This is a genomic window from Parasedimentitalea huanghaiensis (genome assembly GCF_009753675.1).
Lineage (GTDB): Bacteria > Pseudomonadota > Alphaproteobacteria > Rhodobacterales > Rhodobacteraceae > Parasedimentitalea > Parasedimentitalea huanghaiensis.
Genome location: NZ_WQLV01000016.1, coordinates 1 through 114,048 on the forward strand (window position 1 = coordinate 1; position 114,048 = coordinate 114,048).

A 114,048-nucleotide genomic window follows, 5' to 3' on the forward strand; every position below is an offset into this window, starting at 1 on the left:
CGCTTCAGTCCCATAGTCAGTCTCCTTTGTTGCAGTAAATGCTATCAAAGGAGCGGCATCAAACCGCGACAGGTCCACAGGTCGTAAATTATCAGATACCAATCCCGTCTTTTGGAGTTTGGGGCTACAACTTGGCCAGCAAACATCCAACATCGGATTTAGGGAACCTGCCTCATGACCTTCGGTTTCTTACACCTGAAGTATTTGCATCGGCACGCGTATTTCCAGCCGACTTACTGCCAGAGCGAGCGCTGAGGGTGAATACGATTTTCAATCCGAGCATCTACCATGAATACGCTCGCGACGTATCGGGCTACTAGACAGAGAACTGTACACTGTATGGCAAGTCAGAAGTTCACTGGCGCGCAAGCGATCTAAACATTCAGCTGTTAGGAAAATTTGCGGAACAGTCTTGTCATGTCGAACAGTTCATCCAGCCGGTCATAGCGATCTCGGGTTTCACTCCAGCCTTCTTCCTGAGTTGCCGCAATCATCGCCTCAAGCAACATCATGGTAGAGATATTGGAATCCCAGGCTGACGGAATTTCGACCCAACAATTAAAGCTATGCTGCGCCACTGGTGCAATTGGACTGGCCCATTGATCGGTAATCAGGATGATCTTTACACCGCGATCAGCCGCCAGTTCCGCAAGCCTTTGCAAATTGGTTTCATACCGTCGGACGTCGAACATCAGCAAGGTATCACCTTCGACCATATCCAACACGTAATGCGGCCAGGTAGCTGAGGACGATGTCATATGCGTCACACGCTGCCGGATCGCCTGAAAGTGGGTAAAGGCATAGTCGGCCAACGCACGGGTGATACGCCCCCCAACCACATATAGCCGCCCTTCTGTGTTGGCCAGTTTCCGTACCGCAGAGTCAAACTGTTCTGGATCAATATTGAACAATGTCTGGCCAAGGTTATCTGTCACAGCCTGTGCAAATCTGTTCAGAAGATGCCCTTCGGGGGCCTCGGTGATCCATTTGTCACGCCGCTGAGTCGGCCCCGAAACCTTGGCTTCCAGCTCTTTCAGCAAGGCCTGCTGGAATTGAGGGTAGCCTTTAAAGCCGAGCTTTTGCACCATACGGGCTACAGTTGGCGTCGACACTTCAGCATTGGCTGCCACAATTGTAATCGATGCCAGCCCCGCAGCCGGATAGTTTTCTAGCAATGAAGTCGCGAACTTACGTTCTGATTGGGTCAATGAAGAATAGTGTTCGCGAAGCAGTTCGCGGACGGTGGCGGTTGGATCGGTCAAAACTGCTGTCCCATTCTAATTGCCTACCTTTTAAGCACTTACCACACCAAAAACAATTCTCCTCTACGTCAGGCGCGGTCGCTCCTGAAAAGATATTGACACACTCAAGCCGCCATGGAAAGATCTTTCCAAAATGGGAGAGGGCTGTATGTCATTGGGCGATTCCAACGCTTGCGCGAAGGTCGCGGAGATCAACAATCCGGAGGGATCCGGCGTTGCCTTGATTCTCTGTGAGCATGCCAGCAACCACATTCCTGAAGCCTATTCGGGCCTGGGATTGTTGTCGGAAGACAGGGGCAGCCACGCGGCTTGGGATCCGGGCGCACGCGCCATAGCACTCCATCTAAGCCAGGCTCTGAATTCTCCGATGGTGGCCGGTCGGGTCTCGCGTCTGGTCTATGACTGCAATCGCCCGCCCGAGGCAGCCTCGGCGATGCCTGAAAAATCAGAATTGGTCGAAGTTCCGGGCAACCGGAACCTGACAGACGCACAGCGTCAGTTACGGGTGGATGAAATCTACCGACCGTTTTGCGATGTCGTTGGCGATGTCATCACAAGCCGCAAGGCGGCAGGTATGCAGACCGTTCTGATAACGATTCACAGCTTTACTCCGATCTACTTTGGCCAGCAGCGGGCAGTAGAGATCGGCATTCTTCACGACGATGATCGCGCGATGGCTGACGCCATGCTGGCGAACGCCCATACCCTGCAACATCGTCAGGTAGAACGCAATCAGCCCTATGGACCCCAGGATGGCGTGACGCATTCACTGCAACTACATGGTCTGGCCAATGGTTTGGCTAATGTAATGATCGAGGTTCGCAACGATCTCCTGCGTACACCGGAAGATGAGGTCAAAATGGCCGAAGAATTGTTGGTTCTGATTAAACCCGCTCTTGCCACGTTGGCGCAACAAGGGGGCGACAATGCCTAGAGTGATAACCGGATATATCCGTGGCGTGGACGCGATGAACCGCTTTATCGGCCGGATCGCCATGTACCTGATATTTGTGTTGGTTGGCGTGTTGTTGTGGTCGTCGATTTCCAAGACGTTTTTCTATCCGTCGATCTGGACGCTTGAAACCGCGCAGTTTGTGATGGTTGCCTATTACATCCTTGGTGGCCCCTATTCGATCCAGATGGGATCAAATGTGCGGATGGACCTGTTTTATGGCGGTTGGTCGACCAAGACCAAGGCCTGGATTGATGCTTTTACTGTGTTGTTCCTGATGTTCTACCTCGGCGTACTACTGTACGGGGCGGTTGGATCAACCGCTTATTCCATTGGCTATTTCGGGGTCGAGCCGTTCTCGTTCTTCTGGGATCTGTTTCTGACCCTGTTCACCGACGGCGTGTCGGGTGTCCAAGAAAAACTAGGTTATCTGGAGCGCAGCCCAACCGCCTGGCGGCCCTATCTGTGGCCAGTAAAAACCCTGCTTTGCATTGGTGTCATCCTGATGCTGCTGCAAAGCCTTGCAGAACTGTTCCGGGATATCGGACGTCTTCGTGGAGTTGACCTCTGATGTCATATGAATTGATCGCAATCCTGATGTTCAGCGGTATGATGCTGATGCTGATGACTGGCCAGCGTGTGTTTGGCGCCATCGGCTTTATCGGAGCCGCCGCTGGTATGGCCCTCTGGGGTGTCGGCGGGTCGGATATTCCATTTGCCGCAGCGATGAAGCTGATGAAATGGTATCCGATGCTGACGCTGCCGATGTTCATATTCATGGGCTACGTACTGTCAGAATCCAAGATCGCTGATGATCTGTACAAAATGTTCCACGTCTGGATGGGGGGCATCAAAGGTGGCTTGGCCATTGGCACCATCGGCTTGATGGTTCTGGTGTCGGCGATGAACGGATTGTCGGTGGCCGGTATGGCCATTGGCGCCACCATCGCCCTGCCCGAACTGCTTCGCCGTGGCTATGACAAGGTTCTGGTGACTGGTGTGGTTCAGGCCGGATCGTCGCTGGGCATTCTGGTGCCGCCGTCTGTGGTGCTGGTGCTATACGCAATGATCGCTCGGCAACCTGTTGGGCAGCTTTGGCTGGCCGGTGTGCTGCCAGGTCTGATGATGGCCACGATGTTCATCATCTACATCTATCTGCGCGCCCGTATTCAGCCACATCTGGGACCTGCAATGAAGCCCGAAGATCTGGCCGAGTTCGAGCAGATCTCTGACCATCCGCTGCGGTTGAACTTCATTGTTCTAGGGGCGCTAATCCTGTTACCATTGCTGGCCATGACCGGCCTGTCAGATGCTAAAACCACCGCTGGGATAGCTCTGGCTGCTGCGGTTGGGTCTTTTGCCCTGCGTCACAACCCGATGTTCTACAAAGACGTGTTCATGAAGGAAAAGCACCGGCTGTTGTTCTCAGGTGTGCTGCCATTGGCGATCTTTGCCGCGATGATGGTACCATTTGTCAACGGCTGGACCTCGTTGGTGGAAAGCTCGGCCATTGGCGCGATGACCGCCTTCGTTGCTGCAGTTTTGAAAGGCCGCATGAACAAAGAGGTGTTTGAAACCTCGGTCCGCTCAACACTTGGCATTTCCTGCATGTTCATGTGGATCATCCTGGCCGCACTTGGCTTTGGTGCGATCTTTGACGGTCTTGGTGCGGTCAACGCAATCAAGGACCTGTTCACCAGCCAGTTGGGTCTGAGTCCCTGGATGATCCTGATCCTGATGCAGGTCAGCTTCTTGCTGATGGGCACATTCCTGGATGACACCGCAATGCTGGTGATCGTTGCACCGCTTTATGTGCCGCTGGTGGGCGAGCTGGGCTTTGATCTGATCTGGTATGGCGTGCTCTACACCATCACCACCCAGATCGCCTATATGACACCGCCGTTTGGCTACAACCTGTTCCTGATGCGGGCGATGGCGCCACCTGAGATCTCGCTGCGCGATATCTATATCTCGATCATCCCCTTTGCCCTGATCATGGTTTCAGCGCTGGCATTGGTGATGGTCTTCCCACAGATCGCCACATGGTTACCTGGCTATGTGTACGGAAAATAACCTCGAGAAGAGCCCCGCGAGGGGGCCGGAATTTCAACAAGGAGAAAAAATATGACCACAAGACGTAAGTTTTTGGCCGCAGCTGGTGCCGGTGCAGTTGCTGCACCGCTGGCGACACCTGCCATTGCTCAATCCACCATCAAATGGCGCATGCAGACCTATGCCGGTGCATCGCTGGGTGAGCACGTGATCAAGCCTGCCATCGACATGTTCAACAAGATCGCGGGCGACCGCATGCAGATCGAACTGTTCTATGCCGATCAGCTGGTCCCAACTGGCGAGCTGTTCCGTGCGATGCAGCGCGGCACCATTGATGCGGTTCAGTCCGACGATGACTCGATGGCGTCGCCAACCGAAGTCACCGTATTTGGCGGCTACTTCCCGTTTGGTTCGCGTTACTCGCTCGACGTGCCTGTGCTGTTCAACCAGTACGGCCTGAACGAGATCTGGGACGAAGAATATTCCAAGGTTGGCGTCAAGCACATCTCGGCTGGTGCATGGGATCCGTGCCACTTTGCCACCAAAGACCCAATCCGGTCCTTGGCTGACCTGAAGGGCAAGCGCGTCTTTACCTTCCCAACCGCTGGTCGTTTCCTGAGCCAGTTCGGCGTTGTCCCTGTGACACTGCCATGGGAAGACATCGAAGTTGCGGTACAGACAGGCGAGCTGGACGGCATTGCATGGTCCGGTATCACCGAAGACTACACCGTTGGCTGGGCCGACGTGACCAACTACTTCCTGACCAACAACATCTCGGGAGCATGGGCTGGTTCGTTCTTTGCCAACCAGGACCGTTGGAACGAGCTGCCAGAAGACATGCAGACCCTGTTCCGTGCCTGCTGTGACCAGTCGCACTACTATCGTCAGTGGTGGTACTGGGGTGGCGAAGCTTCCTTGCGGGTCAATGGTCCAAAAATGGAGCTCACCTCGATCCCTGATGAAGAGTGGAAGACCGTCGAAGACGCAGCGGTCAAATTCTGGGACGAAATCGCTGCCGAGAGCCCAACAAAGGCCAAGGTTGTCGAGATCTTCAAAAAGTACAACGCCGACATGCAGGCGGCTGGCCGCCCTTACCGTTACGGCTAAGACTGACTACATATCATCGGAGCTGGCCCCACGCGGGCCAACTCCCTTCATTGACAAATTCCGGATGCAAATTGATTGCCCGGCCTAACATTACAAAGGTTGCTCATGCTTTCCTTCGACACGCTTAAAGAACAGGTTGCCGATGGCACCGTTGATACCGTTCTGGTCTGCCTGGTGGACATGCAGGGCCGCCTGATGGGCAAACGCTTCCACGCTGGTCACTTTGTGGCAGGCGCATGGGAAGAAACCCATTGCTGCAACTATCTGCTGGCCACCGATCTGCAGATGGCCACACCTGACGGTTATGAATCCACCAGCTGGGAACGCGGCTATGGCGATTACGTCATGAAGCCCGATCTGGCCACACTGCGCCCGGTGCCTTGGCTCGAAGGCACTGTGATGGTTCTGTGTGACGTTCTGGATCACCACACCCACAAAGAAGTCCCCCATTCACCGCGCGCCATCCTGAAGAAACAGGTTCAGCGTTTGCAGGCCATGGGGTACGAGCCGATGACCGCCACCGAACTGGAGTTTTTCCTGTTCGAGAAGAGCTTTGACGAGATCCGCAAGTCTGGCTACCGCGATCTGGAGCCGATTTCCGGCGTCAACGAAGATTACAACATCATGCAGACCTCGCGCGAGGAACACGTGATGCGCCCGATCCGCAACCATCTGTGGGATGCGGGCCTGCCGATCGAGAACTCCAAGGGCGAAGCCGAGACTGGTCAGGAAGAGCTGAACATCAAATACGCCAACGCCCTGAGCACGGCCGAGTACCACACCATTGCCAAGCACGCGATCAAGGAGATCGCGCATCAAGAGGGTCACGCGGTGACCTTCCTGCCCAAGTGGAGCCATGACAAGGTTGGCTCGTCCAGCCACGTGCACCAGTCGCTGTGGAAAGACGGCGCGCCTGCGTTCTACGACGAAAATGACGCCCTGGGCATGTCGCCGCTGATGAAAAACTATATGGCGGGCCTGCTGAAATATGCGCCCGACTACACCGCTTTCATGGCGCCCTACATCAACAGCTACAAACGCTTTATGAAGGGCACCTTTGCCCCAACCCGGATCATCTGGTCGGTGGACAACCGCACCGCCGGTTACCGTCTGTGTGGTGTTGGCTCCAAGGCGATCCGGGTTGAGTGCCGCATTCCGGGGTCCGACATGAACCCCTATCTGGCAATGGCCGCCATGCTGGCCGCCGGGATTGCGGGCATCGAAGAAGGTCTGGAGCTGCAAGAACCAACCAAGGGTGATGTCTATCAGGGCAACACCGGCATGATTCCGGGCACCCTGCGCGATGCGGCAGCCACGTTGAAGGGCTCGGAAATGCTGCGCGCCGCACTGGGTGACGACGTAGTAGACCACTATACCCGCGCAGCCGAGGTCGAGGTCGAAGACTTTGATCGCGTCGTGACCGACTATGAAATCGCCCGCGGTTTTGAACAGGTTTGATTGAATTCGAATTCCCACTGCCAGCCGTCTACTGACGCGATTGGCGGTGGTTTTGAAAGAACTTTGAAGAGTGTAACAGGGCAGTTGCTGCCCCTGAAGCTGGAGGTTTGGCAATGGGCCAGACACTGAAGTGTATCTCGCCGATCGATGGATCGGTTTATGCAGAACGCGAAACCTTGTCGCGGGATGCGGCATTTGCAGCCACTGAGCGTGCTCGCTCGGCACAAGCGGCCTGGGCGGCTCGCCCGCTGGCGGAACGCACCGAACTGGTGATGGCTGGTGTTGCAGCAGTTGGCGCCATGAACGACGAGATCGTGCTTGAGCTGGCCCATATGATGGGTCGTCCGGTACGATTTGGCGGTGAATTTGGTGGCTTTAACGAGCGCGCCAGCCATATGGCCAGCATTGCTGAAGAAGCGTTGGCCGACATCGAGGTTGGCGAAGACGCAACGTTCAAGCGTTACATCAAACACGTGCCACACGGCGTGGTGCTGGTGGTTGCCCCGTGGAACTACCCCTATATGACCGCAATCAACACCGTGGCCCCTGCCCTGATTGCGGGCAACACCGTTGTGCTGAAACACGCGACCCAAACCCTGTTGGTGGGTGAGCGGATGGCGGCTGCCTTCCACAGTGCTGGCGTGCCCGAAGACGTGTTCCAGAACGTGTTCCTGGATCACGACACCACATCTGAGCTGATTGCCAAAAAGGCGTTCAACTTTGTCAACTTCACCGGCTCCGTCGGTGGTGGCAAGGCAATGGAACGCGCAGCGGCGGGTACATTCACCGGTGTCGGCACCGAGCTGGGCGGCAAAGACCCCGGCTATGTCATGGAAGACGCCGATCTGGATGCTGCAGTGGACACACTGATCGACGGTGCGATGTTCAACTCGGGCCAGTGCTGCTGCGGAATCGAGCGTATCTATGTGCACGAAAGCCAGTATGATGCGTTTCTGGCCAAGGCGATTGACATCGTCAAAGGCTACACTCTGGGTAGTCCACTGGAAGAAGCCACAACCATTGGCCCAATGGCCAACGTGCGCTTTGCCCAGGAAGTGCGTGATCAGATCGCCGAGGCAGTTGAGGCTGGCGCAGTGGCCCATATCGACACCATGGCCGAGGATGATGGCGGTGCCTATCTGACGCCACAGATCCTGACCAACGTGACCCACGATATGCGCGTCATGCAGGACGAGAGCTTTGGCCCGGTGGTTGGCATCATGAAGGTGTCATCGGACGAGGAAGCCATTGCGCTGATGAATGACAGCCAGTTTGGCCTGACCGCATCACTGTGGACACAGGATGTCGACCGCGCGCAGGCTGTTGGTGACCAGATTGAAACCGGCACCGTGTTCATGAACCGGGCTGACTATCTGGATCCGGGCCTGTGCTGGACTGGCTGCAAAGACACGGGTCGCGGTGGCGGCCTTTCGGTGATCGGGTTCCACAACCTGACACGCCCCAAATCCTACCATCTAAAGAAGGTGACAAGCTGATGAGCCTTGTTGGAAACTGGTCCTATCCGACCGCAATTAAATTCGGCGCTGGCCGGATCAAGGAACTGGCCGAGGCCTGTGCGCAGGCTGGCATCAAGAAACCTCTGTTGGTGACAGACAAGGGTCTGGCAAGTCTGCCGGTGACCCTGTCGACACTCGACATCATGGAGGCCGCAGGTCTGGGCCGCGGCATGTTCTCGGAAGTTGATCCCAACCCAAACGAGAAGAACCTGGAAGCTGGCGTTGCCGCCTATAACGAAGGTGGCCACGACGGTGTGATCGCATTTGGCGGTGGATCCGGTCTGGATCTGGGTAAAATGGTTGCCTTTATGGCGGGTCAGACCCGTCCGCTGTGGGATTTTGAAGACATTGGCGACTGGTGGACACGCGCCGATGCCGATGCCATCGCGCCGATCATTGCTGTGCCAACCACTGCTGGCACTGGCTCTGAAGTTGGCCGTGCCTCGGTCATCACCGACAGCGTCACGCACGCCAAGAAAATCATTTTCCACCCCAAGGTTCTGCCAACCGTGGTGATCTGTGATCCGGAACTGACCGTGGGCATGCCCAAGTTCATCACCGCCGGCACCGGTCTCGATGCCTTTGCACACTGTGTCGAGGCGTTCTCGTCGCCGCATTACCACCCGATGTCGCAGGGGATTGCGCTGGAAGGCATGCGCCTGGTCAAAGACTACCTGCCCCGCGCCTATGCCGATGGCACCGATATCGAAGCGCGCGCGCAGATGATGTCGGCCGCTGCGATGGGCGCCACTGGTTTCCAAAAAGGGCTGGGCGCTATTCACGCCATGAGCCACCCGATTGGCGCGGTGTTCAACACCCACCACGGCACCACCAATGCGGTCTGTATGCCCGAAGTGCTGAAATTCAATGCCAGCGCCATTGCTGATCGCTTTGACCAAGCGGCTGCCTATTTGGGCATCGACGGCGGCTTTAACGGCTTCCGCGCCTATGTGGACGAGCTAAACGACAGCATGGGCATACCACGCAAACTGTCCGAGCTGGGTGTGACCGAGGCCAGCATTCCTGAGTTGGTCAAAGGTGCGATCATCGACCCATCCTGCGGCGGCAACCCGGTTGAGCTGACCGAAGCAAACCTGACAGAGCTGTTCAAAGCAGCCCTGTAAGTACCAAGCTATTCATGGCTGAAGCTCCCCAGTCTCAGGCTGGGGGGCTTTTTTGTTTTGGATAGGTCCGTAAATCGCCCTGTTGATGAACTGGTGCCGACATAGGCGGCTAAACAGCCGCCACTTGTGAACAGCAAGCGCTGCGAAATTAGGTATCAGTTGGTTTCTTTCCAAAGCCAAATTTGGTCGCTGCCCAACCTGTCGCAGATGTCACTGCTTCAATGGGCGCGTAGAGAACACGCTTTGTTGCAGCCGTCGTGGAGTTTGTTGCAGCGAACGAAGACACGATTTTTTCGATCGCCAACTCTTCGCTCTCGTCAATTCTCCCATCAGCCTCTGCAACTTCGTGAAGAAATTCGGTTAGGCCTTTCTGTATTTTTGAGAAGTCGCAATCTGGATTAGTTCGAGCAAATTCGGCGAGTTCCTCGGTCATTTCAGAAAGGCGCACACTGCGGACGTTTTCTTCCAGTAGCTCAATGGCGTGAAGGGCATAGTCGTTGGAAATTCCCCACTCTTCCGAGAAGTAACTACGGATTGCTGACTTCTCTAAATCGTCAACGTTTCCGTCCATCGATGCCACCTTAAGGGCCAGTGCTCCGACCATATCAACAAGCGTCGCTCCCAAAACGTCGATGGGTGTGTTGAAAAATTTGGGGATCTCCTCGACGCGGCTAACTTGGTAGCTACGGAACAATCGACCAACGCCGTAGCTGAGACCGCCTGTCGCCACTGCCGCGCCAATAACCCAGCCCACAGGGGTTAAGGCAGACGCACCAGTAATAAGAGCCCAAACCCCAGTTGGAGCAAAAAAGGTGCTCGCGACACCTGCTGATGCGGCGGCCGCAGCTCCATCTCTTGCAGCGCTACTTACCGCCCACAACTCACTAACTACATTTGCAGTGCGTAATGAAGAGAACGTGGAAGATCCGGCCCCAATTCGCGCCTTAAACCGCTCTTCGTTTTCAACGACTTTGTTCACGCCATCAAAGCTGGCGATCTGTTCTGCTTTTGTATGTTCCATGAGTTTCACTTCAACCTTGCAAAGCCGCAAATTCCATCGCGACCCGCTCCATCGCGTTTTTCATTGCGTTCTGGCGCAGGTCTTCGATCGCACCGGCGGCGATCCCAAGCAGGAAAATCAGTTTATTGAGGGCTACTGCTAGAGCAGGGATGAGAGCGCCAATTGTTCCTGTGCACAGCGTTGTCAGCACAACAGCAACGATGGCTGCAAAGGTCGTGTTTGGAAACTTAGTAACCAGCTTGTATGCAATATCAATAATCCGTCGCCCAACTGCTACAACCGTTTCACCAATTTTAACGGTGACTTTTGCCACATCATACAAAAGCGCTTTGGTGTCTGCAGAAAGCTCTGTGCGATCAAGCATTTCCTTGATTTTGCGGATTGGAGGAGATGTTTGGATATGCTTCAATGCTTGTTCTAATGAAAGCTGTTCAGAAAATTGTTCGTTATTCGCCATCGTCATTTTCTATACGTCCTCAAGTTGCAAGAAACAAAACCTCAGCCATTTGTAAGAGTCAACGCTGAGCATTGTTTAAGCATCGAAAACTGGAACCAACTGACCAAGCAGTGACACTGCCCCCCCATTTAGGACAGACGCGGCCCGAGCCTTCAATCCGTATGAAAGACCAACCTACAGCGACGCGCCCAGACTGATGGTCGGGCGCAAGACCTCTAGCACTGGACCCATATCGCTCTTGGCTGCGCGCGCCTGCAAAATAATCTGTGCGGCGCGTTCACCGATCTGGCGGCGGCAGGCATCAGTCGTGGCCATTTCCAGTGGCAGGCCCTTCAGCAATTGAAGATTGTTGAACCCTGCCAGCGCCACATCACCGGGCACCGACACCCCTTCGGCCAGACAATGCATCAACCCACCCACCGACATCACATCACTGGAGTAGTAGATGCACTCTAGATCGGGATTACGCCGCATCATGCTGGAGGTGAGCTGCCGTCCCGTTTCGATCGAGGAATCCCCGGAATAAAGCTCTTGGTCGTGTAGGTTCATCCCCTGCGCCGCCAAGCCATCGACAAAACCGTCAAACCGTTTTCTGGCGCGAAAATCCTGCGGCATCTTGGTCCCGATAAAGCCGATCTGTTCATAGCCGCGCGATAGGATTAGCTCTGCCATGTCTCGTCCGGCCTCAAGATGGGAAATGCCAACACAATGCCCCACCGGATCACCATCGACATCCATAACTTCGACCACCGGTATATCGGCCTGTTGCAGCATCTTTCTTGTCGCTTCGCTATGCTCCAACCCCGCGACAACTAGCCCCGAAGGCCGCCAGCTGAGCATCTCGCGTATGACCTCTTCTTCTTCTTCCACATCATAGCCAGTGATACCCACCACTGGCTTCAGCGGACTATCTTTCAAGATGGCTGAAATTCCCGACAGCACCTCGGGAAACACAAAGCTGTTCAAAGAGGGGACCACGACGGCCACCAGATTGACCGATTGCGATGACAAAGAGCCTGCAATTCTATTGGGCACATACCCATGACTGCGGGCAATTTCTTCAACCCTTATGCGTGTTTTTTGTGACACATCCGGCGCGCCGCGCAAGGCGCGCGAGGCAGTCATTTCACTGACACCCGCCAGCAAAGCCACATCTTTCAACAATAATTTTTTCGTCATGGCTGCATGGTCACCTACTGCGGCCTCCACCGCAAGGGGGGCGCTACTGATTCAAGACTTGATTTCCATCTCCGTTAGCGATAACGAATAGTCAACCGTTATCGATAACGATACATTGGTGACGATCTCGTATAAATTTGGCGGAGTTGGACATATGACCCTGAAAATCGCAATCAATGGTTTTGGACGCATCGGCCGAGGCGTGCTGCGGGCGCTTATCGAGAATGACACCAGCGACATTGAAGTTGTGGCGATCAACGATCTGTCACCGCCAGAGACCCTGGTACACCTGTTGAAATACGACAGTGTGCATGGCCGTCTGCGGGCTCCGATCACCCTGACCGAAGACACGCTGACGGTTGGACGACACAAAGTACGCCTGTCGGCCATCCGTAATCCGGAAGACCTGCCGTGGCAGGATGTCGATATTGCCTATGAATGCACCGGGTTGTTTACAAGCCGCGAAACTGCTGGGAAACATCTTAAGAACGGATCCAAGCGTGTCCTCATATCGGCACCAGGCAAAGAAGTTGACCGCACTGTTGTGTTTGGCGTCAATCATCAAGAGCTGACCAGCGACGATATCATTGTTTCCAATGCCTCCTGCACCACCAATTGCTTGGCTCCCGTAGCTCAAGTTTTGGACACTGCGTTTGGTATCAAAACTGGCTATATGACCACCATCCACGCCTTTACGGGTGATCAGCCAACTCATGACACCAGTCACAAAGATCTGTACCGCGCCCGAGCTGCTTCGGTGTCAATGATCCCCACTTCAACTGGCGCAGCCAAGGCCATAGCTGAGGTTCTGCCGCATCTGAAAGGTCGGCTTGAAGGTTCTGCGATCCGGGTGCCAACTCCAAATGTATCGCTCGTTGATCTCAGCTTTGTGCCAGAGCGCCCTGCCACCGTAGACGGTATCAATCTGGCCCTGCGCACCGCTGCCGAGGGAGAACTGGCTGGGATTCTATCTTATGAAGAAGACCCAATGGTATCGATCGACTTCAACCACGATCCGCATTCCTCGTGTTTTGCTGCTGCGCAGACCAAAGTAACCGAAGATGGTTTGGTGCGCATTGTAGCCTGGTATGACAATGAGTGGGGCTTCTCGAATCGCATGATCGACACCGGTCGAAAAATCGGACAGCTGATGCGCGACGAACGGATGGCACTGGCCAGCTAGACTCTCGGAATTAGCAGACTTTTCAATACACTCCCCAAGACCCCAACTGCTCGCACGCTCCGGCATGCGAGCAATTTTTATGCGAGAATTCAACGAATTAACGTCACGAGACCTCTGTTTGAAAGCAGTTTAAATTTGGCTCGGATTACCCGTTTTTGTTGTTCTAGATCAAAGATGTTGGGCGAAACTAAAGGGTAGGTTGGCGACGAATTAACAAGTCGGCTTACCTAATGCTCGCCCCTCGCCAAATCTCAACTGCAACGCGTCTCCGCCCCGCTTTCCCAACTTGGGTTAAAGCGCTGGTGGCGTCTTGTGCGCTGCTGCTGCAATTGGTGTTGCCAGTGGGTTCTCACCCGGCAAACGCGGGCGAATGGATGGTGATCTGCGGATCCGAAGGGCCCGCACTGGTGCAGGTCCAGCTGGCAGATGAAGACCAAGAAACTTGCCCCATGTGTGACAGTTGTCAAATGTGCGGAGAGTTCAACTCGGCCAATGCTTTGCTATCTGGCACCAGTGTTCCTGCTGACTTATCCCATTCATCTAACAAAGCCATCATATGCAATGACGCCGTTGGCGCCAATCCGGCGCAATTCTGGCCTGCCAGCCGTGGACCCCCTTTGGCTCAAGTGTTCACAGTAGGCCTTTTCAGCCAACGCCCCCATGCCGCAACCCCGAACAAAGGAGGTGCGTCATGGACTTAAGACGCGCGATCCCGAGCCTCGCAAAAACACTTGCCTGCCTCCTCGTAACTACACTTTTCATGGTCGCCTCGAACGCCAAGGCCGATAGCCTTGCCAGCTTTCTAGCAGACCTGACCCCTGTAGAATTAGCGCCCGGAGCCGAGGCCTTTGGCCCGGTGTCACCGGACACCAAGGTTGCCCCGGTTCTAAAGGACGGCAAACCCGTCGCCTGGGCGTTCCTGACCTCCGATTTCGTTGGCACCACCGGTTACTCCGGTAAACCCATCCATGTTGTCGCTGCAATTGACAGCGATGCGGTGCTGACTGGTGTGAAACTGGTCAAACACTCGGAACCGATCATCCTGATTGGCATCCCGAACTCAAAAATGATCGCTCTGACCGAAGGCTATGCCGGTCTTGACCTGAAGGCCGAGGCTGCCACTGGTGGCGAGGCACATGATCTGGACATCATTTCTGGTGCTACCGTCACAATCATGGTGATCGACGACAGTCTGGTGCGGGCCGGCATCAAGGTCTCGCGCCTGCTTGGTCTGGGCGGGTTGTCGCCACAGGTTGCCGATGGCCCACGACGTGAAGTCGATATGGCGCAGGATGCGACTTATGACTGGTCTACCCTGTCCGGTGACGGATCAGTGCGCCGCCTGACTTTGGACATTGGCCAGATCAATACCGCCTTTGCGGCGACTGGTGACGCACGTGCCGCCAAGCGTCCAGAGCCAGGTGAAGCTGACGACACATATATCGACATGCACATGGCGCTGGTCTCGGTTCCATCCATTGGTCGCAGCCTGTTGGGCGATGCCGAGTATGAGAACCTGACCGAGTGGTTGGAAGAAGGTGAACAAGCCATTCTGGTGCTGGGTCGTGGAGCCTATAGCTTCAAGGGGTCCGGCTATGTGCGCGGTGGTATCTTTGACCGTATCCAGCTGATCCAGGGCGACAACTCAGTTCGTTTCTTTGACAAGCAACAGCGTCGTCTGGGTGATCTGGCCACTGCTGACAGCCCTAGCTTTACTGAGTTGGATGTCTTCAAGATCCCAGCGGATGCCGAGTTTGACCCTGCTGAACCGTTCCGCCTGCAACTGCTGGCCCAACGGGCGGTTGGCGCAGTTGAAAAGACATTCCTGACTTTTGACCTGGGTTACAAGCTGCCCCAACAGTACCTGCTGCCCGTTGCAGCGCCAGTCATCGTCAACAGCGACACAGATGAGGCCGCAGCCAAGACCGCGCTGTGGCAGCGGATCTGGAAAGATAAAACCGTCGAAATTGGCATCCTGGGCGTCATGCTCTTGGTCTTGACCGGCGTCTTCTTCTTCCAGTTTCAGGCGACCGCCAATGCCCGCGTATTCTACTGGTTCCGCATCGGCTACCTCAGCTTCACTCTGGTCTTTCTTGGCTGGTATGCAAACGCACAGTTGTCTGTGGTCAACCTGTTGGCCCTGGCTGGCAGTCTGCGCAGTGGCTTCACCTGGGATGCCTTCCTGATGGATCCGCTGGTGTTCATCCAGTGGTTTGCCATCGCCGCTGCCCTGCTGTTCTGGGGTCGTGGAGCCTATTGCGGCTGGCTGTGCCCCTTTGGCGCCCTGCAGGAACTGCTGAACAAAGCTGCCCGCGCTCTGAAGGTTCCGCAGTGGACCCTACCCTGGGGCCTGCATGAACGCCTGTGGCCGCTGAAGTACATGATTTTCCTTGGTCTGTTTGGTCTGTCGATGGTGTCGATGACACTGGCTGAGACCTATGCCGAGGTTGAACCGTTCAAAACCGCCATCATCCTGAAGTTCGTACGCGAATGGCCCTTTGTTATCTTTGCCGTATCGCTGCTGGTTGCTGGCCTGTTCATCGAACGCTTCTACTGCCGCTATCTGTGCCCGTTGGGTGGCGCACTGGCGATCCCTGCCCGCATCCGCATGTTTGACTGGCTGCGCCGCTATAAGGAATGCGGCAGCCCCTGTCAGACCTGCGCCAACGAATGCCCCGTTCAGGCCATTCACCCAACCGGTGAAATCAACCCGAACGAGTGCGTCGACTGCCTGCACTGTCAGGTTCTCTACCAGTCCGAAAGCAAGTGCCCGGTGGTGATCAAACAGATCAAACGCCGTGCCAAAGTCGGCACCACCGACATGAAGATGCCCATCGGACAGCCACCGGCGAACCACCCGAACGCCAAGAAATCCACCGTTTCCTAAAGGAGAAACACAATGTCAGAACAAGACAACACACTAAACGTCACCCGTCGTGGCCTTTTGGGTGCCACAGCAACTGGCGCCGTCATGGCAACAGCTGGTGTTGGCGCAACCCTGATGTCCGCCAAAGAGGCTAGCGCCGCCGCCAAGGCCGCATTGGAGCCAGGTGAACTGGATGACTATTATGGTTTCTGGTCCTCGGGTCAGACCGGCGAGCTGCGTATCATGGGTGTGCCATCCATGCGTGAATTCATGCGCGTTCCAGTGTTCAACCGCTGCTCGGCCACTGGCTGGGGTCAAACCAACGAGTCCAAGAAGATCCTGACCGAGGGCCTGCTGCCGGAAACCAAAGAATTCCTGGCGGCCAACGGCAAGGAAACATACGACAACGGTGACCTTCACCACCCTCACATGTCGTTCACTGATGGCGTCTATGACGGCCGCTTTATCTTTATGAACGACAAAGCAAACACTCGTGTTGCTCGTGTGCGCTGTGACGTAATGAAATGCGACAAGATCATCGAGATCCCAAATGCCATGGACATCCACGGCATGCGTCCACAGAAATACCCACGCACCGGTTATGTCTTTGCCAACGGTGAGCACGAAGCACCACTGGTCAACGACGGCAAGATCCTGGACGAACCTTCGGAGTACGTGAACATCTTTACCGCCATTGACGGCGACGAGATGGAAGTGTCCTGGCAGGTGATCGTATCGGGTAACCTCGATAACACTGACTGTGACTATCAGGGCAAATATGCCTTCTCGACTTCGTACAACTCGGAAATGGGTATGACCCTGGCCGAGATGACCGAAAGCGAAATGGACCACGTTGTTGTGTTCAACATCAAGGCCATCGAAGAAGCCATCGCTGCTGGTAACTACGAAGAGCTGAACGGTGTGAAAGTGGTTGATGGCCGCAAGAACGCCGGTTCGAACTTCACTCGCTACATTCCGATCCCGAACTCACCACACGGTGTGAACGCAGCACCCGACAAAAAGCACATCATGATCAACGGTAAGTTGTCGCCAACCGTTTCTGTGATCGATGTTGAAAAAGTCGACGCACTGTTTGCTGACAACGCGGACGAGCGCTCGTGCATCGTTGCAGAACCAGAGCTGGGCCTTGGTCCTCTTCACACTGCGTTCGACAACAAGGGCAATGCCTACACCACCCTGTTCCTGGACAGCCAGGTTGTGAAGTGGGACATCCAGAAGGCAATCGATCTGTATGCTGGCGCGGATGTTGATCCGATCCTCGACAAAGTCGACGTGCAGTATCAGCCGGGTCACAACTCGACCTCGATGGGTGAAACCGCCGATGCCGATGGTCAGTGGCTGATTTCGATGAACAAGTTCTCGAAAGATCGGTTCCTGAATGTTGGTCCGCTGAAGCCAGAGAACGAGCAGCTGATCGACATCTCGGGTGACAAGATGAAGGTTGTCCACGATGGCCCAACCTTTGCCGAGCCACACGACAGCATCATTGTTCGCCGTGATATCGTGAACCCGGTCAACGTCTGGGACCGCAACGACCCAATGTGGGAAGATGCGCGCATTCAGGCCGAAGCTGATGGTATCGATCTGGAAGAAGGTGCCGAGGACATCATCCGCGACAAGGATGATCCAACCAAGGTGCGCGTCTACATGACCAGCCAGGCGCCTATGTTCTCGATGGAGAAATTCACAGTCAACCAGGGTGACGAAGTAACAATCTATGTCACCAACCTGGATGACGTGGATGATGTGACCCACGGTCTGTGTATGGCCAACTTTGGTGTCGCCATGGAAATCGGCCCAATGGCAACCGCATCGGTTACCTTCATTGCTGAACGCCCCGGTGTTCACTGGTTCTACTGCCAGTGGTTCTGCCACGCGCTCCACATGGAGATGCGCGGTCGGATGATGGTCAAACCTCGCGAGGCTTAAGAAAATGCGTTGGCTCCTACCCATAGTTTCACTGATCTGCTCACCTGCTTTGGCGGCTGAGTGGGACGTGCCCAACCGGGCGGGAGCCATTGCGGCAACACTGGCGCAGGCGGCGGATGGAGACACCCTCCGCCTCGCCCCCGGTACTTATACCGAAACCATTACATTAGACCGGCCCATCACCCTGGATGGGCGCGGCGTTGCCGTGATTGACGGCGGCGGAACCGGAACTGTGATTACCGTCACCGGCCCGGATGTTATTGTCTCCGGCCTTACAGTTATCGGCTCGGGATCAGATCACGAGACCCTCGACAGTGGGATCAAACTGACCAAGACGGCCAAGGCGCCGCAAGTTCTGAACAATACCCTACGCGGCAACCTGTACGGAATCGACATTCACGGCGCGCGCGATTCGCTGGTTGCTGGCAACACCGTAGAAGGCCGCCAGGACCGCCACATGAACGCGCGTGGCAATGGCATCTATGTCTGGAATGCTCCCGGTTCTGTGGTCGAAGACAACTCGGTCCGTTGGGGTCGCGATGGCATCTTTGTCAACAGCTCTAAAAAGAACATCTTCCGCAACAACGAATTCCGCGATCTGCGGTTTGCGGTGCACTACATGTATGCCGATGACTCTGAAGTGTCCGGCAATGTCTCAATCGGCAACCATCTAGGTTATGCCGTGATGTTTTCCACCCGTGTGCGTGTCACCGACAATGTGTCGCTGAATGACCGCGATCACGGGATTATGATGAACTATGCCAACAAAAGCATCGTGACCGGGAACTATGTCAAAGACGCATCGGGCAAATGCACGTTTTTGTACAACTCGCACAAGAACGATTTCAGCGGCAACTGGTTCCAGGGCTGCGATATCGGCATCCATTTCACCGCCGGATCGGGCAACAACCGCATGGTAGAAAACAGTTTCATCGGCAACCGCACGCAGGTCAAATACGTGTCGTCCAAATGGGTGGAATGGTCCGAACAGGGCCGTGGCAACTATTGGAGCGACTTTGCCGCCTATGATGTGGACGGCAACGGCATTGCCGATACCCCCTATAGACCCAACGATAGCATGGACCACGTCTTGTGGACCCAACCCGCCGCAAAGATGCTGCTTGGCTCACCCGCCGTGCAGCTGGTGCGCTGGTCGCAGGCCGCCTTTCCGGCACTGTTGCCGGGTGGGGTGATGGACAGCCATGCGCTGATGGCCCCGGTCAAACCGACGGCAAGCAATAAGGTAGCACAGGATGGATAACAGCCTGATCATCAAATCCGTGAACAAGTTTCGCGGCAAAACACAGGTGCTGGAGGACATTGATCTGTCAGTCGCCCCCGGAGAACGTTTGGCCCTTCTGGGTCACAACGGCGCAGGCAAGTCGACCCTGATCAAATCAATCCTGGGCCTGACCCCAATCCATGGCGGCAGCATTTCGATCAACGGCGCCGCGCCGGGATCTGCAGCGGCACGTAAGGATACCGCGTTTCTACCCGAGGCGGTGAGCTTTCACCCTGCACTGACCGGGCGTGAGCAGCTGAGCCTATTTGCCAACCTGTCGGGTGCTTCGGCTGATGTCCCTGCCCTATTGGAACGGGTTGGGTTGGCGGATGCTCTGGATCGCCGCATTGGCACCTACTCCAAGGGAATGCGGCAGCGATTGGGGTTGGCACAGGTGTTGCTAGGTCGCCCAAAGGTGGCGCTGTTGGATGAGCCAACAAGTGGGTTGGACCCAATCTCACGCCAAGACCTTTATGCCATCATTGATGAGCTGGCTGAACAAGGTACCGCAGTGTTGATCGCCAGCCACGCCCTGACCGAGGTAGAGGCCCGCACCGACCGCATTGCCATCCTGCGTAAGGGTGTGAAGGTTGCGGACAATACGCTGGCCGAACTGTCGTCCGAGGCAGCCCTACCGACCCGCCTGCGCATCACCGCGCGCGCCGGTGAGATTGAAAAACTGGCACAGCAGGTTGGTGGCACGCGTGTCAACGGTGCTTCGGTTGAGCTGTGTTGCAGCGCCGACCAAAAGATGGCCGAGCTGCGCCGGATCGCGGCGCTAGGGGATGTGGTGGTTGATATCAGTATGACCCCACCCCGTCTTGAAGACCTCTATCGTCATTTTGCCAAGGAGAACCGTCAATGACCCCGCGTGCCCTTGCCATTGCCGGATCCGAGCTGCGGATCCTGCGTCGTAACCGCTGGCTGTTCATGGCCACACTGATCATGGTGTTGTTTGCGCTGGCGCTGACCTTTGCTGGCAGTGCGCCAACCGGTAGCCTCGGTGTCGATATGCTTACGGTTTCAGTGGCCTCAATGACCACACTATCCGTGTACCTCGCGCCACTATTGGCGCTGATGATGTCCTTTGATGCCATTTCCGGCGACCGGGATCGCGGTAGCCTTTCGCTGTTGCTGTCCTACCCTGCTGGGCGCGGGGAAATCCTGTTGGGCAAGTTTCTGTCCCACCTTGCTGCGCTTGCTTTTGCCATGACCGTTGGATTTGGCACCGCTGGTGCCCTTGCCGCGTGGTCGGGCGGAGCTGGGGCTGACAGCCTTCTGGCGCTTGGCCGTTTGATTGCGACCTCGATCCTGCTAGGGGCAGTGTTTCTGGCCTTGGGTTATGGCGTATCATCGATCTCTAGCAGCTCGACCGCAGCTGCAGGTCTGTCAGCCGCGATCTGGTTGATCTTCGTGGTGCTGTATGACCTTGGCCTGCTGGGTGCCGTGGTGATGGATGAAGGTGGGTTCTTTACCCAGTCCATTTTCCCTTGGCTAATGGTCGCCAACCCGGCCGATGCGTTTCGGGTTTGGAACATTGCCGCGTCTGAAACTGTGGCAGTTACCAGCGGCATGACCGGTGCCGCAAGCGCCCTACCCGCCTGGGCAGCACCTCTGTCTTTGCTGCTCTGGCCAGTGATCGGCTTTGCCCTTGCCCGTCTTGCATTTGGAAGGGTTGAACCGTGAAGCTTATAATCCCCATTTTGGCTACACTGGCCTTGGCCGCCTGCCAGGAAGAAGAAGCTAAAGCGCCACCGCCGCCAGCAGACTTAACCGTAACTGCGCTTAGCTTTTTCTGCCAAATGAACATTGCAGATCACGGCGGGCCCAAAGGGCAGGTACACCTCGAAGGATATCCTGCGCCTTTGTTTTTTGCTCAGGTCCGCGATTTGGTCGCCTACCTCAAAAGCCCTGAACGCGATGCAAACATCACAGCGATTTACGTCAGTGATATGGGCCGCGCCGCGTCTTGGGAGGAACCCGGCATTGGCAATTGGATCTTGGCCAATGACGCTCTGTTTGTCGTCGGAGCCAATGTCGCCGGTGGCATGGGTGCCCCTGAGATCGTGCCTTTTGCCCAATCAAATGCTGCGCAGCCATTCATTGATTTATATGGCGGTACGTTGCTGCCCTTGTCCGAAATTCCCGATGACGCCGCACTGGCTCCCATCGACTTCTCCCAACAGCTGGAGACCCCTTCATGACCACACTGACCCGCCGCCGGTTTTTGACCATTTCCGCCGCAGCCGTTGCCCTACCCGTGCAGGCCGCGACTGTGCCCATGGCCAATTGGAGCGGCATCGCACTTGGCGCACCTGCCTCGCTGCAAATCGCAGGACTGACCACAGAACAAGCCACTCCGGTTTTTACAAAAATCGAAGGAGAGCTATCCCGCCTGGAACAGGTTTTCAGTCTGTACAAAAATGGATCGGAACTCAGCCGTCTAAATTCAAATGGGATTTTAAAGGCTCCGTCCCCGGATATGTTGGCAGTGCTCAGCTTGACAGGTGCAATCCACGCGGCCACCAACGGTGCATTTGATCCCACAGTCCAGCCACTGTGGCAAAAATCCGTCGGAATGAAATCACCAGATAGCACAACAGGCTGGCAGCACCTAAGATTTGACAGCAGCGCAGTTACGTTTGCTGCCCCTAATGGGGCTCAAATGGGGCTGACACTAAATGGCATCGCCCAAGGCTATGTTACTGACCAAATTGCAGCAGTGTTGCATGACGCAGGCCTGCGTGACGTGCTGGTAGACATGGGTGAAGTCCTGGCTAAGGGAAGCCCAGCACCGGGCCGCGACTGGAACGTGGGCATTGCCGCACCTGAAGGCCAAGTTGTAGAGCGCTTGACCCTATCTGACCGGGCTCTGGCCACATCTGCTCCGTTTGTGCCCAATGCCGGAGGTCAGATGACAGGGCCACATATTTTACCGCCAACACCACGGCACAAGGTTCAGCAGACATTGGTTTCAATCTCTGCGCCTACGGCAGTTCTTGCCGACGGGCTTTCCACGGCGTGCTGTCTACTTAGCGCCTCACAAATCAACCAAGCTCTTTCTCATTTCCCAAACACCCAAATTGAGACACGACAAGAGCTGTCCTAACACCACCACCTCTTGCCTTGCCCCCTGCCGGAATGCCACATTGGCACCAGCACGGGGCGACCATTGGGCCAGCCCGTTGACCACGGGAGCCAAAACTTGAAATCCGTCCGGCTCCGCCTTCTTCTTCTTGCCCTGCTGCCGATCAGCGTATTGATGCCATTGCTTCTGGTTCTGGCCATGACACGCTGGAATGCCGACTACGACGACATGTTGATCGCCAATGTTGACAGCGACCTACGCATTGCTGAGCAATATCTTGGCCGTATTCTCGCCAGTACAGGGACCGACATACGCAGCGTTTCTGAGTCGAGCTTGTTCAGTGATGTTTTACTCGCTCCCCCACGGGAACAGGTGCGTTTTCTAGATCAGCGTCGCGCGGAACTGCAGCTGGATTTCCTTTATTATATCTCAGGCGACGATTTATCAGGGCCGACCTCCAAATGGCCGGTGATCGCGGCAGCCGCAGCCGGTAGTTTGAGTTCCCGAATTGATGTCTTCTCCGCCAGCGAACTTGCCAGTTTTTCACCTGAACTCGAACAGCGTGCCCGCATTCCACTTATTGAAACTGAGGCGGCCGTCCCAACCGCCCGCACCACTGAAGACAGAGGCATGGTGGTTCACGCTGCTTCCCCCGTCACTGTTCTTGGTCACGATGGAGTATTGGTCGGTGGTATCCTATTGAATCGAAATCTGGATTTCATCGACACCATCAACGCGCTGGTTTATCTCAGCGACAGCGCCGGAGAAAACCGTCAGGGCACCGCTACACTTTTCCTCGATGACACCCGAGTATCGACAAACGTACGCTTGTTCGAAGATGTACGCGCCCTGGGGACCCGCGTTTCAGCCAGTGTCCGCCATCGGGTATTAAACCTTGGCCAAACATGGCTGGACCGCGCTTTTGTGGTCAACGACTGGTATATTTCCGGCTACCTGCCATTGACGGACAGTTTTGGCAGCCGAGTTGGAATGCTCTATGTCGGCTTTCTTGAAGCCCCCTACCAAGGGGCAAAACGAGCGGCCTACTGGACCATCGTGGCGGTCTTCATTGGCGTTCTGGTAATCTCGGCGCCACTGTTTTTATGGCTGGCCAAGGGTATCTTCTTTCCACTGGAGCGAATGACGCAAACCATGAAACGGGTTGAGCGAGGTGATCTCGCAGCCCGCAATGGTGAGGTGGGCAGCCAGGATGAAATTGGTCAGGTGGCGGCTCATTTGGATACCTTGCTGAATCAGGTTCAAGAACGTGACCAGGCCCTGCGCGACTGGGCTGAAGAGCTGAATGCCCGTGTAGACAAACGAACGACAGAACTGAGCGCAGCCAATGCAAAGCTGGAAGACACTTTCAAACAGCTGGTGATGAGTGAGAAACTGGCCTCTATCGGTGAAATTACGGCCGGGGTGGCCCATGAAATCAATAATCCAGTGGCTGTGATCCAGGGCAACGTCGACGTCATCCGTATGACCCTCGACGAACGCTCAAAAGAAGTAGAAACAGAACTCGCCTTGATCGACAATCAGGTGCTTCGGATTGATGCTATTGTGGGAAAGTTGTTGCAATTTGCCCGTCCAACCGAATTCGGAGCATTTGAGGAAAGCGTCGATATCGCCCCTCTGGTTGAGGATTGTCTCGTACTCGTGGATCACGTCACGTCAAAGCAAACCATCACCGTAAAGCGGGTATTTGGCCCTGCGCCACTGGTCAACATCAACCCCGGCGAGTTGCAACAGGTGGTTATCAATCTGGTTATGAATGCAGTGCAAGCGATGAAGGGCTCAGGCACCCTGATCCTCAATTTACAAAGCCAATCGCGCGATGGCTGTGAAGGTGCACTACTGTCCGTCACCGACAGCGGTCCGGGGATTGATGAAAAGAGCCTAGGCTCTGTATTTAATCCGTTTTACACCACCAAGCCCGGCGAAGGCACCGGACTAGGGCTCTCAATTAGCCAGACCCTAATTCAACGGGCTGGCGGACTAATCTCAGTGCGCAACCTTGCCCAATCAGGCGCCCAATTCATCGTTTGGCTGCCCGCTGACGTCCAAAATAAACGGCACTAGAGCCCGACATATCTAACATAGTTCCGGCTTCATCTAGCTATAAATATCTTGGGGTGAATTGCCCGTCTGGGCAAGAGGGGCAACGCCCCTCCCCGCTGTCACCGGATCAAAACCCCCATGAGGCGCATTTTCGATCGATGGTTTTGCGCGACACACCAAGTCGGCGTGACGCCTCTGCACGGTTGCCCTCACATGCATCCAATACATGCATGATGTGGCGCTGGGTGACGAGATCAAGCGTTTCAATTGCCGCCGCACCTGTGATTGCGCCTGTGCCGGAAAACTCTTCTGGAATTTCGCCTAAGATCACTGAGCGCTCGATCAGATTGCGCAATTCGCGCACATTACCCGGCCAATCGTATCGGCTGAACTTCAGTAATGTTTCTTCATTCAACTCAAGGGCTGGCATGCCCAAGGTGGTCGAAAATTGCTCCATAAACAGCGCCGCCAGTTCAACGATGTCCTCTACCCGTTCCCTTAATGGGGGCATCACGATCTGCACGACATTGATGCGATGATACAGGTCCGCGCGGAACCGGCCATCGGCCACGGCCTGTTTCAGATCAGCATTAGTGGCAAACAAGAACCGCAGATTCAGTGGGATGTCACGCTCTGCACCAACTGGACGGATGCGTTGATCCTCCAGCACCCGCAGCAGCGCCGCCTGCACTTGGTCCGGCATTTGCGCCACTTCGTCCAGAAATAGCGTGCCTCCATCAGCGTGCAGGAACAAACCATCTTTGCGCCGATCCTTGTCGTCAACCATGCCAAACAGCTCGTGCGCAATCCGGTCTGGCGCGATAGCCGCACAATTGACTGCAACAAAAGGCTTTCCAGCCCGTTCGGACAAAGAATGCAAGGTTCGGGCTGCGATTTCCTTGCCCGTTCCACTGGCCCCCATGAACAAAACCGGAGTGGGCAGCGGCGCAAGTCGCGTCAGCATATCACGCGCCTGACAGATTGCTGCAGATTTGCCCAGCAAGCGACCCCGACCAGCACTGCCTTCAGCCGACAGTTCGTGCTTCAACAGGTAGTTTTCGCGCCGCAGATATTTGCGATCTAACGCCCGCGCCACCGAGTTCAGGATCTGATTGGCCCGAAAGGGTTTGAGCACAAAATCGGCAACCCCGATACGCAGCGCCTGAATGGCCGTCTCTAGATCAGCGTAGGCTGTGACCAAAATTGTATCAGCAAACAACCCTACCCGGCGCTGCTCCTGCACCCACTCCAATCCGGTCTTCCCTGGCATGATATTATCCAGAACAACCAGATCAAAATGGGATTGATCCAAGATCGCCGTTGCTTCAGCAGCTGACGCGGCCTGTTCCACTTTTTTGCAGCGCGGCGTTAGGATCTTGGTCAGGAAATTCCGCATGCCGGGTTCGTCATCAATCACCAGTATCGAGGCCCCGGCCAGGCTTTCCCCATATTCGTCACGCGCCACAGGGGTCTGCATCACTTCACCACATCTAGTCGGACGGACGCCCCAGACAGTTTTTCATGCGAAGCAAAACCTGCCTGGTTCAACAGCAGATTGGCACCCAAAGCAATCACCGCTACTGCAGTAAACCCGGTCAACATGGCTTTCATCGTTTCAGTTCTCCGGCTGTGGTTAAATGTATCAGAATTTCAATCGGGCTGGGCCGCTCTTGCGGTACAACGGTATCAGATCCGGTGCGACTTGACGAACAGCCAAACGGCCGCACCGAAAACGTGAAGGCGAATTAGTCCGCTGGCGACTGCTTAGTGGGATTACCCTGCGAAGTATCTTGCTTCTGCTGGATATCTTCGAGCCAGATACTATGGTGCTGTTTGGCCCAGGCCTCGTCGACCTCTCCGCTGCCCATCGCATCGTATGCCCCTTCCATACCAACCGAACCGATATAGATATGCGCAATGACGATCGCCATCAGCACAAAGGCCAGGATTGCGTGCCACAGCTGAGCCAGTTGCATCTCTTCTTGTGGCGCCAGCGTTTCTGACAATTCTCCAAGTCCCAGCAGGCTCGACAGCCCAATGTCGTTTACCACGGCAAACGTCTTGGCAAACATCGGTAACTCATATGGAAACAGCAGAGATACACCCGTGATCGAGATGGAGGCACCAAACAGAACAACAGACCAGAAGATCACTTTTTGCCCGGCGTTGAACTTCTTAGCTGGAGGGTGCTTGCTGCCGACGATACCGCCAGCCTGTGAAATCCAAACCAAATCCGTGCGATCTGGCAGGTTATGTACGACCCACATGACAAAGATAATCACCAATCCAACGATAAAGGCCCAGGCGACGTTGTTGTGCACCCATTTCCCCAACTCCAGAAATGTCGCATTTGCTTCTTTCCCAAGATATGGGGCAATCGCCACGCGGCCAAACAATATAATCAATCCGGTAATGCCCAGCAAAATAAACGACCCACCCAACAACCAATGGCCAAAGCGTTCAAACGCCTTGAAACGGGTCACTGTGCGGCCTGTTTTTTCACCATCTAAGGGAATTTTACCACGCAACAGATAGAACACGACCAGCGATGCGAGCGTTCCCAGCAGTAACCAACCACCATACTCGCGCAGAGGCCCGGCCCGAAAAGCCAGCCATTTCATACCACCATCCTGGACCAGAACCGTAGCGACTTCACCGCCAGCCGACACCCGAACGTCGGCCGAACCATAGCGCAATGCGCGCCAAAATTCAGGGTCTGAAACACCTCCCTGTGTCCCCAGTTGTGGTACGCCCGGCAGACTGGCTGAATCGCCAACGTTTTCACGTCGAAAAGTGTCGTCAACTGCGACACTGTTCTGGCGTGCCATAATGTCAGCAAGCGTTTGAGCCCCGCCAGTGGCGGAACGATCAGGTGTGGTTTGTGCTGTAGCTGGCAAGGCCATGGTCAGGCATACCAGTAGCCAAAGAAGAACGCGCATTGGGTCCTCGACATTCTGTAAATTGAAAAGCGTCCCGTCTCCGGACGGACAACGGGCTGGAAGTTCTAACATTCCAATAGGTTTGCTACCGGCGGCCTTCACAGCCGCCGACAATACTATAGTGGCCTACTCGCCCTTTTGGTCGTAGGCAGTGCCCCAACCCCAAGCACCAGCACCAAAGCCGCGAGAAACGATGCGCTCACGGTAGACCGCGGACACGACGTCGCCGTCACCGGCCAGCAGTGCTTTGGTCGAGCACATCTCGGCGCAGATCGGCAGCTTGCCTTCAGCGATCCGGTTGCGACCATACTTGGCGAACTCAGCAGTGGAGTGGTTTTCTTCCGGTCCACCGGCGCAGAAGGTACACTTGTCCATCTTGCCACGGCTGCCGAAATTGCCGGCCTGCGGATACTGCGGCGCACCAAATGGGCACGCGTAGAAGCAGTATCCACAGCCGATGCACAGATCCTTGGAGTGCAGCACCACACCGTCGTCGGTCTGGTAGAAGCAATCCACTGGGCACACGGCCATACAAGGCGCATCCGAACAATGCATACAGGCGACTGAGATCGACCGTTCACCGGGTTTACCATCGTTGATGGTGACAACACGGCGGCGGTTGATACCCCAGGGCACCTCGTGCTCGTTCTTACAGGCGGTGACGCAGGCGTTGCATTCAATGCAGCGGTCGGCGTCGCAGAGGAACTTAGCTCTTGCCATCTTTCTTTCTCCTTATGCTGCGCTGATGCTGCAGAGAGTACATTTTGTCTCCTGCATCTGGGTGACGCTGTCATAGCCATAGGTCTGAGCAGTGTTTGAGCTTTCGCCCAGCACATAGGGGTCAGCTCCGTCGGGATATTTGTCCCGCAGATCCTTGCCCTGGTAGTGCCCACCAAAGTGGAACGGCATAAAGGCTACGCCTTCTCCGACCCGCTCTGTCACCATCGCCATCACTTTGACTTTGCCGCCTTCGGGGCTTTCGACCCAGACCTGAGCCCCATCACGCACGCCAATATTGTTGGCGTCTCGGGTGTTGATCTCGACAAACATGTCTTGCTGCAACTCAGCCAACCAAGGGTTGGATCGGCTTTCTTCGCCGCCACCCTCATACTCGACCAACCGGCCGGATGTGAGAATGATCGGGAAGTCCTTGGACACGTCTTTCTTCTGGATCGAGGCATACAAAGTTGGCAGACGATAGGCCTGGCGGTCTTCGTATGTTGGATAGTCTTCGACCAGATCACGACGGTTGGTATACAGCGGCTCGCGGTGAACAGGCACCGGATCCGGGAAAGTCCAGACCACAGCACGGGCCTTGGCGTTACCAAACGGAGCACACTCGTGCTTGATCGCAACCCGCTGGATGCCGCCCGACAGGTCGGTTTTCCAGTTGGTCTTTGGACCTGCAACGGCATCAATCGATGCGCGTTCCTCATCCGTCAGATCACCGTCCCAGCCAAGATCCATCAGCATCTGCATGGTGAATTCCGGATATCCATCCTGGATTTCCGAGTTCACCGAGTAAACGCCATCGGCCAGAAGGTTGTCACCGTCCCGTTCAACACCAAAACGGGCACGGAAGGTAAGGCCACCCTCAGAAACCGGCTTGGACATGTCGTACAGGTTTGGCGTACCAGGGTGGTTCATCTCGTCCGTACCCCAACACGGCCATGGCAGACCATAATAGTCCCCATCTGCCGGTCCACCAACAGCCCGCAAGGTGGTGCGGTCGAAGGTGTGCTGGTTGGCCATGTGCTTCTTCAAGCGCTCTGGGCTTTGGCCGGTATAGCCAATGGTCCACAGACCTTTGTTGAGTTCGCGTGTAACGCTTTCAACATTTGGCGTGTTTTCATCGTCCATTTCGATGTTACGGAAAAAGCGATCGGCCCAGCCAAATTTGTTAGCAAACAGACCCATGATTTCATGGTCAGTTTTGCTCTCAAACAGCGGATCAAAGATCTTATCCCGCCACTGAAGCGACCGGTTTGATGCTGTAACCGAGCCATATGTTTCGTACTGCGTACAGGCTGGCAACAAATAGCAACCATCGGTACGGTCATGCAAAACAGCCGAGACGGTGGGATACGGGTCGATCACGACCAGCATGTCCAGCTTCTCCATCGCTGTCTTCATTTCCGGACCACGGGTCTGCGAGTTTGGCGCGTGTCCCCAAAGAACCATCGCCCGCACGTTGTTGGGCTGGTCGATATTGTCCTTGTCTTCCAGAACGCCATCAATCCAACGGCTGACTGGGATACCCTTCAGGTTTTGTAGCGATTTATCTTTACCGTCTGCACTCTTCAACATGTCGAACTGGCTGGTCAGCCATTCGGGATCTTCATCCCAAACGCGTGCCCAATGGCCCCAGGCGCCTTTGGACAGGCCGTAGTAGCCCGGCAAAGTGTGGCTTAGAACACCAAGGTCGGTGGCACCCTGAACGTTGTCGTGGCCACGGAAAATGTTGGTCCCGCCACCACTTGTGCCCATATTGCCCAGCGCCAATTGCAGGATACAATATGCACGGGTGTTGTTGTTGCCAGTGGTGTGTTGCGTACCACCCATACACCAAATCACGGTGCCGGGACGGTTGTTGGCCAATGTCTTGGCAACCCGGTGCAGCTGCGATCCGGGAACACCCGTTACGCGCTCAACCTCTTCTGGGTTCCACTTTTTGACCTCTTCCCTGATCTGGTCCATGCCCCAAACACGGGTGCGGATGAACTCTTTGTCTTCCCAGCCATTTTCAAAGATATGGTACAGGATACCCCAAACCAACGCGACGTCGGTGCCAGGACGGAGGCGGACGTACTCGTCAGCATGGGCCGCAGTTCGCGTGAAACGCGGATCACAAACGATCAGCGGCGCGTTGTTTTGTTCTTTGGCTTTCAGGATGTGCAGCAAGGAAACCGGGTGTGCCTCGGCTGGGTTGCCGCCAATCACAAAGATGGCTTTAGAGTTGTGGATGTCGTTGTAGCTGTTGGTCATGGCGCCGTAGCCCCATGTGTTGGCTACGCCAGCCACGGTTGTCGAGTGACAGATCCGCGCCTGGTGGTCGACGTTGTTTGTGCCCCAATAGGCCGCAAACTTGCGGAACAGATAGGCCTGTTCGTTGCTGTGTTTGGCCGAACCAAGCCAGTAAACACTGTCAGGTCCGCTTTCATCGCGGATATCCATCATACCGCCACCAATCTCGTCGATCGCCTGTTCCCAGCTGATGCGCTTCCATTCACCACCCTCTTTTTTCATCGGGTACTTCAGGCGACGTTCACCGTGGGCATGTTCGCGAACGGCTGCACCTTTGGCACAGTGGGCGCCCAAGTTGAACGGGCTGTCCCAACCAGGCTCTTGCCCGACCCAGACACCATTTTGAACTTCGGCAACCACAGTACAGCCGACTGAACAGTGGGTACAAACGGACTTTACGGTTTCGACAGCGCCCGCAGCAGCAGTTGCTGCATTGGCCCGCGCCACAGAACCGCCAGTGGCGGCAATCGCGGTCAGGCCACCGATGGCCAGACCAGAACCACGCAGAAATGCGCGGCGGTCAACGGAGCTTTCCGCGACCTTGGAGAGGATACTTGTCCGCTGGGAGCGTCTCGCAACCCCGTTGGTCTTTTTCCTAAGCATTATAACCTCCCTTGCTACCCGTTAATTCGGGCTTGCTAGGTTAACAAAAATCAGCAGGCGGTCGGGCGTCTCGCAACCAGTTGCCTGCAGTGAATAACGTCGAGCGGTGTCTAGAACCGCACGCTGTCGAGGTAAGCGCGGGTATGCGCTGTATCCTGCATCTTGCTTGATGACAGGTCGGGTTCTGCGGCCTGCGCCTCGCCCCCCGTGGTCGCCACAGCCACCGCAGCCAGCGGTGCCGATGTTGCGGCCATCTTCAGAAAGTCTCGGCGGCTCGATGCCTCCTCAGTCTTCCTTGTCATGAGTTTTCCTCCTCATTGGTGATAGACGGTTGCCCGCCCGACTATGCGGATCACTCCGCGCTCATCCGAAAACCTTCGGACTCGATCTCCATGAACACCCGGCCAACTGCGCCAACCGAGGCATAAAGAACCGAGTTCTTGGCGGCCTCCAGGTCCGAAAAGAAATGCCCAGCCCAAGGGCCAATGTGCTTATTGAAGAACGTTTTCTGGTCAACCAAGCTCGCCGGTTCTCCAAAACGCCCCACAATCAGAGCGCCCATCATTTCCATCAGTGAAGCAATATTATCCTCGGGCTCATAAACGTTCTGACCGCGAGTCATGCCACGTGCGGCCATGTCTCGGCGCAAAGCCGCAAGAGGCTTTTCATTCAGGAAACCCGTCAGATAGTAGCTGGCGTAGGGCAGCAGTTCGCCGCGTCCCAATCCAATGAACAGCTTATTGAATTCACTCTCTACCGTAGCAGCCTTGGACAGGCTCGCCAGCTTGGCCAGTGCGTTGATCGCGGTTCCAAGATCGCCGTCATCTCCTGACAATACAGCCGTTTGTTCCAACAACATCTGCTCTGGGGGTGTTGCAAGCAACAGGCCTAAAAAGTTGTATAGATCCGCCCTCAGGCGGTCTTCCTCAGTTACGCGGATTTCGTCGGCCACGGCTGTCATTGGCGTCTCCTCTGTCATGTCTCAGCAGCTCCTTCATCAAACGCAAAGCGCATTCGGCGCGGAGCAGCATAGACGTGCAATTCATCAGCTTCATGTGCAGTATCGGCGGGCGCAACATAGGCCACCTGCGCGGCCGCCTCTTGTTCCGGTTGTTCGATGTTGATCTCTTCGATCATCCCGGTCTCGTCTTCCGAAGCCTCGCTAATTTCGGCGAGTTGCTGTTTAGCAGCTTCAGCCTCTTCTTCTGCTTGGCGCGCCAACTCATCGACGTGAGCGGTCATGCCTTTGCCAACTTGATAGGCCGTCGGAATATTTTCGATCACACAGGAAGCGTCGGTGAAGTCTTCACCGTAGTCGACCAGCCCGTCAATATTTGCCAACACTGGGTTCGTTAGCCACAAACGGCGCAACGCGCGCGTTCGAATTCGGGCTGGGATCGTTTCGGTCAGGAACACCTTAAAGTCGTCCCCCTCGCCCAATGTGTTTGGGTCTGGCAGCTCCAAATCAGCCAAAATTTCTGCATCACTTTTTTCCGCAACTCTGACATCACGTTCCTGTGCCTGCAGCTGCACCTCAGCCCGCGCATCTTCAACTGCTTCCGCCTCGACGGCGGCTTTGCGGCGCGCCCAGAAATCAGACCCGCTCATTGCAGTCGTTCCTTCTTGGCCTTCACTGGCGAGCGATAGACATCTGCCAACTGAGAAATCCGTGCATCGCCGATACCATCCTCAACAGCACCAATGTCGGTCTTGTCGCGGCGGCGCTTCTTGAAGCGCTCTTCGTGGTGATGCTCCAGCGCAAAGTCCCGCACCCAGGCAATCAATCCGTCGGGCATCGGAACTTTCTCGATAATTTCTTCGCCAGTATCAGCATAGTCCTGCGCCTCATAGGGCGAGGCAGTGACCAAAGTCACTTCCAACGAATGTTCTGTCGCATCGCTGTCGCGCAGCACCACATAAACACAAGGCACTTCCGCGCTGAGCCCGTGCAGATAAGACTCTGCATCAGACCCGTGCAACTCCAGCGATAGGGTTGCAGCATGAAAATCAGAGACACCGTCCTGTTCACGTAACAGCTGCCAATTGGTCTCAGCCGCGCCTGGTAAAACTGCTATCGCTTTCCATGCGTACTTCGCCCACTGGGTCACACCCGGTGTGCGGCGCAGAACAACGCCAACTGGCATCACATCAAATTTGTCCGGATTGTGGATCAAGCGCTGGCAGTCCAATTTTGTCAAATTTCCTAGTTAACGTGCCCCAACCAACCGTCTTTTCAAAAGCTGCTTTTTGCAATTAGACGGGGAATTCGTCACATCCGGACAATTTGGACAGCGCGGAATACCGCGGCATGCAGGAACGGTCGTTTTGTCTAATTCGACGAAATCACTCGACAATAGGTACAGCTACCAATTCAGCGAATCATCTGGATTGATTCGCTGAATTCCGGGGTGTCCAGCAGTCTCAAAACTAGTTTACGAAGGCGAGGAATCATGCCTAGTTGGAAGCCAACACAGGGTGTCTAGCACCCCTTCTGCCAGTCTAAATGCAAGCGAGGAATACATGGCCAAGCAACTGATTTTATGTGATTGTTCGGGATCACAACAGATCGACGCCACCGCCCTTTCTCAGGCCACTGGGGTCAGCTGCTCCAAACTGCATTCGGCACTTTGTACCACCGGAATCGACACCGCAGCAGCCGCCTTGGCAGGGGGCGAAGCAACTATTTGCTGTGCCCAGGAACAACGTCTTTTTGAAGAACTGGCAGCTGAAATCGATGCCCCTGCCCCCCCCTGCCTCGATCTGCGTGATCGGGCCGGTTGGACATCGGATGAAGGCAATACACTACCCAAAATGTCCGCATTGATTGCCGAAGCGGGACTTTCCGTCCCTGCCGCGAAAGGTCTGGACGTAGTGTCTGAGGGGGTCTGTCTGATCCTTGGACCATCTGAGATCGCTTTGGCCGCGGCAGAAAAGCTTCAGGATGTGCTGGCCGTAACTGTCCTACTGGACAAGACCGCCGAGCCCCCGATGAGCCGCGCCTTTGACGTGGTTCGAGGTGATCTGCGCCAAGCGTCAGGCGCACTCGGACAATTCGAAATCCGCATCGATGCGCTACAGCAACTGGAACCTGTCGGGCGCAACTGGAACTGGAGTGATGCCCGGAATGGTGGCAGATCAAGCTGTGACATTATTCTGGATCTGACTGGTGGCACGTCACTGTTTCCAGCCCCGGAAAAACGCGAAGGCTATCTGCGTGCCGACCCTGCACATGCGCCTTCGGTAGCCGATGCTCTACTACAGGCATCCCAGATGGTCGGCACTTTTGAAAAGCCGTTATATGTGCGCAATGAACCGCTACTCTGCGCTCATTCCCGTGCAGGCCAGACCGGTTGCACCAACTGCCTTGATATCTGCCCGACCGGCGCCATCAGTTCTAGTGGTGACCATGTTAGCATCGATCCGATGATCTGTGCCGGGTGCAGCTCCTGCGCCACCCTGTGTCCTTCCGGTGCGCTCACCTACGATGCACCTCCTACAGACAGTCTGTTTCGTCGTATTCAGACCCTGGCCAAAGCCTATCTGGCCGCAGGTGGCGTCGCGCCGCGTCTGCTGGTTGTAAATGGACACGGCGGCGAAATGATCAGTTTGGCGGCGCGTTTTGGCCGTGGCTTGCCCGTTGATGTTGTGCCATTGGAGGTCGAGGCATTGAATACCTTCGGCCATGCTGAAGTCCTCGCCGCTTTAGCTGCTGGTTTTGCCACAGTCGACATCCTGCTCGCCCCCGGTGCCGAGCGCGACGTAATGGAGCGTGAACTGGCATTGGCAAATGCCCTTGGCGGCAACAAGACAACCTTGCTTGACTTAAACGACCCAGATGCGCTGAGCGAAACCTTGTTTGGTGTCGAGGTGCCCGCAGCCCTGGGCGATGTCATTCGACCAATGGGAACCCGTCGCCAGATCACTCGCCAAGCAACTAAGGCGCTGATGCCTGACGCTGGGGTACTTCCACTGCCCTCGGATGCTCCCTACGGGGCCGTTTTAGTCGATACCAGCGCCTGCACCCTGTGCCTGTCCTGCGTATCGCTATGTCCTTCGGGTGCGTTGGGCGATAACCCCGACCTTCCCCAATTGCGGTTCCAGGAAGACGCCTGTCTGCAATGTGGTCTCTGTGCCAATATCTGCCCCGAAAAAGCAATCACGCTTGAACCACGTCTAAACCTGACCGACAGCGCCCTGTCGCAAACGGTCCTGCATGAGGAAGAACCGTTTGCCTGTGTAGAATGCGGCTCACTCTTTGGGGTTAAGTCCACGGTTGAAAAAATTGTCGAAAAGCTGGCGGGGAAACATTCGATGTTCCAGAATCCTGGGGCTGCGCGGATGATTCAGATGTGTGACAATTGCAGGGTTGATGCCCAGTATCATCAGGAGAACAACCCCTTTGGTGGCGGTGACCGGCCGCGCGTACGTACCACCGACGACTACCTCAGCAAGCGTCGCGATCACTGATGTTGCAACGGAGCTCCCAGATCTGCAGGCGGCAGATTGGCGACATAGGCAAGGATTGCCTCCAACTGATCGAGGGTCATTTCAACCGGCACAATTGGCGAAGGTCGATCCGGTGCAAAAGGCTCAGTCACGCCCTCCACCTGCGTAAAAGATGGATGTGGGTTGAGGACATAGAAAGTCTGGAAACGCTCAACCCAGTTCTCCAGTGTTCTCAGTACAAAAAACGACGGGGTAGAGCCGATAGCATTCATCCGCTCGTCATCCCGCACCACATGACAACGGCCACACATCCGGCGCGACAGATCCTGGCCCAGCGCCGCGTCACCGTCAAATACAACACCCGCGTCCAGTGCCTGCTTGGTGAGGGGCAACGTAAACATCTGGACACCACCGGGCGCATAGCTCGTAATAGTACGCTGACCAATGTCCGAGTCCAACCAGCTCAGGAAACGCTGCACAGCTTGTTGCTCCGGCGCCAAAACCTGCATGTACCAGGTCGACCGGGGGCCAACAAAAACCGGTTCACCGGTCGCGCCCAGCGCAATGTCATGTGCCTGACCCGCTGTGACGACCTGAACCCGAATTTGGGTCTTGAGCGAGAACCGCGGCAACAGGTGCTTCAGCAAGCCACTGTCAACCAGAGCCTGCGGCGCCATCAGCCGCACCAACCTGTCATCAGCCCGTGCAATCGGCGCGAAACTCAGGCAAATAGAAATCAGAACAATCAGTCGGGTCATGCGAAATGGTAGAAAACCACCGCCCCCTTCGTCAAGCACCCCTACAACCCAAGGAGCAAGACAAACGTGTCTCTCACCCGTGAATCCGTCCTCGCCGCGCTCAAGTCCATCACTGACCCAATCAGTGGCAGCGATATCGTCAGCGCCGGCGTCATGCGCGCCCTCACAGTCGAAGGGACTGAGGTCCGCTTCGTCCTCGAAATTGACCCTGCAAGCGCCGAGGCCTATGGCCCGGTGCGCGACGCCGCCGAAAAAGTTGTGACCGATATTGTCGGTGTCGACAAAGTTTCGGCCCTGCTGACCGGTCATGCCGCCAAGTCCGCCCCACCGGACCTAAAACCATCAAAACCCGCACAGCCGCAGGGCCCGCAAAAAATTCCCGGTGTTGACCGCATCATCGCTGTTGCCTCAGGCAAGGGCGGCGTGGGAAAATCTACTGTTTCAGCCAATCTGGCCTGTGCTCTGGCAGCTGAGGGCCGCCGCGTTGGATTGTTGGATGCTGATGTTTATGGCCCGTCACAACCGCGAATGTTGGGGATCTCGGGTCGCCCCGCCAGCCCAGATGGAAAAACCATCCTGCCAATGCGCAACCATGGCGTCACAATGATGTCGATCGGGCTGATGACCAACGAGGATCAGGCCGTCGTCTGGCGTGGACCAATGCTGATGGGGGCGCTGCAACAGATGATGATGCAGGTGCAGTGGGGCGCTCTGGATGTGCTGATCGTCGACCTTCCGCCCGGCACCGGCGACGTACAGATGACCTTGGCGCAAAAGGCAGAAGTGGACGGTGCTATCGTGGTTTCAACTCCGCAGGATGTGGCTTTGATCGATGCACGCAAAGGCATCGATATGTTCAACCAGCTCCACGTCCCAATCCTGGGCATGATCGAAAACATGTCGACCCATATCTGTTCCAATTGTGGCCACGAGGAGCATGTCTTTGGCCATGGGGGCGTGGTCGCAGAGGCAGCCAAGCTGAATGTTCCCCTGTTGGCTGAAGTCCCGCTGCATCTTGACGTTCGTTTGGCCTCTGATGGTGGTGCACCGATTGTTGTCAGCAAACCCGACAGCCCGCAGGCGCAGGTGTTCCGAAACGTTGCTCAGGATTTAATCCAACGGGGCGCAGCATGAGCGACGTCTCCTTTCCCCCACTTTTGCATGGCCATCAGGTCAGCGGCGTGGAGGACCCCTTTGATACAGCGTGTAAAAAGGCAATCTTCGGCTGTGATGCCGGCTTGGTAACCTTCAATCTGGCACCGGACATTCTTCGGGCGGCAATGGTGTTTGCCCCCGAGGTTCCTCTTCGAAAAGCAATGGCAATGATGCCTACCTGCGGCGTAGGGTTTCAAAACGCATTGGGAGCATTGGCGCCACCTGAAGTCGCGGTTCATTTAGAATGGCAGGGTGCAGTCCGGGTCAACGGTGCCCGTTGTGGTAGCCTGCGAGCCGCCGCCAGTTGCTCGGATCCTGAGGTAACGCCTGACTGGCTGGTCATCGGGCTAGAATTGCCGTTGTGGCCCGCTTCCGAAGATACCGGTCATTCACCCGATGAAACCGCGCTTTATGCCGAAGGCTGTGCGGATGTCGAAGCGCCTGCTTTGTTGGAAAGCTGGGCCCGCCATAGTCTACACTGGATCACACGCTGGGAAGACGACAACGGTAGAGCCCTGCACGCTGAATGGCGCAGCCTCGCCCATGGTATGGGAGAGGACACAGTACAAAATGCGCTATCAGGCAGCTTCTTGGGTATTGATGAAGATTTTGGCATGCTCTTGCGTGCTGAAGACACCACCCACATGATCCCCCTGACATCCTTACTGGAGACATCGTGATGCAACTTGCCCGCGCCATCCATTTTGACGAGAGCGACCAACGTGTCTTTGCCAGCCCAGCCCGCACCGGCGAGTGGTGTGTTTCAGGCGGGTTTGAATTTTCCAACTGGGGTGAGTCCGACCTGAGTGGCAAGCCAAAGCAGGCCTTTTCCAATGGCTGGATGGGCTTGGAAACTGCTGGTCGAGTAACCTTTGTCGCGGTTACTCAAATCGAGCAGAGTGAGCTCGACACCTTGACCGACCTGTTGTCCAAGCATTTTGTAGATTTCTATGGTGCCCCAGACATCAACGCCGCTCGTCCAGTTGCGACCGAAGAACTAGCGCAAATGCTAGATCTTTGCGCGGAGCATGATGCCAACACCTTGCTAACCGTATCGCGTGAATTGACCAGTTCTGGCGTCAAAGAGGCCTTCCGCACCATCGAGCCGCAAGCTGCCGGTTTGGAGCAATTTGCAATTCATGGTGATATGGACGCATGAGTTTTTGCCATAGTGCTATCCCTCGGGTCACCTCAGTGATCATACAAAAGCCCCCACAAATTTGCTGGGGCTTTTGTACCGAATAACGTTTACCAACTAACTCTATTTGGCATTGAAAACAAACAACGTCTCACCATTGATCTTGTACTCATTGATCAATGTTTTGGCGCGGTCTGAAACCAGCCAGTCTTCCAGTTTCATCGCCAGGTCATTCTGAACATGATCATGTTTTTCGGGGTTTACCGGAATATACGCATATTGGTTGAACAGTACCGGATCACCAGAGAACAGCAGCTCTAGGTCGCCCTTGTTGCCAAAGTTCAACCAACTGGCCCGGTCTGCCATAATATATGCCCCGAGACCTGAAGCGGTATTCAACGCAGCGCCCATCCCGGCACCAACCGCATTGTACCAGTCGCCAAGCTCCAGTGCATTCAAATCGGCGGTTTGCCACAGGCTCAGCTCTTTTTTGTGGGTACCACTGTCATCGCCACGACTGACAAAGACCGCATGAGTTGTTGCAATTTTCAGCAATGCGTTTGCTGCGGTATCCGCCGAACTTACGCCAGCGATATCCCCTTTCGGTCCGATGAAAACGAAGTCATTATACATGATCTCGCGACGATGGGTGCCGTTGCCACCAGCCAGAAATTCTTCCTCGGCCTTTTTTGAGTGCACCAAAATTGCATCGACATCGCCTGCCGCACCCAAGCGCAACGCTTGACCAGTTCCAACAACAACCAGATGTACCTGCAGCCCCAAATCGGCCTTAATTTCTGGAAGCAGTATGTCTGACAGGCCCGAGTTATGGAACGACGTGGTCACTGCCATCCGCATTTCTTCGGCAAATGAAGCCGAAGTTAAGGCTAGTGAGGCAATCGCGCCAAAAATTATTTGTTTCACTCTACAATGTCTCCTCTTAGAAACGCGCGTCCCTGTTTGGTCTCAGCCCCAGCAAAAAATTGGCTTGCGGGCGTGAATTCGTGGATCCGGCCATGCAGCACAAAAATCACTTCATCGGCCAGTCGTTGGGCTTGGCCCATATTGTGTGTCGACATAATCAACCGGGTGCCATCAGCCGCTGCTGTGGTCAAAATTTCTTCGATCTCACGGGTGGCACGGCCGTCCAGTGACGCACAGGGTTCATCCAGGAACAGTACATCTGGATTACGGATCAATGCCCGTGCCAGTGCCAGTTTTTGCCGCTCGCCGCCGGATAACATGGTCGCTTGTTGCTTTACGGTATGGCCTAGACCAACCCGTTCTGCCCAGTCTTGCGCGCGCCGTCTGGCCTCTGCCTTTGTCACGCCGATCAAGCGTAGAGGATAGGCGATATTTTCAATCACAGTGCGTCGCATCATAACGGGTGCCTGAAACACAAACCCCTGCCGTTTTTGCGCTTCGTCCTTTGGGCAAGCCCATGTCAAACTGCCGGCATTCATCCGGGCAATACCATGTAGCATCTTAAGCAAAGTGGTTTTACCGGCTCCATTGGGACCAATGACGATGGTTACACCTTGCCCTTGCAAGGTCAGGTCAATCGGGCCAACCAATACCTTGCCCTGACGGCGCACCACGGCCTGTTTGGCTTCTAGTGGGAACATCTGCATCACCAGCGGCCCTCACTCTCGGTATGGCTCAATCGGTGGATCAAAAGGTTCACCGTCACAGCCAAAGCAATCAGAATAAACCCAAGTGCCAATGCCAGGGCAAATTCACCCTTACCAGTTTCGAGCGCGATAGCCGTCGTCAGTACGCGGGTTGCATGGTCGATATTGCCACCAACAATCATAATCGCGCCGACCTCGCCAATGGCCCGACCGAACCCAGCCAGGGCCGCCGTCAGCAGTGCCCGTCGCCCATCCCAGAGCAAAGCCTGAATACGTTGAAACTGGGTGGTGTTCATCGAGATCAGCAGGTCATGATAGTCCCCCCAAAGCTCGCGTAGTGACTGATGCGCAATGGAGGCAATCAGCGGCACGATAATAATCACCTGCGCGATGATCATTGCTGTTGGGGTAAAAAGCAGTCCAAACACCCCAAACGGTCCTGAACGGGACAAAAACACATAAACCACAAGGCCCACCACAACTGGCGGCAGCCCCATCAAGGCATTTAGCACTGCGATGGTAATCCGGCGAAGACGAAAACGGCGAACCGATAAGAAGGCTGCGAATGGAAGAGCTATGGCAGAGGCAATCAGCAGTGCCGTCAGTGTAACACGCAGGGATCGCAAACTGATTTCAACCAGATCAGCATCCAACGTCACCAGCAGCCAAAAGGCCTGTGTCAATCCGCTCCACAAGTCAGACATTGCTTCCGGTTTACTCCTCATGGGCCACGGATCGCGGCAGCCTAACACGGATGTTATAGCTTCCAAATCACAGCTAGGGACGTAGCAATAGACAAAAACGACCAACCCGCCCCAAAAGGACAGATTGGCCATTGAATATCTCCCCTTGCGTTGAAACAGGGTCAGTTTGCGCAGGCCAAGGGTATTACGAGCGCGGCTATTTAGTTGGCGAAATCATCGCCTACTTCGCACGTTACACTGACTGTTTTGTCTCAAATAACTCGGTCAAAGCTTTAAACCGCAGGCCTCGAAAGCCTCTCGTGTTCGAGCTTTTTCTTCCTCAGTCAGCTGCAACAGTGGGGATCGCACTGCGCCGCCAATCTGCCCCAACAGTTCCTGCCAGTACTTGCCGTGCGCCTGTGGCTTACCGCCGGGTTTCGTATCTAAGATTGCTCGCCGCACCGGGTCCAGACTATCACGCACCTGACGCGCCTCGGTAAAGCGGCCCTGAAACGCCAACTGGGTGTAATCGTGCATCCGGCGGTCGTTCTTAGTCTGCAACTGATATGGCGGTGACGAGCACAGATAGAGCTTCCAGTTCAGTTCCTCAATGTTATCCAGCCACTCCACTTCGGACGCGGTCGAAACATGGATTTTGTCCCCAACCATATGACTAAGGCGCACATACATCTCGCGCGGTACTGAATATTTGATCGCCACAATGTTTGGCAATTCCGCGATACGGGCACAAAGTTCGGGGCTCATCAAATAACCGCTATCCGGGTGGCTCCACATGGCGATACCAATATCAACTTGATCGCAAATTGCCTTATAATAGTTGTACACGGTGTCATCCGGATCAGTGACAAAATGGAGCATTGGCGCGTGTACCACGATGTAGTCGGCGCCGCAGTCCTGCGCATGACGGGCCAGTTCCAGCACAGTGTCAAAATTCTGATCCGAAGCCGACATGATGGTGCCTGCCTGTCCGTCGCACTCCTCTACCGCAATCTCAAAATTACGTTTACGCTCCGCCAGGCTCATCGAAAAGAACTCACCCTGTTTTCCGGCGATAAAGAGCCCCTGAATGTCGAGATCATCTACCCAATGACGAATGTTCGACCGAAGCCCGGCTTCGTTGAAAGACCCATCGTGGTGAAACGGGTTAAGCGCTGCGGCCCAGATGCCGCGCATATGTTCGCGGGCGTGGTCCTTGGCGTCCAGTTTCGAATACTTCATGTGGCGGCTCCTTCTTCGGCGGCCTGAATGGCACGCCACAGGTTTTGACTGGTCAATGGCATTTGCAGATCCTCAACCCCCAATGGGCGTAGAGCATCAATTGCGGCGTTCAGAATTGCGGCAGGGGCCCCAATTGTCCCGGCTTCCCCCACGCCTTTGGCGCCCAGCGCATTCATTGGACTGGGTGTCTGAAAGGTATGTTGAGACAGGTGAGGCATGTCACCGGCACGCGGCAGCGCGTAATCCATGAAGGAACCGGTCAACAACTGGCCATCTTCATCATAGATCACCTGCTCCATCAGAGCCTCACCCAAACCTTGAGCAAACCCACCCAGGACCTGACCCGCGACCTGCGTTGGGTTGATGATACGGCCGGTGTCATCCACGGCAACTGCCCGCTCGATCAAAGGCACTCCGGTATCACGATCAACAGAAAGCAAGACCATATAGGCGCCATTCCCCCATGCCTCACCTTCGTTTTCATATCTCAGGTCAGCAACCAAGGGGGCTGTCTCGCCCTGGTCCAGCCGAGTGCGGATTTCTTCGCAGGCTCTGAGCACGGCACTGCCGCCAATGGCGGTACTGCGACTGGCTAAGGCTCCGATCCCTTCAGGGCAGGTTTTGGTATCACCGCAAATGACCGTGATCTGTTTCATCGGAATTTGTAGGGTATCTGCGGCGATCTGGGCAAAGGCAGTCTCACGTCCATGGCCCTGCGTTGAGCTTCCGCTGGCAACCAACACTCTGCCATCAGCTTGCAGCGTAACCCGCGCCGTTTCCCACCCCGTCCCCGAAGGCTCAAGATAGAACCCGATCCCAAGCCCAACCAACTCTCCGCTGGCGCGTCGCACATCGCGCTCTTTTAGGGCCTCATTATACCCGCTTTGGTCCACCAGAACATCCAGAACCCTGGAGTAGTCACCGGAATCAAGCACATTCCCAGTGCCAGTCCGATACGGAAACGCACTGGCGTCCAGCAGGTTCCGGCGACGAATTTCAACCGAGTCCAGCCCGGTCACAACTGCGGCTTTATCTACCAGCCTTTCGATCAGACAGTTTGCCTCGGGGCGTCCGGCACCGCGATAAATGCCGGTAGGGGCAAGATTATAGGCCTGTGCGCGGGTCGAAATATCAAGATTTTCGATTTGGTATCCTGCAGGCAAAATCCGTGCAGCATTCCACACCGTGGTCAGCGCTGAATTAGGCAACCAATGGCCCACTGGTCCATTTACCTCAGCCTGCAGCGCCTGAAACATTCCATCCTTGTTCACAGCCAAACGTCCGATTGTTGTGAGCCCCCGCCCATGGGTGGCAGACAAGAACTCTTCAGACCGAGTCGCAGTCCATTTCACATCGCGTTTGTGATGGAACGCAGCCCAGACCGCAAAAACATCCTCCGGATACAACGAGGCCTTCATACCAAAGGCGCCCCCCACATGGGGGGCAATCACACGAATGCGATCAGCATCAACTCCCAATATACTGGCAAGCGCGCTACGAGAGCGGTGCGGAGTTTGTGTTGAGTGCCAGACCGTCACTGAATCCCTGTCTTGGTGATATGCCACTGCAATGGCGCGAGGCTCCATCGGAGACGGTGCAAGTCGGGGATGCAAAATTGTGGTTTCAACAATGTGGTCAGCGGCAGCCAGTCCAGCCGCAGCGTCTCCAGCGCTCCATGCCTGTTCTGCAACTAAGTCTGGTGCTGCGTCCGACCCTGTATCCAATGCTTCATTTATGTCAGCATAGACAAGTTCAACCGCGTCCAACGCCAAGGCATTGCTGGTTGCCAATATTGCTGCAACTGGCTGCCCAACCGCATGGACTTGCCCCTGAGCCAACACCGGAAACTCCCGTTGAACCGAAAGAGGAATAAGTGGATTGACGGTCAGACGCCCCAAGTGGGTAACATCCGCACCAGTATGCACTGCCACAACCCCCTCAGCTGCCTGTGCATCTTCAGTTTCCAGCTCAGCAATATCGCCGCGCGCCTCTACGCTGCGCAAGAATGAGACATGCAACGGGTTTTGGAGTAAAACATCGTCAGTATAGGATCCCTGCCCAGCCACCAGAACCGCATCCTCACGGCGGATCACCCGCTGTCCGATATGGGAGTTCTGATCCTGCATCCGCCTTTGGCACCCTATTGTTTCCAAAGCAGATATGACTCACGCGCAAGAGCAGTACCAAATACAAAAAACTCAAATCGATATAACTAAAATGGATAGCAGTAAGCCTTGAGCAAAACTATACTGGCGGTCAGCTAGACTCTTCAAAAGGCCGCCACGTGAAAATTGCTCTGCTCGGAAACGGCGCTATCTCGCGCTATGTGCAACAAGCCACGCTCAAACAAGGGTTACACATAGAGGCTTTTCTGTTGCGCCCTCAGCGATTGGACGAGAACCACCAAAGCGTGGCGTCGGACTCCTCAATCGTCAGCTCGGTGACGGCATTGCCGCCAGATGTAACGCACCTAATTGACTGTGCGGGGCACCAGGGGTTGGCCGAACACGGGCCTGCAGCATTGCGCGCAGGACTGGATGTCATCACAGTGTCGATTGGCGCTCTGGCCGACCCTGATCTTTATGACGACCTCGTTTCTTCGGCAACAGAAGGCGGCAGCCGCCTGCATTTAGCAAGCGGCGCCATTGGTGCGTTAGATACTCTGCGTGCCGCCCGTAGCGGGCAACTGGACAGTGTCCGCTATACCGGTCGCAAACCGCCACAGGGCTGGATAGGGTCACCCGCCGAACAGATCCTTGATCTTCAAAGCCCACTGCCCAGCGCCCTGACCCATTTCACAGGGTCAGCCCGCGATGCCGCACTCCGTTACCCAAAAAATGCCAATGTCGCAGCAGCCGTTGCATTGGCTGGGGTTGGCTTTGACACTACAGAGGTAGAGCTGATCGCAGATCCCACCATTTCATCTAACATTCACGAAATATGCGCCAGCGGTGACTTTGGCTCATTTACCTTTTCAATCACTGGCAACAGCCTGCCCGACAACCCTCGCAGTTCAGCCCTAGCCGCAATGAGTGTGGTCGCGGAAATTCTTGCCATCAACAAACCGATCCGCAGCTAGGAGCACACTATGGCCGTTCGTCATTCCCGAATTGTCGACCGTGTGTTGACCCGCCTAAAACTAAAACAGTTGCGGCTGCTGGTTGCCGTGGGCAAACACAACAATATTCAGAACGCCGCCCGCGAATTGAACGTATCCCAGCCAGCCGCTACCAAGATGATCAAAGATCTGGAGCTGGATTTTGAAGTGCAGCTTTTTGAGCGTACCAATCGGGGCGTCATTCCCACCCCTTACGGTGAAGCCCTGATCCGACATGGGAAACTGATATTCGCCCAGGTCTCAAACGCTGCGCAAGAATTGGACGATCTGAACGAGGGCAGCAGTGGTCGTATTGTCATTGGCACACTTCTGGCTGCTTCCCCGCAATTGCTGCCAATGGCGATAGAGAAACTTCTGCACAGGCGTCCAAGTGTTTCGATCAAAGTTGTCGAAGGCACCAATGAGGTTTTGATGCCAGCGCTAAAGTCGGGTGAAATTGATCTGGTTGTTGGTCGCCTCCCTGCTCAGCGCCACCGCAGCGATTTGGAACAATTGCAGTTGTTTGACGAAAAAATCCTGTTGGTGGCGCGCCGTGGGCACCCCATTTGCGCCAACCACAAGCTTAGCTTTGACGACCTAAAATCCTGGGGTTGGATCCTTCCACCGATCGAAACCACTCTGCGGCGTCAATTGGACCAATTTTTTGTTCGGCAAGGACAGTATGCTCCCGCAGTCGCAATTGAATCAGTCTCTTACCTAACCAACCGCGCAGTCTTACAAGCCGGTGATTTCATCGGCCTGATGCCCGCACACGTCGCTGCACAGGATATCGCGTCGGGATTGCTGCAAGAAATCCCATGGAGCCTGCCAATAGATGACGGCCCCGTCGGAGTTTCATTCCGCAGCGCCGATCAGCTCTCCCCAGCCGCTACTGTTTTTTTACAGGCGCTCCAGGATGTGGCCGCTTCGATGTAACCTATAACTTAACCCAACCTTCTGGAGGTTCTTTACCCGGATGGATGACACCACAATTCGGACAAGTCCGCGCCGCCTCTGAAGCATAGAACTGCGCATAGACCGGTGGCAGATCTTCTACGATGGATTTCAGCTGCATCTCTGCGCGGTGCACCAGAGCGCTACATTCAAAGCAATACCACTCAATTGCATCCAACTCTCCAATCTGCCGTTTGGGTTCGATCACCAGCCCAATTGATCCTTCTTGTGGGCGCTGCGGTGAGTGCCGCACATGTGGTGGCAGCAGAAATATCTCGCCCTCACGAATTGGCACATCATAGAACTCTTCACCGTCATACAGCTTGAGCACCATATCACCCTTAAGTTGGTAGAAGAATTCTTCAACGGGATCATCATGGTAGTCGGTGCGTTTGTTGGGGCCTCCGACAACTGTCACCATCATATCAGCATCTTCCCAGATTTGCTGATTGCCCACCGGTGGTTTTAGCAAGTGCTTATGCTCGTCAATCCAGCCTTGAAAATTAAACGCCTTTAGCTTTCCCATAATACATCCCTGTCCCTGCCTACTCGTCACCTTGGAGGCATGGCTGCTATCAGCTCAAGGAATAAAATCGAAATCAGGTATCCATTTTTTGAATGACAATTACGGCCCCTGCAATGTGGGTTCAGTTTGAGGGCAACTAATTCCGCGCTCAGGGCTGAACGGCTAAACTAGCTGTCCGCACTGCCAGACTTGCTCGAGTGACAGCGACTCGTTCAGGTGCAGAACATCCGCCCGACATCCCTCAGCCAATCGACCAACATGCGCTGTGTTAACCAGATCTGCCGGAACCTCACTTGCCATAGAAAGTGCAGTTTCCAAATCTACGCCACACATCTCCACCAAATTGCTCACTGCCGTTACCAGCTCCAGATGCGCTCCGGCAAGGGTGCCATCTTCCAGTGTCAGGCGATTGCCACTTCGCCGGATCAGACGATCATTCAGCGTAAAGCTATCGATTTCGGATCCCGCCGTAGCCATTGCATCGCTGACGAGGAAAATGCGTCCCGGTCCCCGCTTTGATCGCAGTGCCAGAGCCATGCTTTCGGGGTGTACATGTATCCCGTCGGCGATCAGCCCGGCGCTCAACCCACCCAGAGCAAGTGCGGCCCCGACAGTACCTGGCTCACGGTTGCCGATCTGGCTTTGAGCATTGAACAGATGCGTAACACAGCGCGCGCCCGCCGCTGCTGCCGCCTCGCAAGCCTCGAAGCCTGCATTTGTATGGCCTAGCGAGACCAGAACCCCAGCTTCGTGCAGGGACGAAATCTGGTCATTTGTGACATTTTCCGGGGCAACTGTGATTTTCAGCACCGGCAATCTGGCCGCAGCGTCGAGCAACACCTCCAAATCTTCTGAGCTCATAGGGCGAATTAGCGTGGGATCATGTGCGCCCTTGCGCTCCAATGATAGATGCGGCCCTTCGAGATGAAGCCCCAGGATGCCAGGGACACTTTCTGCCACGGCCTGCTCGACCGCCGCGATCGCACCGCGTACATGCGCGGGGGTATCAGTGATCAATGTTGGCAAAATAGAGGTGGCGCCAATGCGCGCATGAGCCTCAGACATCGTGCGAAGTGTCGCCACATCATTCAACATCACCCCGCCACCGCCGTTGACCTGAAGGTCGACAAAGCCGGGTGCCAGATATCCGCCTGCCAATTTGATGACACAGGCCTCGGCAGGGACGTCGGTTTGCCCAACGATCCCTGCGATCTGGTGCCCCTTCAACAGCAACGCGCGCCCGGCGTGAAACTGCCCCTCCTCCAGAATCCGAGCGCCAATCAGGGCCGTAAGCCGATCAGTCATACCGTTTCCGTGACTTTTTTCAGGTGTCTAGGCGCATCAGGATCGATCCCTCTGGACGTAGCAAAGGCTTCAACCATGGAATAGAAGGAAACAATCAGGCTCAGTGGATCGGTCAAACCATGATCTGTGCGGATGTGATCAATACATGCCGCGCCCTGCACCCGATTGGTTGTAGCAAACACTTGTGCTCCCTTAGCAGCAATCTGATCCGAGATATCCGCCAGCGCCCCTTCTGCCGCATCAGCAGCCGCAAACCCCAGCACTGGGAAGCCCTCACCAACGATCGAAACAGGCCCATGCAACACTTCTGCAGAGGAATAACTCTCGGCGTGCAGTTGGCAGGTTTCTTTAAACTTCAGCGCAGCCTCATTTGATACGGCCAGTGCCTGCCCCCGCCCAAGCGTAAACAGGGATTGATGCGCGCCGATTGCTTCGCGCACTTCGGGCCAGTTGATCTGCGCAGCCGCCTCTAATTGTTTTGGGAGCGCACGAATAGCAGCCAGCAGCGCAGTATTGCGATCCCATTCAGCCATCAGCCACAAGCCGGCCACCGCCGAAGTGACAAAAGTCTTAGTGGCAGCGACGCTTAACTCCGGTCCAGCATGAATATTCAAGGTATGGGCACTGGCCTGTGCCAATGGCGATCCCGCGTCATTTGTCAGGGCTACCGTCAGCGCACCGTCACGACCTGCATTACCGGCCATTGCAACAATATCCGGGCTTTGTCCCGATTGGGACACTGCAACGCTCAACCCCTTATTCAACTTCAGGGTGCTGTCATAAATCGACCCTACCGAAGGCCCAACAGAGGCAACGGGAACACCAAGGAGGATCTCAGAAACGTATTTCAAATAGGTGCAGACGTGATCCGACGATCCACGGGCCACAGTCATGACAAAGGCAGGGTCCAACCCCCGAACAGCATTAGCCACTGAAGCAATATCTGCAGCTCCCTGCGTCAAAAGCCGGTCAACCGCAGCTGGGATCTCATCGATTTCGCGACGCATTTTGGTGCTTTGTGTCATAGTGTCAGCTCCTATTGGCTGGCCAGCCGCAGTTCGGCTACAAAATCGTAGGCGTCACCGCGATATATAGAGCGGGTGAATTCAACCACCCGCCGATTAGGCAAATATGAAGTACGCATAATCCGAAGACCTGCGGCGCCAGGATCGACCCCCAGCAGGGCAGCGTCTTCTGCGTCAAGATTGATCGCTGAAATGCGCTGCAAGGCCCGTACCGGACGATTTCCGTCTGCCTCCAGCACCTTGTACAGAGATGTTTCAACCAACAGTGGGTTGGGCAAGATGTCTACAGGTAGCGAGGCGCGTTCAATCGCCATGGGCATGTCACTGGCCCGACGCAGGCGTTCAATTCGGGCGACAGAATCCCCTGGGGACAACCCCAGCACCATCACCTCTTCTGGTGAGGGCATGTAAAGACCCCGGCCCAGCCATTCGCTGGACGAATTGAGACCGCGCCGCACCATGTCTTCGGTAAATGAGGTCAGTCGCGAGAGAGACTGTTCAACTTTGGGTGGCCCGTCAGAGACAAAACTACCTGACCCCTGTCTTTGCACGATGATGCCACGATCGACCAGATCTTGCATCGCCCGCCGCACCGTTACCCGAGACACCCCACTTAGCGACGCTATTTCACGCTCTGCAGGAAGCGGCGCGTTTTCCAGCAACAAACCATTGCTGATACCATCTTCAATCCGCTTTCGCAGACGTACATATCGCGGTCCAGTGGCTTCATCCAGCCAGTCAGCAGGTTTCAGGAAATCTTCGATTGTCATGCCGTTTCCTGCCCCACCTGTCGCGCAAACCGGCGGGAGAGCTCCAAGGCCCCATCCAGCGCCACGCCTTGGCCTTCTGTCACTGTTGCGGCGATTTCAGCTGGCAGGTAATCCACATAGTGTTCTGCAACACCACCCACTGGGCACACAATCTCACCGGGCTGATGACCTAATGCAGTCAACCCGCTGCAAATATAGTCCGCCCCAGCGACCATCAGTTCCTGCCCGACGGTATCGCCGGCCCTGGCCGCCTGGACCACCCGCGGCGCGTAGCCACCGTAGTCGACAGGCTTGGCTCGAAAAGAAAAATTCATGATTTGCACGACATCGTGCTGGAATTCACTAAGACAGCTCTCAACCAAGTCACTCGTCGGCAGGATACCATCCAATACATGCAACGCTCGGCGGAGCAATTCTTTACCCAACCAACACCCCGACGATTCGTCGCCCAGAATAGAGCCATAGCCTCCGATTAAGCGCATTTCATCTTGGGTTTGTCGCGCCAGAAACGAACCCGTGCCAATCCCCAACAAGCAGCCAGGCCGATCACCCAATGCGCCAACCACCGCAGACGGGCGGTCATCTTCGACCAGCACGTGTCGCGACGGCAATTGATCCGCAACAAATTGCGAAACAGCGTCATCTACCACTCCAGCCAGACCAGCATAAATAGGGATTTCGCCAAGCCGGGCAGCTTCGAGACCTGCTAATGTGGAAAGTTCGATCAAGCCTTCATTCAAGACCGCAATCGCGGCCTGCGGCGCACTTGAAACATTAGCCCCCCCACGCCGCGCATACGTCACGCCAGAAGGTGACTGCAACGCAAACCGACAAGAGGTGCCGCCACCGTCAATTGCAATAAAGTAAGAATTCACCGAGTCTCTCATATCAATACCTATACGATACCTTTACGCAAAATAAAAGACCTTTTGCCACCAGCTATCCTCGAAAGCAGGACCAAATTAGTTACCTAACAATAAATGGTAGACAAAAGGTATTAGATAGGTATTTAATAGCTACAACTTCCTGGGAGGAATCACATGACCGCGACCGCGTCACCACAGACGGAAACACTGCATAGCGACGCTATGGGGCTGGACCTACGTGCTGACAGCGAAGTCTTGTCGCAACTCCTGAACAGTCAGCAAATGGCTCTCAAATCGATGAGCAGCGCACTGCCAGAGATCGCAGCTGCTGCAGAGTTGCTAGTCAAATCCATTCGCAACGGTGGCCGCTTGCATTACGCTGCGGCGGGGTCTTCGGCTCTGATGGGTCTGGCAGATGGCGCAGAACTTCCGGGAACATTTGGCCTGACTGCTGATCGCATCGCGATTCACATGGCTGGCGGCGTTCCGCTGAACGGCAATATGCCAGGCCATACAGAAGACAACGATAGTGCCGCGCTTGCGGCCGCAGAAACTGTCAAGCCGCAGGATGTTGTCATCGCGATCTCAGCCAGCGGCTCAACGCCCTACCCAATGGCGTTTGCGCAGGCTGCACGAGATCACGACGCCGCCATAATTGGCATCGCCAACAACGCAGATGCACCACTGTTTGCGCTGGCAGATGTCGCTATCCACCTAAAAACACCACCCGAAGTGATCGCCGGGTCGACCCGCTTGGGTGCAGCCACTGCACAAAAGGTCGCGCTGAATATGATGTCCACCCTGACGGGTATCCGTTTGGGCCACGTATTCGACGGTATGATGGTCAACCTCGTAGCTGACAACGAAAAACTGCGGGGCCGGGCTATTGGCATCGTAACCCAGATCACAGGGACCACCGAAATGACCGCCCAGGACTGCCTGCAAAAAGCAAATGGAGCGGTCAAACCCGCCGTACTTCTGGCCGCCGGGGCTGCGTCAATCCAGCAGGCAAATACAATTATCGAGCAAGCCAACGGAGACCTGCGTGTCGCGCTGCGGCAGCTTTGACCACGGCCATTTGGCCAACAATTGATTATCTAAGGGAGAAAGATATGAACCGGAAACTTCTTAGCCTGGCACTTCTGGGCTCGACCATCTTGGGCGGCGCTGCCGCCGCTGATGTCACTCTGACCATCGAAAGCTGGCGCAATGATGATCTTGTCCTATGGCAGGATACTATCATCCCAGCATTTGAAGCTGCTAACCCCGGCATCAAAGTAAAGTTCACACCTTCGGCCCCAGCCGAGTACAATGCGGTGCTGAACTCCAAACTGGACGCAGGCAGTGCCGGCGACTTGATCACATGCCGCCCATTCGACGCTTCATTGGCCCTGTATGACGGAGGCCACCTGGCCGACATCTCCAACCTCGAAGGTATGGCCAACTTCTCTGATGTAGCCAAATCTGCATGGCAGACAGACGATGCCTCGGCCTCGTTCTGCATGCCTATGGCATCGGTTATTCACGGTTTCATCTATAACAAAGAAGCCTTTGCCGAGCTGGACATCAAAGTCCCAGAAACCGAAGCTGAGTTCTTTGCTGCGCTTGAGACCATCAAAGCAGATGGCAACTATATCCCGATGGCGATGGGCACCAACGACCAGTGGGAAGCCGCAACCATGGGCTATAACAACATTGGTCCAAACTACTGGAAGGGCGAAGAGGGCCGTTTGGCACTGATCGCTGGCGACCAGAAGTTGACGGATGCGCAGTGGGTTGCACCATATGAAGCTCTGGCCAAATGGGGTGAATATCTGGGTGACGGATATGAAGCTCAAACCTATCCAGACAGCCAGAACATCTTTACTCTGGGCCGTGCTGCAATTTACCCCGCAGGCAGCTGGGAAATCACAGGCTTCAACGCTCAGGCTGATTTTGAAATGGGTGCCTTCAAGGCTCCGGTCCAAAACGCTGGCGACACCTGCTACATTTCGGATCACACCGACATCGCGCTTGGCATGAATGCTGCATCGCCCAATGCCGAGGCGGCCCAGACCTTCCTTAACTGGATGGGTACGTCTGAGTTTGCTGGTATCTACGCCAACGCTCTGCCTGGCTTCTTCTCACTGTCCAACCACGAAGTGGCAATGGAAGATCCGCTGGCGCAGGAATTTGTCAGCTGGCGTGGAGAGTGTGAATCCACAATCCGGTCAACTTACCAGATCCTGTCGCGTGGCACGCCAAATCTGGAAAATGAAACCTGGGGTGCCTCGGTCGCAGCCATCAAAGGCAGCAAATCTGGCGCTGATCTGGGCATGGAACTGCAAAGTGGTCTGGCCAGCTGGTACGCACCACACAAGTAATACCACCACTCACTTGATAACGTTCTGGGCCACCTGTTGGCCCGGAGCACCCATGCGGAAAGGGATGACATGAAGAATTCAGGCATCAAATGGCACGTCATCGTGTTTCTGGCACCCGCGGTACTTGTCTATACCGCCATAATGATCTTTCCGCTGTTCAATACCCTGAGATTGGCGCTGTACACAGAGGTGGACCAAGTCCGCCAATTTGTTGGTCTTGAAAATTTCCGCACCCTGTTTGGTGACCCCTATTGGTCCGGCCAGTTCTGGAATGCCCTGGGTAACAACTTCTGGTTCTTCTTTATTCATATGATCGTGCAGAACCCAATTGGTATCGCCTTGGCAGCCATCCTGAGCCACCCACGGCTGCGATTTGCAGCTTTGTACCGCACTGCAATTTTTGTTCCAACGATCCTATCCTTCGTTATCGTTGGATTTGCCTGGAAGCTGATCCTGTCTCCGATCTGGGGCATCACGCCAGATATGCTCAAAGCACTGGGCCTGAAATGGCTATATGCGCCCTATCTGGGCAAGGAAGAGTATGCGTTGACCACACTCGCGCTAATCTCAGTCTGGCAGTTTGTCGGCATCCCAATGATGTTGATCTATGCCGCGCTTTTGTCGATCCCCGAAGAGGTGCTGGAGGCTGGAGAGGTTGACGGCATCACCGGTTTTGCATCTTTCTGGAAAATAAAATTGCCGCTGATCCTGCCTTCGATCGGCATCATCTCGATCCTGACCTTTGTGGGTAATTTCAACGCATTTGACCTGATCTACACCACCCAAGGCGCGCTTGCCGGGCCTGACTTCTCAACCGATATCTTAGGCACATTCATGTATCGCACCTTCTTTGGCTTCCAACTGCAATTGGGCGACCCGCATATGGGATCGGCTATCGCCAGCGGTATGTTTGGTATCATCCTGATTGGTGTGTGCATCTATCTATTTGGCATCCAGACTCGTCTGCGTCGGTATCAATTCTAAAGGAGGCTGAGATGTCTAAGGCACGCAATAACCCGCTAAACAGCTTCGCCGCTCACGCCGCGCTGATCGCCTATACTCTGATCGCGCTGTTCCCAGTGTTTGTGATCCTGATCAACAGCTTCAAAACCCGAAAAGCAATCTTTCGGGATCCATTGGCGCTACCTGAAGCCGATACGTTCACATTGATCGGCTATCAAACTGTGCTGAAGCAAGGTGACTTCTTTCTCTACTTTCAGAACTCGATGATCGTCACGGTTGTGTCACTGACATTGGTGCTGTTGTTTGGTGCCATGGCGGCCTTTGCGCTGGCCGAATACAAATTCAAAGGCAATATGCTGATGGGTCTGTATCTGGCGCTTGGCATCATGATTCCAATCCGTATTGGTACCGTCGCTATTCTGGAAATGATGGTCAGCAGCGGCTTGGTAAACACCTTATGGGCCCTGATTTTAGTCTATACCGCACAAGGCCTGCCACTGGCGGTGTTCATTCTGTCCGAATTCATGCGCCAGGTTTCTGATGACCTCAAAAACGCAGGCCGAATTGATGGGCTGTCAGAATACACCATCTTCTTCCGGCTGGTTCTGCCACTGGTTCGCCCTGCAATGGCGACTGTGGCCGTTTTCAACATGATCCCAATCTGGAACGATCTGTGGTTCCCACTGATCCTGGCCCCCGCCGAAGAAACCAAAACGCTGACTTTGGGTAGCCAGGTGTTTATTGGCCAGTTTGTTACTGACTGGAATGCCGTCCTGTCGGCCCTGTCGATGGCCATTCTGCCGGTGATGATCCTCTACGTAATCTTCTCACGCCAGTTGATCCGCGGCATCACCTCAGGAGCTGTTAAATGATCCGCGTCCTAATAGCTGGCCTTGGCAACATGGGCCTGTCCCATGCACTTGCCCACCACAACAATCCAGGCGCCGAGGTTGTCGGATTGGTCAACCGGTCTGGGGTCGTCGAAAACCCCGATCTACAAGGTTATCCGGTGTTCACCGACTTCGATATCGCGCTCGCCGAAGTGAAACCTGATCTGGTTGTGGTTGCCACCTATTCCGATAGCCATGCAGGGTATGCAATTGCAGCGATGGAAGCTGGCGCACATGTGTTTGTCGAAAAGCCGCTGGCCACAACTGTAGAAGACGCACGCCGCGTCACCGCCAAAGCTGTCGAACTGAATCGCAAGCTGGTCGTAGGCTATATCCTGCGCCACCACCCTTCGTGGGTTCGGTTGATCGAAGAAGCACGCAACTTGGGCGGCCCCTACGTGTTCCGCATGAACCTGAACCAGCAATCCAGCGGCGATACATGGGAAACCCACAAAGCCCTGATGCAGACCACTCCGCCCATCGTCGATTGCGGCGTGCACTATGTGGATGTCATGTGCCAGATCACCGACGCCAAACCAGTTCGGGTTAACGGTATGGGTCTGCGCCTGTCGGATGAGATTGCCAAGGACATGTATAACTACGGCCAGTTCCAGGTGGTGTTCGAGGACAACTCGGTTGCCTGGTATGAAGCTGGTTGGGGACCGATGATGTCGGAAACCGCGTTTTTTGTAAAAGACGTAATCTCACCCAACGGTTCTGTGTCGATTACTGAAAAAGACAAAGCTGGGTCCGATGATGTCGACGGCCACACCGCCGTTGGCGCGCTTTTGGTGCATCGCCCCGATGGGGATCAGCTGATCGACTTGCCGGGTGAGCCCGGCCATCAGCAACTTTGCGACGCAGAGCAGGCCTATATGCTACGCGCCATTACCGAGAACATCGATCTATCCCGCCATATGCAGGACGCCGTCCTGTCCCTGCACATCTGTCTGGCTGCGGACGAAAGCATCCGCTCCGGCCACCCAATTGACTTGATTGGAGCCTGATCATGACCGCTCTTTCGCTTACCAATGTTTGTAAATCCTTTGGCCAGGTCGAAGTCCTCAAAGACATCAATCTGACTGTTGAAGAGGGCGAGTTCGTCGTTTTTGTTGGCCCTTCGGGTTGTGGCAAATCCACTTTGCTCAGAGTTATCTCAGGCCTGGAAGAAGCCACGTCTGGTGATATCGAAATCAGTGACAACTCAGTGAATGATGTGCCGCCAGCCAAACGTGGCATCGCCATGGTGTTCCAATCTTATGCTCTTTATCCGCACCTGACAGTACGCGACAACATGTCGTTGGCCCTGAAACAGGAGCGCAAGCCCAAGGACGAGATCGCGACACGGGTTGCTGAAGCAAGCCGGATGTTGTCGCTGGGCGACTATCTTGACCGGCGCCCCTCAGAGCTATCGGGCGGGCAACGTCAGCGTGTCGCCATTGGCCGTGCCGTAGTCCGCGAGCCAGACCTGTTCCTATTCGATGAACCACTGTCCAATCTGGATGCAGCCTTGCGGATGAACACCCGGTTGGAAATTGCCCGGCTGCACCGCCAGCTCGGCGCCAGCATGATATATGTTACCCACGACCAGATCGAAGCAATGACACTGGCTGACAAAATCGTGGTGTTGCGAGATGGACGCGTTGAACAGGTCGGCAGCCCGATGGAAATCTACAACCATCCTGCAAACCGCTTTGTTGCTGAGTTCATTGGCTCACCATCAATGAACTTTGTTCCAGCGGAACGACTCGGCGGGCAAAATGGACAATTCGTCGGTATTCGTCCCGAATATGCTCAGGTCACCCCAAATGGTCGCCTGAAGGGCAAGGTCATTCACGTCGAAAAACTGGGCGGTGACACCAACATCCTAATCGACCTCGGCGACGATCTGACCTTTACCTCTAGGGTGTTTGGACAGTACGATACTCACGTTGATCAAGAAATCACTCTGGATTTCGACGATACAAAGTGCCTGTCCTTTGACGCCGAAGGACAACGTATCTGATCGTATGGCGCCTGAATGGGTCATGCCAATACGTGCTGAGACAATATAGCTCTCGCCATAAGTGATTTTTGGCGCTACACACCGAGATGTTACCGCTAACTTCGCAAGAGCGTACGACCCGGTAGCCGCTGTGGCAGCAAGGACATTATGTAATGAGTACCATTTGGCAGTTACTAGAGGAACATCGCGCCAAGACCGCCGAGGTTCCAATCTTATCGCTATTTCAGGACGAAGGCCGCTTTGACGATTTTTCAGCCGAGCAGGACGAGCTTCTGCTCGACTTCTCCAAAACCAGCTTGGACAGCACTGCGCTGGATCTGCTGGTACAGCTCACAGAAAGCGTGCAGCTGGAAGAAAAAATTGATGCGTTGTTTCGTGGTGATCCAATCAACACCACCGAAGGCCGCGCCGTACTCCATACTGCACTGCGAGCGCAGGCGGACACGCCGATCCTATTAGACGGCAAAGACGTTTTGCTCGGTGTCCGCGATACTTTGGCGCGAATGGAACAATTTGCACAAGACATCCATAGCGGAAGAATTACAGCCGCTGATGGCGGCAGCTTCACAGATGTAATCAACATCGGTATTGGAGGTTCGGATCTTGGCCCAGCAATGGCAACTTTGGCGCTAGCCCCTTACCACACGGGACCACGCTGCCATTTTGTGTCCAATGTGGATGGCGCTCATGTTCATGATACGCTTCAAAACCTGGACCCGCGGCGCACTCTGGTGATCATCGCATCCAAGACGTTTACCACCATTGAGACCATGACCAATGGCAACACCGCCCTGGTCTGGCTACGCGAGGCACTAGGGGATAAGGCTACAGAACACCTGACTGCTGTCTCAACTGCTCTGGACAAGACCACCGCGTTTGGGATCGCACCGGATCGGGTTTTTGGTTTCGAAAACTGGGTCGGCGGCCGCTACTCTCTCTGGGGACCAATCGGGCTGCCAATCCTACTGGCCATTGGCTCAGACAGCTTTCGCCAATTCCTGCAAGGGGCGGCAGCAATGGATGACCATTTTCGCACAGCTCCGATGCGGGTAAACTTACCGGTATTGATGGGCCTGGTCGGCATCTGGCACAACAATATCTGTGGCTACGGCAGCCGCGCCGTACTGCCCTATGATCAACATCTGCAACGCCTACCCGCCTACCTTCAACAGTTGGATATGGAGAGCAACGGCAAGCAGGTGGCTCAGGATGGCACCCCCCTTCCCCGCGCTTCTGGCCCAGTGGTCTGGGGAGAACCCGGCACCAATGGACAACATGCATTTTATCAATTGCTGCATCAGGGCACTGCTGTGGTGCCGGCTGAGTTCTTAATCGCCGCCGAGGGCCATTCACCGGAACTGGCGCATCACCATCAATTGCTCAAGGCGAATTGCCTTGCCCAGTCCGAAGCTTTGATGTGTGGTCGTTCCAATGCTGAAGCCACTGTCGTTGCCTCTGAACGAGGATTCGAGGGCGATGAACGAGAACGCATGGCCGCCCATCTCAGTTTTCCCGGCAACCGCCCGTCAACAACCATTGCCTATCCCAAACTCACACCTTTTGTGCTGGGTCAGATTATCGCGCTCTATGAACATCGCGTGTTCACAGAAGGCGCAATCTGGGGCCTCAATTCGTTCGATCAATGGGGGGTAGAGCTTGGCAAGGAACTTGCTGTTGCGCTGCTGCCAATGGTCGATGGTGCACCATCAGATGGGAAAGACGGCTCAACCAGCGGCTTGCTTGATAAGCTTTCCCAAAACACCGCCAAACAGACCTGAACCCCAGCTTAATACGTCAGAGAGAACTATGGTTTCCCGTGTCATACCCGTCCAATCTTTTGATCTTGTGCTGTTCGGCGCCACTGGCGATCTTGCCCGACGCAAAATTCTACCCAGCCTGTTTCATCGGTTCCAGCTGGGACAGTTCTGCGACAGCTCCCGCATCATTGGTGCGTCGCGTAGCGAAATGGATGCGGACAGTTTTCGCGAACTCGTGGCTGATGCCGTTCGTGAGTTTGGCCAAAAAGACGAAGTCAACGACAAGGACATCACCGCGTTTGTGGCACAGCTCGACTATGTCGCAATTGATGCCAAAGGAGATCAGGGCTGGGAAGAGCTGGGGAAACACATGCGCCCCGATAAGGTGCGTGCTTTTTACCTATCGGTCGCCCCTAGCTTGTTTGGCGATATTGCCACTCGGTTGCGCAGCACGGGTATCGCGACGGATGACAGCCGCATCGTGGTTGAAAAACCATTTGGTCATGACCTGGCGAGCGCTCAAGCGCTAAATCAGGCGCTGAGGGCCAATTTTGAAGAAAGCCAAATTTACCGGATCGACCACTATCTTGGCAAAGAAACGGTGCAGAACTTGATGGCGTTGCGCTTTGCCAACTCGTTGTTCGAACCTTTGTGGAATTCCTCTCACATTGACCATGTCCAGATCACCGTTGCCGAAAGCATCGGAGTGGAAGGCCGAGGCGAATACTATGACCGCTCGGGCGCGATGCGCGACATGGTGCAAAACCACCTGATGCAACTGCTTTGCCTGACCGCGATGGAGCCACCGGGTAAGTTTACTCCGGATGCTGTGCGTAACGAAAAGGTCAAGGTGATCGAGGCACTGGAGCCTGTTGAGAATTCCGACATCGCGCGTGGACAATACCGCGCCCAAAATAACACCGGCAGTTACCGCGACCATGCAGGCGATCCAAACAGTCAGACCGAGAGCTTTATCGCCATGAAGGTGCAGGTCGCCAACTGGCGCTGGGCTGGCACACCGTTTTATCTGCGGACCGGAAAACGTCTGCGAGAACGGGTGTCAGAGATCGCAGTGTTTTTTCGTGACCCTCCACATAATATTTTCCAAGGCAGCGACCCTGCCAAAGGCAATGTTTTGGTCATCCGTTTGCAACCGGATGAAGGCATAACCTTGCATACAACCATCAAGGACCCCGGCCCCGGCGGCATGCGTCTGACCGAGGCTGCGCTGGACATGACTTTTGCTGACAGTCTTGCCGAAGCCGAACGCCCACAAGACGCGTATGAGCGACTGATCATGGATGTGATCCGTGGCAACCAGACTCTGTTTATGCGCGGAGACGAAGTCGAAGCGGCTTGGGCTTGGGCCGATCCAATCATATCGGGTTGGGACGACCCGCGACACGCACCTCAGCCCTATGACACAGGTGGCTCAGGACCCGAAGACAGCCTGCTCCTGCTGCACCGTGATGGTCGGCGCTGGCGCAGAATCGGCAATTAATCCAAGGCACCAAAACAGAAAAGCGGCACCCAATGACCCTGAATACAACCCTGGCCTCGGTAACCGAACGCATCATCACCCGCAGCGCGCCTACACGGGGCGCCTATCTGGAAAGAATGCGCGCTGCGCAGAGCAACGGCCCAGCGCGCGCGCATCTTTCGTGCAGCGGTCAGGCCCATGCCTATGCTGCAGCCGGTCCTGATCAGGCAGCACTGGCTAAAGCATCAGCTGGCCACCTTGGCATCATCACCGCCTATAACGATATGCTGTCTGCGCATCAGCCATTTGAAACCTACCCGCAGATCGTCCGCGACGCAGTGCGTAAAGTGGGTGGAACTGCACAGGTTGCCGGTGGCGTTCCGGCGATGTGTGATGGTGTTACGCAGGGCGAGGCTGGTATGGAGCTCAGCCTGTTTTCGCGCGATGCCATTGCCATGTCGACTGCTGTTGGCCTTAGCCACAACACCTTTGACGCAGCCGTATTTTTGGGCGTCTGCGACAAGATCGTGCCAGGGTTGGTGATTGGTGCTCAGGTCTTTGGCCATCTGCCTGCTGTATTCCTGCCGGCCGGGCCAATGGTCAGCGGTTTGGCTAACGATGAAAAAGCCAAGATCCGTCAAAAATACGCTATGGGTGAAGTCGGTCGCGAAGAGCTGCTGAAAGCGGAAATGTCGGCCTATCACGGGCCCGGAACCTGCACCTTTTACGGCACAGCTAACACCAACCAGATGCTGATGGAATTCATGGGGCTGCACCTGCCGGGTTCCAGCTTTGTCAATCCGGGCACCGAGCTGCGTGAGGCCCTTACACAGGAGGGCGCGCGCCGAGCTTTGTCGCTTAGCGCCTTGGGCAATGCCTATACGCCGGTTTGTGATGTCCTGGACGAAAAGGCCTTTGCCAACGGTATTGCCGGGCTGATGGCCACAGGGGGATCAACCAATTTGCTGATCCACCTTATTGCGATGGCCCGTGCGGGGGGCATTATTCTGGACTGGCAAGATTTCTCGGATCTGTCCGAAGTGGTGCCGCTGCTGGCGCGCGTTTATCCAAACGGATTGGCTGATGTGAACCACTTCCACGCGGCAGGCGGGCTTGGCTATATGATCGGTGAAATGTTGGCCAATGGTTTACTGCACCCGGATACTAAAACCGTTGCTGGCGACGGTCTGTCCAATTATGTCACTGAACCCTTCCTCACCGACGATGGATTGGAGTGGCGCAGCGGCACTGGTCAAAGCCTGAATGAGGGAATTTGCAGACCTGTTAGTGACCCGTTCCAGCCTACAGGGGGCTTAAGCCGCCTGACCGGTTCGCTTGGGACAGCTGTCATGAAGATCTCGGCCGTTGCTGAAGAACACCGTATCGTCGAAGCCCCTGTCCGAATATTCCATGACCAAGATGATGCCAAAGCGGCATTCAAGGCTGGTGAGTTCACAGGAGATGTGATCATCGTGGTACGGTTCCAAGGCCCCAAGGCAAATGGCATGCCGGAACTGCACAGTTTGACACCTATGCTATCGATTATGCAGGGCCGCGGGCAAAAGGTGGCTTTGGTTACCGATGGCCGTATGTCCGGCGCCAGCGGCAAAGTACCCGCTGCCATCCACGTGGTGCCCGAAGCACTGGACGGCGGGGCAATCGCCTATATCCAGGACGGTGACATGCTGCGTGTTGATGCTTTGGCCGGAACATTGGACATTCTTACGCCTGACGTGACCAAACGCGATCCGGCAACTGCTGACCTTTCTGCCAATGCCTATGGCATGGGCCGCGAACTGTTTTCCCCTTTCCGCCAATTGGTTGGTTCAGCCGACACCGGCGCCAGCGTATTCGGAGACCTATAGATGTCCATTACCCCCCAAGCCGCCAGCGCGCGTAACCGCGAAATCTGCCAGCTGGCCCCGATTATCCCTGTGCTGGTGGTGCACGACGTGTCGCACGCCCGCCCACTGGCCGAGGCCCTTGTACGCGGCGGATTGCCCGTGCTGGAAGTCACTCTGCGCACGCCCGTCGCACTGGATGTCATCCGTGAAATGGCCAAGGTCGAAGGTGGCGTCGTTGGTGCCGGTACTTTGGTGACGCCAGATGATGTGGCCGCCGCTGTTAATGCCGGTGCCCAATTTGGCGTCTCCCCTGGTGCAACTGATTTACTTCTCGACACCTGCGAAGACATCGGCCTGCCCCTGTTGGCAGGCGCGGCCTCGGCATCAGAAGCCATGCGACTGCTGGAGCGAGGGTACGACATGCTGAAGTTTTTCCCGGCAGAAGCCTCGGGTGGGGTTCCGACACTAAAAGCCGTCGGCGCGCCTCTGCCCCAGATTTCGTTCTGCCCAACAGGTGGCGTCAGCCCGTCCAATGCCGCCAGCTATCTCTCGCTCCCCAACGTGGTCTGCGCCGGTGGCAGCTGGGTAGCCCCCAGCGATCTGGTCAACAGTGGCCAATGGGGCAAGATCGAAGCCCTAGCACGGGCCGCCAGTCAATTGGGTCTCTAAACCGAGTAGCATCGTGCCCCTCGCCCTCCGGACAAGGGTGAGGGACATTTGTTCAAGCTGCTTCTACCAGCAGATCTCGGACCAAAGTCGGAAGCGCAGCGAAATCATCAAAAGCCACGGTATGGGGCATCTCATCTACCGCGCATTTGCGATACCCTAAGGTAAACAGCAAAAACGGCACTCCAGCCCGCTCACCAGTTTCTGCATCCACATCGCTGTCACCTACATATAGCCGAGGCCCCTCTCCCAGTGCCTCAAACGCTGCGTGCAGCGGCGCCGGGTCGGGTTTGTGCACCGGCAGGCTGTCACCTCCCCACATGGTGTCAAACAAGTGGTCGATTTTCAGATGTTCCAACACTGAACGACAAGGCCGGATTGGTTTGTTGGTGCAGATGCCAAGGCTGTGACCCTCTGCCTTGAGTGTTTCCAACGCAGCCACAACACCGGGATAGATCACTGTCAGATGAACAGCGTCGTCGTAACGGGCCACAAAATCAGCCAGCAACCGGGCCTGTTCACTATCCGGTATTCCACGCGCACCGCGCATTCGGCTGACGAAGATAGCAGCCCCATTCCCGATGAAATCACGTGTCTGTTCCAGCGAGATCAATTCCAAGCCCTCTTGCGCTAGCACAGTGTTGGCAATGCCATGAATGTCCGGCGCGCTGTCAATCAGTGTGCCATCTAGGTCAAAAACAATACGAGCCATCAGGCATCCTTCCATTTGATTGAACAGCCCATCGAGGCAATTTGTTCCGCCGGTCCAATACCGGTTGCGGCCACAAGCTTCATCGCTTCAAACAGATCACGGCGCAATTCGTCTGCGCCCGCAGCCCGTGTTGAGCCATCTAGGCGGCCCCGGTACTGCAACTCAAGATCACTATTGAAACCAAAGAAGTCCGGCGTGCAGGCTGCGTCATAGCCACGTGCAATACTTTGATCAGCGTCGTAAAGATAAGGGAATGGGAGCTCTCGGTCCGAGGCCAGTAAAGCCATATTTTCGAAACTATCCTGCGGATATGCTGCGACGTCGTTTGACGAAATTGCAACAACACCGACCCCAAGCTCCTGCAATTCTGCTGCATCGCGGATAATACGGTCCAGGACAGCCAGCACATACGGGCAGTGATTGCAGATAAACATCACCAACGTACCTTTGGGGCCTGAGATATCGGCGAGAGATACAGTACGCCCATCAGTGGCAGGCAAAGTAAAATCCGGCGCTTTCCAGCCAAAATCACAGACAGGGGGAGTTACAGCCATGGAGGATCCGATCTAAAGGTTCAGGAGGGAAAGGGCTCGATGTAAGTCCGGATACCCTTGCCGTTTAATTGTGGACTGTCCACCGATCCCGGCCGGAATTCCACCAAGAATGTGGTCATGGTTTTCACGACTCAATCTGAGGGGACCCATTGCTTCCACCAAAGGCAGAATTTTCTTGCGTAGGCAGGTCGTGATAGACGGCCACCCGTTCGACTTTGGCTGGTGTTCCAAACACAAAAGGCACCCGCACATGTAACGAATCCGGAGCGCGGTCCAGAATGCGAGCCGAGCCATCTGTCGCCCGCCCACCAGCCTGTTCGACCAATAAAGCAATCGGTGCGCATTCATACAACAGCCGCAAGCGACCGTTCTCATAGCCCTGACGTTCATCGCTAGGATACAAGAAGATACCCCCTCGCATCAAGATACGGTGCGTTTCGGCCACCAGGGATGCCACCCAGCGCATGTTGAAATTTTTGCCACGGGGGCCAGCCTCCCCGGCTAAACAATCATCAATATAGGTCCGGATCGGTTTGGACCAATGACGATAGTTGGACGCGTTGATGGCAAATTCGATAGAGGTCTCCGGGATTTCGACGCTTGGGTTTATCAGTACAAATGCCCCGGTATCAGGGTCCAGAATGTAATGCTGGACACCATCCCCAAAGCTCACAACCAATGCCGTTTGCGGGCCATAAATGACATAGCCACCGCCAATCTGATGGGTTCCCGAACGCAAGAAAGTATCATCTGGATCCTCCAGCGCTTCGACAAAGGAAAAGATTGTCCCGATGGAGACATTGACGTCGATGTTCGAAGAGCCGTCCAGCGGGTCGATGGCCACACCTAACCCACCATCAACATCAATCTCCACGACCTCTTCGCGTTCTTCTGAGGCGTACCAGCGCACACCGGTCCCGCGCAGACCCTCTGCGAAAGCTTCATCGGCGATCACATCCAGCGCTTTTTGGTTGTCGCCATCAGTGTTGCTACCGACCTCGTGCCCCAGGGAACCCGACAGTTCACCCCGTGCAATTGTACGGGACAGCTGTGCGGCCACCTCACAAATTGCCAGCATGGGCTGGTACAGTTTTTTAGGTATAGCGTCTGACGCTAGGATGGCAGCAACTGAGGTCATCATGGCCTCCCTATCTGAACTTCGGTTTGGCGCCATGTGCGGCGGTCAGGTGTCTTATGTACCTAAATCTTCAGAACCAATAGCGGGAATTTCAGGTGTGGGTTTCCGTCAAATACACAGGTCCCCACAGATGCCTGGCAGATCATCTGTGCAACGTCGTGAAACGAAAATTGGGCGCTAAGGCGCCCAATTAGATTAGTTTAAGATGCCGTTATCTCTGCTCGTGCGCCCCTTGCAGGACCCCCGGCTAGATAATCGCACCACGAACTTTGGCCGATACCCACTCGCTGACCACCACCGCGAACAAAATCACCAGAAGGATCAGACTAACCTGTGGCCAAGCCAACGTGTTCAAAGAACCCTGCAGCTGCAAGCCAATACCGCCAGCGCCAACCAGTCCCAACACTGTGGATTCGCGCAGGTTGATATCCCACCTGAACACTGCGATCCCCGCAAAGGCTGGCAACACCTGAGGCACGATTCCATAGGCCATCACTTGCCAGCGACTGGCGCCGGTGGCGGTAATGGCCTCGACCTGTGTCTCGTCGATTTCTTCAATCGCCTCGTAGAGCAATTTGGCGCAAAACCCAATTGAACGGATTGAAATGGCTACCAGTCCAGCAAACACACCCGGTCCAAGGATCTTAACCAGTAACAAAGCCCAGATAAGTGAGTTGATTGATCGGGTCGAAACGATAATGAGCAACGCAATTGGCCGGACAAACAGCGCTGAAGGCGTCGTGTTCCGCGCCGCCATAAAGGCCACGGGAACTGCCATCATCAGCGCCAAAACTGTCCCCAGAGTGGCAATGTTCAACGTGTCCCATAGCGGCTCCCACAGCTTGTCCATGTAAGACCAACGCGGGGGAACTGCTCGCCCGCCTATATCGGCGGCAATACGTGGTGCATCCCAGAAAAATTGCCAGGTTGTTGCAGCTGATATCTGCTGCCAACACCACATGAACACAGCCGTACCAATGAGCCAGGCAAACCAGATCTTGAACTGGGTGTTGCGATCACGTCTCTGCCAGACTTTCTGGCCATCAACAGTAGAAATAGCCATTACTGAACCCTCGCGCGGATAATGCCGGACAGATACTCTAGCGCCATAACAGTGACGATGATCATCAAGAGAATGGCCGCGGCAGTATCAAACTCATAGCGATCGAACGCCGTATTCAGCGTTGCGCCAATACCTCCGGCCCCAACGATACCCAAAACAGCACTTTCGCGGAAATTGATATCCAGCCGGTAGATCGACAACCCTATCAGGCGCGGAACCACCTGCGGGTGGATACCATAGATATAGCGCTGCAGCCAGGTTGCCCCGGTGGACCGCACCGCCTCCGCTTGTATCCGGTCCATATCTTCGATTTCTTCGGCCAGCAGTTTTGACAAAAAGCCGATCGTCGCAAAACTAAGGGTCAGAAAGCCCGCCAGAGGTCCAAATCCAAAAATCGCCACCAGCAAAATGGCGACAACAATTTCGTTCAGCGCCCGAGACAGCGCAATTACTGCACGACACACAAGATAGACCGGCAAGATCGAAATATTGCGGGCTGCACCCAGGCCAATCGGAATAGAAATGCCGATGCCAACTACAGTTGACGCAAACGCCATCACCGCGCTTTCAATCATACCGTCTTTGATTTCACCAGCCCGCGAGGTGAAGTCTGGGTTGGCAAAGGCGATGACAAATTGCCAGCCGCGATCCAGTCCCCGGTACACCCGGGCCCAGTTTACGTCGATCGAATAGATCGCAAGGATTAAGTAGATTACCCCCCCAATCAGGAGGGCCCAGCGCAAACCTGGAGAGCTAATAAAGGGCGGTTTTTTCCATGGCTGGCCCAACCGGGCCTCTAGTGCAACGCTCATTGTGCTGCATCCATTTCATCTTCGTCCTCAACCTTCTGGATTGTCTCGGACCAATCTTCATCCCCATAGATCCGCGTCAACACACCCTCAGTCAGCTCGGCAGGGGTTCCGTCAAAAACCATAGTACCAAGTTTCAAGCCTACGATACGCGATACAAACATCTGTGCCAAAGCAACGTCGTGAATATTCACAATGGCCGCGAGTTCCCGCTCTTTGCACAGTTCGACGATCAACCGCATGATCTGGCGAGAGGTTTTGGGGTCCAGTGAGGCAGTCGGTTCATCCACCAACAAGACCGAAGGATTCTGGATCAGCGCGCGACAAATGCCCACCCGCTGCCGCTGCCCACCGGACAGCTCGTCGGCGCGTTTATCTGCCATTTCAACCAGTCCAACCCGGTCAAGCAGACGAAACGCCTCGTCGACATCCTTTTGCGGATATTTGCGAAGAAAGCTGCGCCAGAAACCAACGTATCCCAGCCGACCGGATAACACGTTTTCCATAACCGTCAGACGTTCGACCAGAGCATATTCCTGAAAGATCATCCCCATACGACGGCGTTCTTTACGCAACCCGCCCAGACCCAGCCCGGTCAATTCAACGTCGCCCAACTCAACTGTTCCCGAGGTCGGCTCCACCAATCGGTTGATACAACGGATCAGAGTGGACTTCCCAGCGCCAGATGGACCAATCAGGGCCAGAACCTGGCCCGTGGGCACCTCCAAGTCGACATCGTTCAACGCCCTGTCGCCGGTTTTATAGATTTTGGTCAGTTTTTTTAAACGCAGCATTTAGGCCTCGTAATGCGCAAAGGACATGCGCCCCGAGATCGGGGCGCACAAATTAGTTTTGGCTTTAGATCAGTTGCAAGCGTAGCTCACACCATTCGCAGTATCGATTTTGCGAATAACGTCCCAGAATTCCTTATAGTTCATCTTTAGGAACTGGCCTTCATTGGACTTCTCGAACTCTTCCTGCAACGCGGTCCCTTCCCACTCGAAGCTGAAGAACGCATCTTGGATTTGCGCTTGCAACTCGGGCGTCAGATTGTGCGCTGTGCCAAATCCAGTGGTTGGGAACGTCTGCGATTTGTAGATCGAAACCACATCATCGGCTTTCAACTCGCCGCGGCTGATCATCCGGTGCAGAACCGAATTGGCAATCGAGGCCGCCATGTAATCCTGGTTGGCAACGCCCATGATCGAGTTGTCATGCTTGCCTGAATAAACTGGCTCAAAATCCCGATCAGGGATTAAATCATAGTCGCCCTTCAAGATTGCGCTTGGTGCCTTGAAGCCAGAGTTTGATGTCGGCGAGGTAAAGGCCAGCTGTCCGCCTTTGATGTCTTCGACCTTTTCGATCCCCGAACCCGGATATGTCAGGATTTCCATTTCATAGCCAAAATTGCCATCCAGAGAGGCCATGATGGTAAAGGGCCGGAAGCCTGCACAGTTCACTGCCAGAGGATTGGACCCGGTGTTGAAGCCAGCAATGTGCAAGCGGCCCGAGCGCATGGCCTCGATTTGCGCCGCATTAGATTGCACTGGGAAGAACTGGACTTTTTTGCCGGTTTTTGCAGCCAGGTGATCCATAAACTCAGCCCAAACCGACACATAAACAGCCGGGTCTTCCACCGGAGTATAGGTAAAGATCAGGGTGTCAGGGTCGACCAGCTCGCTTGCATCTGTTGGGATATCTGCAACCAGATCGCCATCAACGTCGCAGAACCGGTCATCCAAAGTACCGCGTTCACAATCAGCCGCCGCGGCACCAGCAAGGGTCAGGCCAGCAATAAAAGCCGCTGTTGACACAGCTTTTGAAAATACACTCATAATCTTCTCCCTTTTGTTTTTTATTCGACAAAGCCTAGCGGCAAAAACTCATGCAGCAAGCATTTTGTCATATTCGATCATCGCGGTAGTCCCGCAGCTAATGCATTGATGCTCTCTCATTAGACTGACCGCCTACTAGCGCTGAATGCCTAAGCTCTTGCCGACGGCCTCACTGAAATTGCGATTTTGCTTGACCAGGTCAGGATTGGATTTTTCAAATTGACAGATCCACGCAAGTCAGGCACCTCAGTCTGGATGGTTCTCGGTACGCCATAGGTAATCCGGGATGAAAAGGGAACACGGTGCGGTGTAGCCATCAGGCGCCAAATCCGTGACTGCCCCCGCAACTGTAAGCGGCGAGCGACCTGTCAAGACCACTGGGCTAACCACCCCGGGAAGGTGACAGAGAGCTTCGACCCGTGAAGTCAGGAGACCTGCCATCTGGATTCAACTCAACCCAGGCGGGGAGCCTGGACGGAGGCCAGATATGGTTACGACAGCATATGCTGAACACATGACAGGTTTCTTCATGCCCCCGCACTTTCGCGGAGGGCGACATGAGCCGACCCAATTCCCACAGAATTACTGTTTGCACGTCGTGCAGACACACCAACGATCTATGCCGGTCCGGTTATGAACTGATCGAGCAGCTGCGCAGCGCAATTGCTGCAGCGGGAAATATTGTTTCAGAAGACTTCGAAATTTCGGGGACTGCCTGCATGACAGGCTGCAATCGGCTGTGCACCGTAGCCTATCACGGCAGCCGCAAGGCGGCATATCTGTTTGGTGACATCGATCCAGATCAGGACATCAAGGATCTGGTGGACTATGCCCGCGAGCCTGCAATGCAGCATAGTGGTTGGTGTTCCGCGTTGGACCACTCCGAAAAGCCACTCGAGTCTTCGCTGCTCCGAGTACCCTCCGCTGTCATTGCGCTAGAGGAAAGTACGGAACTCTTGTCATGAATGGGGCCGAACTGCGCGTTGAAAACGTCAGCTGGTCTCCATCTCGGCATGCCGAGCCTATCCTGCACCAAACATCGTTTAGCCTAGCGGCCGGGCGCGTTTTGGGCGTGGTAGGGCCAAATGGAGCAGGCAAGTCCACCTTGCTTCGGCTCTTGTATCGCTTCAACAAACCCTCTTCTGGCCGCATATTGGTTGGCGGCGACAATCTATGGTCATTACCGCCCCGTACAGCCGCCCGCCGTGTTGCGGCCGTTCTACAGGAGCACCCCACGGATTTTGCTTTGACTGTCCGCGAGATCGTCAATTTGGGGCGCCTCCCGCATCGAGCGGGTTTCACGACGTCTGATCAGCTATGCCACCGGACTGTCGATGATGCGCTGCACCGACTGGACCTATTCCAGCTTGGACATCGCCAGTTTAGCACCCTGTCCGGCGGTGAACGTCAGCGAGCCATGGTGGCGCGAGCACTGGCACAGAACCCTCAAATCTTGGTTCTGGATGAACCAACCAACCACCTCGATATTCGCCACCAGTTGGAAGTCTTGCGCCTGATCCACGACCTGAACATGACCATCGTAACGTCATTACACGACCTGAACATGGCCGTTGGTGTCTGCGACGAAATCCTGGTGCTGAAGCAGGGTCACCCCTTGGGGTTTGGCCCTCCTGCCCAATTGCTGAATGCCAGCTTGGTATCAGAGGCTTTTCGGGTTGATGCCCGACAGGAAAACCTCAGCCCAAGTAACACCCCGCATTTTTCCTTTCACTTACCAAACCAACCAGAGAGATAACCCCGATGAAAACCGCACTCTCCACTTTAGCCCTGGTTATTACAGCCAGCAGCGCCATAGCCGATACCACAGTCCAGAGCTGCAATCGCAATGTGACCTTTGCTACCCCCCCAAAGGCTGCCGTTTCAAATGACGTTAATCTGACCGAAATGATGCTGGTCCTTGGACTCGCTGACCGCATGGTCGGATACACTGGTGTTTCCGGGTGGAAAACGCTGGACGCAAAGATGCGCACCGGTATCAAGGAACTTCCCGAGCTGTCAGCCAAATATCCAAGCAAAGAAGTGCTGATCGGAGCTGATGCCGACTTCTTCTTTGCTGGCTGGAACTATGGCATGAAAGTCGGCGGTGAAATCACGCCTGAGACACTCGATCCATTTGGTATCCAGGTTTACGAATTGACTGAAAGTTGCATTCACATTGGCGGCAAGCCCAAGGTCAGCATGGACGACATGTATAATGATCTGTTGAATCTGGGCCGTATTTTTGATGTCGAGGCCAAGGCAGAAGCTCTGGTCGATGCATACAAGGCCGAACTGGACAGCTTCACTAGCGAGCTGAAAGAGGGCCCCGAGCCCTTGCGTGTCTTTGTCTACGACAGCGGCGAAGAAGCCCCCTTTACTGCCGGTCGCTATGCCATGCCCACCGCCTTGATCGAAGCTGCCGGCGGTATCAACATCATGAGTGATTTCGAAAAAAGCTGGGCCAAGGTGACCTGGGAGGAGGTGGTTGAGCGCAATCCCGAAGTGGTGGTGATCGTGAATTATGGTGACGTAACAGCGGCACAAAAACGCGAATTCATGATGTCGAACCCGGCCTTTGCAGGGATCGACGCTGTTCAGAACGATCGATTCACGGTGCTGGAGTATGTCGAAGCCACCCCCGGCCCGCGTAACATACAGGCGATCAAGTCTCTCGCCTCATCTTTCTGGGGACACTGACGGATGACCGACATAGGCCTGGCCAGACCCAGTTCTCTATCCCCCGACAGGCGATTGGGCCCGGTCATCATTGGCGGCTTGCTGATACTGCTTATGTCGGTCAGCGTCGCAGTCTCAGTGGGGGCAATATCTGTCCCCATCACCACAGTTTGGGGCGTCATCGCGAACAAGTTGTCGCCGGGCCTGATTGATCCGGATTGGTCGCAGGGCCGGGCGGCAATTGTTTGGGACATCCGCTTTCCACGCGCATTACTGGCTGTGATGGTGGGGGCTGGGCTGGGGCTGGTGGGGGCCTCTTTACAGGCAGTGACACGTAACCCTTTGGCCGATCCGCACCTGTTGGGTATCTCTTCTGGCGGCGCTTTTGGCGCAATTCTGGCCCTTTTACACACCGGGCTGTTTCTGGGTCTGCTAACCGTTCCTCTCATGGCTTTTGTCGGCGCATTGAGTGCGACTTTGTTGGTACTGGCGGTCTCCCGGTTTTCTGGCGCGGCCAGCGCAGATCGATTGGTGCTAGTTGGTGTCGCCGTGTCGTTCATCATCATGGCTGGGGCAAATATTTTGATCTTTCTCGGCGACCAGCGCGCCACTCATACAGTAGTCTTCTGGATGCTGGGAGGTCTGGGCCTGGCGCAGTGGTCTCATCTGGCCTATCCGCTTGTGATTCTCACCTTTTGTAGTGGGTGGCTCTGGCTCCGCAGTCCTGACTTGAACGCCATGACCATCGGTGATGAAACAGCCACAACCTTGGGCATTCCAGTAGCGCGGTTTCGCCTCGAAGTGTTTGTGACCGGCGCACTGATCACCGGGGTCATGGTCGCGTTCTCAGGCATTATCGGCTTTGTCGGCCTGATGGTGCCCCATATTGTGCGCTTGCTGGTGGGTGGCGATTATCGAAGAGTGCTACCTGCTTCGGCGCTGTTTGGTGCCATTTTCCTACTTTGGGCTGACATTGTGGCGCGGACCATTATGGCACCGGAAGACATGCCAATTGGCATTGTGACTGGCCTGATCGGTGGGCTGTTTTTTGTTTGGGTACTGGGGCGAAAATAGTACCCCAAAGCCACCAGGCACGGGCGGGCCCAATAGCGTTCCGCCCGTGTCTTTGCACTCAATGGAAATCTCGACTTGGAAAGAGCCTCTTTGCCTGTTCACGAGGATGGCGGGCTGTCTTAACCGGGGCTTGTCGGGGGGCGTCATCGGCTTGCGGCAAGGTGATACCAATTGCGCTGTCCATTGGGTGCCCAAGGTCGCTAAGGTGATGCGACAGATCCTCGATATTCTGCGCAATAAGATGCACTACGATTCCTTCCCGTTGCAAATATCCGGTGACCCGCAAAAGCCGCCCCCCCATGACACTGCGCCGGAACTGCTTATAGACCTTTGCCCAGATCACCACATTGGATACACCGGTTTCATCCTCAAGCGTCAGGAATACGACCCCAGAGGCAGTACCGGGCCTTTGACGTGTGATAACCAACCCGCAAACACTGGTGCGGCCAAGTGGTGCAGTTGCCAGCGCTGCATGAGTGGTCAGATCGGGTATATTGGGGCGTAGCAATTCCATCGGGTGAGCCCGCAGCGACAGGCGCATCGCGACGTAATCCTCAACCACCTCTTCTCCCAGGTTCATAGTGGGCAGGGTCACGTTAGGCTCACGGATACCTTCCCCTTCAAATGGATCATTAAACAGCGGCAATGGGGTTTGTGCCCGCAGCGCCTTGACCCGCCACAGTGCATTGCGCCGTCCCAGCCCCATATCGCAAAAGGCATCCGCTTCGGCCAACCGCTCCAGCGCTGCGGGTTTCAACCCAGCCCGCAACCAAAGGCTTTCGGGATCTGGATAACCATTGCCGCGTGCCGCTACGATCCAGACGGCATCTTCCTCCCGAAATCCCTTGATCTGACGGAACCCAAGCCGCAGCGCCAATGTATCATCAGCGCGGCGCTCCAGCGTATTGTCCCAGGCGCTATTATTGGCGCAAATTGGCCGAACTTCGATTTGGTGTTCACGGGCATCTCGTACGATCTGAGCCGGAGCATAAAACCCCATAGGCTGGGAGTTGAGCAAAGCACAGGCAAACACCGCAGGATGATGGCATTTCAACCAGGCTGAGACATAGGCCAACAGGGCAAAAGCCGCCGCATGGCTTTCAGGAAAGCCATATTCAGCAAAGCCTTCGAGTTGAGAGAAACAGCGGTCTGCAAAATCGGGTTCATAACCACGATCCAGCATGCCGCGCACAAACCGCTCCTTGAATGTGCCAATTGTCCCCATTCGTCGAAACGTCGCCAAAGAACGCCGCAGGCGATCCGCCTCCTCCGGGCTGAACCCAGCGGCAACCACGGCAATCTGCATCGCCTGCTCCTGAAACAGCGGCACCCCCATGGTTTTGCCTAACACCTGCTCCAGCTCGGGCGATGGGTAATGCACCGGTTCTTTGCCTTGTCGACGGTTGATATAGGGATGCACCATGCCCCCCTGGATCGGGCCGGGACGAACAATGGCGACCTCAATCACCAAATCATAGAACTCGCGCGGTTTCATTCGGGGCAGGAAATTCATCTGCGCACGGCTTTCGACCTGAAACACCCCAATCGCATCAGCGACACATAACATGTCATAGGTCGCTTTGTCCTTTGTAGGGACCGTGGCAATGGAATAGTTTGCCCCGCCATTCTGAGCAATCAGATCAAAACTTTTGCGAATACAGGTCAGCATCCCGAGGCTCAGAATATCAATCTTGAGAATGCCCAGACTGTCGATGTCATCCTTGTCCCACTCAATTACCGTGCGATCCTCCATCGCGGCATTCTCAATCGGGCACATCTCATCCAGTCGCGCATTGGTGACAATGAACCCGCCTACGTGTTGTGACAGGTGGCGAGGGAAACCGATGATCTCACCAATCAACCGGATGGTCTGTGCAAGACGGCGATTATTCAGATCCAGCCCCAGCTCGCGGATGCGTTCAGGATCGGCGCCCCCATTGGACTGCCCCCAAATCTGTCCCGACAAATTGGCGGTGACATCCTGCGACAGCCCCATGACCTTGCCAACCTCGTTGATCGCCGCCCGCGAGCGGAAATGAATCACAGTGGCGCAGAGACCAGCCCGGTGGCGGCCATACTTTTTGTAGATATGTTGGATCACCTCTTCACGGCGCTCGTGTTCAAAATCGACATCAATATCCGGTGGTTCGCCACGATGTTCTGACACAAACCGTTCAACAACCATGGTGATGGTCTCTGGGCTGACATCGGTGATGCCAAGGAGATAACACAGGATGGAATTGCCAGCGGACCCACGCCCCTGGCATAGAATTCCCTGCGATCTGGCAAATTGCACGATGTCATGCACGGTTAAGAAATAGGCCGGGAACTTCAATTTCTCGACCAGCGCCAGTTCCTTTTTAACCTGCGCCTGGGCTTTTTCTGGCGCGCCTTCAGGGTAGCGACGCACCAGCCCTTCAGCCGCCAACCGGGCCAATCGCGCCTGTGGAGCCTCGCCTTGTGAAATCTCGTCCGGGTATTCATAGGAAAGCTGTGACAGGCAAAACCCACAGCGTGCCGCAATCTCCAACGTACGTCGGAGCGCGGCAGGATGCCGGTGAAAAACCCGCTCCATATCCCCTGCACCTTTCAGACGGCGTTCCCCATTAGGCAGGGCACGGGTGCCAATTTGATCAATGGTGATATGTTCACGCATACAGGTCAGCACATCGGCCAGTTGGCGGCGCTTGGCATGGTGCATCAAGACATCTCCAACCGTCACCATTGGCGCCGCGACGCGTAGAGAAAGGTCCATGCAGCAATCCAAATACGCCTGATCAGCCCCGTTATATTTAGGCGCCGCACCCAAAAATATATGACCAGGATAGCGGTTCACTGCCGCCTGAATATGCTGAACTGTATTTGGTGCACCAAGCCCCTTCTGCGGTAAGGCAATCAGGATGATCCCTGTACAACCCTCCAGCATATCCTGCATGTCCAGGTGGCACTCCCCTTTCTCTGCCCGTCTTTTTCCGAGTGTTAAAAGGCGCGACAATCGTGCATAGGCAGGGCGATCCTGCGGCAGGGCAATCCAATCCACCGCACTGTCACGTAGCACCAGACGGCACCCAACAATCAGCTTGGGCAAGGGCACAGCCGGACCTGCGTCACGGCGCAATTCCTTAAGCGCCGAATAGGCCCGCACCACGCCGGCCAGAGAATTCCGATCGGTAATAGCGATGGCTTCCAAGCCAAGCTCAACAGCGCGAGTGACCAGTTCCTCGGGATGAGATGCCCCTGTCAGGAAAGTAAAATTTGAGGTGACACACAGTTCTGCGTAGCTCATGCAAACTCTCCCTGCACAAACCATCCCGGTTTCTGGGGGGTATAAAACAACCACAAACGGCGGCCCTGTTTGGTGTCTACCTTCCAGTAATCACGCAGCCCCGAGCTCCAGTTTTCATCGGCAAGCCACCACTCAGGCGCAATCCGTTCTGGTCCGGTTGCCTTTCCTGTCGCAAATGACATCCGACGCCAGCGAAACCGTTCAGGGGGGCGCTTGCCAACCCCTGCAATTGCCTCAGGCGGGAACAGGTGCAAAGGACGCGGACGTTGTGCAAACCAGGGACCCTCGGGGGTGGAATAGGCCGCGGGCGCAATGATAAAACTGTGTTCTGGGATATGGCTATCCGCGGGCAGGAAACGTTGTACGTTTTCCAACCCGATCCGTGTGCCTATCCGCGTTATCAAATCGTCCAACCTATCCTTATTTTGATTGCCAACATGGCTCATTTGCTGAACCGGAAGCGGTTCAACTCCAATGGCCTCAAGACGAAGTTGATCAATTCCATACCCCGCATCCGCCTGCCCTACTCCACGCTCGAATAATGGCAAAATACGCGCGGCATCCCGCAGAGGGCGCGCCAACCGTAATTCAACCTGCTGGCTCGCCTGATCAACGCGACGCAATGTAAGTTGCAAAACCCGCGCGCCTTTTTCATCCTTCTTCAACTTGCTGCAAAGTTGCTCCAGCAGGCGCTCGGTTCCAGCCATCACATCCGCGCTCAAACCAATTGGCTCGGGTAGTGTCATGCGCACCCCGTAATGAGCGGGCGGGCGCAGTGGCGAAATGTCCTCAGGCAACTCCCCCAGTGCCTGATCCAATCGGTGCAGGACCTCTTTGCCAAAGCGTCGCGTCACTGTGGCGCGCGGCAAGGCAATCAGATCTGCAATCTGCTGCACCCCAAGCCGCTGCAGGGCAACCACGGTTTTTTCCTCGAGTCGCAGCGCGGCAACCGGCAGTGACGCTATCTGCTCCGGCGTAGCGCCTTCCTCAGCCATGGTTCTACCAAAATGTGCCAACCCCCAAGCCGCCCCACGCGTATCACCCAAGCCAATGCGCACAGTTATCCCTGCTCGGGCCATCCGAAGGCGCATATCAGCCAGCATCGCGGCCTCACCGCCGAACAAATGCGCCGACCCTGCAATGTTGAGCACCAAGCCATCCGCCCCGTCGAGGCCAACCCAGGGACAGTACCGCCCCGCCCACCGAGCTAAAATTCGCAGAAAATACCGGTCAGCCTCAGGATCCGCAGGGCAGCTTCTTAGACTGGGGCAAAAGGCGCGTGCATCCGAAAACCCCATGCCACGCTGCAATCCCATCTGTTCAGCCTGTGCATTCAAGCAATAAATCCGGTCACTATTGCCTTGGTGTTGAATCAGTGCAAAAGGCGCATCAATCGGCTGTGTCCGTCCAACCCGTTCACTGGGAAGCCTTGGAAACCACAATGATACGACGCGTTTGCGCATCCCACCTTACATCCCATGCAGCCAATGTTCCCGATTTGTTCTTTGTAATTTCCCAGCGCTGCAGAGTCGAGTCCTGCTGATCAAAAACTGGGGCGCAACGCCAGCGGGTTTCCGCAGCGTTGTTACCCTGACCTTCGGGAATAATGCACAGCCCGGTGCTTTCTCCTGTTTGCGCCGCCAGTTGCAACCGCCGCCCCGCAGTGAAGCTAAGCGGTTGGCGAAGTTCAATCACCACCAAGTTTACCACGCCAGATCGCAGCGCCTCTTCGGCCACCGCCAGACTATCTGTCTGATCTTTCGTTTTGACCCGCAGCAGGTTTTGCGGATCCATATAGGTAGAAAACCCTATGGGGTTGATGTGCCCCGCAAGCCAATCCTCACAAATCCAAAGGACAGCCCCGCCCAAATACCCCCCCAAAGCAAAGGCAAATGATTGCGCATTTGGGAGACAAATCTCATGGGTTCGGCCCGTGCGTAGCGGGAAATTTTGAAAGAAACTGGTGGTCATCTTTGTATCCTACACACAAACTTCGCAAGTTACCCTACACTGGTAGTTCCCGTTCTAAAACTAGTGGTGTTCAAAGGTAAAATCCTCTTGGCAACATGACTGAGGAAAATTGTGAATGCAAACCCCGGGGCTTTAACAAAGCTCAGTAAACTTCATCCCAATTGTTAGGTCGCATCCGACTTGAGTTAGGCCACAGCTGCGCGCCTCCACTCTGACAGTCTTGTTGAAAATGGCTCTCTCTCATGACAACCAGTCAGCCAGTCTAAATCACATGACGGCGCCGATTTGCCATGGAACAAACTCGTTGTTTCCCAACCCAAGGGCTTCGGATTTGCTCACTTGGCCGGATGCAGTCGCACGGATCAGATCAAATATCTGCTGGCCTTTGTCCGCAATGCTGATCGCGCCAGAAATGATATCTCCGGTACCCAAGTCCATATCATCGGGCACTTGGGCAAAAAGGCGATCGGACGTAGCCAGTTTGATCGTCGGCGCAGGCTTAGAGCCGAACGCAGACCCACGGCCTGTGGTGAACACAACAATCTGCGCCCCTCCTGCGATCTGCCCTGTCACAGAAACAGGGTCATAGCCTGGCGTGTCCATGAACACGAAACCTTCATCACGCACTGTCTCAGCATAGTCATAGACCGCCATCAGCGGCGTTGTCCCTGCTTTGGCCACTGCACCAAGGGATTTCTCAAGGATCGTGGTGATCCCACCTTGCTTGTTGCCTGGGCTGGGATTGTTGTCCATGGAGCCACCGTTTTGCGCAACGTAGCTTTCCCACCACTTGATTTGGCCTATCAGTTTCTCTGCCACCTGTGCGCTATTCGCCCGACTCAGCAATATCTGTTCAGCCCCGTAGATTTCGGGGTTTCGGACAGAATGGCAGTCCCACCTTGGGCCACAATCAAATCGCTCGCGACCCCTAGCGCAGGATTGGCCGTAATCCCTGAAAACCCATCCGAACCACCGCATTGCAACGCCACGCGCAGCGCGCTCATTGGCTGTGAACTGCGTGTCACGAGGTTAACCCGAGGCGCGATGTCAGCCACATGAGCCTTGATGGATGCAATGGTCGCAAGTGTACCACCCGTCTCCTGGATGGTCAGAGTATGAAACCGGTCGGTGCCCGCATCGCCAAAATGCGAGCACATACGCGCGACCTGCATGACCTCGCAGCCCAACCCCACAAACAATGTGGCCCCAACATTGGGGTGGGTCGCATGGCCCCATAACACTCGTTCAAGAATGTCGTAACCCGACCCACTGCCCGCCATGCCGCAACCTGTACCGTGCGCAAGGGCAACAACGCCGTCGACATTCAAATAAGGCGCCAGCATCCCACTGGTCTCAATCTCAACCGCGGCGCGACGGATCACGCTGGCCGAACAATTCACCGTGGCTACTAGCGCAATGTAATTGCGAGTACCAACACGGCCATCGGAACGTTTAAACCCTTGAAAATCAAACGGTATACAGCTTGGTAACGCTGCGTGAGCGGTAACCAAAGCTGACCCGATGTTGTAGCCTTTCTCGGGCGTCGCGAAGGCGCAATTGTGGCTATGCACATGGGCGCCCACTGGAATGTCTTGCGTTGCATGCCCGATGAATTGTCCAAACTTTACCACAGGCGCGCCTGCTCGCAGGTCAACCCGCGCAATCTTGTGACCGGCGGCTACAGGCCCAGCCAGTGCCGTACCCAAGCCAAGTGGAGCGTCGCCTACCATTGCACGTTCGGTTAAAACGGATACGGTATCATTTGGGTGCAAAATCAACGGTGCAGACATAATTTAACTACTCAAGGCGCGGATAACGCCGCGCAACTCTGCCAAACCCTTCAATCGGCCAATCAACGGATATCCTGGGATCAAGTCGCGTGTCAGGTCAGACAGCATATGGTGGCCGTGATCGGGGCGAAACGGTATGTTATGGTCGCTGCGCCCAGTATCTCGACGGCGTGCCTCCTCTTGCAAAATCACACGGACCAAGGCGACCATATCGGTATCTCCGTCCAGATGGGCAGCCTCTTCGAATGATCCATTGGGGTCTTTGCGCACATTGCGCAGGTGCACAAAATGGATGCGTTTCGCAACTTTGGCGGCGATCGCGGGCACATCATTCGCCGGATTAGCCCCCAGCGAGCCAGCGCAGAACGTCACTCCGTTGGCCGGGCTGTCATAAGCATTCAGCACCCAATCCAAATCGTCACCGGTTGAAACGATCCGGGGCAGCCCAAGAATATCGCGAGGCGGATCATCTTGATGCACGCAGAGACGCATCCCCAACTCCTCAGCTGTTGGAACAACTTCTTGCAAAAAGCGATGGTAGTTTGCCCGCAGCGCTGCGCGGTCCATGCCCGCGCAACTATTTAGAGCGTTGCGCAGACCGGTCACATCATAGCGTTCAAACGCGCCTGGTAGCCCTGCCATGATTGCGGCCAATAGGGCGTCACGGTCATTTTCAGTTGCTTGCTGGAACCATGCCGCTGCGCGATGGCGCACGCCTTCTGGGTAATCATCCTCAGCCGCGCGGCGGCCCAGCATATGAATTTCAAACGCGGCCATTTTTACAGCATCAAAACGCAGGCATGTGGCACCATTGGAAACTGGGGCGGCCAAATCAGTGCGTGTCCAATCCAGCAGCGGCATAAAGTTGTAGCAAATTGTTTTCACGCCCTCAGAGGCGAGATTGGCCATGGACTGGCGGTAATTGGCAAACAGTTGCGCCAAATCACCCTCTCCACGCTTTATTCGTTCATGGACCGGCAGGCTTTCTACGACGTTCCATTCAAACCCAGCCTTTTGTATCAGCCTCTTGCGCGCGGCAATCGAGTCGACAGGCCAAACTTCCCCGTACGGAATGTCGTGCAGTGCTGTCACGATATCGCGCGTGCCTGTCTGAGCCACCTCACTCAGCGAGATAGTGTCGAATTCACCGTACCACCGCCAGCTTTCGATCATGCTGTCACCTCTTGTGCTGATTGACGAGCCCCCATAGCCCAGAGCAGCTGTGCTGCTTGGGTAACGGGTGTCTTTAGTTGACCCGCAAGGTCTTCGTCGAAAATCTCACGCATTGACAAAATGGCCGCTACGATATCGGCCGGAGTGTCATCGGCTGCCGCTGCACCGCGCAATTGTTCGGCTAACGGGTCGCGAACATCAATCTGCTGCCCTGTCTCATCTGTACCGCTGACGTAGCGCATCCATGCCGCCACTGCGAGGTACAGGCAAGGTGAAGGGCGGCCTGCCGCAATGTTCTCGCGCAGGGTACTCAGCAACCGTTGAGGCAATTTCTGACTGCCATCCATGGCGATTTGCCACGTCCGATGCCGAATGGCGGGGTTGGCGTAACGCGCAAACAATGTTTCGGCGTAGGCATCAAGGACGATCCCATTGGGAGGGACCACTGCAGGGATGATCTCGGCCCAGAGCGCGCGCGCGAAGGCGGCAAAAACCGGATCGGAAATTGTCTGATCAATCGTTTCATGACCTGCCAAATAGCCTGTGTAGGCCAGCGCGGAATGGGTCCCGTTCAGCATCCGCAATTTCATATGCTCGTGGGCAGTGACATCAGCCACCATTTCCGCACCAGCAGCCGCCAGATCGGGGCGTTCCCCCCCTACAAAATCATCCTCAATCGCCCATTGAGAAAACGGTTCATGCATTACGGGGGCAGCATCAGTCACCCCGGTGAGGCTGGCAACACGGACGATATCGCCTTGAGTGGTGGCAGGAGTTATACGGTCCACCATGGTGCAGGGGAAACGACCCTCGGCTGCAATCCAGTCAGCCAATTCCGGATCAATCCGGCGTGCCATATCCAATACCACGCCGCGAACGACACGTCCGTTTTCAGGCAAGTTATCGCAGCTCAGCACTGTAAACGGAGCAATGCCTGCTGCGCGTCGCCTTTGCAACGCACGCACTAGAAAACCGACAGCAGAGATCGGCAAATCATGCCCCAAATCATGCTGCACATCAGGATGATCAGGATTTAGCGTTCCAGTTGCCGAATTGTGACAATAGCCCTTTTCTGTGACTGTCAGCGACACGATTTTCACGGCCGGGTCAATCATTGCAGCCAGCACCGCCATGGGATCTTCTGGCGCCACCAAAACATCGTTGAGAACATCGATCTGGCGCGGCACAACGTCGTTTTCTGCCAACGAAACTGCTGTATAATTCCAGTCCTGAGGACGCAGTGCGTCGCGCGTATTTGGACTGCGAAGCGAGACGCCGACAATGCCCCAATCGCCACCCGACGCAGCCATAGCATCAGCCACATATAGGCAGCCAAAGGCCCGGAAGAACGCTCCTAGCCCCAGATGTACAATTCCGGTTGCCGAGATTGGTTTCAACGCGTTATCGGGCAAGCCAGCCTCCATCTACGTTTAAGACTGCGCCATGCACATAGGCGGCAGCTGGCGTGCAGAGATAAACCGCTGCACCTGCAATATCCGACGGGTCCCCCCAATGCCCCGCGGGAATTCGGTCAAGAATGGATTGATTGCGGACCGGATCGGCGCGCAATTCTTGTGTGTTGTTGGTCGCGATATAACCCGGGGCTACGGCGTTCACGTTGATGCCTTTTGCGGCCCATTCATTGGCCAGCAGCTTGGTCAATCCCGCCACACCGTGTTTGGACGCCGTGTAGGAAGGTACGCGAATACCGCCCTGAAATGACAGCAGAGAGGCGATGTTCACAACTGCACCTTTCCCGCCGCGCCCCAGTACTGCCTTGGCAAAGGCCTGCGTAGTAAAGAACAGCGCCTTCAGGTTAACATCCATAACTGCGTCCCAGTCTTCTTCAGTGAACTCCACCGCATCATTTCGCCGAATAATGCCTGCGTTGTTGATCAGAATGTCGATCTCTTGGTCCGCAAACAGGGCTTGTCCGGCCATTGGATCACTGAAATCCACGCTCAGGTTTGCGGCCGCACCACCAAGCTTTTCAATTTCGAGCAAGGTTTCATCAGATGGTCGGCGCCCAGCGCAGATGACGTAGGCACCAGCTTGCGCAAGACCGATGGCAATCGCTTGGCCTATACCTGTGTTGGCCCCTGTCACCAGGGCGCGGCGTCCAACAAGAGAGAACGGTTTTTTCACCGCAAATCCCCCATGGCAACTATATCCATGTCTGTGAAATCGACATTATCGCCGGCCATCGCCCAACAGAATGTATAGGCCCCAGTGCCCGCACCACAGTGCACGGACCAAGGGGGCGATATCACGGCCTCTTCGTTCGCCATCACAATATGACGGGTTTGGTCAGGCTCGCCCATGATGTGGAAAACTCGCTGATCCGCGCCTACATCAAAATACAGATACGCTTCCATTCGGCGATCGTGCAGGTGGGCGGGCATCGTGTTCCACACTGATCCTTCGGCAAACTGAGTGTACCCCATTACTAGCTGACAAGTCTCAGCAACTTCGGGATGCAGAAACTGCAAAATAACCCTCTCGTTCGCTGTTTCGCGAGCACCCATTTCAACCCGACGCGCGCCGGCCAGCCTGATCAATCTGGTGGGGCAGCTGCGATGTGCAGGCGCAGACAAAAGATAGAAGCGGCCAGACCCGGAAAAACCTACCGGGCCGGAGCCCATACCGACATACAGCACTTCGCCACGTTCCAGCGTATGGTCCTCACCATCCACACTGACAGTGCCGGTACCGCCCACATTCAACACACCCAATTCGCGACGATCGAGGAAAGACGCGGTACCCGTTTCTGGCATGTGGTCCAGCATCAATGTACCGTTTCCGGGCACCGCTGATCCCAGAATCAACCGGTCGTAGTGGCTGTAAACAAGGTTGATCTCTCCTTCAGCGAATAACCCGCCAACATGGAAATGGTCACGCAATTGATCCGTATCCAGCGTCTTGGCGGTGGCTGGATCAATGGCATAGCGAGTTTGGCTTTTCAGCATGGTTATGTCTTTCAAATCAGAGGAAATCAGCGCGGCGCGGCGTGAATGTGTCAATCAGGGTGCCGGCCTCAATACAGACGCACCCATGGCGGGCTTGGGACGGGATTATCAAACTGTCGCCAGCTCCCAAATCGTGTTCAGTCCCATCAATCGAAAAGGCAAAGCGCCCGGATTTTACATAAGTTGCCTGCACATGTGGATGGCTGTGCAATTTACCTTTGGCACCTGTCTCAAACCGAAATGCGACCAACATTAGATCAGCGTTTTCTGCCAAAACCTGACGCCTCACGCCGGGATCAGTCGGGACAATTGGGTTTTTCATACCAGACCTCAGTGAAACAGTGACGGCAGCCAAAGCGACAGCGCAGGAACGTAGGTGACGAGCATCAGGGTACCAAAGGCTGCTCCGTAGAACGGCCAGATCGACCGCACCGCATCCCAGACTGGAATTCGGCCCACAGCACAGCCAACAAACAGCACCGCCCCGACCGGTGGGGTGCAAAGACCAATGCCGAGATTGAGGATCAAAATGACGCCAAAATGCACAGGATCGACGCCAAAGGCGGTCGCCACAGGCAGAAAAATCGGCGTGGTGATCACAATGAGCGGCGACATGTCCATAAACGTGCCCAGCAGCAGCAGCAGCACGTTGAGCAGCAGCAAAATGATGATCGGATTGTCTGACACCCCCTGCAAGAGCGCCACCATGGAGGCCGGTACTTTTGTGTAGGCCAGCAACCAGCCAAACGACGCCGCGCAGCCGATCACAAGCAACACCATGGCTGTAGTACGTACAGCAGCCAAAGTTGCCTCGACAAAGTCATTCCAGCTTAGGCTACGGTACACAAAGAACGTCACCAGCAAGGCGTAAACCACTGCGATGTTCGACGACTCCGAGGCGGTAAAAATGCCGGACCGCACACCGCCAAAGATGATCGCCACAAGCACCAACCCCGGAGCCGCTGAGACAAACAGCGTGCCGATCATACGAAATCCCTGGAACGGTTGCACCGGATAGCCTTTGCGCTTGGCCACCCACCAGGCCGCAATCATCAACGTCAGCGCCAGCAGAAAGCCAGGCACAATGCCAGCGGTGAAGAGATCAGCGATCGAGATCCGTCCACCTGCGGCAATTGAATAGATGATCATGTTGTGCGACGGCGGCAGCATCAGCGCGATGATCGAGCTGACAACGGTGATATTAACCGCATAGTCAACGTCATAGCCGCGCTCTTTCATTTGCGGCACCATCAGACCACCCACCGCGCTTGCGTCGGCGGCGGCTGATCCAGACACACCGCCAAACATCACCGATGACAGCACATTGACTTGGCCCAGACCTCCACGAAGATGCCCCACAAAGGCACCGGCCAAAGCAACCAAACGGCGGGCAATATCGCCGCGTACCATCAAGTCACCTGCAAAGATAAAGAAGGGGATTGCCATCAGAGCAAAGACCGACACCCCGGAATTCAGACGCTGGAAAACCACCACTGGCGGTAACCCCAGATAGGCAATAGTGGCAAAGCTGGATACGCCCAAACAAAAGGCCACAGGAGTGCCAATTAGAAGCAGAAAGACAAAGGTGCCAAAGAGGACATACAGTTCCATTGTTAGTGCTCCACCACGTCTTCGCCAAATCGGGCAGTCGGTAATCCGGCAGCCCGGCGAGCCACACGCTCAAGAGAGAACAGGACCACCAGGACCCCGCCTGCGACCAGCGGGGCAAAATCAAAGGCACCGGAAATTCCAAGGCTCGGCAACATGTTTGCGGCGGTTTTGGCGGCCAGCTTCCATCCAAACCAAACCATACCGATACCAAAACCGGCGACCGCCAGGTCCGAGATCGAATAGAGGATAAGCTTGACCCTGTCGGGCACAAGATAAAGCATCACATCAAACGACAGATGATATCCTTCGCGGATGCCAACTGCGGCCCCCAAAAAGATGAACCAACCCATAATCATCACCGAGGCGGGCTCAGTCCAGACAATGCTGTCATTCAGAATATAGCGCCAGAACACCTGTGCAGCGATCAGCGCAGTCATTACAACCAACCCCACTCCTGCCAGCCAAAGCGCTACACGGGCCAGCAGGCCAGTGGTAACGGCCACTGATTTCATTGTGTCTTTCACGCGCACATCCTTGCTCAGAATTGGGATGACCTGCACCCAAAGATGCAGGCCAAATCATCTTATTTGGTGGCTTGAATGTCAGCGACCATCTCTTTCAGAACCGCCGATGTGACGTATTTTTCATAGACAGGGACCATGGCTTCGATGAACGGCGTCTTGTCGATATCAGTGATGATTTGGACACCAGCCTCACGTACGCGGTCTTCTGAAGTCTGCTCGCGTGCAATCCAAAGATCCCGCATAACAGGAACGGAATCACGCGCGGCCTGACGAACCATCGCCTGATCTTCTGCACTTAGCTTGTCAAACGACGACTTTGCCATCACCAGGACTTCGGGCACGATCAAGTGCTGATCAAGCGTGTAATATTTGGCGACTTCAAAGTGACCAGAGCTGTCATAAGATGGCCAGTTGTTTTCTGCGCCATCAATAACCCCTGTCTGGATGGACGAATAGACTTCGCCATAAGGCATTGGCGTCGCGTTGGCACCCAGCGCACTGACCATATCCACAAACATGTCCGACTGCATGACGCGGAACTTCATACCAACCAGATCATCAATCGAGGCAATTGGCTTTTCAGAGTTGTAGAAGCTGCGCGAACCGCCGTCATAAAACGCCAAGCCCACCAGATCATGATCGCTGAACGCGTCCAGAATCTGCTGTCCAACCGGACCATCCATAACCTTGTTCATGTGCCCAACCGAGCGGAAAATATAGGGCAGAGACGGCACTTGGGTTTCTTCGATGATATTGTTGAATGGCCCCAAAGAGACGCGGTTCATATCGATCACACCAAACTGGGTCTGTTCAATAGTGTCTTTTTCTTCACCCAACTGGGCAGAGTGGAACACCTCGATGCACAGCCGACCCTCCGAACGCTCTTTCAGCATCTCACCCATCGCATTCACCGCCGCAACGGTGGGATACCCATCCGGATGGGTGTCAGATGAACGCAGAGTGATCTCGCAAGATGCTGCGGCAGCAGAGGCCATCGCAACACTAGCGAGCAAAGCCGCACCTATAGTTTTCACGTAAGTCATTGTTTTCCTCCCTGGAAATGGCTCTCAGAGCCGGTAGGCTTGTTTGGCAAGCCGATATGCAAGGTCTTGTGCGACCTCGAATGCCTCATCCTCATGCAATCGCCCGGTGGCGACCAATGTGGCGAGAAAAGAGCAATCCACGCGGCGCGCCACATCATGGCGAGCCGGGATCGAGCAAAAGGCGCGGGTGTCGTCATTAAAGCCGACAGTGTTGTAAAAGCCTGCTGTTTCTGTCGCCATTTCCCGGAACCGGAGCATGCCCTCATAACTATCATGGAACCACCAGGGCGGCCCCAGTTTCAGCGCGGGGTAAACCCCCGCTAGCGGCGCCAATTCACGCGAATAGCTGGTCTCGTCCAACGTAAACACGATGATCGTCAGATCTGACCGCCCGCCAACTGCGTTCAAAAGCGGACGCAGAGCAGTGACGTAGTCGGTGCGCATCGGGATGTCGCACCCCTTGTCTCGTCCGAACATTGCAGTGATATCTGCCGAGTGATTGCGAAACGAACCTGGGTGAATTTGTAGAACCAGCCCATCATCAATGCTCATCCGTGCCATTTCGGTCAACATATGGCCGCGAAAACGATCCGCTTCGTCCGGGCTGCATTTGCTTTGCAGCGCTTTGGAAAACAAGGCAGCGGCCTCAGCTTGTGGTAAATCTTCTGTACGTGCGGACAGGTGACCGTGATCACTGGATGTGGCGCCGAACGCTTTGAAAAATGCGCGCCGCTTACGATGTGCAGCCAAATAGCCAACCCAGGTAGTGGTGTCCTCACCCGTCATTTCACCCATAACCTGAACGTTGTTGGTGAAACCCTCAAATTCAGGATCAACAACCGCATCAGGACGGTACGAGGTAACAACCTTACCGTCCCAGCCGCTAGCACGGATCATTTTGTGCCAACGCAGGTCGTCAATCGCGCTTTCGGTCGTAGAAATAGCCTCAATATTGAAACGCTTAAACAAAGCACGTGGACGAAACGTGTCTTGCTTCAGACAGTCGGCAATCTGGTCATAGATCAGATCCGCAGTTTCTGCCGACAAGCGCGCGGTTACACCGAACACCTCTTGAAATGCGTGATCGATCCAAAGACGCGACGGTGTTCCCCTGAACAGATAGAAATTCTCTGCAAATAGCCGCCAAATTTTTCTCTTGTCTTGCTCGGTTGCGCCTCCGTCAGCGCGCGGCACACCAAGGGCACTCAGCGCTACTCCCTGAGAATGCAACATCCGGAAAACATAGTGGTCCGGTGTCACAAACAAATCGGTCGGATTGGTGAAATTTCGGTCTTCAGCAAACCAACGCGGGTCGGTGTGACCGTGAGGGCTGACAATCGGCAACTGGCTTATGCTTTGGAATAGTAGACGCGCCAAATCACGCATAGACGGATCCGTCGGAAACAAGCGATTTTCGTCCAGCAAAGCCATCAACGTCCCTTCCCAATACACACCCTGACACCATTCTGTGTCAGGCAATTCAACTGATATCCTAGGATCACAGAATTGACATGTCAACTAATAACCCAGTTGCGACTTTCCTAAATAGATGTAATGTCATGCAAGATAGAGGAACACTGGGAATGAAAAAATCTGTGGCAAATGCACCTAAAACACACGATGATGACCTGCCACTGCCAGTCATTCGGCAAGCGACGACACCAAGCGTTGCCGACCAGATCTTTGATGCGTTAAGTCAACGAATTCTTTCATTAAAACTGCCCCCCAGCACAAAAATATCTGAGGCCGAGGTGGCAAAGCAAATGGGTGTCTCCCGCCAACCGGTGCGCGAAGCATTCAAACGTCTTGCCAAGCTTGGGTTTCTGTACATTCGCCCCCAAAGCAGCACGACTGTAAGCCTGATTTCAGAAAATGCAGTTTTGCGGGCTCGGTTTATTCGCACCGCACTTGAGGTGAAAACATCCCGTACAGCCGCAGACTCATTGGACGCAGACGGTCTTGCAGCACTTGCGGCGCTTATCGAAGATCAAAAGGCGGCCATAGCGGAAAAAGACAGAGATAAGTTCCACGCTCTGGATGATGCGTTTCACCGTGAAATCTGCGTGCAGTCTGGCGTAGGATATGTCTGGAACCTGATCCACGAAAACAAGGCCCACATGGACCGTGTTCGCATGCTAACGCTGAACGCCGCCTCACAAAAACTGGCGCTTGATGATCATATCAGGATATTCAACGCCTTAACGTCGAACGATGCTGATGCGGTTGAGCTGGCAATGACGGAACACCTGTCACGCATTCTGATCCATATTGAAGCGATCAAGGCAGACAACCACAATTGGTTCACCGAGGACACACAATGACCCGTATCGTCGCGATTGGCGAGTGCATGGTTGAAATCGCCCCGACAGGGCAAGCTTCTGAGTACCGAATGGGGTTTGCTGGCGATACATTAAACACGTCATGGTACCTCCGTCAGCTCTTGGGACCAGAAGATCAGGTAGACTATTTTACTGCCCTAGGCACCGACTCGCTGTCCGACCAGATGATGGATTTTCTGTCACAGGCAGATATAGGCACAGGCCATATCATCAGGCGTAAAGATCTGACTGTTGGGCTCTACATGATCCAACTGACCGAGGGCGAGCGTAGCTTCAATTATTGGCGCGGGCAAAGTGCGGCCCGCACCCTTGCGCAAGAGGCCGATACATTATCTCAGGCTCTTGCGGGTGCTGATGTTGCCTATTTTTCTGGAATTACGCTCGCCATCTTACCGTCGCAAGATCGCGAGCGATTGCTGGACGTATTACGAGCCTTTCGCGCCAACGGTGGATCCGTGGTTTTCGACCCCAACCTTCGTAGGCGGCTTTGGCATTCCGCAAATGAGATGACCTCAACCGTGATGGCGGCCGGCGCTGTCAGCGATATTGTGTTACCATCACATGAGGATGAAGCAAGTTGGTTTGGTGATAACAATCCCAACGCCACCGCGCAGCGCTATGCCGAACAAGGCGCGGAACTCGTTGTTGTCAAAAACGGTCCTGGTCAAATTGCGACATTAACCAATGGGGAGCTCAGCATACACACCCCAATATCCGTCACCAATATTGTCGACACCACAGCAGCAGGGGATTCATTCAACGCGGGTTTTATTGCCAGTAGAATCCAAGGGCGCACACCTGCTGAAGCGATCACAGCGGCCAGTACTCTTGCAGCCAAAGTAATCCAATTTCGTGGTGCGCTGGTTCAGCTACCCCTTCCAGACTCACCGATGAACCTCAGCAATACATAAAACAACCAGCGTCCAGAAATCTGCAAGTGACATTAACCGAAGTCACCCAACCAATTTGCCCCAGAACATTGCCACTCTCCCATGGCTAAACGTCACCCTATGTCAGCGTTCAGGTAGACAGGTTGGTCACTAAGATGCCTTTTCGATATCATCCCCAGCGGTTACACCACTGATAAGTTGGTAAGATAGCAGGTTGGGGATTTTGCGGGGATCACGGATCAGTGGCTGGATGGTTTGCCGCAGATTTTGACGCTTCGTCCGTTCGCGGCTCTCGATTTCAACGGCATCCTCCAACGAGACAAACTTAAACTGCAAAACAGCCCCTGCGCATGCCTGTGCAACACGCGGCAAATCCGCAGGCAGCACCGTTCCAATACGGGGGTAGCCGCCGGTTGTCTGACATTCGCTTAGCAACACAAAAGGCGCGCCATCGCCGGTAATCTGAACATCCCCAGGAACAATCACTTCGGAGACAACACTGAGACCGGCTTCGGATTGAAATCCCGCGCCTTTGGTTTGCAAACGAACACCCATCCGGTTTCCACGGGTATCACGGCGAAATTCGGTCGTCTCAAAATGATGGATCTGCTCAGGCGTAAAAAACTCGGTTTGCAGGCTGGGAACAATACGCAACAAGCCGCCGTCAAACCTCTGCGACGGCTCCAGCCCCATGCCGATTTGGCCGATACTTTGATCTGAACCCACTGGTAGAATATCATCTGCAAAAACAGGAGAGCCAAGTCCCGCCGCCAAGTGGGCGGATCGCGCACCAAGTTTGACTGTTGTCTCCAGTCCGCCACCAACATGTAAGTATCCGTAAACACCTGCCACTGCCCCACCAATCGACAACCTGGCACCTTTGGGCAACGCATGGCTGGCATTCCAGACTATCCGCCCCCCATCAATACTCGCCCGCATCGGGGCACCGGTCAGGGCAATCCGCATATCTTCGGTTGCTTCGAACTCGCCCCCCAACCCCGCCATTTCCAGCGTGGCCTTACACCTGTCCTGCCCTAACAAGGCGGCCCCCTCGGCAATGGCCAAGTGATCGGCAGCACCGCCACGAGACAATCCATACTCCAAATATCCAAGGCGGCCCTGATCCTGGATGGTCATCCCCTGGCCTGCCTGGTGTACGATTAGGCTACAGCTCATGTGATCACCTCGGATGTTGCACCACCATCGGCGTCTCGTGTCATCTGAGCCAGAGTTTCAGGTGATGTAGATACAAAGATAACTTCATCACCTGGACGCAGCACAAAAGGTTGCTCCGTCTCGGGGCGAAAAAGGCGGAAAGCGGTTTGTCCAATATGACGCCACCCTGTTGGCGTGGTAACGGAAAACAGCACTAGCTGTTGGATCGCAACTGCCAGCGCCCCTTCGGGAACTTTATCTGTCAAGGCAGTTTGCCGTGGTATATTCCACGCAGGTGGCAACGCGCCCAAGTAAGGCTGGCCAGGTGCAAAGCCAATGGTCTGCACCCGAACGCGGCTCTGTGAGACCGAGGCAATTGCTTCGTCCACTGTCATCCCGGCGACTCGCGCGGCCTCATCCAATTGTGGGGCCAGTGTAGTTCCATACACCGTTGGGACCCGCCACAACCTTCGCCCTGTTGGAAGATCACCTGTAAACCAGTCCTGTTGAGCCAGTAATCCCTTGAGCATGACGCGCAGATCTGCGTGGGTCTGCCACTGCGGATCAAACCGGAGGTAGGTCGAAACTAACGAAGTGGAAGTCTCTTCAATTCCATCCCAGTTCTGGTTCTCCAGCGCCGCCCTAAACGTCAGTGCCGCGCGGTTTGCTTGTTCGCTCAACCGGTCTCCAAATTGCACGAGGAATCCGTCGACCCCAAGCGTACAAAGCCTGGGCCATTCCAATGACAACGGCATGTTTTAGTCCTTTGGTTCTAGTAGAATAGTGACGGCAACCACAGCGCCAAGCCCGGGAAGACAAGCAACAGACCAAGCATCACAAACATGGTCAACACAAAGGGCAACGCGCCTTTCATGACGTCCATCATCACGCCTGTTTTGCGCAGGCCCTGCACGACATACAGGTTAATGCCAATCGGCGGTGTGATGAGAGCCGTTTCCAGAAGCACCATCAGCAGGATCCCAAACCACACCGGGTCAAATCCAAGTGCCACCACAATGGGTGTGATCAGCGGTGCCATGGTCAACAGCATGGACAGGGTTTCCATGAAACAACCAATCACTACGAGCACCAGAATGATCATCAGCATGGTCTGCATTGGTGACCAACCAAGACCAGTGACAAAATCGGTCAAGGCCTGGGTCAGCCCGATGATGGACAGGACAAAGTTCAGGAACACAGCTGCCACAATAATCAGCATGATCATGGCAGTGGTCCGCATGGTGCCCTCAATGGCTTGGCGCATCATGTCGATACTCAGTTTGCCATTGATCGCCGCCAACACCATGGCCGCCACAACTCCCAGTGATGCAGCTTCGGTTGGGGTGGCTATGCCTGCGTAAATCGACCCGACAACGACCATGAAAATGCCCATTGGCGGGATCAGGGAGGGTAGCGCGCGCAGTCGCTCACCCCAAGTATACCTAAGCCGCTCACCACCCCAGGACGGGCGTAACATGCACATTGCAACAATTGTGCCCATGAACAGCGTTGCCAAAAGGAAACCGGGAAGGAAGCCTGCGAGATATAGTTCGGGCACCGAAGTGTTGGTGAGCATGCCGTACAGGATCAGGTTTATCGACGGTGGGATCAGGATTCCCAAGGTCCCCCCCGCTGCGATGGTACCCAGAAACAGCGGTTCATTGTACCCACGTTTCTTGATCTGCGGGATAGCAACGGTGCCAATGGTCGCGGCGGTAGCAACCGAAGATCCGGATGTGGCAGCAAATAAAGCTGAAGAGCCTATGTTGGAATGCATTAAGCCGCCTGGCAACCACCCCAGCCATTTGACGATGCCGTCGTACATCCGCTCGGTGATACCAGCCCGCAGCAGGATCTCGCCCAACATCACAAACATTGGGATCGCCACCAGCAGAAAATCGGTGCTTGTTTGCCAGGCCATATCTGAAATTGCGCGATGCAGAGGCATTGGGCTGTCTGTCCATTGCAGGATCAGGCCAAGCCAGCCCAAAGAGGCCGCGATGGGAACGGCCAGTCCAATCAGGGCTAGCAAGATGAGAAGTGTTTTCAACAACATGACTTAGACGCTTTCGTCTTGGATTTGTTCATCTATGGATTTCACGCCGATCAACTCTTGCACTCCGGTGGTATCACCAGCCAAGAGCCTCTTGACCGCAACCAGTCCCAGCAGGACGCCCGTAATCACAAACAACACCCAGCCAAGCAGCCAGGGGATTTGCGGATAGGCCAACGGAACCCGCATTGGCGTGATAGACCGAGAGCCATGTTTCAGAGTGTCGCCCACCATGCCCCAGACCATCGTCGTCACAACCAGCGCGAACCCAACCAGCAACACAAGGCCAAGCAGATTGATCACAGAGTGTAGCTTGCGTGGGATCACTCCCATCAGCGCATCAACCCGAATATGGGCGCGTTCAAACAGAGCAAAGCTGAGCGCAAAAGATGTGGCCACCCCAAACGCATAGCCCGAGATCTCGTCGGCCCCGCCCAGCGAAATATTGAAGACCTTGCGCAGCAAAATTTCCAGAGTGACCAGAAAGGCTGACAAGACGATCAGGGTTCCGCCTATCCACGTCAGCCATAGGCTTAGTTTTTGGGTTCGGCTCAGAAGAGATTCAAGCATCGGTTCACGCCTTTCGGATGCAAAAAGGGCGGCCAGTTACCTCGGGCCGCCCGGATTGTTTGGTTCAGTTGGCGGCGGCGGTCATGCCAAGGACCTTGCCAACGGTATTGTTCCAATTCTCGGCACAGTCGGCGCCACAGCGCTCTGCCCAGCGCGCGAGCACCACATCAGTGGCGACCGTATCGCGAATGGCCAGATCTGTGGACGAAGGCTCAACAAGTTTCATAGCACCCTTTTCACCGATCTCGCAGTCACCACCGGTGATACAGGAAATAGCCACCGCATCCTCGGTTGCGGTTTCAGCCCACATCCGGTCGTTCAATGCAGAAATTTCGGTCTGCATCAGCGCCTGCTGTTCTGCCGACATCGAATTCCACTTGTCCATGTTCATCGCGCCAAAGGCCAAACCCCAGCCGACACGCAGGGTGTAAGCATGCGTGGCAACCTGTTGCCAGTTTGCGGTGTAGGCCGACATGGTACCGGTAATGCCACAGTCCACCACGCCTTTTTCCAGAGCCGGGATAACTTCGGAAAATGACACCGTGACGGATGTCCCTCCGACGCCTTCGACAAAATCGCCTAATGTTGTTGCGTAAACGCGGATCTTCTTACCCTTCAGATCCTCGATTCCATTGACTTCGGCGTTGCACCACAGCGTCTGGCTGGGGAATGGGTACAGCATCAGCAGCTTGGCATTGTAAGTCTCTGCAAAAGCCTTTTCCATCGTTGGGTAATAAGCCTCAGCGACCTGACGCTGGGTTTCGATGTCTTGTGTAACCGAGCTTAGATCCGCGCCTTCGAAAATTGCGTTTTCCGCAGCAACATAGCCGGGCAAACCAAATGCAAAGTCAAAGACACCATTTTTGACCAAACGCATAATTTCGAAGCCTTTCAGTCCTAGCCCCGACTGAGATTGAATTTCCCCCACGATCTGCCTGCCCGAGGCCTCGGCAAGACGTTCGTTAAAGAACGGACCTTCGTGTTTTTGATAGTTGGTTAGACTGGACCATGTGCCAACGGCTTTGAGAAGGACCGGGCTGTCAGCAAAAGCTGTGCCTGCCATTAACGCCAGTGCGCCAGCCGCTGTTGCAAATCTTTTCATCTTCATTCTCCCTTAAAGTGCGTGTCTGTCTGATAGTTCGGAACTTCGGCGTATTCGCTGACATCGGTGATCAGCATGTGACCGGGCGTGTGCGTAATGCAGAGGGGTAGCCCTGCTTGCTCAATGGCGACCTGAGGGGTGACACCGCAGGCCCAAAAAACTGGAACATGACCCTGGACTTGCGGAGCCGCATCGCCCCAGTCGGGACTTTCAAGATTGTCTATGCCAATCTCTGCCGGATCCCCCCAATGGACCGGTGCACCATGTGCCAACGGATAATGGCGCGAAATCTCGACAACCTGCGCAACGCGATCTTCCGGCACAAAGCGCATGCTAACCACCATCTTCCCTGAAAACGGCCCGGCCGGTACCGTCTCTATGCCCGAGCGGAACATTGGTACTGTTTTGTTGTTATCGATGTGCCAGAGCGGAATACCCGCCTGTTGCACCGCATTTTCAAAGGTAAAGGAGCAGCCCAATGCAAAAACCACGAGATCGTCCTGCCAGAGGTCTGAGATATCGTTGACTGTTTCGATCAACGAGCCGTCACGATATACGTTATAGGCAGGTACGTCGGTCCGAATGTCGATGTCTGCACCTAAGGTGAACATCATCGGGTTGCCCGTATCTGAAACCCCACTAAGTGGGCAGGGTTTTGGGTTACGCTGGCAAAACCGCATGAAATCCAGAGCAAAAGCTTTGGGCATAATCGCCAGATTTGCCTGTAGAAATCCTTGTCCCAATCCCGCTGTATGAGACTGGTACTGCCCAGCGCGAATGGCTGCCCGGACCTTTGCCAGACCACTTTCTTTGAGCTGATGATATGATGTGTCCACGCGATCCCCTCCACTTGCAGCAAGGGTCACAGGAAGGGGCTATAAGGTCAAATTGAATGATTTTGTCGAAAGTGATCAATCATTTTTATCACCCTGGTAGGCATAGGCAACATCTCTGGCTGCCTGCGCAGCAGTTTCAATCAGATGGCTTTTTGGTTCTGCCAGATATGAAGCAGTGAACTGAAGTGGCCCTGGCAGCCAGCCAGGATCAAACTCCCGGATGCGCCCTGTGCTTACAAAGTCTTGTCCCAAAGCTCTTGGGAGAACTGCAACCCCAAGATCCGCCTCAACCAGCCGAAAACAGGCCGAAAGCGATGACGAAGGAAACATCGAGACATCAGGGCCGACCCGCTCGAAAAGCATTTCCTTCAGCTCGCGAAAGGGGCGTGTATTGCGAGCATAGGTGAGCACTGGCCGAGACAAATATTGCGCTGGATCCTGTTCTTCGTCTGCCTTTGCCGAAACATACCAAGCGAGATCAAACCCGGGTAATTCAATATTGTTGACCGAATATTCTGAAACCGGACCAAGCAAAATTGCTAAGTCTATTTCTCTGTTCATCAAACCAGCGCGAAGGTTGATCGAGATGTCGACGTTAAATTCTATCTCTAGTTTTGGATAAAGACCGTGCAACCGTGCAACCAGATCAGGAAGCCAGCATTGGGCAATGGTTTCAGACACCCCTAACCGCAGACGGCCCTCAATCCCAGCAGGATCCACAACGTCTTTCTCAACCAATTCGGCCAGATGCTCGAACTTCTCTGCATGAGCAACCAGTAACTCTCCCCGTTTGGTCAGCTTCATACCGGCAGATGTTCGGTCGAACAGGCTGCAGGTCAGGCTCTCCTCAAGGGTCTTGATCCGAGCAGTAACAGCCGGTTGTGTCAGGTTTAGCCCATTGGCCGCCCGGCGTATGCCGCCCAACCGGACGACAGTCAAAAACGTTTTCAACTGTTCGATATTGATTCTGGTCATGATTGAAACTGTGGCATGTCCATTTCGAAACTTCCATTTTTACAAATTGGTCCTGCATCTCAACCAATTCGCTCAATATCTCACTGGTCGATTGTCCGTCGCATATAACTTGGACCATCAGAGCGGCTTGGCATTGGTGTTCCCACCCACAGCTTTGGAGATGTCACCAACGATGCAAAAGCGGAAAACAACAGTCCGCCACGGTTGGCAGCAACGAAGGCTAAGCTCAAGTCGTGAACTTTGCGAAGTCGAGGCCATCGCACTGCCCGATGAGGTGTGTACAGCACAATCTGGGTACTAATGCAGTTTCCGGATCGCGACCGCTGCCCCTGGAAATCAGCACTCGAACCATCGGACGGCCAACTGCAATTGCTAAATCCAAGTTGATAAAAAAGGCCAACCAAAGCATGCTAGTATTTTCTAGTGCTCTTTAGGGGGAAGAGTATGAGCAGTCGCTCGCCGTTCCGCGACTTTATAGAAGTTGGTTCTACCTCAACTACTAAGCAGTAGTAATCTGTGCAGTCGCGAGAACGCTAGAATTCAAAAATAACGATTGAAATGGGGGAAACGATGGCTACGACACTTAACAATAGCAATATTGAAAAGATTAAGAAACTCATTCTCAAAGAAGGCTATCTCACGAGCTTCTGGCGTGAGTACCGGTCGAACGCGACTAAGGGGTGTGGCGTTGGCAAAGCGCTGGACAATCTGAAGAAATTAGGTGTGCCAAAGAACGGCGATCCCTCCAAAGGTAAACTTGACCAGATGCCTGAGATTATTCAGGGTTTTGACGATTTATCTGTGGCTATGCTGAAGGCGCGCGGCAAATGCGGCGGCGGTCAGAAGCACACAAAAGAATTTTGCGTCGCCTACGGAAAGCACATTGAAAAGCTTCACGCTGAGGCAGTCAAACTCGCCCAAGGTGGCGCGCAAAAGGCCATGGCGAAGGAACTGCTGAAAGATGATCCCAAGAAAGAAAAAGGCCTAGACCCTAAGGTCATCCAAGCCAACACCAAGGCTATTCTGGAAGCGGCTAAGAAATACACCGAACTGGCCAAATGGCTTGTAGCAGTCCAGCAAACCTCTGCAAAAGCGGCAAAGTTGTTGGAATCAAAAATGTCTGCCTGGGCAAGCCAGCGTAACAATGATGGCATCGATACTCAGCGCCTTGACGCAGCGATGGAAGCCGCCATCAAAAAAATCGCAGTTGATGCTAAGATTAAGCCATCCTTCCAGAACATGCAGAAGACCCAGAAAGAACTGCAAAATATTTTGAAAGTGGTAAAGAAAGTCAAAACTGAAGGCATTGATCCGAAAGTTGTGAGGGCCTCCTCTGATGCGATCAAAAAGGGCGACAAGGCTTTCGATTTAGCACGCAAGGCGATTGAGGGCTTTCTTTCTGACTATAAAGGCGCACTGCAGGTGGTTGCGGAAGGAAGAGACCGAAAGGTGAGCGAGGCGCAGGTCGAGGGTCATTAACCCACCAGTTTGACGCCCTCATCAGTCAAACCCAAAATTGGGTGATGGACTGCAGGCATTTTGCACAGCCAAATTCAGGCAAATGGGGGCGTATTTTCAACGATACGCCTTCTGCTCCATCTGGAGCAATGTGCAGAAAACGGCGCTTATCTCTCGAGGCTTGGTGAGACATGGATAAGCCTGAACCCCTCATGGAAGCGTCCAGAATTGTCGATTGTTCGCCACTCAAGGGTACTCCTGTCGAGGCCAATTTTTCGCAAACTCCCCCCTTCAAATCAGACCTTGATTTCCTTCGCAATCAATATGGTTGCCGACGCAAATCTGGACAATCTCAAGTTAACAAGTGAATTTTCCAGAAAACTGGTTATAAAAAATTACCAAATTTTGCGATGTGAGTCGCTTTAGCTGGTTTTTGTGCCAAAAAACTGTTCTCGGGAGGAACAATATGACGATCACATTACGTGCCGCAGTAGCCGGACTCGCCTTGATGGGCACATCCGTCTCGGCTCAGACAACAATCGAAATGACCACCGCTTTTGGCCAGAACCTGCCGATCCTTGGCACGGCCGCCGTGGATTTCACCGACCGGCTGAATGCGATTTCCAACGACATCGAAATTGAACGGTATGACCCCGGCAAACTGGTGCCAACCCTGGAAGCCCTAGATGCGGTTGCCAACGGCTCGGTCGATGCGGCCTATGCCACATCAGGATACTGGCAGGGCAAAATCAATTCCGCTTCGCTGTTTGCAGCCGTACCATTTGGCCCGGAAGCAGGTGAATTCCTGGGTTGGATTCTCTATGATGATGGCGCCAAGTACTGGCAGCAAATGTATGACGATGCCGGCTATAATGTGCACGCTATCCCGTGTGGCGTGATCGCCCCTGAAACCTCAGGCTGGTTCAAGAAAGAAATCAACACCGTCGAAGACCTCAAAGGTCTGAACATGCGGTTCTTCGGCCTTGGGGCCAAGGCGATGGACAAGCTTGGCGTTTCGACCTCGCTGCTGGCAGCTGGCGATATCTTCCCGGCGCTGGAACGTGGCGCTATCGACGCGACTGAGTTCTCGATGCCTCGCATTGACGCCCGTCTTGGCTTCCACAAGATCGCCAAGTTCAACTACTTCCCCGGTTGGCACCAGCCCTCGACCCTGTTTGAACTGCTGGTCAATGGTGACGTCTGGGCTGATCTGGACGAAACTCAACAGGCTCAGATCGAAACAGCTTGTCTTGCCACAATCACCACCAACCTGGCTGAAGGCGAAGCCACCAACTATGCAGCTATGGTTGATAACGTTGAAAACAACGGCGTGACCATCAAGCGCTGGTCCCCTGAAATGCTGGCTGCGTTTGAAGGTGCATGGGACGAGGTTGTCGGTGAACTGGCAGCTGACGATCCTTTCTTCCAAGAAGTCTGGGCAGATCTGCAGGACTACCGCGAAGGGTATAAAACCTGGTCAACAATTTACCTGCCGCGCAACTGATCGCAGCACGTAAAACTATAAGGTGGCGGCTGCCCAATGGTGGCCGTCATCGCTTGAATAGGGGAAGAAAGTCATGACTGGGGCCAATATCGACGTCGAGCAAGTGCTCAAGATCACAGATCCAGGTGAGGTGAACCGCTCGGAACATCTTTGGGGAGACAGGCTTGTGATCAATCTTGGCAATGTTATTGCCTGGTTGTTCCCGATCCTGATGCTGGCGATCGTCACTCAGGTGATCATCCGCAAGATGGGCATGAACCAAGCCTGGCTCGACGACTTGCAGTGGTGGCTTTACGGCATCGCCATGCTCTCGGCTTTTGGCTATGCAATCACCACAGACAGTCATGTGCGGGTCGATATTTTTCACGCCAATTACAGCAAACGCAAACAGACACGGATTGAAGTGTTTGGACTGGGCTGGCTGCTATTGCCGTTCCTTTTGATCATGACGGACGTGCTGATGCACTACGCGTTCTCGTCTATCGCTGCGCGCGAAGGATCAGACAGTCCAAACGGGCTACACGGCCTCTACCTTTTGAAATCCGCTCTGCCTCTTTTGTTTGTTGTAGCGATCATATCGACCATTGCGACACTGTCGCGCAATCTTGCCAAACTGAATGACCCGGTGCTTTGGCGGATGATCCTCGGCGGGCTACCAGGATTTTGGTTTTTGGCCGAGCGCGCTGTGCACTACGCCCTGTGGTGGATCGTGCATCTGTCCAACCCCGAATTACCCATCCGCAAGGTCGTACGTGAACCCATATTCGACAACACAGTCTGGTACGGCCTGGGCCTTATCACCATAATTGCCGCTATCAGCTTTATGCTGAATCGCCGCGCCGACTCCGGGGCCTGAAATAAATGGAAATACTCTCTGCTATGGGCACGGTCATGGACCTGAACCAATGGTTGGTTCTGGCCATGTTCCTGACCTTTATTGTCATGCTGTTTCGCGGCATTCCCGTGGTTTACGCGCTGGTCGGTGTCAGTCTGATTTTTTCAGTCTTTGCCTTTTTGGTGCTAGATCCCAACAAGAAGCTAATCAACGAGTTCATCGACTTTCACCGCACCGGCGTTTCATATGTGAAGTTACACGCTAATGCCGGCCGTTTCTTCGGCGGCATCATCAAGAACCCGATCCTCGTCGCGTTGCCGATGTTCATCTATATGGGCTTGATGCTGGATCAATCTGGCGTCGCGCAAAAGATGATGCGCTCGATGCAAGTGCTATTTGGTGCTCTGAAAGGCGGGTTGGCACTGACTGTCATGTTGATCGGCATCATTCTTGCGGCTTCGACTGGGGTGATTGGCGCGTCAGTGGTCTTGCTGGGTGTCATGGGCATCCCCACGATGATGAACCAGAATTATGCAAAACCCATTGCGACTGGCACCATTGCTGCGTCAGGGACGCTGGGTATCCTTATTCCACCGTCGATCATGCTGGTGATCATGTCGGATCAACTGGCGATTTCACTGGGTGATCTGTTCATGGGCGCCCTATTCCCTGGGCTCCTGCTTGGCGTGCTGTACATCGTCTATATCATCGCCTACGGCTTGATATCACCGAGTTCGATGCCGGTGCCGGAAAACCGTGAACCGATCAGCATTAAGGTGGTTAGGGATGTTGCACTTTCAGTTGTGCCGCCCTTTGGCCTCATCATTGTTGTACTTGGTTCAATCTTCTTTGGCCTGGCGACACCAACCGAGGCATCAGGTCTTGGCGCGCTTGGCGCAACTCTGCTGGCGCTGGCGTCGCGCAATCTGAATGGCAAAGTTTTCAAGGATGTGATGCGCCAAACACTTAACACCTCGGGTTACATTGTTGGGATCTTCATCGCTGCTAACTTCTTCTCGTATATTCTGCGTCGTTTTGGTGGTGATGAGATCATTGAGAACATGGTGCTGGGAAGTTTTGATAACCCCTACATGGTTATTGCTTTCATTCTATTCATCATCTTCCTGCTCGGTTTCTTGTTAGACTGGATCGAGATCACTCTGATTATCATGCCATTGATGCTGCCGGTTATTCAGAGTCTGAACATTCCGGTCGAGGGCTATGGCGTCGTCGACAATCCTTCCGTTGTCTGGTTTGCGATTCTTGTGGCAGTGACATTGCAAACCTCTTTCCTGACGCCTCCGGTCGGTTTTGCACTGTTCTACCTCAAGGGTGTTTGTCCTCCAGGGATCAGTTTGAGCCACATCTATCGCGGTATTATCCCCTTTGTTTTGCTTCAGATACTGGGGCTTTTGATCGTGTTCTTCGTCCCGCAATTGACAACTTGGTTGCCGGCTGTTGCCTACGGAAACTAAATTGCCTTGCCAGAAAGCCATATTTAGGCCTCCTGACAAGGCTCCCAAAATGCCCACGTAGTTAATAGCGTCGCGCCTCCCCTACCTCACGAAAAAAAAGGCGCGGCGCATACATTCAGACCAAAGCCACAGCGCCGGTAATCTGTCCGCAGTTTCAGGTAAGTTTCCTATCCCTTAGAGGTCTTCAAACTCGAGATCAGGAGGTGAAACTTCTCACCCTGTATGGCGACATGGCCGCGCAAGGCCTCGGTAGCCGCTTCAGAGTCTCCGGCTTGCAGTGCAGATACAATTGCGACGTGCTCAGCCATCGATTGCGCCATCCTACCTCGCACCCGAAGCTGATGTCTGCGAAAGGGCTTCAGCCGGCGATGTAAACGCAGGGCTTCCTGCTCTAGGAAGCTGTTACCAGATTGTTTGTAAATGAAGTGATGAAAGTACTCGTTCTCACGATAATAGTCATCCATGTCATTGTGGTCGATTGCTTGCTGGCACCGCTTGTTCGCTTCCAGCAGCACGTCGATCGCCTGATCTGAAATTCTAAGCGCAGCCAAGCGGCCACACACGCCTTCGATCTCAGCCATGGTTTCAAACATTTCCATCAACTCAACCGGGCCCGGCTGGCGCACAAAAACCCCACGCCGAGGGATTTGTTCCGCCATCCCCGAGGCAATCAAGCGTTGAAAGGCCTCCCGAAGCGGCGTGCGTGACACCCCAAACTGGGCTGCAAGTTTAACCTCATCCAAGCGATCCCCATCCTGAAATTCACCAGCAAAAACCAGCTCTTCCAGCTCATCAGCAATCATATCAGCGCGTCGAATTTCCATATGTGTTGGATACCAGACGTCCGCCATGCGCGCAAGATTGAGTTTCTTGTATACAAGATTGTTGACTTTGAATTCGAAACAACCAACAATCCCCCAACTAACTCAGAGCGTGAACAACTGAGCATCCAGGGAGGATAACATGAAAACGAATTTGCTTACCGCCGCGGCTACCGCTGCAGTGCTGGCCCTATCAGGCGCGGCTGGCGCAACCGAGCTCCGACTGTCCCATCAATGGTCTAATAAGGATATCCGTCATCAGGTTGCGCAGATCGTTGCGGATGAAGTTGCCGCAGCGGATGTAGATCTGGACATCAAGATTTTTGGCTCAAAGTCCCTGTTCAAACCCCGCGAGCAGTATAAGCCGCTCAGCCGTGGTCAGCTGGACATGACCGTTCTGCCGCTCAGCTATGCCGGTGGCCAGCAACCTGCCTACAACCTGACCCTGATGCCCGGTCTGGTGAAAAACCACGACCACGCCGCTCGCCTTTCCAGCTCTCCGTTTATGGAAGCGCTCGAAGCCAAGATGGCTGACGACGATGTGATGGTGCTGGTACACGGCTATTTGGCCGGTGGCTTTGCTGGCAAGGACAAATGCATCACTAGCCCAGACGACGTAAAAGGCCTGCAGACACGCGCCGCAGGCAAATCGTTCGAGCAGATGTTGGCTGGCGCCGGCGCCTCGATTGCTTCGATGGCCTCGTCCGAGATTTATAACGCCATGCAGACCGGTGTTCTCAGCGCTGCCAACACCTCGTCCTCGTCCTTTGTGTCCTATCGCATCTACGAGCAGGTCAGCTGCTATACCCCAGCCGGTGATGTGGCCCTATGGTTCATGTATCAGCCGCTGCTGATGAACAAATCGACTTTTGATGGTCTGACCGAAGCACAGCAAGCTGCCATCCTCGCCGGTGCAGCCAAGGCTGAGGCGTTCTATCTGGAAGAAGCCAAGAAACAGGATGCCGCTTCGGTAACGGCTTACGAAGAAGCCGGTGTCGAGATCGCTGAAATGACTGCCGAAGATTTCGCCGCATGGCGCGCCATTGCGCAGGAAACCTCGTATAAGAAGTTTGTCGAGGAAGTCCCGGACGGGCAAGCCCTTCTGGATCTGGCGCTCGCAGTAGAGTGATAAAAATCGGACGTTGCATGTCATGCAGCGTCCATTCCAAACTACCCCCGGAATATCAAAGGAAGACGGAATGGCTGGCCATAGCTCAGCCGCCGTAGCGCACGCAGGGAACAACCCGTTCCTGCGCGCTGTGGCTGCTATTTCAACACTCGCCGGATGGGTCTCGGCGGCAATGATTGTCACTGCCGTGGCCATCACCTGCCAAATGATCTTTATCCGCTTTGTCCTAAATGGCTCCACCGTTTGGCAGACCGAAGCGGTGATCTATCTGGTCATCTCAGCCACTCTGGTTGGTCTGCCTTACGTGCAACGCCTGCGTGGCCACGTGAATGTGGATCTAATCCCGCTGATGCTGCCCAAACCGGCACGTAAGGCCCTTGCTATCCTGACCCTGTCCGCTTCAATCGTGATCGTCGCGATAATGCTGTGGTATGGCTATGAATACTGGCACTTTGCCTGGGCGCGTGGCTGGCGGTCTGACACCATCTGGGGTGTTCGCCTGTGGATCCCCTATCTGGCCTTGCCCTTCGGTTTTGCCCTGTTTCTGTTGCAACTGGTCGCAGATCTGGTCGCGGTCCTTCTCAAAATCGATCAACCCTTTGGTCTGGAGGATCGCTGAATGGATCCGCTATTTTTGGGCGCCATTGTCGCCGTTGCCACCATTTTGGTTTTGTTTTCCGGAGTCTCTGTTGCCCTGGGCTTGCTAATTGTCTCCGGCGGGTTCCTGGTGATCTTCGATGGCATGCGCTCGCTGGAACTGATGCCAGAAATTCTGTTCGGCAAGCTGGATAATTTCGCCCTGCTGTCGATCCCGATGTTTATCATCATGGGCGCCAGCATTTCTTCAACCCGGGCAGGTGCCGATCTGTACGAAGCATTGGAACGCTGGCTCACCCGTGTTCCGGGTGGGTTGGTCATCTCCAACCTTGGTGCCTGCGCCTTGTTCGCCGCAATGTCCGGTTCCAGCCCGGCAACCTGCGCTGCTATTGGCAAGATGGGTATCCCCGAAATGCGCAAACGCGGCTACCCGGATGGCGTCGCTGCTGGGTCGATTGCCGCCGGCGGCACGCTGGGTATCTTGATCCCGCCGTCGGTCACCATGATTGTCTATGGCATTGCCACTGAAACCTCGATTGGCCGCCTGTTTCTGGCCGGCGTGATCCCAGGCCTACTGCTAGTCGGTCTGTTCATGGCCTGGTCACTGTATTCAACCTGGAAATCGGGTGACACCAACCTGCTAAGCGCCCGCAGCTATACTTGGAAAGAACGGTTTGAAGTCCTGCCCCGAGTGGTGCCCTTTCTGGCGATCATTCTGGGTGTTCTCTATGCCATGTATGGTGGCATCGCCACGCCGTCAGAAACCGCCGCTGTTGGTGCCCTTCTGTGCCTGCTCATTGCTATCGTGATCTACAAGCTGTGGCATCCACGCGATCTGTGGGTGGTCTTGCGTGACAGCACCAAGGAAAGCGTGATGATCCTGTTCATTATCGCTGCCGCTGGCGTGTTTTCCTACATGTTGTCCAGCCTCTACATCACCCAATCCATCGCCGAATGGATTGGCACTTTGGATGTGAACCGCTGGGTGCTCATGGGCGCAGTCAACGTTTTCCTGCTGATCGCCGGGTTCTTTTTGCCGCCCGTAGCGGTGATCCTGATGGCGGCACCGATCCTGCTGCCCATCATCATCACAGCTGGTTTTGACCCCATTTGGTTTGCGGTGATCTTGACCATCAACATGGAGATCGGCCTGATCTCCCCTCCAGTAGGTCTGAACCTCTATGTGATCAGCGGCATCGCACCTGACATCCAGCTGAAGACCATCCTCTTAGGGTCCCTGCCCTTCGTGGCCTGTATGGTGGTGGCGATTGTTCTTTTGTGTCTGTTCCCCGGTCTTGCAACATGGTTGCCAGACGCCGTTATGGGGGCACGGCAGTGAGCTTTCTTGCGGATCTTCTAACCACGGTTTTTGAGCGCCGCTATCGCGGCGCTTCGGAACCGGATCACCAACGACGCACGATCGAGGAACTGTGCACCGACTTATTGAGCAGTTCGGGCGAGGTTTCAGGCATGGTCCTTGCCCGGCATATTCTGGACAGCTATGGGGCAATGGATGAGGACGGCAAAAAGGCTTTCTTTGACTTCCTGACCACACAATTGGGCATCGACCCCAACCAAGTCAAAAGCGCACTTGAGGCTTATGCGCTTGAGGCCTCCAAATCCAACTACCGCCAGTTCATGGAAGCATCAGAACCCCCAAGACAAGAATTGGCCCGTCGGCTCAATCAGGTTCCTGGTGCGACCAAGCAACTGGTCGAAATGCGCAGGGACTTGCTGAAACTGGCCCGCAAGCATCCCGAATTAGCTGTTGTTGATCTGGACCTGCGCCATCTGTTCGCCTCGTGGTTCAATCGCGGGTTTCTGGTTCTGCGCCCGATCAGCTGGGAAAGCCCGGCCGATATTCTGGACAAGATCATCGCCTATGAGGCCGTGCATGCCATAGACAGCTGGGATGACCTGCGCCGCCGATTGCAACCCGCAGACCGACGCTGTTTTGGTTTCTTCCACCCTGCCATGCCAGACGACCCCCTGATCTTTGTCGAAGTCGCCCTGACCCAAGGCATCCCTGGTTCGGTCCAAGGCCTACTGGCGGACGAGCGTGACAATATCGCCGCCGAGGACGCCGACACCGCCGTTTTCTACTCAATTTCTAACTGTCAGGCCGGTCTGGCGGGGATTTCATTTGGCAACTCGCTGATCAAACAAGTGGTCTCCGATCTGTCGCGCGAACTGCCCAATCTTAAAACCTTCGTCACCTTGTCCCCGATCCCCAGCCTCAACCGCTGGCTGGAAGAGTCCGGCGCGCAAACCGGCCCTCTGCCCGAAGACCAACAACGCCAGATTGCCGCACATTACCTACTGAACGCCAAACGCGCCGACGGTACCCCCTATGATCCGGTTGCCCGCTTCCACCTGGGCAACGGCGCCCTTGTCCATGCCGTGCACGCCGATGCTGACCTATCCGAAAACGGCCTCGCACAATCTGGTGGCACAATGGTCAATTACCTGTATGACCTGCCCCTAATTTCTCAAAACCATGAACGCTTTGCCTCGGGTCAGGACGTTGTTGCATCACCCGAGGTCACCGCGCTAAGCGCGACCGCCGAACAAAAAGACACATGAGGACCACACGATGACCAACCCTCTCTACGACACTCTCTTTGGTCGCTATGCCGGGAAGACAACGCCATTTCTGCACCTTCCAGATGGCAGCACAATTACTCATGACGACTTTCTGAGCATGGCGGCGCGCTATGCCCATGTGTTCCGCAATGCCGGGGTCGAGCCGGGTGACCGGTTGGCTGTTCAGATCGAAAAGTCACCCCAGGCGCTGGCAATCTACGCCGCCTGTGTTCAGTCAGGAATTGTCTTTCTACCCTTGAACACCGCCTACACCGCAAACGAGGTTTCGTATTTCGTTGAGAACAGCGGTGCCAAACTTTTGGTCTGCGACACTGCCAACGAGACTGCATTGACCCCCATCGCACAGGCCGCCGGGGCGCTGCTGGAAACTCTGAACGCGGATGGTGCTGGGTCACTCAGCACGCAAGCCGCAACCCTGCCCAGTAGTTTTCCCACAGTCTCGCGCACTCACGATGACCTAGCGGCCTTTCTCTATACCTCTGGCACCACTGGTCGCTCAAAGGGCGCCATGCTCAGCCAGCAGAATTTGCTATCCAACGCTGAAACCCTTGTGGAATATTGGAAATTTACCGATCAGGACGTGCTGCTGCACGCCCTGCCGATTTTCCACACACACGGGCTATTTGTTGCCTCAAACATAACCCTGCTGGCCGGTGGATCAATGATCTTCATGGGTAAGTTCAACCCAGATCAAATTATCGAAAACATGCCCCATGCCACATCAATGATGGGGGTTCCAACCTTCTACACCCGCCTGCTCGACGACACCCGGTTTACCAAGGCCCTAACCAAACACATGCGGCTGTTCATCTCGGGAAGCGCACCACTTCTTGCAGATACCCACATACAATTTGAAAACCGCACAGGTCATCGCATTCTGGAACGGTATGGCATGACAGAAACCAATATGAACACGTCAAACCCCTATGAGGGCGAGCGGCGCGCTGGAACAGTTGGATTTCCGCTTCCAGGTGTTGATCTAAAAATTACAAATGCAGAAACAGGCGACACCTTGCCAGCTGGAGAGATAGGTCAGATCGAGGTCCGCGGGCCAAATGTCTTCCAAGGCTACTGGCAAATGCCTGAGAAGACCGCTGAAGAGTTGCGAGATGACGGTTTTTTCATCACCGGCGATCTGGGCGTGATTGACGATCAAGGCTACGTGCAGATTGTTGGCCGCAACAAGGATCTCATCATCTCTGGCGGTTACAACATTTACCCTAAAGAGGTTGAATTGGTTCTGGATGATCAGCCCGGTGTTCTGGAAAGTGCGGTTGTTGGCGTGCCCCATCCGGATTTTGGCGAGTCCGTGGTTGGTTTTCTGATTGCCTCAGATGAAGCAGAGCCCGATCTCGATGCCATCAACCGCACCGTTGGAGTCTCTTTGGCGCGCTTCAAGCATCCGAAGAAATTGATAGTCCTGCCCAATCTGCCTAGAAACACGATGGGGAAAGTGCAGAAAAATCTGTTGCGAGAACAATATGGTGAGTTGTTTTCTCGGCAATAACTCTACGTTGAAACTTTGAGAGAAGCCTGCGGCTTTGGCGACGTAACCGCTCTCCCTCTGCAGATCATTGCTGACGCCCATCGGAGCACTGATGGTCGATCGCTTTGTCAAAGCTGAGCTATGCCACATCACAATCCGCGAGGATCAGATTATCCATGTGGTTAAAGGCACACGGCTCAAGGTGATGACCATTGCGGCCATCCGCTGTACGGGCCCACTATCCATCGTCGTCTAGCCAAATAACTTGGAATTTTTGACTCTACTTCTTTTTTCAGATGCCTTTTATCTGCTTTCACAAAACCACGCTGCGCCCTAAACATCCTTATCTTCGCTAGTCCGGGTAAAATCATGGCGCAAAAAGCCACTATATATAAAGTCGAGCTTTCTGTTTCAGATATGGATCGTCACTATTATGAGACCCATAAACTGACCGTTGCGAAGCATCCCTCAGAAACAGACGAACGGCTGATGGTACGTATTCTCGCGTTTGCACTGAATGCCCATGAGCACTTGGAGCTCACCAAGGGTCTTTCAACGGATGACGAACCAGACATTTGGCAGAAAAGCCTCAGTGATGAGCTTGAGTTGTGGGTGGCGTTGGGGCTTCCGAGTGAAAAGGTAATTCGGCAATCGTGCGGCAAAGCGAACGACGTAATTGTCTATAGTTACGGCGGCAGGCCCGCTGAGATGTGGTGGGAGAAGATAAAAAACAGCACCACTCGGTTTGATAACCTTCAGGTTATCAACTTTTCGGAGGCAGAGACCCGCGAACTGGAGCAACTCGCAAATCGCTCAATGAAGCTGCAGGTTAATATCCAGGAAGGTGAGGTGATGGTCAGTGTTGACGATAGTATCGTTTACATAACCCCTGCCAAATGGAAAAATACAAACCACTGATCGTCAATTTGCCCAGCCGTTTCTCTCTCGATGCCAAGAGTGATCCTACCTGTGTAGACCAGCCCCTCATCAGCCTCATCAGTGTCGTAGCGGAAGACGGTGAAAAGACGAGAACGTTACGGTATCGCTCAACTACAATAGTCAAACACTGCCCATCAATGTGTCCCTCTGTCATTTTAGCGCGTTCACCGCCAACAGTTGCTCGTAAGAGATCGAAACTAGGCCGCCGCTGGGCCACCAAACAGGTCCTGAACCCCCATAACGTTTTGAAAGAAAACTGCGAGTTCCTCGAAGCCATCCAGCGGCAGGACATGAGCGATATACTGGTCAGGACGGATTACCAATAAAGACCCTGACCTCCGGTCGACCCCGCGTAGGTCAAAAATGTCGGGACCCTGCTTAAGATCGGGGCAGAATGCCTTTTCGTAATCCGTTAGATGGTGGATCCCTTTGGAAGGTAGAAGCAGCTTTGGAAGTGTTTCTAGAGCCATAACTTGATGCGACAGCTGGAACACGGCGCGCAGATCAAAGACACTGTCGATGTCGGCCCTGTCAGGCGTAAATCGTGTGATTGGACTGTCGGCATCGTTGGTCAAAAAATCACAAAGCTGAGCAATCCCACCACCAGGTTGACCGCTATCCCCCGCCGCTGCAAAGGCGATTAGCCGCCATCGTCCATCTGCCTTGAGCGTATGGCCAAGCTGCATTGGCTTACCGTCACCCAGTCGGATCACAGGGGCAGAGTGAAAGCGCATTCCAACTTTGAAACCCGTTGCCAGTGACTGATGCTTTTCCGTCGCCGTGATGAGAGAGGTTTCATATCTCGTCTCAACTCCAGCGGTGTACCGCCCATGTTTCTTGAAAAAGTGCTGAAATTGCGCGGCCTCCGCAGCGTCTTTGGGTTTAGTACTAAAAAGGCGCGCCATGTCCCTGTCGAAATCAATCAGTTCTTTAGCTTTGGCACGTCGTTCTTGCGAATAGGTGTGCAGCAAAGCCGGATCTGCCTGCCCCCGCAGAACCGCAGCCAGCTTCCATCCCAAATTGAACGTGTCAGCCATCGACACATTCATACCTTGGCCAGCCTTTGGGCTGTGGGTATGGCACGCATCACCGGCGATGAAGATATGTGGGTTGCGGCTCCCCCGCTCCGCGTCAGAGACATCGTCAAAGGAGTCGCAGACTCGTTGGGCAATTTCGTAAGCAGACCACCAGGCAACTTCCTTCACATCCAGCGAAAACGGAGCAAAGATAGCGCGCGCTTTTTCGATCAGCATTTCAGATGATACGTTTCTGTCAGAGGCACGTTCATCGCCGTGCAGTTCGTCCAGTTCAATATACATCCGAACCATGTAGCCGCCTTCGCGCGGAATAATCAGGATGCTGCCTTGATCTGCCGACTGCATGGCTGTTTTCAACCGGATGTCCGGGAAATCTGTGATGGCCAGTACATCCATTACACCCCAAAGCTGCCTCGCAGAGGCCCCTTTAAGTTCATGGCCTACGGACTTGCGCACAATGCTACGTGCGCCATCACAGCCAACAACGTAACGTGCGCGGATGCTTTCCGTCTCTCGGTCGCCATCAAGGCATCTGAACTTGGCGGTGACTGGATAGTCCGCGTCGTCGGACTTGGTCAGTTCAAACAGTTCGCGATTGTAATCTGGTGTCAGGCGATGCGGGCTGTTGCGCATGACCTCCAGATGAAAATCATGCACTCTAGCTTGGTTGAGGATAACATGGGGCATTTCTGACAGATCATCTGCGACGTCCTGTATTCGATCTGCCCGCTGAAGACCTGAGCCATCCTCGCCCGGGCGCCAGAAAGCAACCTCATTGACCCAGTAGCCCTCCTTTGTCACCTTTTCCGCGAATCCAAAGGCTTGAAACATCTCAATTGACCGGCAAGCTATCCCATCGGCCTGACCGATTTCCAGCGGTCCCGATTTGCGCTCTGTGATCCGAGTGGTGATCTCGGGGAATGCAGACAACTGCGCAGCAAGTGTCAGCCCAGCTGGACCACACCCAACGATCAAAACGTCAACGGTTTCTGGAGAACTAGGTGCGACTTCCAGCGCCTTCGCGACAAAGGGACCGCCGGGTTGAAAGCCATTCAGATGATATTGCATATTGGGTCGTCCGGATTAGGTAGTATGCATATCAAATAGCAAGCATTTCAACCCAATGTCAATATAGTATGCATACATACCATAATACCCCGAAAGCAATTGCCTTCAGCGGCTTATCAAAAGTCAGCTGTGCGTTTGTTGAATTGGACGGACGTTGTCATCAAAGGGCACATGCCGTCGGTGAAAATTTGCCCCCTCGACGTGCTCAGGTTCGCTGATCCTATCCATCCGAAAATACCGGAAATCTTGGCGAGAAGGATCCCAAGCGACCAAGTACCAAAGTGGTGGCAAGATCAGCATGGCTTGAGGCTCAACATACCGCATGGTCTCAACTCCGTTTGCGTCACGATACCGGAAACGCAAGTATAGCCGGTTGAGAAAAGCAGGCTCAAATGCGGGGAGGAGTGCCGGATCCATCGTTCCCATATTTGATATGTCGACCTCCGGTGACAACGTCCCGACGTACAGGCAGTCCAAAAAGCGGCGCAGGTCTCGGACCTTGTCCGAAGGCAAGGCCTTCTCAATCTTGGCAAGCCCGGCGTCGGCAAGTCCAGAAAACGGTAGGTTCCCGGCTGCGCGCATGCTCGCGACACTGATCAAAAGCGCAAATACTTCGGCCACCGAAAGGCGCGGAGTGGTCTGAACAGACTGTGGGTCGAGATACAAGCCGCCCCCCCGGCCCGGTTCAGAATGAATAACATACCCTTCATCCCGCAGCGCCGCGATATCACGCAGTACAGTGCGCCGAGAAGCGCCAACATCACGCCCAAGTTCCGCAACGGTTGATGTCCCATTGCGGCGTAGGTTGCGAACGATGGCGTCTTGTCGGGTACGAGTATTCATTCTGCAAACTACCATTCAATGGTGTCAATTTTTGGCACCATTAGACTTTAGGCAGCCCTCAAACGTACAAACAAGGAGAAACTGCTATGTTTAACCCCGCCGAATTCCCTACGCCCACACTTATTTCAGTGAACGGTGTTGAGCTTGAAGTTTTTGAGACCGGTCAGGAAAATGCAGGAAATCCAATTGTGCTTTGTCATGGCTGGCCAGAGCATGCTTTTTCCTGGCGGTATCAGATGCCAGCCCTAGCTGCTGCAGGCTATCATGTCATTGTCCCAAACCAACGGGGGTATGGCAACTCATCCCGCCCGGCCAACGCAACAGACTACAGCATCGATCATTTGTCGGGCGATCTCATCGCACTTCTTGATCACTATGGGTACGAAGATGCCACTTTTGCCGGTCATGATTGGGGGGCAAATGTGGTCTGGGGGCTAACACTGTTGCACCAAAACCGGGTTAAGAAAATCATCAATCTAGCGCTACCCTATCAAGCGCGCACAGAAAAACCCTGGATAGCATTCATGGAGGATTTTCTGGGAAGCGACAATTACTTCGTTCACTTCAACCGACAGCCGGGCGTTGCTGACGCAGTGTTGGACGGAAATACATCCCAGTTTCTTCACAACATATTTCGCAAAAACGTGCCTCCTTCACCGCCAGAGCCCGGCATGATGATGATTAATCTCGCTCGAGCAGAAGTGCCGCAGGGTGAACCCTTGATGAGTGACAACGAACTGGCCGTATTCGTCTCTGCCTTTGAAGAAACAGGGTTTACGAGCAGTATCAACTGGTACAGGAACCTTGATCGCAATTGGCAAATTTTGGCAAACGTTGACCCAATAATTCAAAAGCCAGCGCTTATGATCTACGGGGATCGTGATGTGATCCCGAAGTCCGAAAACCTATCGGATTTCGTACCCAAAGTTGACGTAATCAGCCTTGATTGCGGCCATTGGATCCAACAGGAAATGCCTGATGAAACGACCCGCGCAATGTTGCAATGGCTGGAACACCATAGCGCTGAATAGGCCCATGTTGAACAGCCCACCAGCTTGATCGGGGCACGCGCGAATAGCTCGGAGTATGCGATATCACCGGGCACTGTCTCATTGCTGTTGCTAACACCAGGGGCTTCACACGCCAAGAAGAATTGGCCTATTGGATCGTGGCCAACAATGGGACATATGAACTTTGGTTTGACCATTGCAGGTAGGGCGCTGAACGAGCCAGTTTGTCTTGATCAGAAACCGCTGGCCTTTGGTTCATCAGGTCAGTGCTCGTTCGCCTTACTTTTGTTGATCCCTGCCCTAGCGAAAGGCAGGATGAAGCTTCCCCCCTTCGGCTCCCTGGTGTTTCCAGCTCCGAGCCACGAACGCCAGAAGCGCACCTTTTGGGCGCCATTGTGTTGTTCTGCATGA

The 114,048-nt window shown here is 54.8% G+C and carries 103 protein-coding genes, 1 pseudogene and 1 riboswitch; of the genes and pseudogenes, 50 read left to right on the top strand and 54 right to left on the bottom strand.

Translation table 11 applies throughout. From position 1 onward, the window contains the following. Positions 1–389 precede the first annotated feature (389 nt). The gene (locus GO984_RS19495; RefSeq protein ID WP_138164380.1) at positions 390–1,262 is read right to left on the bottom strand and encodes a MurR/RpiR family transcriptional regulator; all 873 of its coding nucleotides are present in this window, start codon (positions 1,260–1,262) and stop codon (positions 390–392) included. A 148-nt stretch (positions 1,263–1,410) separates the two neighbouring features. Here GO984_RS19495 and GO984_RS19500 point away from each other — a divergent pair, with 148 nt between their 5' ends. The 7 genes from GO984_RS19500 to GO984_RS19530 all read left to right on the top strand — a co-directional run bounded on the left by GO984_RS19500 (position 1,411) and on the right by GO984_RS19530 (position 9,472). Further along, on the top strand, positions 1,411–2,196 hold the full coding sequence (locus GO984_RS19500; RefSeq protein WP_157024260.1) for an N-formylglutamate amidohydrolase: 786 nt from the start codon (positions 1,411–1,413) through the stop codon (positions 2,194–2,196). After that, positions 2,189–2,785 carry a TRAP transporter small permease subunit gene (locus tag GO984_RS19505; protein WP_157024261.1) on the top strand — a complete coding sequence of 199 codons (597 nt, stop codon included), beginning with the start codon at positions 2,189–2,191 and terminating at the stop codon, positions 2,783–2,785. Before GO984_RS19500 ends, GO984_RS19505 begins: the two co-directional genes overlap by 8 nt. Further along, on the top strand, positions 2,785–4,287 hold the full coding sequence (locus tag GO984_RS19510; RefSeq protein ID WP_157024262.1) for a TRAP transporter large permease: 1,503 nt from the start codon (positions 2,785–2,787) through the stop codon (positions 4,285–4,287). Before GO984_RS19505 ends, GO984_RS19510 begins: the two co-directional genes overlap by 1 nt. Before the next feature lie 51 nt (positions 4,288–4,338). Beyond that, positions 4,339–5,373: a TRAP transporter substrate-binding protein gene (locus GO984_RS19515; RefSeq protein ID WP_138164384.1), complete on the top strand. Its 1,035-nt coding sequence runs from the start codon at positions 4,339–4,341 to the stop codon at positions 5,371–5,373. Between the two features lie 105 nt (positions 5,374–5,478). After that, positions 5,479–6,831: a glutamine synthetase family protein gene (locus tag GO984_RS19520; protein WP_157024263.1), complete on the top strand. Its 1,353-nt coding sequence runs from the start codon at positions 5,479–5,481 to the stop codon at positions 6,829–6,831. Between the two features lie 113 nt (positions 6,832–6,944). Next, complete coding sequence (locus GO984_RS19525; protein WP_157024264.1) at positions 6,945–8,327, top strand: aldehyde dehydrogenase family protein; 1,383 nt, start codon at positions 6,945–6,947, stop codon at positions 8,325–8,327. Next, complete coding sequence (locus GO984_RS19530) at positions 8,327–9,472, top strand: iron-containing alcohol dehydrogenase (protein ID WP_157024265.1); 1,146 nt, start codon at positions 8,327–8,329, stop codon at positions 9,470–9,472. Before GO984_RS19525 ends, GO984_RS19530 begins: the two co-directional genes overlap by 1 nt. A gap of 148 nt (positions 9,473–9,620) precedes the next feature. Here GO984_RS19530 and GO984_RS19535 read toward each other — a convergent pair whose 3' ends face one another. The 3 genes from GO984_RS19535 to GO984_RS19545 all read right to left on the bottom strand — a co-directional run bounded on the left by GO984_RS19535 (position 9,621) and on the right by GO984_RS19545 (position 12,129). After that, on the bottom strand, positions 9,621–10,493 hold the full coding sequence (locus GO984_RS19535; protein WP_245231190.1) for a tellurite resistance TerB family protein: 873 nt from the start codon (positions 10,491–10,493) through the stop codon (positions 9,621–9,623). Between the two features lie 10 nt (positions 10,494–10,503). Continuing rightward, on the bottom strand, positions 10,504–10,950 hold the full coding sequence (locus GO984_RS19540) for a hypothetical protein (protein WP_157024267.1): 447 nt from the start codon (positions 10,948–10,950) through the stop codon (positions 10,504–10,506). A 174-nt stretch (positions 10,951–11,124) separates the two neighbouring features. Beyond that, positions 11,125–12,129: a LacI family DNA-binding transcriptional regulator gene (locus GO984_RS19545; protein WP_157024268.1), complete on the bottom strand. Its 1,005-nt coding sequence runs from the start codon at positions 12,127–12,129 to the stop codon at positions 11,125–11,127. A 154-nt stretch (positions 12,130–12,283) separates the two neighbouring features. Here GO984_RS19545 and gap point away from each other — a divergent pair, with 154 nt between their 5' ends. The 9 genes from gap (at position 12,284) to GO984_RS19590 (ending at position 24,580) form a co-directional block, all read left to right on the top strand. Continuing rightward, positions 12,284–13,312, top strand: coding sequence for a type I glyceraldehyde-3-phosphate dehydrogenase (gene gap / locus GO984_RS19550; RefSeq protein ID WP_157024269.1), 1,029 nt, complete (start codon positions 12,284–12,286; stop codon positions 13,310–13,312). Between the two features lie 691 nt (positions 13,313–14,003). Further along, the gene (locus tag GO984_RS19555) at positions 14,004–16,199 is read left to right on the top strand and encodes a NosR/NirI family protein (RefSeq protein ID WP_157024270.1); all 2,196 of its coding nucleotides are present in this window, start codon (positions 14,004–14,006) and stop codon (positions 16,197–16,199) included. 12 nt (positions 16,200–16,211) lie between these two features. After that, the gene (gene nosZ, locus GO984_RS19560; protein ID WP_157024271.1) at positions 16,212–18,128 is read left to right on the top strand and encodes a TAT-dependent nitrous-oxide reductase; all 1,917 of its coding nucleotides are present in this window, start codon (positions 16,212–16,214) and stop codon (positions 18,126–18,128) included. Positions 18,129–18,132: 4 nt separating this feature from the next. After that, the gene (locus GO984_RS19565; protein ID WP_157024272.1) at positions 18,133–19,389 is read left to right on the top strand and encodes a nitrous oxide reductase family maturation protein NosD; all 1,257 of its coding nucleotides are present in this window, start codon (positions 18,133–18,135) and stop codon (positions 19,387–19,389) included. After that, the gene (locus GO984_RS19570; protein ID WP_157024273.1) at positions 19,382–20,275 is read left to right on the top strand and encodes an ABC transporter ATP-binding protein; all 894 of its coding nucleotides are present in this window, start codon (positions 19,382–19,384) and stop codon (positions 20,273–20,275) included. Before GO984_RS19565 ends, GO984_RS19570 begins: the two co-directional genes overlap by 8 nt. Further along, positions 20,272–21,096: an ABC transporter permease gene (locus GO984_RS19575; protein WP_157024274.1), complete on the top strand. Its 825-nt coding sequence runs from the start codon at positions 20,272–20,274 to the stop codon at positions 21,094–21,096. Before GO984_RS19570 ends, GO984_RS19575 begins: the two co-directional genes overlap by 4 nt. Then, positions 21,093–21,614 carry a nitrous oxide reductase accessory protein NosL gene (locus GO984_RS19580; RefSeq protein WP_167740431.1) on the top strand — a complete coding sequence of 174 codons (522 nt, stop codon included), beginning with the start codon at positions 21,093–21,095 and terminating at the stop codon, positions 21,612–21,614. Before GO984_RS19575 ends, GO984_RS19580 begins: the two co-directional genes overlap by 4 nt. Then, a complete protein-coding gene (locus tag GO984_RS19585; RefSeq protein ID WP_157024275.1) occupies positions 21,611–22,519 on the top strand; it encodes an FAD:protein FMN transferase in 909 nt (302 codons plus the stop codon). Before GO984_RS19580 ends, GO984_RS19585 begins: the two co-directional genes overlap by 4 nt. Positions 22,520–22,672: 153 nt before the next feature. Next, positions 22,673–24,580: a sensor histidine kinase gene (locus GO984_RS19590; RefSeq protein WP_245231186.1), complete on the top strand. Its 1,908-nt coding sequence runs from the start codon at positions 22,673–22,675 to the stop codon at positions 24,578–24,580. A 106-nt stretch (positions 24,581–24,686) separates the two neighbouring features. Here GO984_RS19590 and GO984_RS19595 read toward each other — a convergent pair whose 3' ends face one another. From GO984_RS19595 to GO984_RS19630, 9 genes are all read right to left on the bottom strand, one after another. Next, a complete protein-coding gene (locus GO984_RS19595; protein ID WP_157024277.1) occupies positions 24,687–26,036 on the bottom strand; it encodes a sigma-54-dependent transcriptional regulator in 1,350 nt (449 codons plus the stop codon). Further along, entirely contained in the window at positions 26,036–26,170 is a 135-nt protein-coding gene (locus GO984_RS23865; RefSeq protein WP_280818120.1) for a hypothetical protein, read from the bottom strand. Before GO984_RS23865 ends, GO984_RS19595 begins: the two co-directional genes overlap by 1 nt. A 134-nt stretch (positions 26,171–26,304) precedes the next feature. Beyond that, positions 26,305–27,498, bottom strand: coding sequence for a formate dehydrogenase subunit gamma (locus tag GO984_RS19600; protein ID WP_157024278.1), 1,194 nt, complete (start codon positions 27,496–27,498; stop codon positions 26,305–26,307). A gap of 126 nt (positions 27,499–27,624) precedes the next feature. Continuing rightward, positions 27,625–28,218, bottom strand: a complete 594-nt coding sequence (gene fdh3B / locus GO984_RS19605; RefSeq protein ID WP_138164401.1) for a formate dehydrogenase FDH3 subunit beta — start codon at positions 28,216–28,218, stop codon at positions 27,625–27,627. Positions 28,219–28,230: 12 nt separating this feature from the next. Continuing rightward, positions 28,231–31,125: a formate dehydrogenase subunit alpha gene (locus tag GO984_RS19610; protein WP_157024279.1), complete on the bottom strand. Its 2,895-nt coding sequence runs from the start codon at positions 31,123–31,125 to the stop codon at positions 28,231–28,233. Between the two features lie 110 nt (positions 31,126–31,235). Beyond that, complete coding sequence (locus GO984_RS19615) at positions 31,236–31,427, bottom strand: twin-arginine translocation signal domain-containing protein (RefSeq protein WP_138164403.1); 192 nt, start codon at positions 31,425–31,427, stop codon at positions 31,236–31,238. Between the two features lie 50 nt (positions 31,428–31,477). Then, a complete protein-coding gene (locus GO984_RS19620) occupies positions 31,478–32,104 on the bottom strand; it encodes a TorD/DmsD family molecular chaperone (protein WP_157024280.1) in 627 nt (208 codons plus the stop codon). Further along, on the bottom strand, positions 32,101–32,733 hold the full coding sequence (locus GO984_RS19625) for a DUF3306 domain-containing protein (RefSeq protein ID WP_157024281.1): 633 nt from the start codon (positions 32,731–32,733) through the stop codon (positions 32,101–32,103). Before GO984_RS19625 ends, GO984_RS19620 begins: the two co-directional genes overlap by 4 nt. Further along, positions 32,730–33,269, bottom strand: coding sequence for a DUF3305 domain-containing protein (locus GO984_RS19630; RefSeq protein ID WP_157024345.1), 540 nt, complete (start codon positions 33,267–33,269; stop codon positions 32,730–32,732). The genes GO984_RS19625 and GO984_RS19630 overlap by 4 nt, the downstream gene beginning before the upstream one ends. Positions 33,270–33,645: 376 nt before the next feature. Between GO984_RS19630 and GO984_RS19635 the strand changes: the two genes are divergently transcribed. After that, positions 33,646–35,592: a 4Fe-4S binding protein gene (locus GO984_RS19635; protein ID WP_157024282.1), complete on the top strand. Its 1,947-nt coding sequence runs from the start codon at positions 33,646–33,648 to the stop codon at positions 35,590–35,592. Here the strand turns inward: GO984_RS19635 and GO984_RS19640 are convergent. After that, the gene (locus tag GO984_RS19640) at positions 35,586–36,329 is read right to left on the bottom strand and encodes a hypothetical protein (protein ID WP_157024283.1); all 744 of its coding nucleotides are present in this window, start codon (positions 36,327–36,329) and stop codon (positions 35,586–35,588) included. The genes GO984_RS19635 and GO984_RS19640 overlap by 7 nt on opposite strands. A gap of 66 nt (positions 36,330–36,395) precedes the next feature. Between GO984_RS19640 and GO984_RS19645 the strand changes: the two genes are divergently transcribed. From GO984_RS19645 to GO984_RS19655, 3 genes are read left to right on the top strand one after another with little or no spacing between them, the layout of a single operon-like run. Further along, positions 36,396–37,463 carry a P-loop NTPase gene (locus tag GO984_RS19645; protein WP_167740432.1) on the top strand — a complete coding sequence of 356 codons (1,068 nt, stop codon included), beginning with the start codon at positions 36,396–36,398 and terminating at the stop codon, positions 37,461–37,463. Continuing rightward, complete coding sequence (locus GO984_RS19650; protein WP_157024284.1) at positions 37,460–38,164, top strand: biotin/lipoate--protein ligase family protein; 705 nt, start codon at positions 37,460–37,462, stop codon at positions 38,162–38,164. The genes GO984_RS19645 and GO984_RS19650 overlap by 4 nt, the downstream gene beginning before the upstream one ends. Continuing rightward, positions 38,164–38,643, top strand: a complete 480-nt coding sequence (locus tag GO984_RS19655) for a DUF6505 family protein (RefSeq protein ID WP_157024285.1) — start codon at positions 38,164–38,166, stop codon at positions 38,641–38,643. The genes GO984_RS19650 and GO984_RS19655 overlap by 1 nt, the downstream gene beginning before the upstream one ends. Positions 38,644–38,745: 102 nt before the next feature. Here the strand turns inward: GO984_RS19655 and GO984_RS19660 are convergent, their stop codons facing one another. From GO984_RS19660 to GO984_RS19680, 5 genes are all read right to left on the bottom strand, one after another. Further along, a complete protein-coding gene (locus GO984_RS19660; protein ID WP_167740433.1) occupies positions 38,746–39,546 on the bottom strand; it encodes a substrate-binding domain-containing protein in 801 nt (266 codons plus the stop codon). After that, positions 39,543–40,253, bottom strand: a complete 711-nt coding sequence (locus GO984_RS19665) for an ATP-binding cassette domain-containing protein (RefSeq protein WP_157024286.1) — start codon at positions 40,251–40,253, stop codon at positions 39,543–39,545. The genes GO984_RS19660 and GO984_RS19665 overlap by 4 nt, the downstream gene beginning before the upstream one ends. After that, positions 40,253–40,957, bottom strand: coding sequence for an ABC transporter permease (locus GO984_RS19670; protein ID WP_138164411.1), 705 nt, complete (start codon positions 40,955–40,957; stop codon positions 40,253–40,255). Before GO984_RS19670 ends, GO984_RS19665 begins: the two co-directional genes overlap by 1 nt. Before the next feature lie 264 nt (positions 40,958–41,221). After that, positions 41,222–42,175, bottom strand: coding sequence for a dihydrodipicolinate synthase family protein (locus GO984_RS19675; RefSeq protein WP_157024287.1), 954 nt, complete (start codon positions 42,173–42,175; stop codon positions 41,222–41,224). Then, positions 42,172–44,301, bottom strand: coding sequence for a xanthine dehydrogenase family protein molybdopterin-binding subunit (locus GO984_RS19680; protein WP_157024288.1), 2,130 nt, complete (start codon positions 44,299–44,301; stop codon positions 42,172–42,174). The genes GO984_RS19675 and GO984_RS19680 overlap by 4 nt, the downstream gene beginning before the upstream one ends. 158 nt (positions 44,302–44,459) lie before the next feature. Between GO984_RS19680 and GO984_RS19685 the strand changes: the two genes are divergently transcribed. Together GO984_RS19685 and GO984_RS19690 are read left to right on the top strand one after the other, a co-directional pair. Beyond that, positions 44,460–45,254, top strand: a complete 795-nt coding sequence (locus tag GO984_RS19685) for an aspartate dehydrogenase (protein ID WP_167740434.1) — start codon at positions 44,460–44,462, stop codon at positions 45,252–45,254. A 9-nt stretch (positions 45,255–45,263) separates the two neighbouring features. Then, positions 45,264–46,208 (top strand): LysR substrate-binding domain-containing protein, encoded by a 945-nt coding sequence (locus GO984_RS19690; RefSeq protein ID WP_157024289.1) that lies wholly within the window; start codon positions 45,264–45,266, stop codon positions 46,206–46,208. A gap of 1 nt (position 46,209) precedes the next feature. On the opposite strand, the gene GO984_RS19695 is transcribed toward GO984_RS19690, so the two are convergent. The 5 genes from GO984_RS19695 to GO984_RS19715 form a co-directional block, all read right to left on the bottom strand. Further along, positions 46,210–46,752 (bottom strand): 3-hydroxyanthranilate 3,4-dioxygenase, encoded by a 543-nt coding sequence (locus GO984_RS19695; protein ID WP_157024290.1) that lies wholly within the window; start codon positions 46,750–46,752, stop codon positions 46,210–46,212. 162 nt (positions 46,753–46,914) lie between these two features. After that, entirely contained in the window at positions 46,915–48,057 is a 1,143-nt protein-coding gene (gene nagA, locus GO984_RS19700; RefSeq protein WP_157024291.1) for an N-acetylglucosamine-6-phosphate deacetylase, read from the bottom strand. After that, positions 48,054–49,082 carry an SIS domain-containing protein gene (locus GO984_RS19705; RefSeq protein ID WP_157024292.1) on the bottom strand — a complete coding sequence of 343 codons (1,029 nt, stop codon included), beginning with the start codon at positions 49,080–49,082 and terminating at the stop codon, positions 48,054–48,056. Before GO984_RS19705 ends, nagA begins: the two co-directional genes overlap by 4 nt. Positions 49,083–49,093: 11 nt before the next feature. Next, positions 49,094–49,852 (bottom strand): GntR family transcriptional regulator, encoded by a 759-nt coding sequence (locus GO984_RS19710; protein ID WP_157024293.1) that lies wholly within the window; start codon positions 49,850–49,852, stop codon positions 49,094–49,096. Further along, positions 49,849–50,727 carry a glucosamine kinase nucleotide-binding domain-containing protein gene (locus GO984_RS19715; protein WP_342448113.1) on the bottom strand — a complete coding sequence of 293 codons (879 nt, stop codon included), beginning with the start codon at positions 50,725–50,727 and terminating at the stop codon, positions 49,849–49,851. The genes GO984_RS19710 and GO984_RS19715 overlap by 4 nt, the downstream gene beginning before the upstream one ends. Positions 50,728–50,892: 165 nt before the next feature. Here GO984_RS19715 and GO984_RS19720 point away from each other — a divergent pair, with 165 nt between their 5' ends. The 10 genes from GO984_RS19720 (at position 50,893) to eda (ending at position 62,689) form a co-directional block, all read left to right on the top strand. Beyond that, positions 50,893–51,786 (top strand): N-acetylmuramic acid 6-phosphate etherase, encoded by an 894-nt coding sequence (locus GO984_RS19720; RefSeq protein ID WP_157024295.1) that lies wholly within the window; start codon positions 50,893–50,895, stop codon positions 51,784–51,786. A 44-nt stretch (positions 51,787–51,830) separates the two neighbouring features. Continuing rightward, on the top strand, positions 51,831–53,081 hold the full coding sequence (locus tag GO984_RS19725) for an ABC transporter substrate-binding protein (protein ID WP_157024296.1): 1,251 nt from the start codon (positions 51,831–51,833) through the stop codon (positions 53,079–53,081). A 69-nt stretch (positions 53,082–53,150) separates the two neighbouring features. Next, positions 53,151–54,065 carry a carbohydrate ABC transporter permease gene (locus tag GO984_RS19730; RefSeq protein ID WP_157024297.1) on the top strand — a complete coding sequence of 305 codons (915 nt, stop codon included), beginning with the start codon at positions 53,151–53,153 and terminating at the stop codon, positions 54,063–54,065. Positions 54,066–54,076: 11 nt separating this feature from the next. Beyond that, positions 54,077–54,916, top strand: coding sequence for a carbohydrate ABC transporter permease (locus tag GO984_RS19735; protein ID WP_157024298.1), 840 nt, complete (start codon positions 54,077–54,079; stop codon positions 54,914–54,916). Further along, positions 54,913–55,941: a Gfo/Idh/MocA family protein gene (locus GO984_RS19740; RefSeq protein ID WP_157024299.1), complete on the top strand. Its 1,029-nt coding sequence runs from the start codon at positions 54,913–54,915 to the stop codon at positions 55,939–55,941. The genes GO984_RS19735 and GO984_RS19740 overlap by 4 nt, the downstream gene beginning before the upstream one ends. A 2-nt stretch (positions 55,942–55,943) precedes the next feature. Continuing rightward, a complete protein-coding gene (locus GO984_RS19745; RefSeq protein ID WP_157024300.1) occupies positions 55,944–56,939 on the top strand; it encodes an ABC transporter ATP-binding protein in 996 nt (331 codons plus the stop codon). A gap of 152 nt (positions 56,940–57,091) precedes the next feature. Then, on the top strand, positions 57,092–58,717 hold the full coding sequence (gene pgi, locus GO984_RS19750) for a glucose-6-phosphate isomerase (protein ID WP_157024301.1): 1,626 nt from the start codon (positions 57,092–57,094) through the stop codon (positions 58,715–58,717). 28 nt (positions 58,718–58,745) lie between these two features. After that, the gene (gene zwf / locus GO984_RS19755) at positions 58,746–60,197 is read left to right on the top strand and encodes a glucose-6-phosphate dehydrogenase (protein ID WP_157024302.1); all 1,452 of its coding nucleotides are present in this window, start codon (positions 58,746–58,748) and stop codon (positions 60,195–60,197) included. A gap of 32 nt (positions 60,198–60,229) precedes the next feature. Next, on the top strand, positions 60,230–62,041 hold the full coding sequence (gene edd / locus GO984_RS19760) for a phosphogluconate dehydratase (RefSeq protein WP_157024303.1): 1,812 nt from the start codon (positions 60,230–60,232) through the stop codon (positions 62,039–62,041). Then, positions 62,042–62,689, top strand: a complete 648-nt coding sequence (gene eda / locus GO984_RS19765) for a bifunctional 4-hydroxy-2-oxoglutarate aldolase/2-dehydro-3-deoxy-phosphogluconate aldolase (RefSeq protein ID WP_157024304.1) — start codon at positions 62,042–62,044, stop codon at positions 62,687–62,689. 52 nt (positions 62,690–62,741) lie between these two features. Here eda and gph read toward each other — a convergent pair whose 3' ends face one another. The 7 genes from gph to phnD form a co-directional block, all read right to left on the bottom strand. Beyond that, positions 62,742–63,398: a phosphoglycolate phosphatase gene (gene gph, locus GO984_RS19770; RefSeq protein WP_157024305.1), complete on the bottom strand. Its 657-nt coding sequence runs from the start codon at positions 63,396–63,398 to the stop codon at positions 62,742–62,744. Further along, positions 63,398–63,952, bottom strand: a complete 555-nt coding sequence (locus tag GO984_RS19775) for a thioredoxin family protein (RefSeq protein WP_157024306.1) — start codon at positions 63,950–63,952, stop codon at positions 63,398–63,400. The genes gph and GO984_RS19775 overlap by 1 nt, the downstream gene beginning before the upstream one ends. Positions 63,953–64,076: 124 nt before the next feature. Beyond that, positions 64,077–65,090 (bottom strand): class 1 fructose-bisphosphatase, encoded by a 1,014-nt coding sequence (locus GO984_RS19780; RefSeq protein ID WP_157024307.1) that lies wholly within the window; start codon positions 65,088–65,090, stop codon positions 64,077–64,079. A 247-nt stretch (positions 65,091–65,337) separates the two neighbouring features. Then, positions 65,338–66,153 carry a phosphonate ABC transporter, permease protein PhnE gene (gene phnE, locus GO984_RS19785; protein ID WP_157024308.1) on the bottom strand — a complete coding sequence of 272 codons (816 nt, stop codon included), beginning with the start codon at positions 66,151–66,153 and terminating at the stop codon, positions 65,338–65,340. Further along, positions 66,153–66,965: a phosphonate ABC transporter, permease protein PhnE gene (gene phnE, locus GO984_RS19790; RefSeq protein ID WP_157024309.1), complete on the bottom strand. Its 813-nt coding sequence runs from the start codon at positions 66,963–66,965 to the stop codon at positions 66,153–66,155. Before phnE (GO984_RS19790) ends, phnE (GO984_RS19785) begins: the two co-directional genes overlap by 1 nt. Further along, positions 66,962–67,756 (bottom strand): phosphonate ABC transporter ATP-binding protein, encoded by a 795-nt coding sequence (phnC, locus tag GO984_RS19795; RefSeq protein WP_138164436.1) that lies wholly within the window; start codon positions 67,754–67,756, stop codon positions 66,962–66,964. The genes phnE (GO984_RS19790) and phnC overlap by 4 nt, the downstream gene beginning before the upstream one ends. 69 nt (positions 67,757–67,825) lie before the next feature. Beyond that, entirely contained in the window at positions 67,826–68,797 is a 972-nt protein-coding gene (phnD, locus tag GO984_RS19800; protein ID WP_157024310.1) for a phosphate/phosphite/phosphonate ABC transporter substrate-binding protein, read from the bottom strand. 239 nt (positions 68,798–69,036) lie between these two features. Further along, positions 69,037–69,253: riboswitch (cobalamin riboswitch) on the top strand. Positions 69,254–69,354: 101 nt separating this feature from the next. Between phnD and GO984_RS19805 the strand changes: the two genes are divergently transcribed. Genes GO984_RS19805 through GO984_RS19820 form a run of 4 tightly spaced genes read left to right on the top strand, consistent with a single transcriptional unit; the run spans position 69,355 to position 72,547 of the window. Beyond that, positions 69,355–69,762 carry a DUF1636 family protein gene (locus GO984_RS19805; protein WP_157024311.1) on the top strand — a complete coding sequence of 136 codons (408 nt, stop codon included), beginning with the start codon at positions 69,355–69,357 and terminating at the stop codon, positions 69,760–69,762. Then, the gene (locus tag GO984_RS19810) at positions 69,759–70,553 is read left to right on the top strand and encodes an ABC transporter ATP-binding protein (RefSeq protein WP_157024312.1); all 795 of its coding nucleotides are present in this window, start codon (positions 69,759–69,761) and stop codon (positions 70,551–70,553) included. The genes GO984_RS19805 and GO984_RS19810 overlap by 4 nt, the downstream gene beginning before the upstream one ends. Before the next feature lie 5 nt (positions 70,554–70,558). Further along, positions 70,559–71,494, top strand: a complete 936-nt coding sequence (locus GO984_RS19815) for an ABC transporter substrate-binding protein (protein ID WP_157024313.1) — start codon at positions 70,559–70,561, stop codon at positions 71,492–71,494. A gap of 3 nt (positions 71,495–71,497) precedes the next feature. Further along, the gene (locus GO984_RS19820; protein ID WP_157024314.1) at positions 71,498–72,547 is read left to right on the top strand and encodes a FecCD family ABC transporter permease; all 1,050 of its coding nucleotides are present in this window, start codon (positions 71,498–71,500) and stop codon (positions 72,545–72,547) included. A gap of 58 nt (positions 72,548–72,605) precedes the next feature. On the opposite strand, the gene GO984_RS19825 is transcribed toward GO984_RS19820, so the two are convergent. From GO984_RS19825 to uxaC, 13 genes and pseudogenes are all read right to left on the bottom strand, one after another. Then, positions 72,606–75,833: an error-prone DNA polymerase gene (locus tag GO984_RS19825; protein ID WP_157024315.1), complete on the bottom strand. Its 3,228-nt coding sequence runs from the start codon at positions 75,831–75,833 to the stop codon at positions 72,606–72,608. Then, on the bottom strand, positions 75,830–77,296 hold the full coding sequence (locus GO984_RS19830; protein WP_157024316.1) for a Y-family DNA polymerase: 1,467 nt from the start codon (positions 77,294–77,296) through the stop codon (positions 75,830–75,832). Before GO984_RS19830 ends, GO984_RS19825 begins: the two co-directional genes overlap by 4 nt. Continuing rightward, positions 77,250–77,804, bottom strand: a complete 555-nt coding sequence (locus GO984_RS19835) for an ImuA family protein (RefSeq protein ID WP_157024317.1) — start codon at positions 77,802–77,804, stop codon at positions 77,250–77,252. Before GO984_RS19835 ends, GO984_RS19830 begins: the two co-directional genes overlap by 47 nt. 267 nt (positions 77,805–78,071) lie before the next feature. Next, positions 78,072–79,594: pseudogene (locus tag GO984_RS24020) on the bottom strand (UxaA family hydrolase). Between the two features lie 3 nt (positions 79,595–79,597). Beyond that, positions 79,598–80,767 carry a mannonate dehydratase gene (uxuA, locus tag GO984_RS19845; RefSeq protein ID WP_157024318.1) on the bottom strand — a complete coding sequence of 390 codons (1,170 nt, stop codon included), beginning with the start codon at positions 80,765–80,767 and terminating at the stop codon, positions 79,598–79,600. Next, entirely contained in the window at positions 80,764–82,191 is a 1,428-nt protein-coding gene (locus tag GO984_RS19850) for a mannitol dehydrogenase family protein (RefSeq protein ID WP_157024319.1), read from the bottom strand. The genes uxuA and GO984_RS19850 overlap by 4 nt, the downstream gene beginning before the upstream one ends. Then, the gene (kduD, locus tag GO984_RS19855; protein ID WP_167740435.1) at positions 82,169–82,912 is read right to left on the bottom strand and encodes a 2-dehydro-3-deoxy-D-gluconate 5-dehydrogenase KduD; all 744 of its coding nucleotides are present in this window, start codon (positions 82,910–82,912) and stop codon (positions 82,169–82,171) included. The genes GO984_RS19850 and kduD overlap by 23 nt, the downstream gene beginning before the upstream one ends. After that, positions 82,909–83,733: a 5-dehydro-4-deoxy-D-glucuronate isomerase gene (gene kduI / locus GO984_RS19860; RefSeq protein WP_157024349.1), complete on the bottom strand. Its 825-nt coding sequence runs from the start codon at positions 83,731–83,733 to the stop codon at positions 82,909–82,911. Before kduI ends, kduD begins: the two co-directional genes overlap by 4 nt. A 16-nt stretch (positions 83,734–83,749) precedes the next feature. Beyond that, entirely contained in the window at positions 83,750–84,055 is a 306-nt protein-coding gene (locus GO984_RS19865) for a cupin domain-containing protein (RefSeq protein ID WP_157024320.1), read from the bottom strand. A gap of 8 nt (positions 84,056–84,063) precedes the next feature. Beyond that, complete coding sequence (locus GO984_RS19870; RefSeq protein ID WP_157024321.1) at positions 84,064–85,344, bottom strand: TRAP transporter large permease; 1,281 nt, start codon at positions 85,342–85,344, stop codon at positions 84,064–84,066. Between the two features lie 2 nt (positions 85,345–85,346). Continuing rightward, the gene (locus tag GO984_RS19875; protein ID WP_157024350.1) at positions 85,347–85,856 is read right to left on the bottom strand and encodes a TRAP transporter small permease; all 510 of its coding nucleotides are present in this window, start codon (positions 85,854–85,856) and stop codon (positions 85,347–85,349) included. A 71-nt stretch (positions 85,857–85,927) separates the two neighbouring features. Further along, positions 85,928–86,911: a TRAP transporter substrate-binding protein gene (locus GO984_RS19880; RefSeq protein WP_157024322.1), complete on the bottom strand. Its 984-nt coding sequence runs from the start codon at positions 86,909–86,911 to the stop codon at positions 85,928–85,930. Between the two features lie 24 nt (positions 86,912–86,935). Further along, positions 86,936–88,342, bottom strand: a complete 1,407-nt coding sequence (uxaC, locus tag GO984_RS19885) for a glucuronate isomerase (protein WP_157024351.1) — start codon at positions 88,340–88,342, stop codon at positions 86,936–86,938. Positions 88,343–88,494: 152 nt separating this feature from the next. Here uxaC and GO984_RS19890 point away from each other — a divergent pair, with 152 nt between their 5' ends. Together GO984_RS19890 and GO984_RS19895 are read left to right on the top strand one after the other, a co-directional pair. Further along, positions 88,495–89,232 carry a GntR family transcriptional regulator gene (locus tag GO984_RS19890; RefSeq protein ID WP_157024323.1) on the top strand — a complete coding sequence of 246 codons (738 nt, stop codon included), beginning with the start codon at positions 88,495–88,497 and terminating at the stop codon, positions 89,230–89,232. After that, positions 89,229–90,161, top strand: coding sequence for a sugar kinase (locus tag GO984_RS19895; protein ID WP_157024324.1), 933 nt, complete (start codon positions 89,229–89,231; stop codon positions 90,159–90,161). Before GO984_RS19890 ends, GO984_RS19895 begins: the two co-directional genes overlap by 4 nt. A 129-nt stretch (positions 90,162–90,290) precedes the next feature. Here the strand turns inward: GO984_RS19895 and GO984_RS19900 are convergent, their stop codons facing one another. The 7 genes from GO984_RS19900 to GO984_RS19930 all read right to left on the bottom strand — a co-directional run bounded on the left by GO984_RS19900 (position 90,291) and on the right by GO984_RS19930 (position 96,831). Beyond that, positions 90,291–91,316 (bottom strand): 5-oxoprolinase subunit C family protein, encoded by a 1,026-nt coding sequence (locus GO984_RS19900; RefSeq protein WP_157024325.1) that lies wholly within the window; start codon positions 91,314–91,316, stop codon positions 90,291–90,293. After that, positions 91,313–92,050, bottom strand: a complete 738-nt coding sequence (locus GO984_RS19905; protein WP_157024326.1) for a 5-oxoprolinase subunit B family protein — start codon at positions 92,048–92,050, stop codon at positions 91,313–91,315. Before GO984_RS19905 ends, GO984_RS19900 begins: the two co-directional genes overlap by 4 nt. A 17-nt stretch (positions 92,051–92,067) precedes the next feature. After that, positions 92,068–93,351 (bottom strand): TRAP transporter large permease, encoded by a 1,284-nt coding sequence (locus GO984_RS19910; RefSeq protein ID WP_157024327.1) that lies wholly within the window; start codon positions 93,349–93,351, stop codon positions 92,068–92,070. A gap of 3 nt (positions 93,352–93,354) precedes the next feature. Next, positions 93,355–93,918, bottom strand: a complete 564-nt coding sequence (locus tag GO984_RS19915) for a TRAP transporter small permease subunit (protein ID WP_157024328.1) — start codon at positions 93,916–93,918, stop codon at positions 93,355–93,357. 64 nt (positions 93,919–93,982) lie between these two features. Beyond that, entirely contained in the window at positions 93,983–95,020 is a 1,038-nt protein-coding gene (locus tag GO984_RS19920; RefSeq protein ID WP_157024329.1) for a TRAP transporter substrate-binding protein, read from the bottom strand. Positions 95,021–95,022: 2 nt separating this feature from the next. Next, a complete protein-coding gene (locus tag GO984_RS19925; RefSeq protein WP_167740437.1) occupies positions 95,023–95,856 on the bottom strand; it encodes a putative hydro-lyase in 834 nt (277 codons plus the stop codon). Positions 95,857–95,931: 75 nt separating this feature from the next. Beyond that, positions 95,932–96,831: a LysR family transcriptional regulator gene (locus GO984_RS19930; RefSeq protein WP_157024330.1), complete on the bottom strand. Its 900-nt coding sequence runs from the start codon at positions 96,829–96,831 to the stop codon at positions 95,932–95,934. 570 nt (positions 96,832–97,401) lie between these two features. On the opposite strand from GO984_RS19930, the gene GO984_RS19935 reads away from it, so the two are divergent. The 4 genes from GO984_RS19935 (at position 97,402) to GO984_RS19950 (ending at position 102,103) form a co-directional block, all read left to right on the top strand. After that, positions 97,402–98,310 (top strand): hypothetical protein, encoded by a 909-nt coding sequence (locus GO984_RS19935; RefSeq protein ID WP_157024331.1) that lies wholly within the window; start codon positions 97,402–97,404, stop codon positions 98,308–98,310. 445 nt (positions 98,311–98,755) lie between these two features. Continuing rightward, complete coding sequence (locus GO984_RS19940; RefSeq protein WP_157024332.1) at positions 98,756–99,793, top strand: TRAP transporter substrate-binding protein; 1,038 nt, start codon at positions 98,756–98,758, stop codon at positions 99,791–99,793. A 73-nt stretch (positions 99,794–99,866) separates the two neighbouring features. Beyond that, positions 99,867–100,649: a TRAP transporter small permease subunit gene (locus tag GO984_RS19945; RefSeq protein WP_157024333.1), complete on the top strand. Its 783-nt coding sequence runs from the start codon at positions 99,867–99,869 to the stop codon at positions 100,647–100,649. A 23-nt stretch (positions 100,650–100,672) separates the two neighbouring features. Further along, positions 100,673–102,103 (top strand): TRAP transporter large permease, encoded by a 1,431-nt coding sequence (locus GO984_RS19950; protein WP_245231189.1) that lies wholly within the window; start codon positions 100,673–100,675, stop codon positions 102,101–102,103. A 167-nt stretch (positions 102,104–102,270) separates the two neighbouring features. On the opposite strand, the gene GO984_RS19955 is transcribed toward GO984_RS19950, so the two are convergent. After that, entirely contained in the window at positions 102,271–102,927 is a 657-nt protein-coding gene (locus GO984_RS19955) for a GntR family transcriptional regulator (protein ID WP_157024354.1), read from the bottom strand. Positions 102,928–103,066: 139 nt separating this feature from the next. On the opposite strand from GO984_RS19955, the gene dctP reads away from it, so the two are divergent. The 7 genes from dctP to GO984_RS19990 all read left to right on the top strand — a co-directional run bounded on the left by dctP (position 103,067) and on the right by GO984_RS19990 (position 109,658). Then, positions 103,067–104,053: a TRAP transporter substrate-binding protein DctP gene (gene dctP, locus GO984_RS19960; RefSeq protein WP_157024334.1), complete on the top strand. Its 987-nt coding sequence runs from the start codon at positions 103,067–103,069 to the stop codon at positions 104,051–104,053. 70 nt (positions 104,054–104,123) lie between these two features. Next, the gene (locus tag GO984_RS19965; protein WP_157024335.1) at positions 104,124–104,672 is read left to right on the top strand and encodes a TRAP transporter small permease; all 549 of its coding nucleotides are present in this window, start codon (positions 104,124–104,126) and stop codon (positions 104,670–104,672) included. Next, a complete protein-coding gene (locus GO984_RS19970; RefSeq protein WP_157024336.1) occupies positions 104,673–105,989 on the top strand; it encodes a TRAP transporter large permease in 1,317 nt (438 codons plus the stop codon). Further along, complete coding sequence (locus GO984_RS19975; RefSeq protein WP_167740438.1) at positions 105,986–107,233, top strand: malonyl-CoA decarboxylase domain-containing protein; 1,248 nt, start codon at positions 105,986–105,988, stop codon at positions 107,231–107,233. Before GO984_RS19970 ends, GO984_RS19975 begins: the two co-directional genes overlap by 4 nt. A 10-nt stretch (positions 107,234–107,243) precedes the next feature. After that, positions 107,244–108,761: a malonate--CoA ligase gene (locus GO984_RS19980; protein ID WP_157024338.1), complete on the top strand. Its 1,518-nt coding sequence runs from the start codon at positions 107,244–107,246 to the stop codon at positions 108,759–108,761. Positions 108,762–108,852: 91 nt separating this feature from the next. Beyond that, positions 108,853–108,996, top strand: a complete 144-nt coding sequence (locus tag GO984_RS19985; RefSeq protein ID WP_157024339.1) for a hypothetical protein — start codon at positions 108,853–108,855, stop codon at positions 108,994–108,996. 113 nt (positions 108,997–109,109) lie between these two features. Then, a complete protein-coding gene (locus GO984_RS19990) occupies positions 109,110–109,658 on the top strand; it encodes a YaeQ family protein (RefSeq protein WP_157024340.1) in 549 nt (182 codons plus the stop codon). 218 nt (positions 109,659–109,876) lie between these two features. Here the strand turns inward: GO984_RS19990 and GO984_RS19995 are convergent, their stop codons facing one another. Together GO984_RS19995 and GO984_RS20000 are read right to left on the bottom strand one after the other, a co-directional pair. Further along, positions 109,877–111,784: an FAD-dependent monooxygenase gene (locus tag GO984_RS19995; protein ID WP_157024341.1), complete on the bottom strand. Its 1,908-nt coding sequence runs from the start codon at positions 111,782–111,784 to the stop codon at positions 109,877–109,879. A gap of 123 nt (positions 111,785–111,907) precedes the next feature. After that, positions 111,908–112,627: a helix-turn-helix transcriptional regulator gene (locus GO984_RS20000; RefSeq protein WP_157024342.1), complete on the bottom strand. Its 720-nt coding sequence runs from the start codon at positions 112,625–112,627 to the stop codon at positions 111,908–111,910. Between the two features lie 86 nt (positions 112,628–112,713). Here GO984_RS20000 and GO984_RS20005 point away from each other — a divergent pair, with 86 nt between their 5' ends. Continuing rightward, a complete protein-coding gene (locus GO984_RS20005) occupies positions 112,714–113,658 on the top strand; it encodes an alpha/beta fold hydrolase (RefSeq protein WP_157024343.1) in 945 nt (314 codons plus the stop codon). The last annotated feature ends 390 nt before the right edge of the window (positions 113,659–114,048 follow it).

Bases quoted from the DNA above. Each gene is read 5' to 3' on its own strand.
- GO984_RS19500 (WP_157024260.1), top strand. From the start codon at position 1,411: ATGTCATTGGGCGATTCCAACGCTTGCGCGAAGGTCGCGGAGATCAAC.
- GO984_RS19505 (WP_157024261.1), top strand. From the start codon at position 2,189: ATGCCTAGAGTGATAACCGGATATATCCGTGGCGTGGACGCGATGAAC.
- GO984_RS19510 (WP_157024262.1), top strand. From the start codon at position 2,785: ATGTCATATGAATTGATCGCAATCCTGATGTTCAGCGGTATGATGCTG.
- GO984_RS19515 (WP_138164384.1), top strand. From the start codon at position 4,339: ATGACCACAAGACGTAAGTTTTTGGCCGCAGCTGGTGCCGGTGCAGTT.
- GO984_RS19520 (WP_157024263.1), top strand. From the start codon at position 5,479: ATGCTTTCCTTCGACACGCTTAAAGAACAGGTTGCCGATGGCACCGTT.
- GO984_RS19525 (WP_157024264.1), top strand. From the start codon at position 6,945: ATGGGCCAGACACTGAAGTGTATCTCGCCGATCGATGGATCGGTTTAT.
- GO984_RS19530 (WP_157024265.1), top strand. From the start codon at position 8,327: ATGAGCCTTGTTGGAAACTGGTCCTATCCGACCGCAATTAAATTCGGC.
- GO984_RS19535 (WP_245231190.1), bottom strand. From the start codon at position 10,493: ATGGAACATACAAAAGCAGAACAGATCGCCAGCTTTGATGGCGTGAAC.
- GO984_RS19540 (WP_157024267.1), bottom strand. From the start codon at position 10,950: ATGGCGAATAACGAACAATTTTCTGAACAGCTTTCATTAGAACAAGCA.
- GO984_RS19545 (WP_157024268.1), bottom strand. From the start codon at position 12,129: ATGACGAAAAAATTATTGTTGAAAGATGTGGCTTTGCTGGCGGGTGTC.
- gap (WP_157024269.1), top strand. From the start codon at position 12,284: ATGACCCTGAAAATCGCAATCAATGGTTTTGGACGCATCGGCCGAGGC.
- GO984_RS19555 (WP_157024270.1), top strand. From the start codon at position 14,004: ATGGACTTAAGACGCGCGATCCCGAGCCTCGCAAAAACACTTGCCTGC.
- nosZ (WP_157024271.1), top strand. From the start codon at position 16,212: ATGTCAGAACAAGACAACACACTAAACGTCACCCGTCGTGGCCTTTTG.
- GO984_RS19565 (WP_157024272.1), top strand. From the start codon at position 18,133: ATGCGTTGGCTCCTACCCATAGTTTCACTGATCTGCTCACCTGCTTTG.
- GO984_RS19570 (WP_157024273.1), top strand. From the start codon at position 19,382: ATGGATAACAGCCTGATCATCAAATCCGTGAACAAGTTTCGCGGCAAA.
- GO984_RS19575 (WP_157024274.1), top strand. From the start codon at position 20,272: ATGACCCCGCGTGCCCTTGCCATTGCCGGATCCGAGCTGCGGATCCTG.
- GO984_RS19585 (WP_157024275.1), top strand. From the start codon at position 21,611: ATGACCACACTGACCCGCCGCCGGTTTTTGACCATTTCCGCCGCAGCC.
- GO984_RS19590 (WP_245231186.1), top strand. From the start codon at position 22,673: ATGCCATTGCTTCTGGTTCTGGCCATGACACGCTGGAATGCCGACTAC.
- GO984_RS19595 (WP_157024277.1), bottom strand. From the start codon at position 26,036: ATGCAGACCCCTGTGGCGCGTGACGAATATGGGGAAAGCCTGGCCGGG.
- GO984_RS23865 (WP_280818120.1), bottom strand. From the start codon at position 26,170: ATGAAAGCCATGTTGACCGGGTTTACTGCAGTAGCGGTGATTGCTTTG.
- GO984_RS19600 (WP_157024278.1), bottom strand. From the start codon at position 27,498: ATGCGCGTTCTTCTTTGGCTACTGGTATGCCTGACCATGGCCTTGCCA.
- fdh3B (WP_138164401.1), bottom strand. From the start codon at position 28,218: ATGGCAAGAGCTAAGTTCCTCTGCGACGCCGACCGCTGCATTGAATGC.
- GO984_RS19610 (WP_157024279.1), bottom strand. From the start codon at position 31,125: ATGCTTAGGAAAAAGACCAACGGGGTTGCGAGACGCTCCCAGCGGACA.
- GO984_RS19615 (WP_138164403.1), bottom strand. From the start codon at position 31,427: ATGACAAGGAAGACTGAGGAGGCATCGAGCCGCCGAGACTTTCTGAAG.
- GO984_RS19620 (WP_157024280.1), bottom strand. From the start codon at position 32,104: ATGACAGAGGAGACGCCAATGACAGCCGTGGCCGACGAAATCCGCGTA.
- GO984_RS19625 (WP_157024281.1), bottom strand. From the start codon at position 32,733: ATGAGCGGGTCTGATTTCTGGGCGCGCCGCAAAGCCGCCGTCGAGGCG.
- GO984_RS19630 (WP_157024345.1), bottom strand. From the start codon at position 33,269: ATGCCAGTTGGCGTTGTTCTGCGCCGCACACCGGGTGTGACCCAGTGG.
- GO984_RS19635 (WP_157024282.1), top strand. From the start codon at position 33,646: ATGGCCAAGCAACTGATTTTATGTGATTGTTCGGGATCACAACAGATC.
- GO984_RS19640 (WP_157024283.1), bottom strand. From the start codon at position 36,329: ATGACCCGACTGATTGTTCTGATTTCTATTTGCCTGAGTTTCGCGCCG.
- GO984_RS19650 (WP_157024284.1), top strand. From the start codon at position 37,460: ATGAGCGACGTCTCCTTTCCCCCACTTTTGCATGGCCATCAGGTCAGC.
- GO984_RS19655 (WP_157024285.1), top strand. From the start codon at position 38,164: ATGCAACTTGCCCGCGCCATCCATTTTGACGAGAGCGACCAACGTGTC.
- GO984_RS19665 (WP_157024286.1), bottom strand. From the start codon at position 40,253: ATGCAGATGTTCCCACTAGAAGCCAAACAGGCCGTGGTGCGCCGTCAG.
- GO984_RS19670 (WP_138164411.1), bottom strand. From the start codon at position 40,957: ATGTCTGACTTGTGGAGCGGATTGACACAGGCCTTTTGGCTGCTGGTG.
- GO984_RS19675 (WP_157024287.1), bottom strand. From the start codon at position 42,175: ATGAAGTATTCGAAACTGGACGCCAAGGACCACGCCCGCGAACATATG.
- GO984_RS19680 (WP_157024288.1), bottom strand. From the start codon at position 44,301: ATGCAGGATCAGAACTCCCATATCGGACAGCGGGTGATCCGCCGTGAG.
- GO984_RS19690 (WP_157024289.1), top strand. From the start codon at position 45,264: ATGGCCGTTCGTCATTCCCGAATTGTCGACCGTGTGTTGACCCGCCTA.
- GO984_RS19695 (WP_157024290.1), bottom strand. From the start codon at position 46,752: ATGGGAAAGCTAAAGGCGTTTAATTTTCAAGGCTGGATTGACGAGCAT.
- nagA (WP_157024291.1), bottom strand. From the start codon at position 48,057: ATGACTGATCGGCTTACGGCCCTGATTGGCGCTCGGATTCTGGAGGAG.
- GO984_RS19705 (WP_157024292.1), bottom strand. From the start codon at position 49,082: ATGACACAAAGCACCAAAATGCGTCGCGAAATCGATGAGATCCCAGCT.
- GO984_RS19710 (WP_157024293.1), bottom strand. From the start codon at position 49,852: ATGACAATCGAAGATTTCCTGAAACCTGCTGACTGGCTGGATGAAGCC.
- GO984_RS19720 (WP_157024295.1), top strand. From the start codon at position 50,893: ATGACCGCGACCGCGTCACCACAGACGGAAACACTGCATAGCGACGCT.
- GO984_RS19725 (WP_157024296.1), top strand. From the start codon at position 51,831: ATGAACCGGAAACTTCTTAGCCTGGCACTTCTGGGCTCGACCATCTTG.
- GO984_RS19730 (WP_157024297.1), top strand. From the start codon at position 53,151: ATGAAGAATTCAGGCATCAAATGGCACGTCATCGTGTTTCTGGCACCC.
- GO984_RS19735 (WP_157024298.1), top strand. From the start codon at position 54,077: ATGTCTAAGGCACGCAATAACCCGCTAAACAGCTTCGCCGCTCACGCC.
- GO984_RS19740 (WP_157024299.1), top strand. From the start codon at position 54,913: ATGATCCGCGTCCTAATAGCTGGCCTTGGCAACATGGGCCTGTCCCAT.
- GO984_RS19745 (WP_157024300.1), top strand. From the start codon at position 55,944: ATGACCGCTCTTTCGCTTACCAATGTTTGTAAATCCTTTGGCCAGGTC.
- pgi (WP_157024301.1), top strand. From the start codon at position 57,092: ATGAGTACCATTTGGCAGTTACTAGAGGAACATCGCGCCAAGACCGCC.
- zwf (WP_157024302.1), top strand. From the start codon at position 58,746: ATGGTTTCCCGTGTCATACCCGTCCAATCTTTTGATCTTGTGCTGTTC.
- edd (WP_157024303.1), top strand. From the start codon at position 60,230: ATGACCCTGAATACAACCCTGGCCTCGGTAACCGAACGCATCATCACC.
- eda (WP_157024304.1), top strand. From the start codon at position 62,042: ATGTCCATTACCCCCCAAGCCGCCAGCGCGCGTAACCGCGAAATCTGC.
- gph (WP_157024305.1), bottom strand. From the start codon at position 63,398: ATGGCTCGTATTGTTTTTGACCTAGATGGCACACTGATTGACAGCGCG.
- GO984_RS19775 (WP_157024306.1), bottom strand. From the start codon at position 63,952: ATGGCTGTAACTCCCCCTGTCTGTGATTTTGGCTGGAAAGCGCCGGAT.
- GO984_RS19780 (WP_157024307.1), bottom strand. From the start codon at position 65,090: ATGACCTCAGTTGCTGCCATCCTAGCGTCAGACGCTATACCTAAAAAA.
- phnE (WP_157024308.1), bottom strand. From the start codon at position 66,153: ATGGCTATTTCTACTGTTGATGGCCAGAAAGTCTGGCAGAGACGTGAT.
- phnE (WP_157024309.1), bottom strand. From the start codon at position 66,965: ATGAGCGTTGCACTAGAGGCCCGGTTGGGCCAGCCATGGAAAAAACCG.
- phnC (WP_138164436.1), bottom strand. From the start codon at position 67,756: ATGCTGCGTTTAAAAAAACTGACCAAAATCTATAAAACCGGCGACAGG.
- phnD (WP_157024310.1), bottom strand. From the start codon at position 68,797: ATGAGTGTATTTTCAAAAGCTGTGTCAACAGCGGCTTTTATTGCTGGC.
- GO984_RS19805 (WP_157024311.1), top strand. From the start codon at position 69,355: ATGAGCCGACCCAATTCCCACAGAATTACTGTTTGCACGTCGTGCAGA.
- GO984_RS19810 (WP_157024312.1), top strand. From the start codon at position 69,759: ATGAATGGGGCCGAACTGCGCGTTGAAAACGTCAGCTGGTCTCCATCT.
- GO984_RS19815 (WP_157024313.1), top strand. From the start codon at position 70,559: ATGAAAACCGCACTCTCCACTTTAGCCCTGGTTATTACAGCCAGCAGC.
- GO984_RS19820 (WP_157024314.1), top strand. From the start codon at position 71,498: ATGACCGACATAGGCCTGGCCAGACCCAGTTCTCTATCCCCCGACAGG.
- GO984_RS19825 (WP_157024315.1), bottom strand. From the start codon at position 75,833: ATGAGCTACGCAGAACTGTGTGTCACCTCAAATTTTACTTTCCTGACA.
- GO984_RS19830 (WP_157024316.1), bottom strand. From the start codon at position 77,296: ATGCGCAAACGCGTCGTATCATTGTGGTTTCCAAGGCTTCCCAGTGAA.
- GO984_RS19835 (WP_157024317.1), bottom strand. From the start codon at position 77,804: ATGACCACCAGTTTCTTTCAAAATTTCCCGCTACGCACGGGCCGAACC.
- uxuA (WP_157024318.1), bottom strand. From the start codon at position 80,767: ATGATCGAAAGCTGGCGGTGGTACGGTGAATTCGACACTATCTCGCTG.
- GO984_RS19850 (WP_157024319.1), bottom strand. From the start codon at position 82,191: ATGGAGGCTGGCTTGCCCGATAACGCGTTGAAACCAATCTCGGCAACC.
- kduI (WP_157024349.1), bottom strand. From the start codon at position 83,733: ATGCTGAAAAGCCAAACTCGCTATGCCATTGATCCAGCCACCGCCAAG.
- GO984_RS19865 (WP_157024320.1), bottom strand. From the start codon at position 84,055: ATGAAAAACCCAATTGTCCCGACTGATCCCGGCGTGAGGCGTCAGGTT.
- GO984_RS19870 (WP_157024321.1), bottom strand. From the start codon at position 85,344: ATGGAACTGTATGTCCTCTTTGGCACCTTTGTCTTTCTGCTTCTAATT.
- GO984_RS19875 (WP_157024350.1), bottom strand. From the start codon at position 85,856: ATGAAATCAGTGGCCGTTACCACTGGCCTGCTGGCCCGTGTAGCGCTT.
- GO984_RS19880 (WP_157024322.1), bottom strand. From the start codon at position 86,911: ATGACTTACGTGAAAACTATAGGTGCGGCTTTGCTCGCTAGTGTTGCG.
- uxaC (WP_157024351.1), bottom strand. From the start codon at position 88,342: ATGGCTTTGCTGGACGAAAATCGCTTGTTTCCGACGGATCCGTCTATG.
- GO984_RS19890 (WP_157024323.1), top strand. From the start codon at position 88,495: ATGAAAAAATCTGTGGCAAATGCACCTAAAACACACGATGATGACCTG.
- GO984_RS19895 (WP_157024324.1), top strand. From the start codon at position 89,229: ATGACCCGTATCGTCGCGATTGGCGAGTGCATGGTTGAAATCGCCCCG.
- GO984_RS19900 (WP_157024325.1), bottom strand. From the start codon at position 91,316: ATGAGCTGTAGCCTAATCGTACACCAGGCAGGCCAGGGGATGACCATC.
- GO984_RS19905 (WP_157024326.1), bottom strand. From the start codon at position 92,050: ATGCCGTTGTCATTGGAATGGCCCAGGCTTTGTACGCTTGGGGTCGAC.
- GO984_RS19910 (WP_157024327.1), bottom strand. From the start codon at position 93,351: ATGTTGTTGAAAACACTTCTCATCTTGCTAGCCCTGATTGGACTGGCC.
- GO984_RS19915 (WP_157024328.1), bottom strand. From the start codon at position 93,918: ATGCTTGAATCTCTTCTGAGCCGAACCCAAAAACTAAGCCTATGGCTG.
- GO984_RS19920 (WP_157024329.1), bottom strand. From the start codon at position 95,020: ATGAAAAGATTTGCAACAGCGGCTGGCGCACTGGCGTTAATGGCAGGC.
- GO984_RS19930 (WP_157024330.1), bottom strand. From the start codon at position 96,831: ATGACCAGAATCAATATCGAACAGTTGAAAACGTTTTTGACTGTCGTC.
- GO984_RS19935 (WP_157024331.1), top strand. From the start codon at position 97,402: ATGGCTACGACACTTAACAATAGCAATATTGAAAAGATTAAGAAACTC.
- GO984_RS19940 (WP_157024332.1), top strand. From the start codon at position 98,756: ATGACGATCACATTACGTGCCGCAGTAGCCGGACTCGCCTTGATGGGC.
- GO984_RS19945 (WP_157024333.1), top strand. From the start codon at position 99,867: ATGACTGGGGCCAATATCGACGTCGAGCAAGTGCTCAAGATCACAGAT.
- GO984_RS19950 (WP_245231189.1), top strand. From the start codon at position 100,673: ATGGGCACGGTCATGGACCTGAACCAATGGTTGGTTCTGGCCATGTTC.
- GO984_RS19955 (WP_157024354.1), bottom strand. From the start codon at position 102,927: ATGGAAATTCGACGCGCTGATATGATTGCTGATGAGCTGGAAGAGCTG.
- dctP (WP_157024334.1), top strand. From the start codon at position 103,067: ATGAAAACGAATTTGCTTACCGCCGCGGCTACCGCTGCAGTGCTGGCC.
- GO984_RS19965 (WP_157024335.1), top strand. From the start codon at position 104,124: ATGGCTGGCCATAGCTCAGCCGCCGTAGCGCACGCAGGGAACAACCCG.
- GO984_RS19970 (WP_157024336.1), top strand. From the start codon at position 104,673: ATGGATCCGCTATTTTTGGGCGCCATTGTCGCCGTTGCCACCATTTTG.
- GO984_RS19980 (WP_157024338.1), top strand. From the start codon at position 107,244: ATGACCAACCCTCTCTACGACACTCTCTTTGGTCGCTATGCCGGGAAG.
- GO984_RS19985 (WP_157024339.1), top strand. From the start codon at position 108,853: ATGGTCGATCGCTTTGTCAAAGCTGAGCTATGCCACATCACAATCCGC.
- GO984_RS19990 (WP_157024340.1), top strand. From the start codon at position 109,110: ATGGCGCAAAAAGCCACTATATATAAAGTCGAGCTTTCTGTTTCAGAT.
- GO984_RS19995 (WP_157024341.1), bottom strand. From the start codon at position 111,784: ATGCAATATCATCTGAATGGCTTTCAACCCGGCGGTCCCTTTGTCGCG.
- GO984_RS20000 (WP_157024342.1), bottom strand. From the start codon at position 112,627: ATGAATACTCGTACCCGACAAGACGCCATCGTTCGCAACCTACGCCGC.
- GO984_RS20005 (WP_157024343.1), top strand. From the start codon at position 112,714: ATGTTTAACCCCGCCGAATTCCCTACGCCCACACTTATTTCAGTGAAC.